This is a genomic window from Enterobacter sp. 168J2 (assembly GCF_034107265.1).
GTDB lineage: Bacteria > Pseudomonadota > Gammaproteobacteria > Enterobacterales > Enterobacteriaceae > Enterobacter > Enterobacter nematophilus.
In genome coordinates, this window is sequence record NZ_JAWNEB010000007.1 from 56,392 (window position 1) to 171,734 (window position 115,343).

Sequence of the window (115,343 nt, forward strand, 5' to 3'; positions counted from 1 at the left end):
GAACTCCGAAAACTTCATCGCCTTCAACCTGACCGAGCGTATTCAGCTGATCGGCGGTACCTGGTACGGCGGCGAAATGAAGAAAGGGATGTTCTCGGTGATGAACTACCTGCTGCCGCTGCGCGGTATTGCCTCCATGCACTGCTCGGCGAACGTCGGCGAGAAAGGCGACGTGGCGGTATTCTTCGGTCTTTCCGGCACCGGGAAAACCACGCTCTCCACCGATCCAAAACGCCGTCTGATTGGCGATGACGAACACGGCTGGGACGATGACGGCGTGTTTAACTTCGAAGGCGGCTGCTACGCGAAGACCATTCGCCTGTCTGAAGAGGCCGAGCCGGATATCTTCCACGCGATCCGCCGCGACGCGCTGCTGGAAAACGTCACCGTACGTGCCGACGGCTCTATCGACTTCGACGATGCGTCAAAAACCGAAAACACACGCGTCTCTTATCCGATCTACCACATCGACAATATCGTGAAGCCGGTGTCAAAAGCGGGCCATGCCACGAAGGTGATTTTCCTGACGGCGGATGCGTTCGGCGTGCTGCCACCGGTTTCCCGCCTGACCGCCAGCCAGACGCAGTACCACTTCCTCTCAGGCTTTACCGCCAAGCTGGCGGGTACCGAGCGTGGCGTCACGGAGCCAACCCCAACCTTCTCCGCCTGCTTCGGTGCGGCATTCCTGTCGCTGCACCCGACGCAGTACGCAGAGGTGCTGGTGAAACGCATGCAGGCATCAGGCGCGCAGGCCTACCTGGTGAATACCGGCTGGAACGGCACCGGCAAGCGTATCTCTATCAAAGATACCCGCGCCATTATCGACGCCATTCTGGATGGTTCACTGGATAACGCCGAAACCTTCACGCTGCCGATGTTTGATCTGGCCATTCCGACGGAACTGCCGGGCGTGGACACGCGTATCCTCGACCCGCGCAATACCTACGGATCGCCGGAGCAGTGGCGCGAGAAGGCGGAATCGCTGGCGAAGCTGTTCATTGAGAACTTCGAGAAGTATACCGATACCCCGGCAGGTGAAGCGCTGGTGAGTGCGGGACCGAAGCTGTAGGTAAAAGCAAAAAGGCAACGAAAGTTGCCTTTTTTAATGTTTTCTCCCTCTCCCCGTGGGAGAGGACCGGGGTGATGGCATCAGGCCGCACCCTTTTTTTAACTCTCTTTCACCTGCCCCCGCGTCACCGGCACCGGTAGCCAGGCGCGAATGCTCAACCCGCCCCGCTCGCTGGTACCGATCTCCAGCAATCCGTTATGGTTATCCACAATACGCTGCACAATCGCCAGGCCTAAGCCCGTACCGCTGGTGCTGCGCGCGCTATCGCCGCGCACAAACGGCTGGAACAGATGCTTACGCTGCTCGGGCTTAATGCCCGGACCGTCGTCTTCCACCTGGAACCAGGCGCGGTTGAGTTCAGACCCGCTGCTGACCTTAATCCAGCCGTTACCGTAGCGCGCCGCGTTGACCACCATATTGGCGACGGCACGTTTGATGGAGAGCGGGTGCATACGAACCTGAATTTCACCGTCCTGAAGGTCAGTATCAATTTCACGCTCATAACCACTTTCTGCGGCCACCACTTCGCCCAGCACCGCGTTCAGATCGGCCATTTCCATCGGCATCTCCTGGCCGGTGCGCAGGTAGTCGATGAACTGCTCGATGATCGCGTTACACTCTTCGATGTCCTTGTTAATGGACTCGGCGAGATAACCGTCCTCTTCACCCATCATCTCCGTCGCCAGACGAATACGCGTTAGCGGGGTGCGAAGGTCATGACTGACGCCTGCCATCAGCAGCGTACGGTCGTCCGCCAGCTGCTTCACGCCTGCCGCCATATGGTTAAACGCTCGCGTTACTGAACGCACTTCCGAGGCACCATATTCGCGCAGTGGAGGAGGAATAATGCCTTTACCGACCTGCAGCGCCGCGTGCTCCAGGTCGACCAGCGGTCGGTTCTGGATACGGATAAACAGCCACGCGCCGCCTATCGCCAGCAGCATAATAGCCAGCGTGTAGCGGAACAGCGGTGAGAAATCGCCCTGATGGATTTCAGTCAGCGGAACGCGCACCCAGATGTTGGGTGACAGCCAGGTTTTCAGCCAGACGACGGGCGAGCTTTTGTTAACCTCAACGCGCACTTCCGTTGGGCCACCCAGCTGCTGCGCCATCTGCTGGCTGAGGAATTCATAGTGCTGCGCCCAGCGCAGGCCTGCGTCTTCCGCTGCCTCATTCGAGTAGAGCGAAATGCCCAGTTCACGGTAGATTTCACGGCGAAATGCCGGGGGAACAACCAGCTGCGTACCGTCCTCCAGCTGCAGCTTATCGGTCATCAGCATACGCACTTCGTAGGCCAGGACCTTATTAAACTGCTGGAGGCTCGGCAGGATCGCAAAGTTCAGCACCACCAGGTAGGTCGTCACCAGGCTGACGAACAGCAGGGTGACGATCAGCAGCAGGGTGCGGGCAAATGAGCTTCGCGGCGAGAAGCGCATTCGCCTCATGCTTTAGAGCCGTCCGGGACAAATACGTAGCCCAGACCCCACACGGTCTGAATATAACGAGGATGCGCCGGATCTTCTTCTACCATGCGGCGCAGGCGGGAGATCTGCACGTCGATGGAGCGTTCCATTGCGGAGTATTCGCGACCGCGCGCCAGGTTCATCAGCTTATCGCGGGAAAGCGGCTCGCGCGGGTGGCTGACCAGCGCTTTCAGTACGGCAAACTCGCCGCTGGTGAGCGGCATTGGCTCATCTTCACGGAACATCTCGCGCGTGCCGAGGTTCAGCTTGAACTTGCCGAAGGCAATCACCGCTTCTTCCTGAGACGGCGCGCCCGGCAGCTCGTTCGCCTGACGGCGCAGCACGGCGCGAATACGCGCCAGCAGCTCGCGCGGGTTAAACGGTTTTGGAATGTAGTCATCCGCGCCGATTTCGAGGCCCACAATACGGTCAACCTCTTCACCCTTCGCCGTCACCATAATGATTGGCATCGGGTTGCTCTGGCTGCGCAGACGGCGGCAGATAGAAAGCCCGTCTTCACCCGGCAGCATCAGGTCGAGAACCATCAGGTGGAAAGATTCGCGGGTCAGCAGACGGTCCATCTGCTCAGCGTTCGCGACGCTACGAACCTGGAAGCCCTGCTCGGTCAGATAACGCTCAAGCAGCGCGCGCAGGCGCATGTCGTCATCCACGACCAGAATTTTGTAGTTCTCTTGCATTGTGTGTACTCCCAAAGGTTCGGATAGTCTTTGTAACAGCGTATTCTAAAAAAGTGCACGTATTCGACCAGTTAATTCTGGTATAAATTCTAGTCGAAATTGTTACAAAGCATATTTAACAGCAGCTTATCTGTTCATTTCATCACATAAATCATTATTAATCTTGTCTGTTACACTGTGCGCTACGTATTGTGCGCAAAGACAGTTAACCGGCATTAAAGGCTGCATCATGAAAACGCCCCTGATCACCCGCGAAGGGTACGAGAAGCTCAAAAAAGAGATGGATTACCTGTGGCGCGAAGAACGTCCTGAGGTGACCAAAAAGGTGACCTGGGCGGCCAGCCTGGGCGATCGCAGCGAGAACGCGGACTACCAGTACAATAAAAAGCGCCTGCGCGAAATTGACCGCCGGGTACGCTACCTGACCAAATGTCTTGAGAATCTGAAAATTGTCGATTACTCCCCGCAGCAGGAGGGCAAAGTGTTCTTCGGCGCGTGGGTGGAGATTGAAAACGACGACGGTGACACCCTGCGTTTTCGCATTGTCGGCTACGATGAAATTTTTGGTCGTAAAGATTACATCTCCATCGACTCCCCGATGGCCCGCGCGCTGCTGAAAAAGGAAGTGGGTGACCTGGCCGTCGTTCAGACCCCAGCGGGTGAAGCCAGCTGGTACGTTAATGAGATCGTCTACGTAAAATAGTCCGAGAGCGCCCTCCCCGGCTGGCATTTTGCCGTGTCAGCCCGTATAACTATCCCCTGATTTTTGACCCACAAGATGATAAAGCCATGATGAAAGATTCGCTCTGCTGCATTATTGCGGGTGAACTTCAGGCCAGAGCCGAACAGGTAGAAGCTGCCGTTCGCCTGCTTGATGAAGGGAACACCGTGCCGTTTATTGCACGTTATCGTAAGGAAGTCACAGGCGGTCTGGATGACACGCAGCTGCGTAACCTGGAGACCCGTCTGGGCTATCTGCGCGAGCTGGAAGAACGTCGTCAGGCGATCCTTAAATCCATCGGCGAACAGGGCAAGCTGACCGGCGAACTGGAAAGCGCCATTAACGGCACCCTGAGCAAAACCGAACTCGAAGATCTCTATCTGCCGTACAAACCGAAGCGCCGCACCCGCGGGCAGATTGCGATTGAAGCGGGCCTTGAGCCGCTGGCAGACCTGCTGTGGAACGAGCCTTCTCACGACCCGGAAACCGAAGCGGCCAAATTTATCGACGCCGACAAAGGCGTCGCGGACACCAAGGCTGCTCTGGACGGCGCGCGCTACATTCTGATGGAACGCTTCGCGGAAGACGCCGCCCTGCTGGCCAAAGTGCGTGATTATCTGTGGAAGAACGCCCACATCGTCTCTACCGTCGTCGCGGGCAAAGAGGAAGAAGGCGCGAAGTTCCGCGACTACTTCGATCACCACGAACCGATTTCAACCACTCCTTCTCACCGCGCGCTGGCGATGTTCCGCGGGCGCAACGAAGGCGTGCTCCAGCTCTCCCTGAACGCCGACCCGCAGTTTGACGAGCCGCCGAAAGAGAGCCACTGCGAGCAGATTATCATCGACCATCTCGGCCTGCGCCTGAACAACGCCCCGGCGGACAGCTGGCGCAAAGGCGTGGTGAGCTGGACCTGGCGCATCAAGGTGCTGATGCACCTGGAAACCGAGCTGATGGGCACCGTGCGCGAGCGCGCCGAAGATGAAGCGATCAACGTCTTCGCCCGTAACCTGCACGACCTGCTGATGGCTGCCCCTGCGGGCCTGCGCGCCACCATGGGTCTCGATCCGGGCCTGCGTACCGGCGTCAAGGTCGCTGTGGTTGACGGCACCGGCAAGCTGGTCGCCACCGACACCATTTACCCGCATACCGGGCAGGCAGCGAAAGCCGCCGTCGTGGTGGCGGCGCTGTGCGAGAAGTACAACGTGGAGCTGGTTGCCATCGGTAACGGCACCGCATCACGCGAAACCGAGCGTTTCTACCTCGACGTGCAGAAGCAGTTCCCGAAAGTGACGGCACAGAAAGTGATCGTCAGCGAAGCGGGCGCATCGGTCTACTCCGCCTCTGAGCTGGCGGCGCAGGAGTTCCCTGACCTGGACGTTTCCCTGCGCGGTGCGGTCTCCATCGCCCGTCGCCTGCAGGATCCGCTGGCCGAACTCGTGAAGATCGACCCGAAATCCATCGGCGTGGGCCAGTACCAGCACGACGTGAGCCAGACGCAGCTGGCGCGCAAGCTGGACGCGGTAGTGGAAGACTGCGTAAACGCCGTCGGCGTGGATCTGAACACCGCTTCCGTTCCCCTGCTGACCCGCGTGGCGGGCTTAACCCGCATGATGGCGCAAAACATCGTGGCCTGGCGCGATGAGAACGGCCAGTTCCAGAACCGTCAGCAGCTGCTGAAGGTAAGTCGCCTGGGGCCAAAAGCCTTTGAGCAGTGCGCGGGCTTCCTGCGCATCAACCACGGCGATAACCCGCTGGATGCCTCTACCGTTCACCCGGAAGCGTACCCGGTTGTTGAGCGCATCCTGGCCGCGACTCAGCAGGCGCTTAAAGACCTGATGGGCGACAGCGGCGCCCTGCGCAACCTGAAAGCGGTGGACTTCACCGACGACAAATTCGGCGTGCCTACCGTCACCGATATCATCAAAGAGCTGGAAAAACCGGGCCGCGATCCGCGTCCTGAGTTCAAAACGGCGACCTTTGCTGACGGCATCGAGACCATGAACGATCTCCTGCCGGGCATGGTGCTGGAAGGCGCGGTGACCAACGTCACCAACTTCGGCGCGTTTGTGGATATCGGCGTGCATCAGGACGGTCTGGTGCATATCTCTTCCCTTGCCGACAAGTTCGTTGAAGACCCGCACACCGTGGTCAAAGCGGGCGACATCGTGAAGGTGAAGGTGCTGGAAGTGGATCTGCAGCGCAAGCGTATTGCCCTGACCATGCGTCTGGACGAGCAGCCGGGCGACACCAACGCGCGCCGTGGCGGCAATGGCGGAGGCCGCGAGCAGCAGCGTCCGGCCGCGAAAGCCGCAAAACCGCGCGGGCGTGACGCCCAGCCTGCGGGCAACAGCGCGATGATGGACGCGCTGGCGGCGGCGATGGGTAAGAAACGCTAAGGCAACAACCCCCTCACCCTAACCCTCTCCCCACAGGGGAGAGGGAACTTGAACACCCTCGCCCCTTTGGGGAGAGGGCCGGGGTGAGCGGAATAAAATCATCCCGAAATATATGAAACCGATTGCACACCCATATTTAAACCGCTATTTATCACTCCATTAACAAATACGTTTTTTATTCCTTCCCGGGTAATTCTGCAAATATTGAGCAAGGTCAATCAGACCGCAAATTAATACGATTAACAACATCCCGTCACATTTTTATTATTGCTGATAAAAACTATTCTCATTATCATCGCAGTGTAGATTATTTAACCTCTCGTGGAATCAGGCATTATGCAATTCACTCCAGACAGTGCATGGAAAATTACCGGTTTTACCCGCGAAATTAGCCCGGCCTATCGGCAGAAGCTGCTGTCACTAGGCATGCTGCCCGGCTCATCATTCCAGGTCGTGCGTGTGGCGCCGTTGGGCGATCCTGTTCATATCGAAACCCGGCGCGTGAATCTGGTTCTGCGCAAAAAAGACCTCGCATTAATTGAAGTTGAATCTTTATCCCGTTAACAAGCCAGCGGTTTCGGTGGGTCTAATACAATGAAAAAATTAACTATTGGCTTAATTGGCAATCCTAATTCCGGCAAGACAACCTTATTTAATCAGTTAACCGGCGCGCGCCAGCGCGTGGGAAATTGGGCAGGCGTAACGGTTGAACGTAAAGAAGGACAGTTCACGACAACGGACAATCAGGTCACCCTGGTTGACCTTCCCGGCACCTATTCCTTAACCACGATTTCATCCCAGACGTCGCTCGACGAGCAAATTGCCTGCCACTATATTCTTGGCGGCGACGCGGATCTGCTGATCAACGTGGTCGACGCCTCTAACCTCGAGCGAAACCTTTACCTGACGCTGCAGCTGCTTGAGCTGGGGATCCCCTGCATCGTGGCGCTTAACATGCTCGACATTGCGGAAAAACAAAAGCTGCGCATCGACGTCGATGCGCTCTCCGCGCGCCTGGGCTGTCCGGTGGTTCCGCTGGTCTCGACCCGCGCTCGCGGTATCGACGCCCTGAAGCTGGCGATTGACCGCCACGCGGGAAACCGCGACGTTGAGCTGGTGCACTACGCCCAGCCGCTGCTGCGCGAAGCCGATCTGCTGGCGCAGGAGATGGACAAAAATATGCCTGCGAAACAGCGTCTCTGGCTCGGCCTGCAGATGCTGGAAGGGGATATCTACAGCCGCGCCTATGCCGGACATGCGGCGGATAAGCTGGACGTGGCCCTCGCCCGTCTCAGCGACGAGCTCGACGACCCGGCGCTGCACATCGCCGATGCGCGTTATCAGGCCATTGCGTCAATTTGCGACGTGGTCAGCAACGCGCTTACCGCAGAGCCCAGCCGCTTTACGGCGGCGGTGGATAAAATTGTGCTCAACCGCTTCCTCGGTTTACCCATCTTCCTGCTGGTGATGTACGTGATGTTCCTTCTCGCGATTAACATCGGCGGCGCGCTGCAGCCGATTTTTGACGCCGGTTCCGTCGCGGTCTTCGTACACGGTATTCAGTGGGTAGGTTACACCCTGCACTTCCCGGAATGGCTGACCATCTTCCTCGCCCAGGGGATCGGCGGCGGTATCAACACCGTGCTGCCGCTGGTGCCGCAGATCGGCATGATGTATCTGTTCCTCTCGTTCCTGGAAGATTCCGGCTACATGGCGCGCGCCGCCTTCGTGATGGACCGCCTGATGCAGGCGCTGGGCCTGCCGGGTAAATCCTTCGTCCCGCTGATCGTCGGCTTCGGCTGTAACGTGCCGTCGGTAATGGGCGCGCGCACCCTGGATGCACCGCGTGAACGTCTGATGACCATCATGATGGCGCCGTTTATGTCCTGCGGCGCGCGTCTGGCAATCTTTGCCGTCTTCGCGGCGGCCTTCTTTGGCCAGCAGGGCGCGCTGGCGGTCTTCTCGCTGTACGTGCTGGGTATCGTGATGGCGATCCTGACCGGATTAATGCTCAAGCACACCATCATGCGCGGTGAAGCGTCACCGTTTGTAATGGAGCTTCCGGTCTATCACGTCCCGCATCTGAAAAGCCTGGCGATCCAGACCTGGCAGCGCCTGAAAGGCTTCGTGCTGCGCGCCGGTAAGGTGATTGTTATTGTCAGTATTTTCCTGAGCGCGCTGAACAGCTTCACCCTCACCGGTCAGGCGGCAGATAACATCAACGACTCTGCCCTCGCCTCCGTCAGCCGCGTCATCACGCCGGTCTTCAAACCGATTGGCGTGCAGGAGGATAACTGGCAGGCAACCGTGGGCCTGTTCACCGGTGCGATGGCGAAAGAGGTGGTCGTCGGGACCCTGAACACGCTCTACACCGCAGAGAACATCCAGGAGCAGGAATTTAACCCGGCGGAGTTTCACCTCGGTGACGAACTGCTGGGTGCCCTTGAGGAAACCTGGCAGAGCCTGAAAGACACCTTCAGCCTGAGCGTGCTGGCGAACCCGATTGAGGCCAGCAAAGGCGACGGCGAAATGGCGACCGGTGCCATGGGCGTGATGGGCGAGAAGTTTGGCAGCGCGTCTGCGGCCTACAGCTACCTCATCTTCGTTCTGCTCTATATTCCGTGCATCTCGGTGATGGGGGCGATTGCCCGCGAGTCCAGCCGCGGCTGGATGGGCTTCTCCATCCTGTGGGGGCTGAATATCGCCTACTCTCTGGCGACGCTGTTTTATCAGACCGTTAACTTCAGCCAGCACCCGCGCTACAGCCTGGTCAGCATCCTGGCGGTCGTGCTGTTTAACGTGATTGTGATTGGCCTGCTGCGCCGGGCGCGGAGCCGCGTTGATATCAACCTGCTGGCAACGCGTAAAACCCCAACCACCTGCTGCAACAGCCCGGCTGGCGACTGTCACTAAGGGGAAAACAGATGGCATCGTTGATTCAGGTTCGTGACCTGCTGGCGCTTCAGGGGCGGATGGAGGCAAAACAGCTCAGCCTCAGCCTGCATACGCCGCAGCCGATGATCGATGCTATGCTGGAGCGCCTGGAAGCGATGGGTAAAGCCGTGCGGATTCAGGAAGAAGCGGAGGGTTGCCTCTCCGGCAGTTGTAAAAGCTGCCCGGAAGGAAAGACCTGCCTCAGGGAGTGGTGGGCACTGCGCTAACAAAGCCGGGCATTGCTGCCCGGCTTTATCGTATTACTTATAGACGTCCGCGGTAGCGCGTACGTTTTTGGTCTGTTTTTCAGCGCTGGTGATGACGTAGTAGGTGCCGCCCAGCTCATCCGCTTTCTTCGACAGCTCTTTTTTTGCGTCCATCGGCGCGGTGGTGTCAGACGTAGAAATCTCACCAACTTTCGTCAGATTCATGCCGGCAACTTTATCTTTTTCCAGCTCTTTTGCCGCAAAAACGCCAAATGACAGTGACCCAATAACCAGAGAAGTGACAATACCTGTAACAAGTTTCATAGCCTGACTCTCCATAGGATTGTTGTTTTTGATTATCGTAGGCAGAACAACCGCAACGACATCTGGAGTATGGTTGCGGTGTGTAACTTTTTCCAGGCAGGATAGAAAATAATCAGTCTAAACGTTGACTTAACGCAACCAGCGCTGAACAAAATTCCGTCGGATGAGAGATAAACGGCGCATGCGCGGCTTTGGCAATCACCTGTGATTCGCTGTCCGGCCAGAGGGAATCCAGAAGCGGAACCACCTTGCGCGGCACCAGCCCGTCGAGATAGCCATAGATGCGCAGGTGCGGCATGCTCAGCCCGGCCAGCGGCTCGCGCAGATCAACCGTTTTCAGGATCTCAAGCCCCCCGTTAAGCACCTCAACGTCCGGCATCGGCAGGGAAAGTACCACCTGCTTCAGCGCTCTTGCATCCTGGCGCGCGGTTTCGGTGCCCATCGTCTGCAAGGCGAGGAATCGCTCGACGGTCCGCTGGAAATCGTCGCTCAGCTGCTGCTGGAAGCCCGCCAGCACGTCAGGTTTGATGCCGGGCCACGCCTCTTGCGCGCTAAAGCATGGCGACGAGGCCACGGTGACCAGCGCCCTAACGCGCTCGGGCCAGGAGAGCGCAATCTGGCTTGCCACCAGCCCGCCCAGGCTCCAGCCCAGCCAGATGGCATTTTGCGGCGCGGCGTCTACAACCTGCTGCGCCATCTCATCAAGCGACATCGCGCCAAAGCCGCGGCTGCGGCCGTAGCCCGGCAGATCGACCAGATGTAACGTAAATTGCGAGGCAAGTTCCTCGCTTATGCAATGCCACACTTCCGCATTCAGGCCCCATCCGTGCAGCAGCACAAGATGGCAATTTCCTGTCCCTACGGTCTGCCACCACAGCGTCTTCATCAGTTACTGTTCTCTTTTTTCACATGGAGGTTGCACATGCTAACAGTGCCTGGCTTGTGCTGGCTATGCAAAATGCCGCTTGCCCTCAGCGCGTGGGGCGTCTGTTCCGTCTGCACGCGCTCGCTGGAAAGACGTATCACAACCTGCCCGCAATGTGGTTTACCGGCGGCGAACCGCGATTTGCCCTGCGGCCGCTGCCTGAAAAAATCCCCGCCGTGGAGCGCGCTGGTGGCCGTGGATGATTATGTTCCGCCGCTGAGCGGGCTTATTCACGCCCTGAAGTTTTCCGGCCAGAGTTCGCTGGCGCAGCCCCTTGCCCGCCTGCTTTTGCTGGCCGTTTTACAGGCGCGACGAACCCGCGCTCTGCCGAAAATCGACATGGTGGTGAATGTCCCCCTATACCGACGCCGGCACTGGCGGCGCGGCTATAATCAAAGCGACCTGCTCTGCCGCCCGCTCGCCCGGTGGCTGGGCTTTCGCTACGATGCCAGCGCGCTTACCCGCGTGCATGCCACCGCCATCCAGCACCAGCTCAACGCCCGGCTTCGCAAAAGAAACCTGAAAAACGCCTTTCGCCTTGAATTGCCGGTCCACGGCCTCCATATCGCCATCGTGGATGACGTCGTCACCACAGGCAGTACCGTTGCTGAACTTTCCCGACTGCTTTTGCAAAGCGGCGCCGCGTCGGTTCAGGTATGGTGTCTGTGCCGTACCTTGTAGCCCTTCTTCAATGGGCGTATGATTATACCCAGGTAATTTAGTCAACTATTAGGCCAAAGCTATGATCCGTATTTCCGATTCTGCACAAGCGCACTTTGCCAAACTGCTGGCAAATCAGGAAGAAGGGACGCAGATCCGCGTGTTTGTGATCAATCCAGGCACTCCGAATGCAGAATGTGGTGTCTCTTATTGTCCTCCGGATGCTGTGGAAGCAACTGACACTGCCCTTAAATTTGAACAGCTCACCGCTTATGTCGATGAACTGAGCGCGCCGTATCTTGAAGATGCGGAGATCGACTTCGTCACCGACCAGCTGGGTTCTCAGCTGACCCTGAAAGCGCCAAACGCCAAAATGCGTAAAGTCTCTGACGATGCCCCGCTGATGGAGCGCGTTGAGTATCTGCTGCAGTCCCAGATCAACCCACAGCTGGCTGGCCACGGCGGTCGCGTTTCCCTGATGGAAATCACGGAAGACGGCCTGGCGATCCTGCAGTTCGGCGGCGGCTGTAACGGTTGCTCCATGGTCGACGTGACCCTGAAAGAAGGGATCGAGAAGCAGCTGCTGAACGAATTCCCGGAACTGAAAGGCGTGCGCGACCTGACAGAGCACCAGCGCGGCGAGCACTCTTACTACTAATTCAGTCCCCGCCCGTATTGCCCGGTAGCGCTACGCGTACCGGGCGTGACTCCCTTGCCTTCCCACCTCGATATGTTGACCTGCGTCTCATAATTCAAATTTTGCCTCGCTGGGTGATTCTCAACCACGATATGTTACCCGTATCATTCTCGTGGGCACTCAACACCCTTATAACAGCCGACTAAACTTAACTGTTTCGCAGGCATCAGTATGAGTGCCGTTAACCACTCTGTTCCCAGTTGGGACAATCGGAATTTGTCGTTGAAACAATGACGTTACCCATAACAATTCAAAGGCCAGGTAAATCATGCCATTAGTCATCGTTGCTATCGGTGTTGTGTTATTACTGCTCTTGATGATCCGTTTCAAAATGAACGGATTTATCGCTCTGGTTCTGGTGGCACTTGCAGTCGGTCTGATGCAGGGGATGCCGCTGGTTAAAGTTATCAGCTCTATCAAAGCCGGTGTCGGCGGCACGCTCGGCAGCCTGGCGCTGATCATGGGCTTCGGCGCCATGCTCGGTAAAATGCTGGCGGACTGCGGGGGCGCGCAGCGTATTGCCACCACGCTTATCGAAAAATTTGGTAAGAAGAACATCCAGTGGGCGGTGGTGTTAACCGGTTTTACCGTCGGTTTCGCGCTGTTCTATGAAGTGGGCTTCGTGCTGATGCTGCCGCTGGTGTTCACCATCGCCGCCGCGGCCAACATCCCGCTGCTGTTCGTGGGTGTGCCAATGGCTGCGGCGCTGTCCGTGACCCACGGCTTCCTGCCGCCGCACCCGGGTCCAACCGCCATCGCCACCATCTTCCACGCCGATATGGGTAAAACCCTGCTGTTCGGTACGATTCTGGCGATCCCGACCGTGATTCTGGCAGGCCCGGTGTATGCCCGCTTCCTGAAAGGCATTGATAAGCCTATCCCGGAAGGTCTGTACAGCGCCAAAACCTTCACCGAAGAAGAGATGCCGGGCTTTGGCGTCAGCGTCTGGACCTCACTGGTACCGGTGATCCTGATGGCGATGCGCGCCGTGGCGGAGATGATCCTGCCGAAAGGCCACGCGTTCCTGGCCGTTGCCGAATTCCTCGGCGACCCGGTGATGGCAACGCTGATTGCGGTGCTGATCGCGATGTTCACCTTTGGTCTTAACCGCGGTCGCTCAATGGATCAGATCAACGACACGCTGACCTCGTCCATCAAAATCATTGCCATGATGCTGCTGATTATCGGCGGTGGCGGTGCGTTCAAGCAGGTGCTGGTCGACAGCGGCGTGGACAAATACATCGCTTCCATGATGCACGAAACCAACATCTCTCCAATCCTGATGGCGTGGTCTATTGCTGCCGTGCTGCGTATCGCGCTGGGGTCTGCAACCGTTGCGGCAATCACCGCGGGCGGTATCGTTGCGCCGCTGATTGCCACCACGGGCGTCAGCCCTGAGCTGATGGTCATTGCGGTAGGTTCCGGCAGCGTGATTTTCTCTCACGTGAACGATCCGGGCTTCTGGCTGTTCAAGGAGTACTTTAACCTGACTATCGGTGAGACCATCAAGTCCTGGTCGATGCTGGAAACCATTATTTCGGTCTGCGGCCTGGTAGGGTGTCTGCTGCTGAATATGGCAATCTGATGCATTAAGTCGGGTGGCGGCTACGCCTTACCCGACCTACTCGATCCATGTAGGCCCGGTAAGCGTAGCGCCGCCGGACAAGAAAAAACCCGCCGCCGGCGGGTTTTTTTATCATTTCTTCGCGACTGCTTTTCGCCGCTTATCCAAATCCTTAATCAGCCTGTTCACCCCGTCATCGGCAAACATCGTCTCAAGCGTTGTGGACAGCTTGCGGCGCCAGTTCTTGTACTGATAGCTGGTGCCCGGAACGTTCACCGGCTCCGCCATATCAATCCAGTCTTCCGGCTGCAGGCCGAGCAGCGCGCTGTTGCTGTCGGCAATATAGCGCTGCAGGCCACGGTTGAGCGTTGGAGTCATCGCCATCAGCGACGCCTTATGTCCGGCACGCTTCGGCAGACAGCCATGCTTGTGCAGCGCATCCAGCAGCCCCTGCTTCGCCAGCTCGCGGTCCTGATACAGTCCGCGCAGAACCTCTTCATCCGGGTACAGCCCCAGCGTTTTGCCGAGGGTCAGGTCGCCGCTTTCCCAGTAGCCTCTGAGCGTAGGAAGATCGTGCGTCGTCGCGACTGCCATTGACTGTTCAGGGTACGCTTTCGGCGCGCGGAAGGTTTTCTCATGGTCGTTTTCAAAATAGAGCACTTTATAGGAGTAGACGCCGCTGTCGCGGAGCTTGCTGACAATTTCCACCGGCACGGTACCGAGATCTTCACCGATCACCATGCACTGATGACGCTTACTCTCCAGCGCCAGGATCGACAGCAGATCGTCCACCGGATACTGCACGTACGCCCCGTGATCGGCCGTTTCACCGTACGGGATCCACCACAGGCGCAGCACGGACATCACGTGGTCAATGCGCAGCGCCCCGCAGTTCTGCATGTTCGCGCGCAAAAGGTCGATAAACGGCTCGTAGGCGCGCGCCGCCATGACGTGCGGATCCATCGGCGGCAGGCCCCAGTTCTGACCGAGCGGGCCGAGGATATCCGGCGGCGCGCCGACGGAGGCTTTCAGGCAGTAGAGCTCACGGTCACACCAGGTTTCCGCCCCCCCTTCCGCCACGCCCACGGCCAGATCGCGATACAGGCCGATCGGCATCTTATAGCCCTGGCTCACCTGCCAGCAGGCGGCAAACTGGCTGTACGCCAGCCACTGCAGCCACAGGTAGAAGTCCACCTCGTCGGCATGATTTTTACAGAAGGCTTTGACTTCCGGGGTATCCACGGTCTGATACGCTTCCGGCCAGACCGGCCAGCCCCAGCGCATTTCGTCCTCTTTCACCTGATACGCGTGCAGCGCATCAAATGCCGCCTGCCAGTAGAGGCTTTCGCCTTCCTGCATCACGAACTGGCGGAAGGCCGCCATCTGCTCGTCGTCGCGCTTCGCAAAGCCTTTCCACGCCAGACGCAGAGCCGCCATTTTCAGCGCGGTCACGCTGGCATAATCTACCCAGTCCGCATCGCGGGCCTGCTTCAGCAGCTGCCGGGTGGTCTCAAGCCTCCACCACGCCTGCGCCTCTTTGCTGTTTTTGAAATCGTCTAACGCGTTAACGTCGATGTAAATCACGTTCAGCCAGCGTCGGGAAGACGGGCTGTACGGGCTGGCGCTTTCCGGGTTGGCCGGATAGAGCGCGTGGATCGGGTTGAGGCCGATAAACGCCCCGCCGCGCTCACCAACAGATGCAAGCATCTTTTTCAGATCGCCAAAGTCGCCGATGCCCCAGTTGCTGTCGGAACGCAGCGTATAAAGCTGCACGCAGGCGCCCCAAAGCTTTTTGCCCTCAAGCAGCGCCTGCGGCTCATAGCAGCGCTTTGGCGCGACGATCACCCGGCAGTGAAAACGCTGCTCGTCCTGGGTGAGCGTCAGGCTGTGATAGCCCTCCGGCAGCTTCGCCGGAAGGTTTAACGTTTTGCCGCCGGTGGCGTGGCCTTTGTGCTGATGCCCCTCTTCGGTGGTGAGCAGCCAGCTAAACTCGCCGCGCCCCTCCACCGCCAGAGGCATCTTTTTGCCTGCGGTAAAGACCTTAACGTTCGGCACCGGCGCAGCCGACGCTTTCGCGTCGGTTTTGTGCATGGCATCCAGCAAACGTCTTTTGGTGTCCGCACCAATAGACTGCGGTTTGCCGTGCGCATTGATGTAACTGAGGCTAATTCCCGCCGCCTGCGCGGCACTGTCCAGACGTTTACTCTCCATCGCGCTTCCTTAGCGTTTTGCCTGCCAGATACGGGCCTGATAATCACGGATTGAGCGGTCAGAGCTGAACATGCCGCAGCGCGCGGTGTTCAGAATGCACGCCCGGGTCCACGCCTCCTGGTCGCGGTACAGCACGTCGACCTGTTTCTGCGCTTCAACGTAGGCCGTGAAGTCCGCCATGACCAGGTACGGGTCGCCGCCGTGTTTGTCCATGCTGTGCAGCATCTGATCAAACGCGTGCTTGTCGCCGTCGCTGTATTTGCCGCTCTCCAGCTCCTTCAGCACCGCATCCAGCACTTTGTCTTTCTTACGCCATTTCACCGGGTCGTAGCCTTTGGCCTTGATGGCTTTCACTTCTTCAACAGTATGGCCGAAGATAAAGATGTTCTCTTCACCGACCTTCTCGGCGATTTCGACGTTCGCACCGTCCAGCGTGCCGACGGTCAGCGCGCCGTTCAGCGCCAGCTTCATGTTGCCGGTACCGGACGCCTCTTTCCCTGCGGTCGAAATTTGCTCAGAGATATCCGCCGCCGGGATCAGCATTTCAGCCGCCGAGACGCAGTAGTCCGGCAAGAACACCACCTTCAGCTTGTCGCCCACTTTCGGATCGCTGTTGATCGCCGCCGCTACCTTATTGATGGCGAGGATAATGTTTTTCGCCAGGTAGTAGCCCGGCGCCGCCTTCGCACCGAACAGGAACACGCGCGGCACGCGGTCTGCCTGCGGGTTCTCGCGGATCTCTTTGTACAGCGCCAGAATGTGCAGCAGGTTCAGGTGCTGACGCTTGTACTCGTGCAGACGTTTGATCTGAATATCGAAAATGGCATTCGGGTTGATCTCAATCCCGGTACGCATTTTCACGAACTCCGCCAGGCGAACCTTGTTCTCCAGCTTGATCGCGCGGTACTGCTCGCGGAACTTCGCGTCGTCGGCGTATTTTTCAAGGTTAATCAGCTGGTCCAGATCGTTGGCCCACTCTTTCTTCAGGGTCTTGTCCAGCAGGCCGGCCAGCAGCGGGTTGCACTGCTTGATCCAGCGGCGCGGCGTGATGCCGTTGGTTACGTTGTGGAATTTGGTCGGCCACAGCTGGTGATATTCCGGGAACAGGTCTTTCACCACCAGATCGGAGTGCAGCGCCGCCACGCCGTTCACCGCAAAGCCGCTCACCACGCACATGTTCGCCATGCGCACCTGTTTGTCGTGCACCACCGCCAGCTTGGCCCAGACGGCTTTGTCGCCCGGCCAGGTTTTCTCCACCAGCACTTTAAACTGGTCGTTAATCTTGTTGATGATCTGCATGTGGCGCGGCAGCAGCGTTTTCACCAGCTTCTCATCCCAGCACTCGAGCGCTTCCGGCATCAGGGTGTGGTTGGTGTAGGCGAAGGTGCGGCTGGTGATGGCCCAGGCGTCGTCCCAGCTCAGCTGATGCTCGTCGATCAGCACGCGCAGCAGTTCCGGGATGGCAATGGTCGGGTGCGTGTCGTTCAGCTGAATCACTTCGAAGTCCGGCAGCTGTGCCAGCTTGCGGCCCGCCAGGTGGTGACGGCGCAGAATATCCGCCACGGAGCAGGCGCACTGGAAGTACTGCTGCATCAGACGCAGCTTTTTACCCGCCAGATGGTTGTCGTTCGGGTAGAGGACTTTGGTCAGCTTCTCGGCGTCGATGCCCTGCTGCTCGGCGCGCAGGAAATCGCCGTCGTTGAATTTGGTCAGGTTGAACGGATGCGCGTGCTTCGCCTGCCACAGACGCAGCGGCTGCGCCACGCCGTTACGGTAGCCGAGCACCGGCAGATCCCAGGCTTCACCGGTAATAGTAAACGCCGGTTCCCAGAGCCCCTGCTTCGTCACTTTCCCGCCGATGCCGACCTGCACGTCCAGCTGCGCGTTGTGGCGGAACCACGGGTAGGTATTGCGGTGCCAGTCGTCCGGCGCTTCCATCTGATGGCCGTCGGCAAACGATTGACGGAACAGGCCGTACTGGTAGTTCAGGCCATAGCCAATCGCCGACTGGCCGACCGTTGCCATAGAGTCAAGGAAACAGGCCGCCAGACGGCCCAGACCGCCGTTGCCCAGCGCCGGGTCAATCTCTTCTTCCAGCAGGTCGGTCAGGTTAATGTCGTGCTCTTTCAGCACGTCACCCACCTCCTGATACCAGCCGAGGTTCAGCAGGTTGTTGCCGGTCAGACGGCCAATCAGGAATTCCATCGAGATATAGTTAACGTGACGCTGGCCTTTGACGGGCTTCGCCACGGGTTGAGCATCCAGCTGCTCTGCGAGCGCCCCGCTCACCGCCTGCCACCACTGGTGAGGCGTCATCTCGTTTGCAGCATGAAGGCCAAAACGCTGCCACTGACGCGTCAGGGCAGCCTGGAATTGAGCTTTGTTGAAGGTAGGCTGTGACATAGGGGATCGGCATCCTTTAGAAAGAAAACACAAGTTGGCGCTAGTGTGCCTGGCTCATTTCCCCTCTTCCTCCTCCCGTGGGGGATTAGACAGGGAGGAGTAGCGGGGATGAGCATAAAAGTGTGATCGAGGCCACTCTGAGAGCATAGCCGGAGTGTGCCCGGAAGATAAAAAAGTAACCGGGGAGAATGTCAAAGAAATGAAATGCGGTTTCGGGTGAAATTAATCCGCGCGGAAATGATTGCTTACGGAGAATAATATTTCAGCAATCGGGTCACACCTAAGGAGATTATTAATCCCGCTCAACTTTACCCGCAGTTTATTAAATTCGACGTCATTATACCTTTCTGAAACCAGTTTCAGCCCAGCCGTGCGACAGCCATACAAGCCAGCATTGACGCGGCATCAAAGCCTTTTCAAAAAAGTTCCAGTACTGGCCGGAATGTTTTGTGACAGAGTGCAAATTCAGAGCCACAAAAGCCAGACATAACTTGCAATAGTTCTCTTTCTGACCGACCTTATAGCTATTAATTACGAAGCGCAAAAAAAATAAATTCTCTCGTTCCCCACAGTGAAGTGAAACCTATGTTGATTCCGTCTAAATTAAGTCGCCCGGTTCGTCTTGACCATACAGTGGTCCGCGAGCGTCTGTTGGCTAAACTTTCCGGCGCGCATAATTTCCGACTGGCGCTGGTTACGAGCCCTGCAGGTTATGGAAAAACAACGCTCATTTCGCAATGGGCCGCAGGTAAGAGCGATCTTGGCTGGTACTCCCTTGACGAGGGCGATAACCAGCAAGAGCGTTTTGCCAGCTATCTGATTGCCGCTATTCAACAGGCAACCAACGGACACTGCGTCGCCAGCGAGGCAATGGTGCAAAAGCGCCAGTACGCCAGCCTGTCCTCACTTTTCTCTCAGCTGTTTATCGAACTGGCCGAATGGCATCGCCCGCTGTACGTGGTGATTGATGACTATCATCTGATCACGAACCCGGTTATCCACGAGTCGATGCGCTTCTTCCTGCGCCATCAGCCGGAAAACCTGACCTTAGTGGTGCTGTCACGCAACCTGCCGCAGTTGGGAATCGCCAACCTGCGCGTGCGCGATCAGCTTCTGGAAGTGGGCAGCCAGCAGCTGGCCTTTACCCACCAGGAAGCAAAACAGTTCTTTGACTGCCGCCTGACCTCGCCGATTGAGGCCGCTGAAAGCAGCCGCCTGTGTGATGACGTCGCGGGCTGGGCCACGGCGCTACAGCTGATTGCCCTCTCTGCCCGGCAAAACAACAGCCCGACGCACCAGTCTGCGCGTCGTCTGGCCGGCATCAACGCAAGCCATCTTTCGGATTACCTGGTGGATGAGGTGCTGAACAGCGTCGATCCCTCCACCCGCAATTTCCTGCTGAAAAGCTCCCTGCTGCGCTCCATGAACGACGCGCTGATTGTGCGCGTAACAGGCTGTGAAAACGGTCAGCTGCAGCTGGAAGAGATTGAACGTCAGGGCCTGTTCCTGACGCGCATGGACGACCCCGGCGAGTGGTTCAGCTACCACCCGCTGTTTGGCAGCTTCCTGCGCCAGCGCTGCCAGTGGGAGCTGGCAACGGAATTGCCGGAAATCCACCGCGCCGCCGCCGAAAGCTGGATGGCGCAAGGCTTCCCGAGCGAGGCCATTCACCACGCGCTTGCCGCCGGTGACGCCAGCATGCTGCGCGATATCCTGCTGAACCACGCGTGGGGGCTGTTTAATCACAGCGAACTGACGCTGCTGGAAGAGTCGTTGAAAGCCCTGCCGTGGGAGAGCCTGCTGGAGAACCCGCGCCTGGTGCTGCTCCAGGCCTGGCTGATGCAGAGCCAGCACCGCTACAGCGAAGTGAATACCCTGCTGGCGCGCGCCGAGCAGGAGATGGAAAGCGAAATGGATATCACCCTGCACGGCGAATTTAACGCCCTGCGGGCGCAGGTCGCGATTAACGACGGCGATGCGGATGAAGCGGAACGGCTGGCGATGGTCGCGCTGGACGAGCTGCCGCTGGCAAATTTCTACAGCCGGATTGTGGCCACCTCGGTACACGGCGAAGTGCTGCACTGCAAGGGCGAGCTGACGCGCTCCCTTTCGCTGATGCAGCAAACCGAGCAGATGGCGCGCCGCCATGATGTCTGGCACTACGCCCTGTGGAGCCTGATCCAGCAAAGCGAGATTTTATTCGCACAGGGGTTCCTGCAGGCCGCCTGGGAAAATCAGGAAAAAGCGTTCCAGCTGATTCGTGAACAGCACCTGGAACAGCTGCCGATGCACGAGTTCCTGTTGCGTATTCGCGCTCAGCTGCTGTGGGCATGGTCGCGTCTGGATGAAGCAGAAAGCTGCGCCCGTCAGGGTGTGAACGTGCTCTCTGGCTTCCAGCCTCAGCAGCAGTTGCAGTGTCTGGCCCTGCTGGTGCAGTGCTCGCTGGCGCGCGGCGATCTGGATAACGCCCGCAATCACCTTAACCGTCTGGAAAACCTGCTCGGCAACGGTCAGTACCACAGCGACTGGGTATCGAACGCCGACAAGGTTCGGGTAATTTACTGGCAGATGACGGGGGACAAAAAATCCGCCGCCAACTGGCTGCGTCAGACGCCTAAACCAGAATTTGCCAATAACCACTTCCTGCAAAGCCAGTGGCGCAACATTGCCCGCGTGCAGATCCTGCTGGGTGACTTTGAGCCTGCCGAAATTGTGCTGGAAGAGTTAAACGAAAACGCCCGCAGCCTGCGTCTGATGAGCGATGTGAACCGCAACCTGCTGCTGTTAAACCAGCTTTACTGGCAGGCCGGGCGTAAAAACGACGCCCAGCGCGTGCTGCTGGAAGCCCTGCAGCTGGCGAACCGCACCGGGTTTATTAGCCACTTCGTGATTGAAGGTGAAGTGATGGCGCAGCAGCTGCGCCAGCTGATTCAGCTCAACACGCTGCCGGAGCTGGATCAGCATCGCGCCCAGCGCATCCTGCGCGAGATTAACCAGCATCATCGCCACAAGTTTGCGCATTTCGACGAGAACTTTGTTGAACGCCTGCTGAACCACCCGGAAGTGCCGGAGCTTATCCGCACCAGCCCGCTCACCCAGCGCGAATGGCAGGTGCTGGGGCTGATCTATTCAGGCTACAGCAACGAGCAGATTGCCGGAGAGCTGGCGGTGGCGGCAACCACCATCAAAACGCACATCCGAAATCTGTATCAGAAGCTGGGCGTGGCGCACCGTCAGGACGCGGTGCAGCATGCGCAGCAGCTGTTGAAGATGATGGGGTATGGGGTGTAGATCCCTGCGGTCTGATGCCCTCACCCGGGCCCTCTCCCACAGGGAGAGGGGGAAAGGCTTTTCAACACAACTCTAACTGCACATTATTATCTTTAATCACCTGCATCACGCCCGCCGGCGGCATCACGTCGGTGTAGACCGCATCCACCATGCTGATGCTGCCCATGTTCACCATCGCGTTACGTCCAAACTTCGAATGGTCCACCACCAGCATCACGTGACGTGAGTTCTCAATAATCGCGCGCTTGGTGCGCACCTCGTGGTAATCAAACTCCAGCAGCGAGCCGTCGCTGTCGATGCCGCTGATCCCCAGGATGCCGAAGTCGAGGCGGAACTGAGAGATAAAATCGAGCGTCGCTTCGCCGATGATCCCACCGTCGCGGCTGCGCAGCTCGCCGCCCGCGAGGATGATGCGGAAATCGTCTTTCTGCATCAGGGTGTTAGCGACGTTCAGGTTGTTGGTCACCACGCGCAGGTTCTCGTGATCCAGCAGGGCATGGGCGACCGCTTCCGGCGTGGTGCCGATGTCAATAAAAAGCGTCGCGCCGTTCGGGATCTGGCTCGCCACTTTACGCGCAATACGCTCTTTCTCTGCCGTCTGCGTGGCTTTACGGTCGTGCCAGGAGGTGTTGACCGAGCTGGACGGCAGCGCCGCTCCGCCGTGGTGGCGCAAAATACGGTTCTGATCGGCCAGATCGTTCAGGTCACGACGGATGGTTTGCGGGCTGACGGCAAACTGCTCGACCAGCTCTTCGGTGCTGACGTATCCCTGCTTTTTGACCAGTTCGATAATGGCGTCATGACGTTGTGTTTGTTTCATCAATTATCCCTGAGAATTATGTTCGTTTTCGCGCATGGAGCGTGTCGGCAAGCGCCATTGCCAGCCCGACCGCGAGGCCGGTGACGTGTGCACCATTGGCGATAGACATACCAAACAGATCAAACCATCCGGCAATTAGCCATATTAACGCAAAGGCTATTAATCCGCGTTGTAAATAGATGCCGCTTTCCGGGTCGCGCTCCCCGCGAAGCCAGACGTAGCCCATCAGAGCGTAGACGACACCCGACAGCCCGCCGAACCACGGGCCGCTGAATTTATGCTGCACATAGCCGCTCAGCAGGGCGCTAATCACGGTGATGACAATCAGCTTGCCGCTGCCGAGCCGCTTCTCAACGATACCGCCGAGATACCACCACCACAGCAGGTTAAAGAGGATGTGCATCACCGAAAAGTGCATCAGCGCGTGGGTAAAGTAGCGCCAGACGTCAAAATCCAGCGACGGATCGTACGGCCACGCCAGCGCGATCATCACGCTCTGGTCGCCCACCACGTTCATAATAATGAAGACGATAATGCAGGCCGCCATCAGCAGCAGCGTAAACGGGCCCGCGCGCTCGCGAATCGTGGCAAGGAAGGGAAAGCGGCTATAGTGCAGTCCGCTGCCGGTCTGGCCGGATTGCCAGCTCGCCGCCAGATAGCGCGGGTCGCCGGGATTCTCAAGAAAACGCGCCAGCTCCTCGTTGACCCGCCCTGCCTGGCTCTCATCGGCCAGCCAGACGTCGGTCTGAGTATGTTGCTGAATGGTCAGAATAACGCCCTGCGTCGCCATATAGTCGACAAACGCCTGGGCGACGCGCGGGTTGGTAAAAGAGGTGATCATCAACATGGGCAGCGGTCGCTTATTTCCACACAAAAGGGAACAGTATAGCGGGATTAGCGCTCAAACGCGTATTCCACTTCTGCCGGGAAATGACGATGCCAGGCATCGAAGCCGCCGTCGACGCTGTATACCGCGTCATAGCCTTGCTGAATCAGGTACTGCGCCGCGCCTTTGCTGCTGTTGCCGTGGTAGCACATGACCATGACCGGCGTTTCGAAGTCGTTATCGCGCATAAACGCGCCCAGCGTGTCGTTGGTGAGATGGAACGCGCCCGGCGTGTGGCCCATCGCAAAACTCTGCGGGTCGCGGATGTCCACCAGCACCGCTTTTCCCTGGTGCATCTTCTGGTGGGCTTCTTCTACGTTAATACATTCAAACTGATCCATGGTGCTCTCTTTACAGTGGTCAACGACAAGATTTTACCCCGTAGTGTACGTCCTGGCGGCGGGTAAACGCCATTATGTTATCCATATCACTCTAAATTGTTTTTTTGATGTTACCAAAAGCGCGTTCCTTTGCTATTATGAGCGATATCGAACATTTTTGAGCTTTAACGAAAGTGCATGAGGGTGCTATGGAAACCAAAGATCTGATTGTGATAGGCGGTGGCATCAACGGTGCCGGTATTGCGGTTGATGCCGCAGGACGCGGTTTATCCGTGCTGATGCTGGAAGCTAACGATCTCGCCTGCGCGACGTCGTCCGCCAGCTCCAAGCTGATCCACGGTGGCCTGCGCTACCTGGAACACTACGAATTCCGCCTGGTCAGCGAAGCGCTGGCCGAACGCGAAGTGCTGCTGAAAATGGCTCCGCATCTGGCGATCCCGATGCGCTTCCGCCTGCCTCACCGACCGCACCTGCGTCCGGCGTGGATGATCCGCATCGGCCTGTTTATGTACGATCACTTGGGTAAACGCACCAGCCTGCCAGGTTCGAACGGTTTGCGTTTTGGCTCAGAATCGGTCCTTAAGCCGGAGATCGTGCGCGGTTTCGAATATTCCGACTGCTGGGTGGACGACGCGCGCCTGGTGCTGGCGAATGCGCAGATGGTCGAGAAGAAAGGCGGCGAGGTGAAAACCCGCACCCGCGCGACCGCCGCCCGTCGTGAAAACGGCCTGTGGATTGTTGAAGCGGAAGACATTGATACCGGCGAAAAATTCAGCTGGAAAGCGCGCGGTCTGGTGAACGCCACCGGCCCGTGGGTGAAGCAGTTCTTCGACGACGGCATGCATCTGCCTTCCCCGTACGGCATCCGCCTGATCAAAGGCAGCCACATTGTGGTGCCGCGCGTGCATACCCAGAAGCAGGCCTACATTCTGCAAAATGAAGATAAACGCATCGTGTTTGTGATCCCGTGGATGGACGAGTTTTCGATCATCGGCACTACCGACGTGGAGTACAAAGGCGATCCGAAAAACGTTGAGATCGACGAGAGCGAAGTGAACTACCTGTTGAAAGTGTATAACGCGCACTTTAAGAAACAGCTGTCACGCGATGACGTGGTCTGGACCTACTCCGGCGTGCGTCCGCTGTGCGATGACGAGTCTGACTCACCGCAGGCCATCACCCGCGACTACACGCTCGATATACACGACGTAGACGGTCAGGCACCGCTGCTGTCGGTGTTTGGCGGCAAGCTGACCACCTACCGCAAGCTGGCCGAGCACGCGCTGGAAAAACTGGCGCCGTACTATAAAGGTATTGGCCCGGCGTGGACCAAAGAGGCGGTACTGCCCGGCGGAGATATCGGCGGAAACCGCGACGATTACGCCGCGAAGCTGCGCCGTCGCTTCCCGTTCATTACCGAAGGGATGGCGCGCCACTACGCCCGCACCTACGGCAGCAATACCGAGCTGTTCCTGGGCGACGCGAAATCGCTTGCCGATCTGGGTGAACATTTCGGCCACGAGCTGTACGAGGCCGAGCTGCGCTACCTGGTCGAGCACGAGTGGGTTCGCCGCCTGGAAGATGCCATCTGGCGTCGTACTAAAGAAGGGATGTGGCTTAACGCCGAGCAGCAGTCTCGCGTGGCGCAGTGGCTGCAGCAGCATGCGGGAAAGCGTGAGCTTTCGCTGGCGTCTTAATACGATCGGTGCGGGCTGATGCCCCCTCACCCTAACCCTCTCCCCAAAGGGAAGAGGGGACTTTAACACCCTCTCCCGTTCGGGGAGAGGGCTGGGGTGAGGGGTTGTTTTTACAACCGCACCGGATCAATATGCCAGATATTCTCGGCATACTCCTTGATGGTCCTGTCAGACGAGAAATACCCCATGTTGGCGATGTTATGCATCGCCGCGCTGGTCCACTTCTCCTGCTGGCGGTACAGCTCGTCCACTTTATCCTGGCAGTCCACGTAGCTGCGATAATCCGCCAGCACCTGGTAGTGGTCGCCAAAGTTAATCAGCGAATCCACCAGATCGCGATAGCGGCCCGGCTCGTCGGGGCTGAACACACCGGTCGCAATCTGCGTCAGGACCTGACGTAACTCCTCATCCCCTTCGTAGAACTCACGCGGGGAGTAGCCTTTCCTGCGCAGCGCCTCCACTTCTTCAGTGGTATTACCGAAGATAAAGATATTCTCTTCCCCTACGTGCTCCAGCATCTCGACGTTCGCCCCGTCCAGGGTGCCGATGGTCAGCGCGCCGTTAAGGGCAAACTTCATGTTGCTGGTGCCGGACGCTTCCGTTCCCGCCGTGGAGATCTGCTCGGAGAGATCTGCCGCCGGGATGATCAGCTGCGCCAGGCTCACGCTGTAGTTCGGGATGAATACCACCTTCAGCTTGTCGCCAATCTCCGGATCCTGGTTCACCACCTTCGCCACGTCGTTAATCAGGTGAATAATGTGCTTCGCCATGTAGTAGGCGGAAGCCGCCTTACCGGCGAAGATCTTCACGCGCGGCACCCACTCTGCGGTCGGATCGGCCTTAATGCGGTTGTAGTGGGTGATCACGTGCAGCACGTTCATCAGCTGACGCTTGTACTCGTGGATGCGCTTGATCTGCACATCAAACAGCGCCTTCGGGTTTGCGACCACGTTGAGGTGCATTGCCAGCCAGACCGCCAGACGTTTCTTGTTCAGCAGCTTGGCTTCCCGCACGGCCTTGTTCACCGTCGGGAAATCAATATGCTGCTTAAGCTCGCTCAGCTGGCTCAAATCGGTGCGCCAGGTGCGGCCGATATTCTCATCCAGCACGTCGGAGAGCGGCTGGTTGGCCAGCGCCAGCCAGCGGCGCGGCGTGACGCCGTTAGTGACGTTGCAGAAGCGCGTCGGGAAGATCTTCGCGAAGTCAGCGAACAGGGACTGCACCATCAGGTTCGAGTGCAGTTCGGACACCCCGTTGACCTTGTGGCTGATCACCACCGCCAGCCAGGCCATGCGCACGCGACGACCGTTGGATTCATCAATGATCGAGGCACGGCTCAGCAGGCCGGTATCGTTCGGGTACTGCTCCTGCAGCGTCTTGAGGAAGTAGTCGTTGATCTCAAAGATAATCTGCAGGTGGCGCGGCAGAATTTTGCCGAGCATGTCCACCGGCCAGGTCTCCAGCGCTTCGCTCATCAGGGTGTGGTTGGTGTAGGAGAACACCTGGCACGTCACCTCAAACGCGTCGTCCCAGCTGAACTTATGCTCGTCGATCAGCAGGCGCATCAGCTCGGGAATGGAGAGCACCGGGTGAGTGTCGTTGAGGTGAATCGCGGTTTTCTCCGCCAGGTTGGCGTAGGTTTTGTGCAGCTGATGGTGGCGGCTGAGGATGTCCTGAATCGTCGCGGAGACGAGGAAATACTCCTGACGCAGGCGCAGCTCGCGCCCGGAGTAGGTTGAGTCATCCGGGTACAGCACGCGGGAGACGTTCTCTGAGTGGTTTTTATCTTCCACCGCCGCAAAGTAGTCGCCCTGGTTAAATTTACCGAGGTTGATCTCGCTGCTCGCCTGGGCGTTCCACAGGCGCAGCGTGTTGGTCGCATCGGTGTCGTAGCCGGGGATGATCTGGTCATAGGCCACGGCGAGGATCTCTTCGGTTTCCACCCAGCGGGATTTTTTCCCTTCCTGCTGGATACGCCCGCCAAAGCGCACCTTGTAGCGCGTGTTGTGGCGCTTGAATTCCCACGGGTTGCCGTACTCCAGCCAGTAGTCCGGAGACTCTTTCTGACGGCCATCAACGATGTTCTGCTTGAACATGCCGTAGTCGTAGCGAATGCCGTACCCGCGGCCCGGCAGCGCCAGCGTCGCCAGCGAGTCGAGGAAGCAGGCGGCAAGACGCCCCAGCCCCCCGTTGCCCAGCCCCGGGTCGTTCTCTTCGTCAATCAGCTCTTCTAAATCCAGCCCCATCTCTTCCAGCGCGGTTTTAACGTCGTCGTAGATACCGAGCGACAGCAGCGCGTTGGAGAGGGTGCGGCCAATCAAAAATTCCATCGACAGGTAGTAAACCTGCCGCGTCTCCTGCGAAAGCTGGGCGCGGTTAGAGCGCAGCCAGCGTTCGACCATGCGGTCACGCACCGCAAACAGGGTAGCGTTCAGCCACTCGTGCTTGTTGGCGATGACCGGATCTTTCCCGATGGTGAACATCAGCTTGTAGGCGATGGAGTGCTTTAACGCCTCAACGCTGAGCGTGGGTGAAGAGTAGCTAAATGGAGCGTTCATATCAGTAACTTCGCCTCGTTACATCAAGCGTTGATAGAGATCGCGGTACGACTGCGCCGCAACGTGCCAGCTAAAGTCCATGGACATCGCCTGACGCTGAACGTAACGCCACAGGGATGGACGGGACCACAAGACGAAAGCACGCCGAATCGCCCGAAGCAGCGACCAGGCATTACTGTCTTCAAAGACAAACCCGCTGGCGATGCCGTCCGCCAGGTTTTCCAGAGAGCTATCCGACACCGTATCCGCCAGCCCGCCCGTGCGGCGCACCAGCGGCAGCGTGCCGTATTTCAGGCCGTAGAGCTGCGTCAGGCCGCAAGGTTCGAAACGGCTCGGCACCAGAATCACGTCCGCGCCGCCCATAATGCGGTGCGAGAACGCTTCGTGATAGCCAATCTGCACGCCCACCTGCCCCGGATGTTCCGCGGCGGCGGCGAGGAACCCTTCCTGCAGCACCGGGTCGCCCGCGCCGAGCAGCGCCAGCTGTCCGCCCTGCTCCAGTAAACCGGGCAGCGCCTCCAGCACCAGATCCAGCCCCTTCTGGCTGGTCAGGCGGCTGACCACCGCAAACAGCGGCACCTTGTCGTTGACCTTCAGCCCCATCGCAATTTGCAGCTGGCGTTTGTTTTCCGCTTTGTCTTCTACGGAGTCGCGGCCATAGCGCGCGGCCAGCAGGAGATCGGTTTCCGGGCTCCAGATCTGCTCATCCACGCCGTTCAGAATGCCCGACAGGCGGCCTTCACGATGGCGCTGCTGCAGCAATCCTTCCAGACCGTAGCCAAACTCCGGCTGGGTGATTTCACGCGCGTAGGTGGGGCTCACCGCCGTGATGTGGTCGGCGTAGTACAGCCCGGCCTTCAGGAACGAAATTTGCCCGTTGAACTCCAGCCCGTGCATGTTATAGAACGACCATGGCAGATCGATGTCATTCATATGATGCGCGTAGTACATGCCCTGATACGCCAGGTTGTGGACCGTAAACACCGATTTTGCCGGATGCCCTTTTGCCGCCAGATACGCAGGCGCCAGCCCGGCGTGCCAGTCGTGCGCGTGCACCACATCCGGACGCCAGAACGGATCCAGCCCGACGGCCATCTCCGCCCCCACCCAGCCGAGCAGCGCAAAGCGCAGCACGTTGTCGGTATAGGCGAACAGGTTCGTATCGTGATACGGGCTGCCCGGACGGTCGTACAGGTGCGGCGCGTCGATCAGGTAGATCCCTACGCCGTTGTAATGCCCAAACAGCAGGGTGATGCGTCCGGCAAACGTTTCACGGCGGGTCACGACCTTTGCATCAGGTATGCCGCGCCGGATATCCGGGAAGGCGGGCAGCAGGACTCGGGTATCCACCCCGCCAGCGATTTGCGCCGCGGGTAATGCACCAAGAACATCCGCCAGGCCGCCCGTTTTTAACAACGGGAACATCTCAGAACATACGTGTAAAACCTGCATCATCGCTCCTGTTTGATCTGCAGCTTCCGCAACATTTCCCGTGTGACTAACACGATCCCCTCCTCAGAACGGTAGAAGCGACGCGCGTCTTCTTCCGCGTTTTCACCAATCACCATTCCCTCAGGAATGACGCAGGCGCGGTCGATCACGCAGCGACGCAGACGACACGAACGCCCTACCCAGACATCCGGCAGCAGAACCGCCGAATCGATATTACAGAATGAGTTTATACGCACGCGCGGGAACAGCACGGACTGCACCACCACAGAACCGGAGATGATGCACCCGCCAGAGACCAGCGAGTTCAGCGTCATGCCGTGGCTGCCGGAGCGGTCCTGAACAAACTTCGCCGGCGGCAGGGATTCCATGTGGGTACGAATCGGCCAGTTCTGGTCGTACATATCCAGCTCAGGCGTCACGGACGCCAGATCGAGGTTGGCTTTCCAGTACGCTTCCAGGGTTCCCACATCGCGCCAGTAAGGCTCCGCATTCGGGTCGGACTGCACGCAGGACAATGGGAAAGGATGTGCATAGGCCATGCCAGCTTTGGTAATTTTCGGGATGATGTCTTTACCGAAGTCGTGGCTGGAGCTTTCGTCTTTGTCGTCTTCTTCCAGCAGCTCATAAAGATAATCTGCATCAAAGACATAGATCCCCATGCTGGCGAGCGATTTGGTGTCATCCCCCGGCATGGTTGGTGGGTTCGCCGGTTTTTCAACGAAGTCGATAATCTTGTCGTCCGCATCCACGTGCATCACGCCAAACGCCGTCGCCTCGGCAACGGGCACCGGCAGACACGCCACGGTGCAGCGCGCCCCTTTTTCGACGTGGTCGATCAGCATGTGCGAGTAATCCTGCTTGTAGATGTGGTCACCCGCGAGGATTACGATGTATTCCGCGCTGTAGCGGCGAATGATGTCGAGGTTCTGGGTCACGGCATCCGCCGTGCCGCGGTACCAGTTCTCACCGTGAACGCGCTGCTGCGCCGGTAGCAGATCGACAAACTCGTTCATCTCTTCGCTGAAGAATGACCAGCCGCGCTGGATATGCTGCACCAGGGTGTGCGACTGGTACTGCGTAATGACGCCAATGCGGCGAATGCCCGAGTTCAGGCAGTTTGAGAGCGCAAAGTCGATAATGCGGAACTTACCACCAAAGTGAACGGCCGGCTTGGCGCGCTTGATGGTCAAATCTTTCAGACGGGTACCACGCCCGCCCGCGAGTATCAGGGCAACGGTTTTTAATGGTAGCTGGCGTGCCAACATTAACGGATCGTTCTTCTCTAATCTAACCATGACTAACTCCTTTTTTATCATCTTTGGAATACGCACACTCCGTGCGCAGGCCCGTGCCAGACAGCCATTACTACCGGATTATCCGCTCCGGCAAAGGGGGGAACAGCTCGCCACTCCCCGTCAGGTAAAACAATCTCTGCGACGTCGTCCGTCGCGTTCAGCGTCACCAGCCACTTATCCGAGAGCAGGATTTGCAGGCAGGTGATGCCGTGTTGCCACTCTTGCGCGCTCAACGGCTGCGCGTCTTTATTCAGCCAGCTAACGTTGCCGTCGCCCTCTTCCCACCAGCTGTCGGCGGTAAGGGCGGGGATCTGCTGGCGAAGGTGGATCAGCGCCGCGGTGAAATGGGTCAATCCGCTGTTCGCCTCTCCCCAGTCGAGCCAGGTTAAGGTGTTGTCCTGGCAATAGGCGTTGTTGTTACCGTGCTGGCTGTGGCCGTGCTCGTCGCCCGCCAGCAGCATCGGCGTGCCCTGCGACAGCAAAAGCGTCGTCAGCAGCGCATGAACGCTGGCGCGTCGCCGCTCGATCACATCCAGACTTCCGCCTAACCCTTCTATACCATGATTGAAGCTATGGTTATTGTTAGTGCCATCGCGATTCTCTTCGCCGTTGGCCTCATTGTGTTTCTGATTGAAACAAACGCAGTCGCGCAGCGTAAAACCGTCGTGCGCAGTCACCAGGTTGATAGTGGCCGACGGACGTTTGCCGTCGCGCTTAAAGAGATCGCTGGAGGCGGCAAAGCGTCCGGCGAACTCCCCCAGCGACAGATCGCGCGCCAGCCAGAAGCGGCGGATAGCGTCGCGGTAGTGGTCGTTCCACTCGGCAAACAGCGGCGGGAAGTTCCCCACCTGATAACCGCCTTCACCGATGTCCCACGGCTCGGCAATAAGCTTCACCTGTGAAAGCACCGGGCAGTTCTTGATTGCCTCAAACAGCGGCGCCTGCTGGCTGAACGCTGGCGTGCGCCCCATCACGGGCGCCAGGTCGAAACGAAAACCGTCCACATGGAACGTCTCTACCCAGTATTTCAGGCACTCGTACGCGTAATGCGTGACCGCCGGATGACTGAGGTTGAGGGTGTTACCGCAGCCGGTCCAGTTCTCGTAATCGCCATCTTCCCTGATCCAATAATAGCTACGGTTATCGATTCCGCGCTGTGAGAGCGTCGGACCGTCAAGATCGCTTTCCGCACTGTGGTTCAGCACCACGTCGAGGATGACCTCAATGCCCGCGGCGTGGAGCGCCTTCACCGCGTCGCGAAACTCATCCCGCGCCTTCTCCGGATGCGCGGCATAGCGCGGCTCCAGGGCAAACATCGCCAGCGGGTTGTAGCCCCAGTAGTTGCTCAGCCCCAGGCGCTGCAGGCGCGGCTCGCTGGCGAAATGCGCCACGGGCAGCAGCTCCAGGGCCGTGATGCCCAAATGCTTCAGGTAAGCGACCATGGTCGGATGCCCAAGCGCCTGATAGGTGCCGCGCATCTCTTTGGGGATCGACGGGTGCAGGTAGGTCAGCCCTTTGACGTGCGCTTCATAGATGACGGTGTTGCCCCACGGCGTGCGCGGCGGGGTATCGTCTTCCCAGTCGTAGAGATCGTGCACCACCGCGCTTTTGGGCGCGACGGGCGCGCTGTCGCGGTGGTCCGGTTCGCCGTAGCCGACGTGGAACAGCGGGTCGTCTTTAAACTCGCCGTCCACGCGGTGCGCGCACGGGTCAATCAGCAGCTTCGCCGGGTTAAACCAGTGCCCCTGCGAAGGCTCCCACGGGCCGTGGACGCGAAAACCGTAGTGCATTCCCGGACGCCCGCCGGACAGGTAACCGTGCCAGATGTCTCCCGTGCGGGACGGTAAATCGTAACGGTGCTCGTTACCCTCCCCGTCAAACACGCAGAGCTCCACCCGCTCCGCGTGAGCAGAAAAGAGCGTGAAGTTCACCCCCTTTCCGTCAAAGCTCGCGCCGAGCGGTTCGGGTTTACCTGCCGAAAGCTGCGTCATTCGCCCTCCCGCATCAGCCAGATGGTGCCAAGCGGCGGCAGCGTCAGGCTCAGGGAGTTTGGCCGCCCGTGGCTTTCAATCGCATCGCTTTGCACCAGCCCGCCGTTACCGGCGTTGCTGCCGTGGTAGTGCATGGAATCGGTATTCAGGATCTCGCGCCATTTGCCCGGCTGGTTGATGCCGAAGCGGTAGTGTTCACGCGGCACCGGCGTGAAGTTGCTGGCGACGATGATCTCGTTGCCCGCTTTATCGCGACGCACAAAGACAAACACCGAGCGCTCGTGGTCGTCCACCACCAGCCACTCAAAGCCGTACGGGTCGAAGTCCAGCTCGTGCAGCGCTTTGTGGTGGCGGTAGGTCAGGTTCAGGTCGCGCACCAGGCGCTGCACGCCGTGGTGCCAGTTATCGCCGCCTTCCAGCAGATGCCAGTCGAGGCTTGAGTCGTGGTTCCACTCGCGCCCCTGGGCGAACTCATTGCCCATAAACAGCAGCTTTTTGCCCGGGAAGGCAAACATCCAGCCGTAGTAGGCGCGCAGGTTGGCAAACTTCTGCCACGCGTCGCCCGGCATGCGGTCGAGAATGGATTTTTTGCCGTGCACCACTTCATCGTGCGACAGCGGCAGCATGAAGTTTTCGGTGTAGTTGTAGAGCAGTCCAAAGGTGAGCTTATCGTGGTGATACTGACGATAAACCGGGTCGAGCTTCATGTAGTCGAGCGTGTCGTGCATCCAGCCCAGGTTCCACTTATACCAGAACCCCAGACCGCCTGATGACGGAGGGCGAGAGACGCCCGCAAAGTCCGTCGACTCTTCCGCCATGGTCACGGCGCCGTCCACCTGCTCGCCAATGATGCGGTTGGTATTGCGCAGGAACTCAATCGCTTCCAGGTTTTCACGGCCGCCATACTCGTTCGGGATCCACTCCCCCTCTTTGCGGCTGTAGTCGCGGTAGATCATCGACGCCACCGCATCCACGCGCAGGGCGTCAATGCCAAACCGTTCTATCCAGTACAGCGCGTTCCCGACCAGGTAGTTGGCGACTTCACGGCGACCGTAGTTGTAGATCAGCGTGTTCCAGTCCTGGTGATAGCCTTCTCGCGGGTCGCTGTGCTCGTACAGCTTCGTGCCGTCGAACTCTGCCAGCGCAAAATCATCCGACGGGAAATGGCCCGGCACCCAGTCGAGGATCACGTTCAGCCCGGCGGCGTGCGCGGCATCAATGAAATAGCGGAAGTCATCCCGCGTGCCGAAGCGGCGCGTCGGGGCGTACAGCCCGGTGGGCTGATAGCCCCAGCTGCCGTCGAACGGATGCTCGTTAACCGGCAGCAGCTCAAGGTGGGTAAAGCCCATCCATTTGGCGTACGGCACCAGCTGGTCGGCGAGCTCCCGGTAGCTGAGCCAGAAGTTGTTATCGGTGTGGCGGCGCCAGGAGCCGAGATGGACTTCGTAAACGGAGATCGGCGCATCAAAGCGGTTGGCCTGCTTGCGCTCCTCGGTCTGGACGACCTTCTCCGGCAGGCCGCAAATCAGCGACGCGGTATCCGGGCGCATCTGCGCTTCGAAGGCATACGGGTCGGCTTTAATGCGCAGCTTGCCGTGCGCGTCGATCATTTCGAATTTGTAGAGCTGGCCGTTATGCGCCCCGGGGATAAACAGCTCCCAGATGCCCGTCTCACGGCGCAGGCGCATCGGGTGGCGGCGACCGTCCCAGTAGTTGAACTGCCCAACGACGGAGACGCGCTGGGCGTTAGGCGCCCACACGGCAAACCGCGTACCGGTAATTCCGTCCATGGTATCCGCATGGGCACCCAGCGTTTCATAAGGGCGAAGATGAGTGCCTTCGGAGAGCAGCCAGGCATCCATCTCTTTCAGCAGAGGGCCAAAGCTGTAGGGATCGTCAATCAGGTTTTGCTGGCCGTGCCAGATAACGGCGAGCTGATAGCGAAAGGGGTTTTTACGGCGGGGCATGACGCCCGAGAAGAAGCCGCGCGAGTCGAGGCACTCCAGATTGCCCACCTTGCGGCCGGTTTTGGGCTCAATGACCCAGACTTCGGTGGCATCCGGTAACAACGCCCGGACTTCCAGCCCGGCCTCTGTATGGTGCATCCCCAGCACGGAAAAGGGGTCGGCAAAGTGACCCGCAATAAGCGCATTAATCACGTCTCTATCCACACGATCGGACATGGTATTCATCCTGTTTTTTATGTCGTCCTTTTTTAGCGCCTGGGACGACTTTAATGTGACCTGAACGGGCATCCACTTAGTCCCGTCCTAACCTCAGGTAAGAAATGACTCTTCCTTAAAGCATAGCCAACGCTCTACATGACTCCTGATAAAAATAAGACATACGCGCGTTACTCCATGTATTACGCAAAAAAAAGGGGGTGAAAATCACCCCCGGTAGTTAACAAATTATTACGCCAGCTGGCGCAGCATGCGGCGCAGCGGTTCGGCGGCACCCCACAGGAGCTGGTCGCCGACGGTGAACGCGGAGAGGTACTCCGGCCCCATGTTCAGCTTGCGCAGACGGCCAACCGGCGTGGTCAGCGTGCCGGTAACGGCTGCCGGAGTCAGTTCACGCATGGTGATATCGCGATCGTTTGGCACCACTTTCGCCCACGGGTTGTGCGCGGCCAGCAGCTCTTCCACGGTCGGAATAGACACATCTTTTTTCAGTTTAATGGTGAAGGCCTGGCTGTGGCAGCGCAGCGCGCCGATACGCACGCACAGACCGTCAACCGGGATCGCCGACGCGGTATTGAGGATTTTGTTGGTCTCAGCCTGGCCTTTCCACTCTTCGCGGGTCTGGCCGTTGTCCAGCTGTTTGTCGATCCACGGGATCAGGCCACCGGCCAGCGGTACGCCGAAGTTGTCCACCGGCAGCTCGCCGCTGCGGGTCAGCTCGGTGACTTTACGCTCGATATCAAGAATAGCGGACGCCGGGTTTGCCAGCTCGGCCGCAACGCTGTGGTGCAGCTGGCCCATCTGGGTCAGTAGCTCGCGCATATGACGCGCGCCGCCGCCGGACGCGGCCTGGTAGGTCGCCACGGAGACCCACTCCACCAGATCCTGCGCGAACAGGCCGCCGAGGGACATCAGCATCAGGCTGACGGTGCAGTTACCGCCAACAAAGGTTTTCACGCCGTTGTTCAGGCCGTCAGTGATGACGCCCTGGTTAACCGGGTCGAGAATAATGATGGCATCGTCTTTCATGCGCAGCGAAGAAGCCGCGTCAATCCAGTAGCCCTGCCAGCCGCTTTCACGCAGCTTTGGATAGATTTCGTTGGTATAATCGCCGCCCTGGCAGGTCACAATAATATCAAGTGCCTTCAACGCCTCCAGATCGTAAGCATCCTGCAACGTGCCTGTGGTACCACCAAAGGACGGAGCAGCCTGGCCGAGCTGGGAAGTGGAGAAGAAGACCGGGCGGATAGCGTCGAAATCGCGCTCTTCAACCATGCGTTGCATGAGTACAGAGCCGACCATACCGCGCCAGCCGATAAAACCAACGTTTTTCATAGCATTTTTTTCCTGCTGAGGGTGTGTGCTGATTGTGCAAGCCAGTATTGAACTGGGATATGCTTCACATTACAAAATGCTGCCAAAGTCGCAAGCGAAATTAATCGATGATTGCCCGGCAATCAGAAATACAGCTAATTATCATAATAACCATAGAGAGTTTCAGGGATAATTTACATGAGTGAAATCATTTCAGCAGCGGTTTTATTGATCCTGATAATGGATCCACTGGGTAACCTGCCAATCTTCATGTCGGTGCTGAAACACACCGAGCCGAAGCGTCGCCGGGCGATCATGATCCGCGAGCTGCTTATTGCCCTGCTGGTGATGTTTATCTTCCTGTTTGCCGGTGAAAAAATTCTCGCCTTCCTGAACCTGCGCGCCGAAACGGTTTCGATTTCCGGCGGGATTATTCTGTTCCTGATCGCCATTAAGATGATCTTCCCGAGCGCCGAAGGCAGCAGCAGCGGCCTGCCCGCGGGTGAAGAGCCATTTATTGTGCCGCTGGCGATCCCACTCGTCGCCGGACCAACGATTCTGGCGACGCTGATGCTGCTGTCGCATCAGTATCCGAACCAGATGAGCCATCTGGTGATTGCCCTGCTGATCGCCTGGGGCGGGACGTTTATCATCCTGCTACAGTCGTCGCTGTTCCTGCGCCTGCTGGGTGAGAAAGGGGTGAACGCGCTGGAGCGTCTGATGGGGCTGATTCTGGTGATGATGGCAACGCAGATGTTCCTGGACGGGATCCGGGCGTGGATGAAAGGCTAGCAAGGCCACTGCATGGCCAATTTTAGTGTTTGCACCCTCTCCCCGTGGGAGAGGGCCGGGGTGAGGGCATCAGGCCGCAGAGGACTGCCCACCTACCCCTTACGAATCAAATACCGATACGGCAGCGCCTCGGTCTGCTGCGCCACCAGCTCATGCTCCATAAAGGTACAAAAACCGGGAATATCGCGCGTGGTGGCCGGATCGTCGGCAATAATCAGCAGCGTTTCACCGGTCTGCATGTTACGCACGGTCTTACGTACCATCATTACCGGCTCCGGGCAGCGAAGGCCCTGGGCATCAAGAGTGTGGTCTGGGCTGGAAAACAGGTCGGTCATGATCTTCTCGGTCAGGTAAAAACGGCTGTAGTTTACGCCCCGGCGCGGGCAATGCAAACCAGGTTAACGATTGCGCAAAAACTAACCATTGCAATGTCCAGCCAAAGCAGTATCATGCTGCGGTTTTTATTGGGTTCCCTCACCCCAACGTATAAAAAGGTCACAATATGACGCAGTTCTCTGAATCACAGCGCGTAAAAGCGTTGTTCTGGCTTTCGCTTTTCCATTTGCTGGTGATCACCTCCAGCAACTATCTGGTACAGCTCCCTATCTCCATTTTTGGTTTTCATACCACCTGGGGCGCGTTCAGCTTTCCGTTTATTTTCCTCGCCACCGATCTGACCGTGCGTATCTTTGGCGCACCGCTGGCGCGCCGCATTATCTTTGCGGTCATGCTTCCGGCGCTGTTCATCTCGTACGTGATCTCCTCCCTGTTTTACATGGGAAGCTGGCAGGGCTTTGAGGCGCTAACCCACTTCAACCTGTTTGTCGCCCGTATCGCCGCGGCAAGCTTTATGGCCTACGCGCTGGGGCAGATCCTCGACGTGCACGTGTTTAACCGCCTGCGTCAGAATCACCGCTGGTGGATGGCGCCGACCGCGTCCACGCTGTTCGGCAACGTGAGCGATACCCTGGCCTTCTTCTTCATCGCCTTCTGGCGCAGCCCGGATGCCTTTATGGCCGAGCACTGGATGGAGATCGCGCTGGTGGACTACTGCTTCAAGGTGCTCATCAGCATTGTCTTCTTCCTGCCGATGTACAGCGTGCTGCTGAATATGCTGCTGAAAAGGCTGGCAGATAAATCTGAAATCACCGCATTGCAGGCTGGTTAAGGGTTCGCTTTATCAGTTGTGATAAGATGGGTGAATGAGCCGCTATGGCCGTTTATCGAAAGGAAGAAGTCAATGCGCAATCTGGTTAAATATGTCGGGATTGGCCTGCTGGTTGTGGGTCTTGCAGCCTGTGATAACAGCGACACGAAAACGCCTGCTCAGGGCGCATCCGCAGAGAGCAACGCGACCGGTCAGCCGGTGAATCTGATGGATGGCAAACTCAGTTTCTCTCTGCCAGCCGATATGACTGACCAGAGCGGCAAGCTGGGCACCCAGGCGAACAATATGCACGTTTACTCCGACGCAACCGGCCAGAAAGCGGTCATTGTGATTGTAGGCGACGACACCAGCGAAGACCTGGCCGTCCTGTCCAAACGTCTGGAAGACCAGCAGCGCGGCCGCGATCCGCAGCTTCAGGTGGTAACCAATAAATCTATCGAGCTGAAAGGCCACAAGCTGCAGCAGCTGGACAGCATCATCTCCGCAAAAGGCCAGACCGCCTGGTCTTCTGTGGTGCTGGGCAAGGTTGATAACAAACTGCTGACCCTGCAGATCACGCTGCCAGCAGAAGATCAGCAGAAAGCGCAGACGGCTGCTGAAAACATCATTAACACCATCGTGATCCAGTAACCCTTCACGACGATGACGTGGCCTCCGGTGCCTGCACCGGGGGCCATTTTTTTAGCCGCCACGTCAGCAGCAGGGCAATTATCACCAGGCCCGCCGCGGCAAGGTAGATCACCGGTACCCCCGCCCAGGCCATCACCAGCCCCGCCAGCGGCCCGGTAATGCCTAAAGACATATCCATAAATACCGTATAGGTCGCCAGCGCCGCCCCCTGGTTCTGCTGCGGCACCGCTTTAACCGCCACCACGCCCAGCGCCGGGAAGACCAGCGAGAAACCGGCCCCTGCGAGGAAGACGCCAATTTTCGCCATCCAGGGCGCGCTGGCGATGCCGGTTAACAGCAGCCCGACAATCTCAACCGCAAAGCAGATCATCGCCACGTTCAGCCCACCCAGACGGTTGATACCGTTCGGGAAAAGCAGGCGTGCGCCTACGAACGCTCCGCTAAAGAGGGTTAACGCAAAGGCCGCGCCCTCCCAGCCTTTGGCGTCATAAAACAGGGTAATGAAGGTCGCAATCACGCCGAAGCCTGTGGTCGCCAGAGCCAGCGCCATGCCGTACGGCCAGACGCGCCCCAGCACGGCCCGAAACGGCAGCGGCTTGCCCTTGCTGGCCTTCACCTTCGGGCGCGGCAGCGCAAACAGTATCGCCACAAGCGCGACCGCCATAATGGTGAGCGACAGGCCATACAGCCCGCCGAAGGCATAGCAGGCCACGCCAAGCGGCGCGCCGAGCGCCATCGCCCCGTAGGTGACAATTCCGTTCCAGGAGATCACCCGGCCAATGTGCGGCGCACCGACAACCCCCACGCCCCACAGCGTCGAGCCGGTTCCTGCCAGGCTTTGCCCAAACCCGAGAATGACGCGGCCCAGGCACAGCAGCGCCAGGCTGACCAGCGGCCAGGCGCCGGTAGCTGCGGCCAGCAGGTAGCTCAGACCGCTCAGGAAACAGCCGCATAATCCCACCACCACGATGCTTTTGGGGCCGAACAGGTCGGCGTAGCGCCCGGCGTGCGGGCGGCTGAGGAGCGTGGCGAAATACTGCAGGCTGATGACCAGCCCAGCCCAGAACGCGCTAAAACCCATCACGTCATGGACGTAGCCCGGCAGCACCGCCAGCGGCAGGCCGATCGTCAGATAGCTGGCAAAGTTGAAAATAACGACGGAAACAATACGCAGATTGAGGCGCAATCCGCTCAGCGCCGGTTCGGCGGCAGTTTCGGGCATGGGGTTCTACCTGAATTTTTGCAACAGTGTTTCACTATTACCACGGCGCAATAAGAAAATCAGCCCCGACTTTCAGATTATCAGTGCCAGACGAAGCGGCCCCCAGGCACTACACTTAACGGGTCATCATATTAAGGAACGCGCATGTTAGCTCCCCAGCCCGATAAAGCAGGGCTCCACATCTTATTAAAACTCGCCTGTCTGGTGGTTATCCTTGCGGGCATTCATGCTGCCGCTGACATTATCGTCCAGCTCCTGCTGGCGCTCTTTTTTGCCATTGTCCTCAATCCGCTGGTGACCTGGTTTTTACGCCGGGGCGTGAGCCGCCCGGTGGCCATCACCATCGTGGTTATCGTGATGCTGATTGGCCTGACGGCGCTCTTCGGCGTACTGGCGGCATCGCTGAGCGAATTCTCCACCATGCTGCCGCAGTACAATAAAGAGCTGACGCGTAAGATCGTCGCGCTGCAGGAGATGATGCCCTTTCTTAACCTGCATATTTCGCCAGAACGGATGCTGCGCAGGATGGATTCCGAGAAGGTCATGACCTACGCCACCACGCTGATGACCGGTCTGTCCGGCGCGATGGCCAGCATTTTGCTGCTGGTCATGACGGTGGTGTTTATGCTGTTCGAAGTGCGCCATGTTCCATATAAGCTGCGCTTTGCTTTAAATAACCCGCAAATACACATTGCCGGCCTGCACCGCGCCTTAAAGGGCGTCTCCAAATATCTGGCGCTGAAAACGCTGCTGAGCGTCTGGACCGGGATTATCGTCTGGCTGGGGCTGATGCTGATGGACGTCCAGTTCGCGCTGATGTGGGGGGTGCTGGCGTTTCTGCTGAACTACGTGCCGAATATCGGCGCGGTGCTTTCCGCCGTGCCGCCGATGATCCAGGCGTTTCTGTTTAACGGTTTCTACGAATGTATGCTGGTCGGGGCGCTGTTCCTCGTCGTGCATATGGTGCTGGGCAACATTCTTGAACCGCGCATGATGGGGCACCGGCTGGGCATGTCGACGCTGGTGGTGTTTTTATCCTTGCTGATTTGGGGATGGCTGCTGGGCCCGGTCGGCATGCTGCTCTCGGTCCCGCTGACCAGCGTATGTAAAATCTGGATGGAAACCACCAAAGGGGGCAGCAAGCTGGCGATCCTGCTTGGGCCGGGGCGGCCGAAAAGCCGGTTGCCGGGGTAACGTATCCGTCTGTGTAAGCTGGTTTATACCGTCAAATACCGCGACGCTCACCGTCGCGGTATTTTTATTTGCGTTAAGGCTTATTCATTCCGATTTATATCAACTCGCCCAGATTTCGCTTATATGCAACAAGCCCCTTAAAGCAAATTAAAAAAAACGGAATGATTAATTATTTTGCGTGATATTATACCCCGCCTTAGCGACGACGTAATGTAAACATTAATATTGATTAAACACACACCTGACTTAATCCATAAGCCTGGTGATGCTTGTTTGTAAAAAGACTACCTTTAATTGTTATTATTGATATGGAGTTGTTGATGAAAAAGATCGTTAAATGGTGCGCTGCTGCCGTATTCGTTGGCGCACTGGCTGGCTGTGCGCGTACCGCCCCTATCGCTCAGGTTCACTCTGTCGTGAGCGCGGGTCATACTGCCGATCAGGTGAAAACCGCCATTTTGAAAGCAGGCCAGAAGCGTGACTGGATCATGACGGAAGCGGGCCCGGGCGTTATTAAGGGCCGTCTGCAGGCACGCGATCACTCGGTCCAGGTGCGTATTCCCTACTCTGCGACAAGCTATTCAATTAATTACGAAAGCAGCCTGAACCTGAAAGCGGCAGACGGTAAAATTCACAAAAATTATAACCGCTGGGTGAACAACCTCGACCACGATATTCAGCTGAACCTCTCTGCGGGCGCCGCGCTGTAATATTTTTCTAAAGTCGGGCCGGACATGGCCCGATAACCTCATTTCTTGCCCTGAAAGGTTACGCAACAATGTACGAAAAGGACACGCTCAGCGCGCTGGATGCCATTACCGAAGCGCAACGCATCGCTTTTGCGCCGATGTTATTTCAGACCGCGCTTTGTCTGCGTAACTCGGGCGTTCTCGCCTGGCTCGATAAACAGGGTAATAAGGGGGCAAGCCTCGACGAAATAACCGAAAACAGTACCCTGAGCAGTTATGCCGTCAGCGTATTGTTAGACATGGGATTAAGCGGGCGGATAATTACTTATAAAGAAGGTCGTTATTTCCTGGCGAAAGTGGGCCATTTCTTACTCCACGATCCCATGACCCGCGTTAATATGGATTTCACGCAGGACGTCTGTTACCAGGGATTATTTCACCTGGCCGACGCCCTGCAGAAAGAAAAACCGGCTGGATTATCCGTGTTTGGCGACTGGCCAACCATCTATCCGGCCTTATCCCAGCTTCCAGCCCCGGCAAAAGAGAGCTGGTTTGCCTTCGATCATTACTATTCTGACGCCGCTTTTGACGCTGCGCTGCCATATATATTCGCAAGCTCGCCGACAAAATTGTACGATGTGGGCGGAAATACGGGTAAATGGTCGTTACGCTGCTGCCGCTATGACGACAATGTTGCCGTGACGATCCTCGATCTCCCGCAGCAGATAGCGCTGGCGCAGGAAAACATCGAAAAAGCAGGTTTTTCTCATCGTATTGGATTCCATGCTGTCGATATGCTTAGTCCGTCGGCATTGCCGGGAGATGCCGACGTCTGGTGGATGAGCCAGTTCCTGGACTGTTTCTCTCCGGATCAGATTGTCGCCATGCTGACGCGCGTCGCAGAGGTCATGAAGCCAGGCGCACGGTTGTGCATTATGGAGCTTTTCTGGGATGCCCAGAAATATGAAGCGGCGGCTTTCAGCCTGAATGCCACCTCGCTCTATTTCACCTGTATGGCGAATGGCAATAGCCGGTTTTACAGCGTAGAGAAGTTTTATCACTACCTGGAAAGGGCGGGCTTCAGCATAGAGCAGCGGCTGGATAACCTTGGGGTAGGTCATACCCTGTTAATTTGCACCAAACGTGAACAATAGCGCAGCCTGGCTGCCCGGGTGGCCCAGCCTGCCCTTTGAATACGGTATTCCGCGGACGCGCGTAGATGAAATTTTCACTGAACATTATTGACTGGCAGGCAAGAGCGCCAGGACTAAGCGATGCCGCAGAGTGGCAGGCGTGGTCGCGCCTGCAGTCGACCATCGACCCAACGGCTCCTCTGCCCCGGCTGACCGCGTTACCCATGATGACCGCGCGCCGCCTTAACTCAGGCAGTAAGCTGGCGGTAGATATTGGTCTTGCCATGCTGCAAAGCCACGCCGTTGATGCCGTCGTCTACTCCAGCCGCCACGGCGAGCTGGAGCGCAATTACCGTATTCTGCACACGCTGGCGACCGGGCAGGCCGTCTCGCCCACCGACTTCGCCATGTCCGTGCACAATTCCGCGGTGGGCAATCTCACGATCGCCGCTCGCCAGCCTGTTGTCTCGTCATCCATTTCAGCCGGGCTGGATACCTTCCAGCAGGCCCTGTGTGAAGTGCTGAGCCTGCTGCACGCGGGCTACTCCCGCGTCCTGCTGGTGGATTTTGACGGCGCGCTGCCGGAATTTTACCATCCGGCGCTACCGCCGCAGATGCCCACCTGGCCGTACGCGGTGGCGCTGCTGATTGAATCCGGCAACGGATTACAGTGCGAAACCCGCAGCGGCAGCACGGGTGAGGAACCCGCCCTGCCGCAAAGCCTGATGTTCCTGCAACGCTATCTCCGCGAGGAGCGTCAGTTTGTGGTGCCCGGCGAACGCCTGCTGTGGCAGTGGGCGCGCCAATGAACCGCCTGGCCGCCCGGATCAATTGGTTATGGCGTCTGGTCATGACCGGATTCTGCTTCGTGCTGTTTGGCGCGGGCGGCCTGCTGCTGTCGCTGGTCTGGTTCAACCTGCTGCTGATTGTTCAGCGCGATCGCGCCAAACGCCGTCGCCTGGCGCGCCGCAGCATTGCGGCCAGCTTCCGCTTCTTCTTAACCGTTGCCCGCGGCACCGGGGTGCTGGACTATCGCATTCACAATCTTGATGCCCTGCGCGGCGATCGGGGCTGTCTGGTGGTGGCTAACCACCCCACGTTAATTGACTACGTGATTCTGGCGTCGGTGATGCCCGAAACCGACTGTCTGGTGAAAAGCGCGCTGCTGCGCAACCCCTTTGTCAGCGGCGTTATCCGCGCGGCGGATTATCTGATTAACAGTGAAGCCGAGCCCCTGCTCGCCGCCAGCCAGCAGCGTCTGGCCCAGGGCGACACGCTGTTGATCTTCCCGGAAGGCACGCGTACCCGGCCAGGCGAGGCTATCGCCCTCCAGCGCGGCGCGGCAAATATCGCCGTGCGCTGCCGCAGCGATCTGCGGATCGTACTCATCCACTGCAGCGAGCACCTGCTGGATAAAAAAAGCCGCTGGTATGATGTACCGCCCGCAAAACCCGTCTTTACCGTCGATGTGCGCGATCGCGTGAACATCGACGAATTTTACGATGCAAGGCAACAAGAACCGGCACTGGCGGCAAGGCAGTTAAACCGGCACCTGCAGCATCGATTAACATCAGGCCTTCAATCTTTGTCAGGAATTAATGATGCAAGCGCTTTATCTTGAAATTAAGAATCTCATTATCACCACGCTGAATCTGGACGAGCTTACCGCAGAGGATATTGATACCGATGCCGCGCTGTTTGGCGACGGGCTGGGTCTCGACTCTATCGACGCGCTGGAGCTGGGTCTGGCGGTGAAAAACCAGTATGGCGTGGTGCTTTCTGCCGAAAGCGAAGAGATGCGCCAGCACTTCTTTTCCGTCGCCACCCTGGCGTCCTTTATCCACGCCCAACGCGCCTGAGATGTGAACTATGACTGAACAAGAAACCATTTATCAGGAAGTCTGCGGCCTTCTGACCAAGCTCTTTGAAATCGACCCGCAGGACATTACCCCCGAAGCCCGTCTGTACGAAGACCTGGAGCTGGACAGCATTGACGCGGTGGACATGATTGTCCATCTCCAGAAGAAAACCGGTAAGAAAATCAAGCCGGAAACCTTCAAATCGGTTCGTACCGTTCAGGATGTGGTAGACGCCGTCGAACAGCTGCTGCGCGAAGAGTAAGACACCGTGCGTGGTGGACGGACGTTCCCGGTCATCCCACTCCTGACGGGGCTGATGCTGCTGGCGTGGCCCTTCCTGATTGGATTTGGGCTGACGCATAACAGCCTGCCGTGGCTGCTGCCCGTGATGGCGCTACTGTTGCTGCTGCGGCTGCGTCAGGCGCGGCGAAATACCGGCCCGATGCGGTATGTGGTGCAGTGCGTGGCGCTGGCGGGAATCGCGCTCTGCGCGGCAAGCTACCTGCTGAAAACCCACCAGTGGCTGCTGTTCTACCCTGTGGTCGTTAATCTTGTGATGCTGGCCGTGTTCGGCGGTTCGCTCTGGACAGCGATGCCGCTGGTCGAACGCCTGGCGCGCCTGCGTGAGCCTAATTTGCCCCCGGAGGGCGTGCGCTATACCCGCAGGGTGACCCTCGTCTGGTGCGGCTTTTTCATCGGCAACGGGGCGATGGCGCTGTTTACCGTCCTGCACGGCGACATGCATCTGTGGACGCTGTGGAACGGCATGGTGGCCTACATCCTGATGGGGACGCTGATGGCGACGGAGTGGCTGGTGCGTCAGCGGGTGATAAAAAAAGAGATGCAGAATGACTAACCCCCTTCCGCTGGGCCAGTGGTTAAACGCGCCCCGCCCAGACGACACGCCCGTCGCCTGGCTTGACGATCGTACCTGGACGCTGGGCCAGCTGCGCCACGACGTGACGCTACTGGTCGACACCCTGCGTCAGCAGGAAGGCGAGCGCTGGGCGCTGTGCTTTGAAAACAGCTACCTGTTTATCGTGGCGCTGCTGGCCTCGCTGCATGCGGGTAAAACGCCGGTCATTCCCGGCCATAGCCGCGTTTCGCTGCTTGAGGAGCAGCAGTATCTGTTTAGCGGCGTCCTGAGCGATCGGCACCTCGATATTGACGGGAAGCTGATTGTGGTGGCCTCCCGCCATCAGACGATCGCCCGCTGGGCTCCCCTGCCGGAGATTGACGAAAGCCGCTTCGTAGAGCTGTTCACCTCCGGCTCCACGGGAACGCCGCGCCGGGTGGTTAAGCACATCGTCAGCCTGGATCGCGAAGCCCGTCTGCTGGCTGACCGCTTCGGCGCGCGCCTGGCCGGCTGTAGCGTTGTGGCCTCCGTCGTCCCGCAGCATCTCTATGGCCTGACATTTCGCATCGTATTGCCGATGGCGATGGGCCTGCCGCTGCACGCCGCGATGCTCTACTACGCAGAGCAGCTGGCCGCCCTTCCTCATGACAGGCATTACCTGTTCATCAGCAGCCCGGCGTTCCTGAAGCGCCTCGATACCGAGCTGGCCGCGCCGCCCGTCAGGGTGCTGATTTCCGCGGGCGGAATGCTGCCCTGGCGTGACGTCTCCACCACGGTTGGCTGGCTTCACATCTGGCCGGACGAAATTTATGGCAGCACCGAAACCGGGATCCTCGCCTGGCGCCATCGCGTGGAAGATAACCTGCCGTGGCTGCCCTTCCCCGGCGTAAGCTTCTGTCAGGAAGGTGAAGCGTGTCGCGTCACGTCGCCGCTGATCCACGAGCCAGAGGGACTTCAGCTCGACGATATCCTCCACTTCGACAGCGCGGGGCTTTTCAGCATTGCCGGTCGCCGCGGGCGGGTGGTTAAAATTGAAGAAAAACGCATCTCGCTTAACGAAATAGAACGTCGCCTGCTGGAGCTCGACGGTGTTTGCGAGGCGGCGGCGCTGCCGGTTACGCGCGGGGGCCGCCAGGGGATTGGCGCACTGCTGGTGCTGGATGAGGCGGTTCGTCAGCGCGGGTATATGCAGGATAAAAAAGCGCAGGAGTTCGCCTGGCGTCGCGCCCTGCTGCCGTGGCTTGAGCCGGTCGCCGTGCCGCGCTACTGGCGCGTTGTTGATGAGATGCCGGTAAACAGTATGAACAAGCGTGTCTATGCGCAGTTAGAGGAGTTATTTCATGAAAATTCATGAAATCGAGCGCCATCAGGCACAGCCGGAGAAGCTGGAGATCGTGTTGCATCTCGACGCCTCTCTGTTCTGGTTTCAGGGCCATTTTGCCGTACAGCCGCTGCTGCCCGGCGTTGCGCAGCTTGACTGGGTGATGCACTACGCCACGACGCTACTGGCGCCGGGCTACCGCTTTCACAGCATTCAAAACGTGAAGTTCCAGGCGCCTCTGCTGCCGGAAACCACGGTGACGCTGGTGCTTGAGTGGCATGCCGGGCGCAAAATGCTGACCTTCAGCTACCTGCGTCATGACGGGGCTGAACGCCATACCGCCAGCAGCGGGAAAATTCGTCTATGTCAGTAACCTTCCGCCCCTGCGTGCTGATCCCGTGCTACAACCACGGCGCCACGATGGCCAGCGTGCTGTCGCGTCTCGCGCCGTTTGGCCTGCCGTGCCTGGTGGTGGATGACGGCAGCGAAACCGCCACCCGCCAGGAGCTTGAGCGGCTGGCGGCGGAGCAGCCGCAGATGACGCTGGTCCGTCTGGCGCAAAACGCCGGAAAAGGTGCGGCTGTCATCAGGGGGCTGGAGGAGTGCGCGCGCGCGGGCTACACCCACGCCCTGCAGGTGGACGCGGACGGCCAGCACGCCATCGAAGATATCCCCAAACTGCTGGCGCTGGCGGAGCGCCACCCGGACGCGCTGATTTCCGGCCAGCCTGTTTACGATGACTCCATCCCGCGCTCGCGGCTCTACGGGCGCTGGGTCACCCACGTCTGGGTATGGATTGAAACCTTATCCCTGCAGCTGAAAGACAGCATGTGCGGCTTTCGGGTCTACCCGGTCTCGCCCACGCTGCGGCTCGCCGCGCGTAAAACGCTCGGTAAACGGATGGATTTTGATACCGAAGTGATGGTTCGTCTCTACTGGCAGGGCAACACCAGCGTCTTTCTGCCCACCCGCGTGACCTATCCGCAGGACGGGCTGTCCCACTTCGACGCGTTAAAAGATAACGTGCGGATCTCCCTGATGCATACCCGGCTGTTCTTCGGCATGCTGCCCCGCATTCCCGGCCTGCTCTTCCGTCGACGCGGCCAGCACTGGGCGCAGCAGGACGAGGTTAAAGGCCTGTGGGGCATGCGCCTGATGCTGCGCGTCTGGCAGCTGCTGGGGCGGCGGGCGTTTACCGTGCTGCTGTGGCCAGTGATCGGCGTCTACTGGCTTATCGCGCGTCCGGCGCGGCAGGCTTCGCGGCAGTGGATTGCACGCGTGAAGCAGGTGCTGATGCAGCGGAACCTGCCCGTTCCAGCACGGTTCAACAGCTTTTTCCATTTCATGCGCTTCGGCAACGCGATGCTGGACAAAGTCGCCAGCTGGCGCGGCGAGCTGAAGTTTACGCGCGACGTGGTCTTTGCCCCCGGCGCGAGCGAAACGCTTAATATCGAGGCGCCGCAGGGCAAGCTGCTGCTGGCCTCCCATCTTGGCGACGTAGAGGCCTGCCGGGCGCTGGCCCAGCTGGACGGCAGCAAAACCATCAACGCCCTGGTCTTCAGCGAGAACGCCCGGCGCTTTAAGCAGATAATGAGCGAAATGGCGCCCCAGGCGGGCGTGAATTTGATGTCGGTCACCGACATCGGCCCGGACACCGCGATTGCCATCAAAGAGAAGCTTGAGCGCGGAGAATGGGTCGCCATTGTGGGCGACCGCATCGCGGTCAATCCGCAGCGTGGCGGCGAGTGGCGGGTGATCTGGAGCCGGTTCATGGGCCAGCCCGCGCCGTTCCCTCAGGGGCCGTTTATCCTGGCCTCCATCCTGCGCTGCCCGGTGGTGTTGATCTTCGCCCTGCGCCAGCAGGGTAAGCTTGTCCTGCACAGCGAGCCGTTTGCCGACCCGCTGATCCTGCCGCGCGGGGAACGCCAGCAGGCGCTGCAGGCTACCGTCGATCGCTACGCGCAGCGGCTGGAGCATTACGCCCTGATGTCGCCGCTCGACTGGTTTAATTTTTTCGATTTCTGGCATCTGCCAGAGTCCAGAGAGAAGGAGTAAAGGGTGCTGACCGATCCCCGCTTTACGACTGAAGTTGAGATCACCGTTCCGTTCCACGACGTCGATATGATGGGCGTGGTCTGGCACGGCAACTATTTCCGCTACTTTGAGATCGCCCGCGAGGCGCTGCTCAATCAGTTTGACTATGGCTATCGCCAGATGAAGGCCTCCGGCTACGTCTGGCCCGTTGTCGACACCCGGGTGAAATACCGCGATGCGGTGACCTTTGAGCAGCGCATTCGCGTCCGCGCGCAGATTGAAGAGTATGAAAACCGCCTGCGCATTGCCTATCAAATTTTCGATGCGCAGACCGGCAAACGCACCACCACCGGATACACCATCCAGGTGGCGGTGGAAGAAGCCACCCGCGAAATGTGCTTTGTCAGCCCGGCAATACTGTTTGAACGAATGGGAGTTACGCCATGAAATGGTTGCCTTTGCTGGCGCTGATCGTCAGCCCGCTGGTCAGCGCCGTGACGCTGGATGAGCTGCAGCAGCGCTTCACCGAGCAGCCCGTGGTGCGCGCGCACTTCGAACAGGTCCGCACGATAAAAGATATGCCGCAGCCGCTGCGCTCGCAGGGCGAGATGCTGATCGCCCGCGACAGCGGCCTGCTGTGGGATCAAAAAGCGCCGTTTCCGATGACGCTGCTGCTGGACGACAAGCGGATGGTTCAGGCGATCAACGGCCAGCCGCCGCAGACCATCACCGCCGACAATAATCCGCAGATGTTCCAGTTCAACCACCTGCTGCGGGCCCTGTTCCAGGCCGATCGCAAGGTGCTGGAAGAGAACTTCCGCATCGATTTTAAAGACCTGGGCGCGGGCCGCTGGTCGCTGGTGCTTACCCCAAAAACGACGCCGCTGGACAAGATTTTCGCCACCCTCGATCTGGGCGGCGCGACCTATCTGGAGACGATTCGCCTGAACGATAAGCAGGGCGACCGTACTGATATCTCCCTTTCAAACCACCAACTGACGCCCGCCACCCTGACCGATGACGAACGCCAACGCTTTGCCGCACCGTAAATCCCTGCGCCCGGCGCTGCTGTGGGCCACGGTATGCCTGATTATGCTGGGCGTGCTGCTGTCGCTGCTGCCCGGCGCGCGGCTGAACAGCAGCGTGCTGGCCATGCTGCCGAAGCAGACGCTGGGGGCGATCCCGCCGGCGCTCAACGACGGGTTTATGCAGCGCCTCGACCGCCAGCTGGTCTGGCTGGTCAGCCCCGGCAAAGAGCCGGATCCGCGCGTGGCGCAGCAGTGGCTTGAACTGCTGCACAGCAGCGACTCGCTCCGCGAGGTTAAGGGCCCGATGGACGCCGCCGGGCAAAAGGCCTGGGGAGAATTCTTCTGGCAGCACCGCAACGGGCTGATTGACCCGGCCACCCGCGCCCGTCTGCAAAACGGCGGAGAAGCGCAGGCGCAGTGGATTTTATCCCAGCTCTACTCCACCTTCTCCGGCGTCAGCGGCAAAGAGCTGCAAAACGATCCGCTGATGCTGATGCGCGGCTCGCAGCTCGCCCTGGCGCAAAACGGCCAGAAGCTGCGGCTGATGGACGGCTGGCTGGTCACGCAAGATGGGGCGGGAAACTACTGGTATCTGCTGCACGGCGAGCTGGCGGGCTCGTCGTTTGATATGCAGCAGACCCACCGGCTCGTGACGACGCTTAACGCGCTGCAACAGACGCTGAAAGCGCGCTACCCGCAGGCGCAGCTGCTTTCCCGCGGAACCGTGTTCTACAGCGATTACGCCAGCCAGCAGGCCAAGCGCGACGTCTCGACGCTGGGCATCGCCACTCTGCTTGGGGTGTTCCTGCTGATCGTGGCGGTGTTCCGCTCTCTGCGCCCGCTGCTGCTGAGCGTGCTCTCGATTGCCATCGGCGCGCTGGCGGGCACGGCGGTGACGCTGCTGCTCTTTGGCGAACTGCACCTGATGACGCTGGTGATGAGCATGAGCATCATCGGTATTTCGGCAGACTACACGCTTTACTACCTGACCGAACGGATGGTCCACGGCGCGGAGTTCTCCCCCTGGCAAAGCCTGGCCAAAGTGCGCAATGCGCTGCTGCTGGCGCTGCTGACGACCGTCGCCGCCTACCTGATTATGATGCTGGCTCCCTTCCCCGGGATCCGCCAGATGGCGGTATTTGCCGCCGTAGGGCTGAGCGCCTCCTGCCTGACGGTGATTTTCTGGCATCCGTGGCTGTGCCGGGGTTTGCCGGTGCGCCCGGTTCCCTTTATGGTCCTGATGCTGCGCTGGCTGGCCGCCTGGCGACGCAGTAAAAAACTGTCCGTTGGCCTGCCCGTCGCGCTGGCGCTGCTCTCCGCCGTGGGAATGAGCACCCTGAGGGTGGACGACGACATCGCCCAGCTGCAGGCGCTGCCGAAAGATATTCTGGTGCAGGAGAAAGCCATTACCGCCCTGACCGGCCAAAGCGTCGATCAGAAATGGTTTGTGGTGCACGGCGCTTCGCCCCAGCAAACGCTGGAGCGGCTGGAGGCCTTTACCCCGGCGCTGGCCGAGGCGCAAAAAGCGGGAGAGATTGCCCGCTGGCGCACCCTGCCGCTGAACTCGCTGGCCCGCCAGAAAAGCGACCTTACGCTGCTGCGGAACGCCGCGCCGGCGGTGACGGACGTGCTGAAAAGCGCAGGGCTCAACGCCGTATCCCCGAATCTGGAGGCCATGCCGGTCAGCGTGGACGCGTGGCTTAACAGCCCGGCCAGCGAAGGCTGGCGTCTGCTCTGGCTAACTTTGCCCGACGGGGAAAGCGGCGTGCTCGTGCCGGTGGACGGCGCAAAAAACAGCGCGGCGCTCGGTGAGCTGGCCGCGCGCCATAACGGCGTCGTCTGGGTGGACCGCAAAGCCAGCTTTGACAGCCTGTTTGCCCTCTACCGCACGCTGCTGACGGGGCTCCTGTTTGCGGCACTGGCGGTGATTGCCTGCGGGGCAATGCTGCGCCTCGGCTGGCGTAAAGGGCTGATAAGCCTGGTGCCGTCCGCGCTGTCGCTGAGCTGCGGGCTGGCGGCCCTGGCCGCAACGGGCCACCCGGTGAATCTGTTCTCACTGCTGGCGCTGGTGCTGGTGCTCGGCATTGGCATTAACTACACGCTGTTCTTCAGCAACCCGCGCGGTACGCCGCTGACCTCGATGCTGGCGATTACCCTGGCGATGATGACCACCCTGCTGACGCTGGGCATGCTCGTCTTCAGCGCCACCCAGGCCATCAGCAGCTTTGGTATTGTGCTGGTGAGCGGTATTTTCACCGCCTTCCTGCTGGCCCCGCTGGCGATGCCGGATAAGAAAGAGAGAAAACGTAAATGAACGCTGTTTATCGCGCCGTCGCGCTGGCCGCGGCGCTGCTGCTGGCAGGCTGCAGCCATTCGACCGATACCCAAGAGACGCGGCCTCAGGCCTGGCTCCAGCCGGGCACCAAAGTCACGCTTCCGCCGCCCGGCATCAGCCCGGCGGTAAGCTCCCAGCAGTTGCTGACCGGCAGCTTTAACGGGCAAACGCAGTCCCTGCTGGTGATGCTCAACGCGGATGCGCATAAGGTCACGCTGGCCGGCCTCTCCTCCGTGGGGATCCGTCTGTTCCTGGCAACGTACGACGAGAGCGGTATTCATACCGAGCAGTCCATCGTCGTGCCGCAGCTGCCGCCCGCCAGCCAGGTGCTGGCCGACGTGATGCTCAGCCACTGGCCGATTAGCGCCTGGCAGCCGCAGTTGCCGAAGGGCTGGACGCTGAAGGACAATGGCGATCGGCGCGAGCTGCGCAACGCCAGCGGCAAGCTGGTGACGGAGATTGTCTACCTCCAGCGCAAGGGCAAGCGCGAGCCGATAAGCATCGAGCAGCACGTCTTTAAATACCACATCACCATTCAATATCTGGGTGACTGAGATGATCTATATTTCCGCTGTTGGCATGGTCAACGCGCTGGGCAACTCGCCTGATGAGATTGCCGCCAACCTGGCTGCGGGCGTGGCGCCGGGCATGCACGCCCGGACCGGCTGGTTGCAGGGAATACCCGAAGCGGTACTGGGCGGCGTGGAAGGCGAGCTGCCGCTCATCCCGGACACCTTCTCTGCACACCGCACCCGCAACAACCAGCTGCTGCTGGCCGCGCTGGCGCAGATTCAGCCCGCCGTCGACGAGGCCATCGCCCGCGTTGGCCGCGACCGCGTGGCCGTGGTGATGGGAACCAGCACCTCCGGGCTGGACGAAGGCGATGAGCACGTTAGGCGCATGACGGACGGCGAGACCAGCACGCGCTGGCAGTATCCGCAGCAGGAGCTGGGCGATCCGTCCCGCTTTCTCGCCAACTGGCTGCAGCTTGAAGGCCCGGCCTATACGATCTCCACCGCCTGCTCCTCCAGCGCGCGGGCGATGATCGGCGGCAAACGTCTGATCGAAGCCGGGCTGGTGGATATCGCCATTGTCGGCGGGGCCGATACCCTGAGCCGGATGCCCGTGAACGGCTTTAACAGCCTTGAATCCTTCTCCCCCACGCTCTGCGAGCCGTTTGGCCGGGACCGCCGGGGGATCACCATCGGTGAAGCGGCGGCGCTGATGGTATTGAGCCGGGAACCCGCGGACGTGGCGCTGCTCGGGACGGGCGAATCCAGCGATGCGTACCATATTTCCGCCCCGCATCCTCAGGGCGAAGGGGCGATAAGGGCTATCACTCAGGCGCTCAGCGAAGCGGGCATGCAGCCGGACGACATCGGCTATATCAACCTGCACGGCACGGCCACGCCGCTCAACGATCAGATTGAATCACAGGTGGTTCACGATCTCTTCGGGGAAAGCGTGCCGTGCAGTTCAACCAAACATCTTACCGGCCACACGCTGGGCGCTGCCGGCATTACCGAAGCGGCTTTGAGCTGGCTTATCCTGACGCGCGATCTGCCCTTGCCGCCGCAGGATTTTTCCCGCTACGCTCCGGACGAGACGCTGGCGCCGTGCGGCCTGCTGCACCAGCGCGCCGCCCTGAAAAAGCCGGTCATTTTATCTAACTCGTTCGCGTTTGGCGGCAACAACGCCAGCATTCTGCTGGGGAGAGCGTCATGAGCTATCTATCACCCGAAGCCTATTTGCCGCACGATGCGCCCATGATGCTGCTGGGGTCCGTTGAGAATGTAACGGATGACATGGCGGTCTGCCGCGTGGCGGTTGACAGGCAAAGCGTGCTGGCGCCGTTTCTCAATGCCGATGGCGACCTGCCGGGCTGGTACGCGCTCGAGCTGATGGCGCAGACCGTTGGCGTCTGGTCGGGCTGGCATCGTCAGCAGCAGGGGCAGGAACATATCGCGCTGGGCATGGTGCTCGGCGCGCGCGAGCTGGTCTGCGCCAGCGGGCGTTTCGCCAACGGCTTAACGCTGGACATTACCGTTAAGCTGCTGATGCAGGACGAACGCTTCGGCAGTTTTGAATGCACGATTTGCGCAGGTGAAGAGACGCTGGCCACGGGCCGGGTCAACACCTTCCAGCCGAGTGCAGAAGAATTAACATCGCTTTTTAATCAGGGATCCCACGCATGAGTCGTTCCGTACTGGTCACAGGGGCCAGCAAAGGCATTGGTCGCGCCATCGCCCGCCAGCTTGCCGCTGACGGGTTCACCGTCGGCGTGCATTACCATCGTGATGCCGCAGGCGCGCAGGAGACGCTGGACGCCATCACCCAGGCGGGCGGCAGCGGCCGTTTACTCTCGTTTGACGTGGGCAACCGCGAGCAGTGCCGCGAGGTGCTGGAGCAGGAGATCGAAACCCATGGCGCATGGTATGGCGTGGTCAGCAACGCCGGAATTACCCGCGACGGCGCCTTTCCGGCGCTGAGTGAAGACGACTGGGACAGCGTGATCCACACCAATCTCGACAGCTTTTACAACGTCATTCACCCCTGCATTATGCCCATGATCGGCACCCGTCAAGGCGGGCGCATTATTACCTTATCCTCCGTCTCCGGCGTGATGGGCAACCGCGGCCAGGTGAACTACAGCGCGGCCAAAGCGGGCATTATCGGCGCCACCAAAGCGCTGGCGATCGAGCTGGCAAAACGCAAAATCACCGTGAACTGCATTGCGCCAGGGCTGATTGATACCGGCATGATTGAGATGGAGGAAGCCGCGCTCAAAGAAGCGATGTCCATCATCCCAATGAAACGTATGGGCCAGGCCGAGGAGGTTGCCGGGCTGGCAAGCTATCTGATGTCGGATATCGCGGGCTACGTGACCCGCTAGGTCATTTCGATTAACGGAGGCATGCTATGACGCGTCGCGTGGTGATTACGGGCATGGGCGGCGTGACCGCCTTTGGCGAGAACTGGCACTCCGTTTCCAGCCGGCTGCTGGCGTATGAAAACGCCGTGCGTAAAATGCCGGAATGGCAGGTGTACGATGGCCTGCACACCCTGCTGGGCGCGCCGATCGACGATTTCGCGCTGCCGGAACACTATACCCGCAAGCGCATCCGCGCCATGGGCCGCGTGTCGCTGATGTCGACCCGTGCCACCGAGTTGGCTTTGGAGCAGGCTGGGCTGATTGGCGAAGCGGTGCTCACCAACGGGCAAACCGGTATCGCCTACGGTTCTTCAACAGGCAGCACCGGCCCGGTCAGCGAATTCGCGACCATGCTTACCGAAAAGCACACTAATAACATCACCGGGACAACCTACGTCCAGATGATGCCGCACACCACGGCGGTGAATACCGGCCTGTTCTTTGGGTTGCGCGGCCGCGTGATCCCGACGTCAAGCGCCTGTACCTCCGGCAGCCAGGCGATTGGCTACGCCTGGGAGGCGATTCGCCACGGGTATCAGACCGTTATGGTCGCGGGGGGCGCGGAAGAGCTTTGTCCATCTGAAGCGGCGGTGTTTGACACGCTGTTTGCCACCAGCCAGCGCAACGACGAACCCAAAACCACCCCGTCGCCGTTTGATACGCAGCGCGATGGTCTGGTGATTGGGGAAGGCGCAGGCACCCTGATTCTGGAGGAGCTGGAGCACGCCAGAGCGCGCGGGGCCACCATCTACGGTGAGATCGTGGGCTTCGCCACCAACTGCGACGCGGCCCATATCACCCAGCCGCAGCGTGACACGATGCAGATTTGCATGGAGCAGTCGCTGGCGATGGCGGGGTTAAGCGCAAGGGATATGGGGTATATCTCCGCGCACGGTACCGCCACCGACCGCGGCGATATCGCCGAAAGCCAGGCGACGGCCGCCATCTACGGTGACAGCGTGCCGGTTTCTTCGCTGAAGAGCTATTTTGGCCACACGCTGGGGGCCTGCGGCGCGCTGGAAGCGTGGATGAGCCTGCAGATGATGCGCGAAGGCTGGTTTGCCCCGACGCTCAATTTAACGCAGCCGGATGAGCAATGCGGGGCTTTAGATTATATTATGGGAGAAGCCCGTCAGATTGACTGCGAGTATCTGCAGAGCAATAACTTCGCGTTTGGCGGCATCAATACCTCGATTATCATTAAACGCTGGGCGTAACTATGTACCGGTTTGTACTGGGAAAAATTTCCACCCTTTGCGCGGACCCGCTGGCGTCAACGCTCGCAGACAGGGCACCTCAGGGTGCCCGACAGGCCTCCTGGCTGGCTGGCCGGACGCTGCTCGCCAGAACGTTATCCCCCACTCCGCTCCCCGACATCATTTACGGCGAGCAGGGGAAACCGGCTTTTGCAAAGGGGGATCCGCTGTGGTTCAACCTGAGCCATAGCGGTGATGATATCGCCCTGCTGATGAGCGATGAAGGCGAAGTGGGCTGCGATATCGAAGTGATTCGCCCCCGTCAGAACTGGCAGGCGCTGGCCAACGCCGTTTTCAGCCTGACAGAGCATGACGAGCTGGAGCGTGAAGCGCCCGAGGAACAGCTTTCTGCCTTCTGGCGTATCTGGACGCGTAAAGAAGCAATTGTGAAGCAGCGCGGCGGCAGCGCCTGGCAGATTGTCAGCATCGACAGCACGGCGCAGTCGCACTCGGTCAGCCAGCTACAGCTCGGTTCACTGAGCCTGGCCGTTTGTACACCCACACCGTATACCCTGACCACCGAGTCGATTATTCACGTCGGGGCAGGAAAATCACCAGCACACCCAGCATAATCAACCCGACGCCCGCCAGCCCGTGCCAGGAGAAGCGCTCCCCCCAGCCGGGCAGCAGGATTGCCGCGCCCCACACCAGGATATAGCTGAGGCTCAGCAAGGCGTACGCTTTGCTGAGCGCCATGCGGTGCAGCGCCAGATACCAGCAGCCCATGGAGGCCACGTATCCCGTCAACCCCAGCAGCAGCGCGCCCGTGCCGGACGAGACGTGCCACAGCGCGGAGATAAACGTCAGAAGATCGCTGACAGGCGGCAGGGCCTGCATGGCATCGCGCAGCAACAGCTGCGCGGCGCTGACTAACAGCACGCTGCATAACGCCCAGAACGCGCCTTTCACAGGCTTCCTCCCAGCACGATAATCCCCATGATGATGAACCCGACCCCCAGCCAGTGGTGCGCAGCAACGTGCTCGCGCCAGAAGAGCTTCGCCGCCAGCGTCACCCAGACAAAATTGAGGCTCAGCATAGGGTAAGCCACGCCGACGGGCAGGCGCTGCAGCACCGCCAGCCAGACCAGCATCCCGCAGCCCAGCGCCAGCATTGCCAGGCCAAGCCACAGCATGACGTGCGCGCCACGCCGCCCGTCCTTCGCCGGACGGGTAGCCTGTTTCTGGCACAGCTGTCCCGCGCAGCTCAGCAGGCTTGCCAGTATCAGCCAGGTCCAGGCCATCACTTCGGCAGATACTCCAGCAGGGCCAGACGCCCCTGGATATAGAGATTGTCCGGCTGCGGTAAATTCGCCTCTGAAATATCGTCACGTTTAGACAGCAGCATCACCAGCGACACGCTTCCCTGCTTACGATGCGTTGCCAGCCACTGCGCGAAGTCGTCTTCACTGACAAAGCGATCTTTCGCATCGGGATAATTCAGCCCGTAGCGCAGCTCGCCGCTCTGAGCAAACAGCGTGATGTCGCTGCGCTTCAGCTCCCACGCCAGGCCCGCGGCCACGCCAACGTTATTGGTCAGCACAAAGCGGCTGCCCTGAAGCGGCTCGCGCACGGTATCCACCAGCGACTGCGGCTGTTTGGAATCCACCACCAGGTTCGGAATGGCAAAACCAATCAGCAACGCCAGGCCCGCAGGACACAGCGCCGCCAGCCACCAGCGCCGCTGGCTCTGCCGCAGCGTAAACCAGCCTAACGCGCCCCAGATGAGGAACGCCACCACCGCACAGAAGACTTTATACAGTTCAACCGACGTCCAGACCGGATGCTTAGCCAGCCCCCACGGCGAGACCGCCAGCGCCGCCACCACGCCGATTGCACCAAACGCCAGGTTAATCCCGCCGTTAATGCGCAACGCTCTGGCCCCTTTTTCTGCCGCGAGGCAGGCATAGCGCGCCATCAGGATAGCCAGCGGGGCAAAACAGGGCAGGATATAGGTCGGCAGCTTGCCTTTGGCGATGCTGAAGAACAGCAGCGGCATTACCACCCATCCCAGCAGGTAGAACCCGCCGCCCGCGTTTTGTCTGTCATTCCAGCCGAGACGCAGCGCGCCTGGCAGCAGCGCCAGCCACGGCAGGCTGCCCGCGAGAAGGAACGGCAGGTAATACCAGAACGGTGCCTTGTGCTGCGCGTCACTCTGGGCAAAACGCTGAATATGCTCAACCCAGAAGAAATAGCGCCAGAAATCAGGCTCGCGGTGCGCAATGGCCAGCCCCCACGGCAGAACAATCAGCACGCAGCTCAGGACCGCGAGCCAGCCAAAAATCAGCACCTCTTTCCAGCGCTTCTGGGCGATGACCCATGGCAGCACGCCAATCACCGGTACCGCCAGCGCCAGAAAGCCTTTGGTCATTACCCCCATGCCGCAGGCCAGCCCAAGCAGCACATAGCCGCCCGCTTTTCCGGCCACGGTGTGCGCCTGTGAGGCGAGCCAGAAGCTGCACATCGCCGCCACCAGCCACAGGGTGACGATGGGATCCAGCACCGCATAGGTGCCGATGCCATACACCAGGAACAGGGTCAGGAAGATAAGGCCGGAGAAAATGGCCGTACGCTTATCCCGCCAGAGACGCCAGGCCATCCAGATAACCAGCAGCGCCGCCAGCCCGGTGGAGAAGATCGACCCGGCGCGTACGGCAAAGTTCGTGTGCCCGAACAGCCATTGTCCGATAGTGTTGATCCAGTAGCCGGCGATCGGCTTTTCAAAGTAGCGCAGCCCCAGGAAATGCGGGACAACCCAGTCCCCCGATGCCAGCATTTCGCGGCTGATTTCCGCATAGCGCGTTTCATCAGGCTGCCACAGCAGGCGGATATCGACCGGAATGAAGTAATAAACGATAAACAGTGCGAAAAGCGCTACGCCATAACGGGCTGTTTTCATGGGACCGAACTCACGGTTTGTTGATAGCCAAGCCAGCCTTCCCGGCCAGCCAGTTCACTACGGACAACTTTGCCCACGGGCAGGGTGCTGAGGTCGTCCGGCAACAGCTCGCTCAACGGGCAGAACGCAATGCCCTCCTGAGCGGCCATCGTCAGCAGCGCATCGAAATCATGCTGGTACGCAATCCCTTCCACTTCTGCATGGATGGTATAGACCGGCGTTCCGGCGTCACGATGGATGCGGTCCAGAATGTAGCGATTAAATGCTTCCGCCTTCACCTCGCGCCCCACCACCTCATCCCACGTGGGAAGCGTGACCGGGATTTGCACCGTACCGTAGCGAAGTTCGCCCAACAGCGGCAAAAACGGCCCGGTTCCGCGACAGTCGCTGTTGTAGCGAAACGCGAAATGCTCTTTGGCTTTGACCACCCGCTGGTCGGCACGCCATCCCGCCACGGCGGAGCAGCGCACGGGCTGGCCGATGATGGCCTCAAGCTCCAGCATTCCACGTTCAACCTCACGGGACAGGCGCGGGATATCCCAGACGCCCGCCCAGGCCTGCCAGGCATGGTGGTCCCAGGCATGCAGGCCAATCTCATGATGCTGCGCCGCCGCGCGGATAATGTCTTCATTACCCGCGCCGATGCGTCTGCCGGGCCAGGCGGTGCCGGCCAGCAAAATATCCCAGCCGTAGAGGGATGCCGCGCGCGAGCGCAGCATTTTGAACAGAAATGCCGGTTTAACCAGACGCCACAAATGGCGTCCCATGTTGTCAGGCCCCACGCTGAAGAAAATGCTGGCGCGCACGCCGTGCCTGCTCAGCAGTTCCAGCAGCCTGGGCATGCCGTCACGCGTTCCCCTGAAGGTGTCGACATCAATGCGTAAACCGACTTTTTTCATGAGGCCTGTTCCGACAGCTCCACGGTGCGCAGGAAGAAGTCGAGCGTCTCGTCAATGGTCTGCTCCATCTTCACCGTCGGCGTCCAGTTCAGGCAGCGCTTCGCGTTGCGGATGCTTGGCTTACGGTGCTCGACGTCCTGGTAGCCCTTACCATAGTAGCTGCTGCTTTCCACTTCGCGGAAACCGGCGAACGGCGGGAAGCGATCGCGCAGCGGATGGCGCTCAAAGCTTGCCAGCAGCATCTCTGCCAGCTCGCGAATGCTCGCCTCGTTTTCCGGGTTACCGATGTTGATGATCTCACCGTTGCAGCGGTTATCTTTGTTCTCGATGATGCGGAACAGGGCCTCGATACCGTCGCTGATATCCGTAAAGCAGCGTTTCTGGCTACCGCCTTCAATCAGCTTGATAGGCGAGCCTTCCACCAGGTTCAGGATCAGCTGGGTGATCGCGCGGGAGCTGCCGATACGCGCCGCGTTCAGGTTATCCAGACGCGGGCCCATCCAGTTGAACGGACGGAACAGGGTAAAGCGCAGACCTTCCTTCTCGCCGTAGGCCCAAATCACGCGGTCCAGCAGCTGCTTGGAGACGGAGTAGATCCAGCGCTGCTTGTTGATCGGCCCGACCACCAGGCTGGAGGCATCTTCATCGAAGTTTTTGTCGGTACACATGCCGTACACTTCAGAGGTGGACGGGAAGATGATGCGCTTGTCGTATTTCACGCAGTCGCGGATGATCTTCAGGTTCTCTTCGAAATCCAGCTCGAACACGCGCAGCGGGTTACGGGTGTACTCGATTGGCGTGGCGATGGCGACCAGCGGCAGCACCACGTCGCATTTTTTAATGTGATATTCGATCCACTCGGAGTGGATGCTGATATCCCCTTCCACAAAGTGGAAGCGCGGGTTGTTGAGGAAACGGCTGATGGCGTCAGAGCCGATATCCAGACCGTAAATCTCGTAGTTATCGTCTTTGAGCAGACGTTCGGTCAGGTGGTTCCCGATAAAGCCGTTCACGCCGAGGATCAGCACGCGGGTGCGGCGCTTGATGGCCACCACCGGCGCGCTGGTGATCAGCGCCCCGGCCACCAGCCCCAGAGACTGCGCCAGCTGCGTGCCCTGAACGTACAGGCCGTTGTCGGTCTGCCCGGTGACGATCTCCAGCGCCTGCTCGCCGCAGCTCACCACCAGCGGGGAGACGGAGACGACGGTGCCCGGCTTAGCGGCCGGGATATCGTCACGCACGCGAGATTTCCAGACGATAAATTTGCTGACGCCCGCAAAGCTGTAAGCGCCCGGCCACGGGTCGGTCACGGCGCGCACCAGGTTGTGCAGCTGGCGGGCGGGTTTATTCCAGTCCAGGCGACCATCTTCCGGCGCGCGGCGGCCAAAGCAGCTGGCCTTGCTTTCGTCCTGCTCGGTCTCGCTGAAGGTGCCGTTGAGGATGGCTGGCAGCGCGTCACGCAGCAGGCTTTGCGCCGCGGTGCAGAGTTTATGATGCAGCTCAAGCGCGGTTTCATCCGCGTCGATTGCCACGCGCTGCTGGGCGACGATGGCTCCGGCATCCGCGCGGCGCACCATGCGGTGCAGCGTCACGCCCGTTTCCGTTTCGCCGTTGACCAGCACCCAGTTCAGCGGCGCGCGGCCACGGTAGGCGGGCAGCAGAGAGCCGTGAAGGTTAAACGCCCCTTTTGCGGCCAGGCCTAAGATCTCGTCGCAGATCAGGTTGCGATAGTAGAACGAGAAGATGACATCAGGCGCCAGCGCGCGGATGCGATCCACCCACAGCGGGTGGTTGACGTCGTCCGGGGCATAAACCGGAATACCGCGCTCGGCGGCGATACGCGCCACGGAGCCGAAAAAGTGATTTTCTCCTGCCGCGTCCGGATGGGTAAAGATTGCAGCAATGTCATAGCCCGCGTCCAGCAGGGCCAGCGTGCCCGCGCACCCCATATCGTGATAGGCAAATACAACGGCTTTCATGGGTGGTTTTCCTCTTGAGATGCTTTGTGTTCCTGACGGACAACACGTTGAATAAAGTAGCGCGGACGTGCGCGAACATCGTTATAGATACGGCCAATGTATTCACCGAGCAGGCCCATTCCGACGAACTGGGCGCCGATGAACATAAACAGCACGGCAAAAAGCATAAAGACCCCTTCCGCCGCCCACTGCGGGCCAAAGACCAGCCGCAGCACCACCAGCAGGACGGACAGCGTAAAACCGGCCAGGGCGATGACGCTGCCGAACACGCTCAGCAGGCGCAGCGGCGTGGTGGTCAGGCAGGTGATGAGGTCGTACATCAGGTTGATGAGACGCATAAAGCTGTACTTCGATTCCCCGTGCTCGCGCTCGGCGTGCAGGACCGGAATTTCCGTTGCCTTGCGGGCAAAGGTGTTGGCGAGGATCGGAATAAAGGTGCTGCGCTCATGGCAGTGCAGCATGGCGTCGACAATATGGCGGCGGTAGGCGCGCAGCATGCAGCCGTAATCGCCCATCGCTTTGCCGGTGGTGCGCTGAATAAGACGGTTGATGGTGCGCGAGGCCAGCTTGCGGAACAGGCTGTCCTGACGGTTCTGGCGCACCGTGCCGACCACGTCATAGCCTTCATCGGCTTTGGCGACCAGGCGCGGGATCTCCTCAGGCGGGTTTTGCAGATCCGCGTCCAGGGTGATAATCAGATCGCCCGTCACGTGGCTGAACCCGGCCATAATGGCGGAGTGCTGGCCGTAGTTACGGTTGAGCAGCACGGCGACAATATGGCTGCCTTCGGCCTGGGCGGCTTCGGTCAACATCAGCGCGGAATCATCGCTGCTGCCGTCGTCCACCAGCAGAATTTCATAGGCTTTGCCCAGCGTGTCGCAGGCAGCCGTGGTGCGGCGGATCAACTCGGGCAGGCTCTCCTGCTCGTTATAAACAGGGATGACCACGGAAACTTTTTGTACAGGCGGTGCGCTGAACATATCAATGTCCTGCAAGCTGATGGAGCGCGGTAATGACGCGGGTTGTGTCGTCATGAGTCATGTCCGGGAAAAGTGGGAGAGAACAAATACGCGCGCTATTCCATTCCGAATTCGGGAGCGATACATCAGGAAAACGCTCGCGGTAGTATTTTTGGGTGTGTGCCGCGCGGAAATGCAGGCCGGTACCGATGCCTTGCTCCTTCAGCGCCGCCATCAGGCCGTCGCGTGAGATCCCGCAGCGAGCTTCATCAACGCGAATAATAAACAGGTGCCAGGCGTGAACGTGCGGCCATGCCGGAATGCTCAGCGGCTGGAACGGCGTATCGGCAAGTTCGCGCAGGTAGCGCTGCGCAATCTCCTGGCGGCGCGTGTTGGCCTCTTTCAGCTTGCCCAGCTGCACCAGCGCCAGCGCGGCGTTGATATCCGCCAGGTTGTATTTATACCCCGGCGAGATCACTTCGGCCTGCGGCGCACGGCCGTGCGTCTGGCGGTCATAGGCATCCACGCCCAGGCCGTGGAACTTCAGGCTGCGGATCCGCGCGGCAAGCCGGGCGTTATCCGTGACGACTAAACCGCCTTCCGCACAGGTCATGTTTTTAATGGCGTGGAAGGAAAAAATCGCCGTGCCTTTCCAGCCCACGTGACGGTTCTTGTAGTACGTTCCGGCGGCATGGGCCGCGTCTTCAATCACCGGAATACCGTGACGCTCGCCGACGGCATGAATGGCGTCGATATCACACGGCGCGCCGGCGTAATGCACGGGAATAATCGCTTTGGTACGCGGGGTAATGGCGGCTTCAATTGCTTCCGGCGTCACCATCAATGTCTCTTTGTCCACATCGATCATGACCGGCGTGGCGCCCAGCAGCACGATCATATTCAGCGTGGAGACCCAGGTCTGGGAGGGGGTAATGACCTCATCGCCCGGGCCAATATCCAGCGCCATCAGCGTGACGTGCATGCCCGCCGTCGCCGAGCAGACGGCAATCGCGTTCTGGTTCCCCGTCAGCTGACAAAATGCCGCTTCAAGTTCCTGATTTTTAGGCCCGGTGGTGATCCAGCCGGAGGTTAAAACCTCCTGCAACGCCGCTAATTCCTCATTACCCATCGACGGGCGGGAAAAAGGCAAAAAATCACTCATCATTAATTTCCTTGCAATAAGAATGGCACGCGCTTGATATTAACCAATTGCCTGTTCGTTTATTTCAACGAACCATAAACTCATATCAAGGTATCGTTCATTTCTTAGGGAAAAATTAAGATGCGTATTCCAGATGTAACGAAATCAATATCAATTCATTTATAAACAAATACTTAACTAATTATGAATTATTTATTTCGTGATCTAATTCAATTTTCTTCGTCATTATTTTAAACCAAACATAAACAAACAAAAAAAATCCCGGTTATTTCTGAAAAAGAAGAAATAACCGGGAACTTTTCTTTTTAGTTAATTGTCGCGCTTATTTTAAGTTATCTGGAAAGTTTTCCGGTAACTCGCTGGCCGCGCAGGCAATCACGCTTTCATCGTTGGCACCACAGTCGCGTACAAAGGTGATTGTTGCGAATTCATCAATCACTTCCGTTGGATAGGTCGGGCCAGCGTCGCGATAGCTGTTCATCAGCGGAATATGATCGTTCTGGAAGCAGACGGTTTTTTCCGGGTTATTCATGACCCAACGTGGGAAGAAGATGGTGCCGTGGAACAGCCGATCGCCCAGGTTCGCAATCAGGCTGACGTCGGTGCCGGTTGGCTCGGTCCAGGAAATTTTATAGATGCTTTCACCGACGCGAACGATATACACCCGCTGATCTTTCACCCAGCGATTGCCCACCAGGCCGCTGTGAATACGGTAGTCGATGGTGTTTTCATTTTTGATGTAAATTTCGTAATTCCAGCCGTTATCGTAGGTATATACCAGATGTTTACCAACGAAGCCGCTTAGGTCGTGTTTGTCGAATGTGTTCATAAGATGTCTCCTTCGTTTTGATGAGACGATCTTAAGCCTTCAAAAAATGAATGAATAACGCTATTTTTTAATCAAATTCATCCAAATTTTAGATAAATTATGCACAAGACGACGCTGGAACAGTGGGCTTTACTGGAAAAAGTGGTTGACGCGGGCAGCTTTGCCAAAGCCGCGGAAGAAACCCACCGCAGCCAGTCCTCGGTGAGCTATAACCTGTCGCTGCTGCAGGAGCGGCTGGGCGTGGCGCTGCTGGCGCCGGAGGGGCGACGGGCGGTATTGACCCCGGCTGGAGAACAGCTTCTCGGCCAGGTGAAACCGCTGCTGAAAGCATTTTCGTACGTCGAGACGCGCGCGGCGACCCTACGTAACGGGATGCGCACGCGGCTGGACCTGGTGGTGGACTCGATTTTCCCGCGCCGCCGCCTGTTCGCCATTCTGCGTCAGTTCCAGCAGCAGTATCCGCAAACTCAGGTCCGCCTCACGGAGGTGCTGGAAAATACCCGCGCCGATGCCATGAACAACGAGGCCGATGTGATGGTTTTAACCCGCCGCCAGGACATTACCGGGCTCGGCGAATGGCTGATGAATATCGACTTTGTCGCCGTGGCGCATCACCAGCATCCCCTCTTTAGCCTCGACGCGCCGCTGAATGATGAGATGCTGCGCCCGTGGCCGCTTATCCAGATTGCGGACAGCCAGAACGCCGCGCGGGCGGTCGGCGAGTCGTGGACGTTCTCGACCATCGACGCTGCCATAGAGGCGGTCGTCTCGCAGGTCGGCTACGGCTGGCTGCCGGAGGAACGCATTCAGCCCCAGCTGGAGCAAGGCGTACTGAAAATCCTCCCGCTGAGCCACGGCGTGCGTCGGGCCACGCCGCTGCATCTGATCGTGAAACGCACCCTCGCCCCGCTGGATGAGCAGGTTGAAACCCTGCTGGCCCTTTTTAGCCAGGAGCCGTCATCATCACCTGCTACGCTTTAAGGTCCGAACGTTAAAACGATAAGGAGCTGATGATGAAAATCGACTTTGCGGGGAAAGTGGCCCTGGTCACCGCCTCAACCGGCGGGATCGGGTTCGCCATTGCCAGAGGCCTGGCAGAAAGCGGCGCGGAAGTGATCGTTAATGGCCGCAGCACCGACTCGGTGAACAAAGGTATTCAGCAGCTGCAGCAGGTTGTGCCTGGCGTGCAGGTGCGTGCCGCCATTGCCGATCTCAGCACCGCGGAAGGGGTTGAATCGCTGCTGAAGGTCGCGAGCGACGTCGATATTCTGGTGAACAACGCCGGGATTTACGGCCCGCAGGATTTCTATGGCACCGACGATGAAACCTGGGAGCGCTACTGGCAGACCAACGTGATGTCCGGCGTGCGCCTCTCCCGCGCCCTGCTGCCGGGCATGGTGAAAAAAGGCTGGGGCCGCGTGGTGTTTATCTCCTCCGAGTCAGCCTGCAATATCCCGGCAGACATGATCCACTACGGGGTGACCAAAACGGCCCAGCTCTCGCTGGCGCGCGGGCTGGCGAAGTTCGTGGCGGGAAGCGGCGTGACGGTGAACAGCGTGCTGCCGGGCCCGACGATGTCGGACGGTTTCGCTGAAATGATGAAAGATGAGATCGAGAGAACCGGTAAATCGCTGGAGCAGCTGGCGAAAGAATTTGTCATGGCCAACCGCCCCAGCTCGGTTATCCAGCGCGCCGCCACGGTTGAAGAGGTGGCTAATATGGTGATTTATGTCTGTTCAGCGCAGGCCTCCGCCACCTCGGGCGCGGCATTGCGCGTCGATGGTGGCGTGGTGGATGACATTATTTAACGTCGTCAGGCGGCGCTGCCCGCGACACGACGGGCGGTAATGTAGCGATCCTGCCAGTAGTCATCAGTCAGGGTTGAGACCGTCACGCCCTGGCTGCTGGAGGCGTGAATAAACTGGCTGTTACCAATATAAACGCCGACGTGCTTGCGGTTCGGGCCCGTCTGGAAGAAGACCAAATCTCCCGCCTTCAGACGGTATTGCGCCACCCGAACGCCGCGATGGATCTGCTCGCTCGTCGTGCGCGGTAAGTGAAGGTGCGCCGCATCGCTGAACAGATGCTGCATGAGCGCGGAGCAATCCACTCCGCGGTGCGTGGTGCCGCCCCACTGATAGTGAGTCCCTTTCCATTTCTGGTATTGATCCAGTATCCGGGAGCGGAGTGGGCCCGTCTCCTGGTGAAGCAGGGCCGACTTTACCGGCGATTCCGCAAAGCCACTCCTCACCGAGATCATGGAGGCGGGCAGCTGAAAACTCAGCGCGGAAAACGAAGCAAAACTTAACGTGAGGATTGAAATAAGCGATCTGAATGTCATATCTAAACAGGAGCTAAGAGTGAATTTTTCCTTACCTGTGGGGGCCAACGTTCCCCCGAAATATCTTTCGATGTGGCGATAATATAGACAGCTCATTTTTTCACCAACCCTTATTGAGGCCAAAATTGGACTCACTTTCAGATCGCAAGATTGAGAAAAAAAAGGGTGGTGATGTAAGGACTGTTCAGATAAAGCAGGTAAACTGATCGACAGAATGTGTAATTCAGCTAAGACGTATTTATGACCAATATGATTGCCGACGAGACGGTGGCTAAATCCAGCGTGCTCTCTGTCTTTGACTTTGACGGAACGCTCACGCACCACGACAGCTTTATCCCTTTCCTGCGTTTTGCATTTGGGAAACGCTACTTTGCCGGTCGTCTGGTGCGCATGGCGCTGCCCACGCTTCACTGCGTGCGCCGCAAGCTGACGCGTGATGAGCTGAAGGAAGTGCTGATTAAAACGTTCCTGACGGGCGTGGACGAACGCTGGCTACGCCAGCAGGCGGAAGCCTTTTGCGAAAAATACTGGAACAAGCTGATGCGCCCCGAAGGGGTTTTGGCGGTGGCGGCTGAGGTGAATTCCGGAGCGGAAGTGACTATCTGCTCTGCGTCGCCGGCGCTGGTGCTCCAGCCGTGGGCGGACAAGCTCGGCATTAAGCTGATTGGCACGCAGCTGGAAGTGAAGGACGGCAAGCTGACGGGACGCATTACGGGCAATAACTGCCGCTGCGCCCAGAAAGTGGCGAGGCTGGAGAAGGTATATGGCGATCTGAACGACTATCATCTGCGCGCCTGGGGAGACACCCGCGGCGACCACGAACTGCTGGCCGCGGCGCAGGATCCGCACTGGCGGCACTTCCATCATCCGCGCAAGCGCCGGAATTCACCGATTAAGGGTTAAGTGCGGCCTGATGCCCTCAGCCCGGCCCTCTCCCTGTGGGGGAGGGCGAAAAACGGTACATCAGGCTTCACGTTTCCCCGGGAACATTACGCTCGCGATAATCCCCAGCGCCAGCACGCCCAAGACCACAAACAGGCTGGCCGTCGCGCCAATGCTATAACCGTGGTGCCAGAAGTGATCGGTCGCATTCAGACCCAGCTTGAACGCCACGAAGAACAGTAGCAGCACCACCGCTTTCTCCAGGTGCACCAGATACTGCTTAAGCGCTTCGAGCACAAAGTAGAGGGTACGCAGGCCGAGAATGGCGAACATCATGGCGCTGTAGATAATCAGCGGTTCGCGGCTCACGGCGATGATGGCCGGTACGGAGTCAAACGCGAACATCACGTCAGAGAGTTCTACCACCGCCACGCAGAGCAGCAGCGGCGTTGCATAGCGTTTCGCCTTCTTCACGCGGCCAACCGTTACGTCCTGGTTTTCCGGCTTCTCCAGCTCCGCATCCACCTCTTTCTGCGTCAGGATAAACGCGTGGCTGCTGATTTTCGGCCAGACGGGGTAAAAGCGTTTCACCAGGCGATAGGCAAGGTGACCCGAGTAATCTTCCACTTCGTCGCTCTCTTCATTGCGTCTGAGCATCATCACCGCCGTCCAGCCGACGACCAGCGCGAAAATCACCTCAACATACGGCCCCAGGCTCAGCAGGCTGGTGCCGATCGCCACGAAAATACCGCGGAAAACAATCGCCCCCAGCACGCCCCAGTAGAGCACGCGGTGACGGTACTTATCCGGCACGCCGAACCAGGCGAAGATCGCCATCATCACGAACAGGTTATCGATGGAGAGCACCTCTTCCAGCGCGTAACCGGTGAGGAACAGGCTCGCCATCTCGGCGCCGTGGTGGATGTACAGAAACCCGGCGAAGGCCATCGCCATCGAGAACCAGAAAACGGACCACATGGACGCACTTTTCAGCGAAACAGGTTTATCGTGACGGTGCATGAAGAGGTCGATAAACATCGCCCCAACGGCCATCACCACAAAGACAACAACGGTTTCAGTCGGGAAACCGAGATGAGCAGAAGCCATGAATCTATCCTTAACATTCATCTGCGCGCTGGCAGAGACAACGTTTGCAACAAAAAGATGAAAACGCCCGTATCACCGGGCAAGAGAATAATAATAACACTTCTTCGCGCCAGCCCGGCAATGTAAATGTGATGTTAAATTTGCCTGAGGGTGAAGGGGTTAAAAACGCGTAGCGCAACGGCATTAAGTCCTGTATTAACATGCATCCCTTTCATACCTCTCATAAAGGCCAATTATTCTTTCATTATTCTGAGAGTTTTATCAGCAGAGCATCACCCGATATTCAGCGAGTAGTAAATAAGCCGTAAAATTCTCAGAAAGAAATGCTGATTAAACTCTGATAAGAAAATCGTAACTCACTGATTTTAAATGAACAAAAGACAAATCACAGCGTTCTCACTTTATTTTTTTTAAGCTCTTGTTAACCTGATTACGACATATATTCAGACTTCTGGCGATGGAAATTGTTCATACGTACTGGTAAGCAATGATGAATACCCGCGTTAACTTTTCGCATTAACGGAATATCCGCATCGCGGACGCAATAACTCTGTTGAGTTACAACTCTGAAATAATAATGTTCTAACATTTACACACTAAGGAATAGTTTAAAGATGAATAAATCCGTCATTGCCATGGGATTATTATTGGCTGCCGCTGCCAGCCCTTCCAGCCATGCGGCAGATGCAGTTCCTGGTAAGGGTGCAGGGCAAATCAATTTCACGGGCACTATTACCGAGAGCACCTGTGATGTCGATATTAACGGTCAGGGTGGTAACCCAACGATCCAAATGGGCACTATTTCTTCTTCTGCATTTAAGCAGATTGGTGATGTTGCAGGTGCTCACCGAATCCAAATAGATCTCTCTAATTGTCAAACCGCCCTTACAGCAGCCAAGACACGATTTAGTGGTGCCTACGATCCCGTGAATCATGATCTGCTTGCGCTTAAAAAGGATGATGCGACAGCAGAAGGTTTGGGAATTGAATTTCTGAATGAAGATGGAACACTGTTGAAACTGGGTGAGAATCCAAATAAATCTGTCCCTATTACCGATGGCACCGCCTCCATGATTTATTCTGCACGTTATAAATCAACCGCTGCTACAGTCACCGCCGGTGAAGCAAATGCTGTTGCGGATTACACCATTATCTATAACTAAATTAATCAACTCAGTTCCGGGCTATGACTAAAAGCCCGGAACGCAAGGATGTTTTATGTTAAGGAAACGCTACCTGACGCTGCTGGCCTTGCTCTTTGGCTCTTGTTTGTCACACGCCAGTGTGACCTTATCCAATACGCGAGTGGTATACAATGCCGACAAGAAAGAGAGCAATGTTAACGTCAGAAACAATACTGCCAACCCTTTCCTGGTACAAAGCTGGGTACAAGGCAATGATACACAGGGTACCAAAGCCCCGTTTATTGTGACGCCACCGCTATTTCGTCTTGATGGAGGTAAAGCCAACGCGCTACGTATTATCTATAACGGCGCCGCGTTGCCGCAGGATCGTGAGTCGCTTTTCTGGCTCAACGTAAAATCGATCCCGTCCTCTTCAAGAGAGGATGTCAACAAACTGCAGATAGCGGTAAACACCCGGATCAAATTATTTTATCGCCCGGCGAATTTAGCAGATGAAACGAGGGGCATTGGCAAGAATGTTCAGTGGTCCGTTAAAAACAATGAACTCATCGTAAGCAATAAATCGTCTTATTACATTTCATTTGCGGAGGTGAAGATCAATAACAAAAAATGGACTGAGATTGACATGCTGGCACCTAAAACCAGCAAAGCACTTAAGCTGAATAACGCGCAATTAAAAAACAACGCGACCGTACAATGGAAATATATCAATGATTATGGCGGCAACAGCCCGTTAATCACACAAAAAATAGAATAACGACTTTAAAATAATAACCTCTCAGGGATATTTTTCATGACTATATTTTGGGGCATTCGTCCAGCACTTTGCTTTGCCTGGATATTACCCAGCGCACTATACGCCAGTGATTATTTCGACCCGGCGTTTCTGGAAACAGGCGGCGCGCCGCGTACCGCAGTCGATCTTTCTCTCTTTGAGAATAAAGATAGCCAGACACCAGGCGTTTATCGTGTTGACCTCTTTCTTAACAAGAAAATGATCGACACGCGCGATATCACGTTTAGGCTCGAAGAGAACGCACAGCATAAAAATATTCTCGCTCCGTGCCTTAGCAAGGAGACGCTTCAGTCGTTTGGCGTAAAAACAGCGGCCTTCCCGCTGCTGCAGGATGATACCCAGGGCTGCGCGAAACTGGCGGCAATCCCACACGCGAGCAGCGAGTTTGACTTCAGCGAGCAGGCGTTAAGACTTAGCATTCCCCAGGCGGCCCTGGACAGCCAGGCTCACGGCTACATCGATCCCGCTCGTCGGGAGCAGGGAATTCCGGGCCTGACGCTCAGCTACAACTACAGCGGCGCCAGCTGGACCTCGAATAACGGGACGGGAACCGATAGCCAGTACCTTAGCCTGCGTCCAGGTCTGAACGTTGGCCCATGGCGTTTACGCAATTTTTCGACCTGGAGCAATAGCCAGGGGCAAGCCGGTCGCTGGGAATCGGTCTATACCTATTTACAGCGCGATATCAGCGCCCTGAATAGCCAGCTGATTGTCGGGGATAATAGTTCTACCTCTGACGTCTTTGACAGCACCCCATTTCGCGGCGTGCAGCTCTACTCCGACGAACAGATGCTTCCGGGAAGCATGCGGGGCTATGCCCCCGTAATCCGCGGTATCGCCCGCACTAATGCCCAGATCACCATTTATCAGAATGGCTACAGCATTTATCAAAGCTATGTCCCGCCCGGCGAATTTGTTATCAACGACCTTTACCTCGGCAGCAGCGGCGAGCTGAAAGTTGTCGTGAAAGAGGCGGATGGCAGCGAGCAAGTCTCTTTAGTGCCCTACGCGTCGTTAGCGGTTATGCAGCGGGAAGGGCAATATAAATATGAAGTCATTAGCGGCACCTATCGTTCCAGCAGCAGCGATGCTGAGAATGCGCCGTTTTCGCAAGGGAGCCTGATTTACGGTCTTCCATGGGAAACCTCGATATACGGTGGCATGCAGGCCGCCAGTCAATACCAGTCCCTGCTCTTTGGCATGGGAAAAAACATGGGGGATTTTGGCGCACTGTCATTTGATATTACCCAGGCCTGGGCAACCACCAAGCATGCAGAGAAAAACCGGGGGCAGTCGCTACGCCTTCGCTATAACAAAAACCTGCTCTCTACCGGCACTAACGTTGCGATTGCGGGCTATCGCTACTCAACGTCCGATTACTACACGCTGGGTGAAACGCTGAGCAGCTACCACTCGGAGCACTCTATCCCGGAGCGACGTCGCAGCCGTACGGAACTGACGCTGAACCAAAATCTGGGAGACAACCTCGGCTACCTCTCCTCCATGCTGGTCAGCGAGGATTACCACACCAGCAAAAAACGCACGACCTCTGCCTCGCTGGGCTATGGCAATAGCTGGAACGGTATTAGCTATAGCCTGAACTACAGCCACTATCTGAACGTAACAAAAGAGGATAACCAGCGTCGCTATAACCAGGACAATCTGTTCAGCCTGAGCGTGAGCGTTCCTCTGGACAAATGGCTCAGCTCTGCACGTGCCGGTTACTCATTTTCCGCAGCAGATAACCGCTCGCCTGGCCACAGCGTTTCCCTGAGCGGCAGCGCCCTTGAGGACAATAACCTGAACTGGAGCATACAGCAGAACATCAATCCAGGCAGCCAGGCAAACAGCAGTGATGTATCGCTTAGCTATAGCGGACGCTATGCGCAGGTTGGCGCCGGGTATGGCTATAGCCGGGACGCACAGCGGCTGAATTATAACCTGCGAGGCGGCGTGCTGGTTCACCCGCATGGCGTCACGCTGGCGCAGTCGCTGGGTGAAACGGTCGCTCTTGTTGAAGCGCCGGATGCAGCGGGTGTCAGCGTCCGTAACCACGCTGGCGTGCGTACCGACTCCCGGGGATATGCCGTGGTGCCGTACCTGGCCCCTTATCAGGAGAGCACAATCCAGCTGAGACCCGACACGCTGCCAGATGATGTTGAGCTGGAAAGCAATAGCCATAAAGTCGTTCCCACCCGGGGAGCTATCGTTCGGGCACGTTTTACCACCGCGGTGGGTAAACGCCTGATGATGACGCTGAAAGATGCGCAGGGTAAACCCGTTCCGTTCGGCGCCGTTGTTTCTCAAAACACCACCAGCAGCATTGTGGGTGATGAAGGCAGCGTATTCCTTACCGGGATGGCAGAAAAAGGAACGTTAGACGTGAGCTGGGGTAAGAAACCCAATCAGCGTTGCCAGGTTAACTATCAGCTTTCTGGCCAGGAACCCACGATTAGCGGAATTGTGCAGTTAACACAGATCTGCAAAAAACCCGTTAATGATTTAAGGAATTAATCATGAAAAAATTAGCGTTACTCGTGTGCCTGGCAGCAGGCGGATTGATGGGATCGCCTGCCTTTGCTGCTATTCCGGGCAGTTGCTGGCCAATTGGCGGAGCAACCGTTTTTCCGATTAGCAAAAATCTCACTGCCGAACATATACCAGGGTCTGTACAGGAGGGATGGGATAATAATCGAAACTTTTCGGGCATATGCTTCTGTATAAATTCGTCCGATAAAGAAAGTGTCTTCTTTAAATTTACCAGTGACGTGCTGAAATCGGGAAGTGGTAAACGTAATGGCGAGTTTATTTACTATCCATTCGATGAAGAGAAAGGTATTAATATCGGCTTTAAGATAGACATTGGTGGTACTATCCAAAATCAAGCGACTGTTGATTTGCAAAATAGTTCAGGGGTAGATAATCAAAACATAACGAATTTAGATTGTGACGATGTTAATGAAGAACATCCGTTTAAAACGGGTTCTAGCGGGACGGTTTCAGTAGAGTTAACCAAGAAGATCACAGGCCAACATGTATACCCTGCACAAGAGCTACTTACAGTTTACGCCCGAAAAAAATCAGGTGATTTCGATCCCACTAAACCGTTTGTGAAACTCAACTTTGAAATGATTATTACTATTCCGCCAAATTGTACGATTAATGGCGGAGAACCCATTAACATCCCGTTTGGTGATATTACAGCAAATGAATTTACGCCTGAAGCCAACAGTAAGCAAAAAAGCATTCCGCTCAACGTAACCTGTGATGACGAAGCGGATGTCAGCAGGGCGGAGATTAAATTCCGCACCTCCGATTTTAATGACGCTGGTTTTATCAGAACCCGTAATAAAGAAGGAGGGGATCGCAACGATTTAGGAATAAAACTTGAACACAACGGTAATAAAATTGATGGCAGCAGTTCGGCCATTCCGACACAGGGGGGTAATGTCACTATTGTAGCTACGCCCGTGCAACAAGGAGAAAAATTTCCAGAACCGGGAAAATTTGAAGCCACCTCAACGCTGGATTTCGAGTTTAAATAAAGAAAAAACTTAATCCACTAAAGATACATCTTATTTCACTGCAACTCATAGCACTATAGAAATGAGTTGCCGGGTAACTTAAATGGATTTGTATAAGGATATATAATATGAAACTGAAAAGTAAAACGCGCGTAGCACTTTGCGTTGCGGCCTTATTAGGCGCAGGCATGACGGCCTCTCAGGCCATCGCCAGCGATATTGAGCCCTACTCAGCGCCTTTCTCCATCAAGGGAGAAAAGAGTAAAGACTATTTCGGTATGACAATGGCCACGATCGGTAAGTTTTCCGATAAGGACAATGGCTCACATATCGCGGGCGAAGATATTGTGATTACGGCCCCCTGGGGGGATAGCGCGAAAGGGCTCGCGTACGTTATTTTCGGTACTTCCGGCGGTAAAACCATGCAGGAAGTGAACAACGTAGGTGAATTCGATCCGCAAAACGCGCTTAAAATCTTCCACAGCAATAAAGCGAATAAGCCTGGCTCAGTGACGACAAAATGGATGGGCGTCGCGGTACGCAAAATTGGTGATATTAACGGCGACGGATATGACGATTTAGTCATCGCCTCCCACTGGCATGATCAGGTCTATATTATCTGGGGCGGGCCGCATCACCGCACAGGCGCGCGGCTTTCTAATCAGATAGACCTCAATGATATCGACAACGGCGATGCTCGCCTGGGTATTCGCATCCGTACGGTTAATTCTTCAGGCAATGCTAATACCGGCGGCTGGTTTGGCGCCGCGGTAGGCCCAATTAAATATAAAAATTCTGCTGTGGCCAACAAGATGGTCGATCTCGCTATCGGCGATATCGAAGGCACTGGCGGACGCGGCGGCGCGGTCATTATCTACGGCGCCCAGAAGCCTGGCGACCAGTGGCAGAACATTGATATTAAGCGCAACAGCCTGGGCGACTGGGAGATCCCTGCCGCGACCGGTGCCTATATTCGCCCGCAGATGACCGCCACCAACGGTCCGGAGAAACCGCTTAACTACAACCTCGGGCAGCAGATCGGTGATGTCGGAGATATTAACGGCGACGGCTTCAGTGATTATCTGATCGTCGACCCGGAATCCGTCAATGAAGGCCGTAAATCAGAGAACAGCGGCACTGATGGACGCGGCACGGCGTATCTTGTCTACGGCAGCAGTTTCAACCAGGGGAATCTCGACATCGCCTCGCTAAACGCGACGCAAGCGACCCGTCTTCACGGTATGGGGGCGGCTTTCCTTGGCGGTCAGTCTGGTGGAGGTGAAGGGAGTAACGATCATAGCGCCTATACGCAGGATAAACCCAATAACGGCACCATCACGCCGTTAGGTAACTTCCTGAGTACGCACTATAACGCTTTTGCCATTAGCGCCCCTGCCGACATGGGCATCGACAAAAAGCGTTCCGGGCTGGTCTGGATTATCAAAGGTAAGACCGACGGCACTAAGCTGCCATCCTCCCTGTTCCTTGATGCGGCGCACACCCGGCTGAACTTCAACAAAAACTTTAGCGTACGAGATGGCTATGCCATTTACGCCGACAGGCCAGGCAGCAAGCTGGCAGGGTTCGGGAATAGCATTCTCGGAAACGTGGATCTGAACGGTGACGGCAAGAAGGATCTGGTGATTGGCGATCCGAATGCGCTGAACTCCAGCGGCACTCAGGTGGGCGCCGTGTATGTGATCAACGGCGGTAAAAGCCTGGATGATTACGCTGACGATGAGGGCATGATCAATATTAATACGCTGGTGAGTGAAGGCGTTGCGAAAGTCTACTGGGGTAAAAATCAGTATGAAAAATTCGGTGCCTCCGTTGCGGCCGGCAGCTTCAATGGCTTCACCCAGGATAGTCTCGCCATTGGTTCTTACCGTGATAACAGCTGGACGGGTAAAGTCACCTTCCGCATTGCGGATTACATCATCCCGGATTAATTATTACGTCACCTGAATGGGGCAACACCGCCGGGGAGGAGACTCCCCGGCAATTTATTGCGCATTTTGCAGCGCCTGCGCGCACGCCCAGGCGCTCGACCATGCCCACTGGAAGTTGTACCCGCCGAGCCAGCCGGTCACGTCCATCACCTCGCCGATAAAGTAGAGCCCCGGTACGTTACGCGCTTCCATCGTGCGTGAAGAAAGCTCATTCGTATCAACGCCGCCCAGCGTCACTTCCGCTGTGCGATACCCCTCAGTGCCGTTTGGCTGAACGCGCCAGTTCGTTAACGTATCCACCAACGTTTCCTGCTCGCGGCTGTTAAGCTGCTTGAGCGACACATCCGGGATCTGCCCCAGCCCCTGCAAACACTCTACCAGACGCTTCGGCAGCTGCATCGCCAGGGTATTTTTCAGGCTCTGATTCGGGTGCGCTCCGCGCTGCTCGTTGAGGAACGCGTCCAGATCGCAGTCCGGCACCAGATTGACCGTGACGAATTCGCCCGGCTGCCAGTAGCTGGAGATTTGCAGTACCGCCGGGCCGGAGAGACCGCGGTGGGTAAAGAGCAGGTTTTCGCGGAACACCGTCCCGTCTTCGGCAGTAATAACGGAGGGAACAGAGACGCCGGAAAGCGTCTGAAGCTGCTCCAGCAGCGGCTTATGCAGCGTAAACGGCACCAGCCCGGCGCGGGTTGGCAGCACCTTCAGGCCAAACTGCTCGGCGATTTTGTAGCCGAACGGTGAGGCGCCCAGTCCCGGCATCGAGAGGCCGCCGCTGGCGATGACCAGATTTTCGGCGCTGACGGTTTCACCATTGAGCTGCAGCGTGTAGCCCTGCTCGTCGCGGGCGACCTCAAGCACTTCCGTGCGCAGGCGCATAACCACGCCGCCCTTCTCACACTCGGCCACCAGCATATCGACAATCTGCTGCGCGGAGTCGTCGCAGAACAGCTGTCCCAGAGTCTTTTCATGCCACGCGATGCCGTGCTTACCCACCAGGTCGATAAAGTCCCACTGGGTGTAACGCGCCAGCGCAGATTTACAAAAATGACGGTTCTGGCTTAAATAGGCCGCGGGTTCGACATAAAGATTGGTGAAGTTGCAGCGCCCGCCGCCCGACATCAGGATCTTGCGGCCTGGCTTTTTTCCGTTGTCCAGCAACAGTACGCGACGACCCGCCTGTCCGGCCATCGCCGCACAAAACATACCCGCCGCACCGGCGCCAATTACCACGGCATCAAACCTTTCCACGTCAAAACCCTCTTCGTTAACTGCCGCGGATTGTAAAGTTTCCTCTGTGGTCACACCAGCGTAAAAAGATATTACAAAGCCATTCCATTGAAATTTAACGATTATCCTTTCAGGCACTTTTCTCAAATCAGGTGGTATGTCAAAAAAAGTCTATATTTCACTTTGCCCGTTGCGCATTTGTCCTGGATAATGCGCCGCGTTCATGTCCTCAAAATGGCGTAACGTCCTATGCTACATTTGTTTGCCGGCCTGGATTTACATACCGGGCTTTTACTATTGCTTGCTCTGGTTTTTGTACTGTTTTACGAAGCGATCAACGGCTTCCACGACACTGCAAACGCAGTAGCAACGGTTATCTACACTCGCGCAATGCGATCGCAGCTTGCGGTTGTTATGGCGGCGGTATTTAACTTTTTTGGTGTCCTCCTGGGCGGACTGAGCGTTGCGTATGCGATCGTGCATATGCTGCCAACGGATCTGCTGCTTAACGTGAGTTCCGGTCATGGCCTTGCCATGGTGTTCTCAATGCTGCTTGCTGCCATTATCTGGAACCTCGGTACCTGGTATTTTGGCCTGCCTGCATCCAGCTCTCACACTCTCATCGGCGCGATTATCGGTATCGGGTTAACTAACGCCCTGATGACCGGGACATCGGTTGTTGATGCGCTGAACCTGCCTAAAGTACTGGGCATTTTCGGCTCTCTGATCATCTCCCCTATCGTGGGTCTGGTGGTAGCGGGTGGATTGATTTTCATCCTGCGTCGCTACTGGAGCAACACGAAGAAACGCGCGCGTATCCACCTCACGCCAGCAGAGCGTGAGAAGAAAGACGGCAAGAAAAAGCCGCCGTTCTGGACGCGTATCGCCCTGATCATTTCCGCTATCGGCGTGGCCTTCTCTCATGGCGCGAACGACGGGCAGAAAGGCATTGGTCTGGTGATGCTGGTTCTGATTGGCGTCGCTCCGGCGGGCTTCGTGGTGAACATGAACGCGTCTGGTTACGAAATTACCCGTACCCGTGATGCGGTCAACAACGTTGAGACCTATTTCCAGCAGCATCCTGAGCTGCTGAAAAAAGCGACCGGCGTTGATCAGCTGATCCCTTCCCCGGAATCAGGTGCAACGACGGCACCGGGCGAATTCCACTGCCATCCGGCTAACGCGATTAACGCGCTGGAACGTGCCAAAGGCATGCTGGGCAATATCGAAAGCTACGATAAACTGGCCGTTGAACAGCGTGGTCAGCTGCGTCGTATCATGCTCTGCATTTCTGACGTGACCGATAAAGTCGCGAAGCTGCCAGAGGTGAATTCAGACGACAAACGTCTGCTGAAGAAACTGAAAAGCGACATGCTCAACACCATCGAGTACGCGCCAATCTGGATCATCATGGCCGTCGCGCTGGCACTGGGTATCGGTACAATGATTGGCTGGCGTCGTGTGGCGACCACCATCGGCGAGAAGATCGGTAAGAAAGGCATGACCTATGCGCAGGGTATGTCCGCGCAGATGACGGCTGCGGTATCTATCGGTCTGGCAAGCTACACCGGTATGCCGGTATCCACCACCCACGTACTCTCCTCGTCCGTGGCAGGTACCATGATTGTTGACGGCGGCGGTTTGCAGCGCAAAACCGTGACCAACATTCTGATGGCCTGGGTGTTCACCCTTCCGGCGTCCATCCTGCTGTCTGGTGGTCTGTACTGGATTTCGCTGAAGCTGATTTAATCGGTTGAAGGCGACAAAAAAGCGGGTCAGGAAACTGGCCCGCTTTTTTTATGGCTGTTATTTGTAGTCAGACGTTTTATAACGTCAGGATTTCCTGAACATTTTTTGTCCAGCCCTATATCAAAGAAAAATCTATCATGGCACCCAGAAGAAAAACCAGACAAAGGAGAATATATGGCTTCTGTCCCTATTGCAGGACCAGGTTCAATCGTTATAGCGAACAACATGCGTGAAGCACGCCTTCACGGTATGTCGCGTAATATGGCCACACCCTCAACGTATTATTGGTTCTACCAAAAAGTCCGCAATGGTGGTCCCTGGGATTATAAAAAATTCGACCCATACTTTGCAGCATTTGGTAACTTCAATTTCGGCGCCGCCGGAACTGCTGCGGGCATCCCCGCAAATATCCTTCTTATGGGCGCAGGCTGGGCTCAAAGCCGTGCTGGCACCTCAAAACCTGAATGGGGAAAATGGCACGAAAAACCACCTTACGGGGACGACCCGACGGACCAACGCAATATCAGAGAAGGAATAGAGTATGCCATTCAAAACGGCTACTAAATGGATTCATCGCCTTGTGACATTATCGCTTTTAGCTCTTGTCATTGGATTTTTTTGGCTCAACCACCAGCCCAACCGGCAAGCGAGTGATGAACTTCAACGCGTTTATCAATTATCTGACCGCGTCTGGCTCTATATGACCGTGAACAACCAAGGCGGCGCAACCGTGCCAACAATCTACCGCTACTATCTCTCGCAAGAGATAGCAGGGGAAGATACTGACATTATCCAACAGCTCGCAATGAAGCATCCGGTCATTGAAGGTACAGGCACAATTACCTCTGCCAGCATTGATGCAAACGGAGAAGTGAAAATTACCTATAGCGGGAAGGTCATCTCGATTGAGGACACTGTTTCAAATCTCCAGTTCTCAGTTAAGCCCTGAGCCAGATGAAACAAGGCGGGGCTTACCCCGCCTGCTGTCATGCTCAGTGCCAAATCATCAATGCAATCATGCTGACCACGACCAGCCCGCACAGGGCGCTGGTCAAAATGAACTGACGACGCAGACGCTCGCAGCGACGGATAAATTCTTCATCGTGATGATCGCGGTAGCGCTGGTAGTAGATATACCCCACCAGACGCATCTGCTTGCTGGGCTGTCCATGCGAGGTGAAGAACCCTCCACCGTCCACATACTGATACAGCAACGGATCGCAACCACGAAGTACCACTAACAGCGCACGTAACGATGAGAAGTAGCGCGCCATATTCACTATGCAAACTACGCATAACGCCCAAAACAATGCGACGGTGCTAATCATACATCCTCCCCGGCGTCCGCCCACGAAGCAAGGCTCCTGAGCTACCGCACCCCAATGCCCTGACAGACAGTTCAGTGAAAGAATGACCAAAAGTCGATCCGGTTCGCGTTTTAATATCCGAACGGCTCATTAAATAGTGTAGGAGATCCATTAATTTTTTTGCCACAAGGTTAATCGTTATCAACACCAAAGCTTGAAAAATATGTTTAACTGGGCCGTAATGAAAGCATCAGACGACGGCTTTCCCATTTAGTCATCGATAACTTAAGGAAGGAGTAACACTATGGCTTACAAACACATTCTCATCGCGGTAGATCTCTCCCCGGAGAGCAAAGTGCTGGTTGATAAAGCGGTATCCATGGCACGTCCCTACAACGCGAAAGTCTCCCTGATTCACGTTGATGTGAATTACTCCGACCTCTACACCGGTCTGATCGACGTTAATCTGGGCGATATGCAGAAACGCATCTCCGAAGAGACGCATCACGCGCTGAGCGAGCTCTCCACCAACGCGGGCTATCCGATCACCGAAACCCTGAGCGGCAGCGGCGACCTGGGCCAGGTGCTGGTTGATGCGATTAAGAAATACGATATGGACCTGGTGGTATGCGGTCACCATCAGGACTTCTGGAGCAAGCTGATGTCTTCAGCGCGCCAGCTGATTAACACCGTTCACGTGGACATGCTGATTGTTCCGCTGCGCGACGAAGAAGACGAGTAAGTAAAGCACGTACCTTAGCTTACCCCTCACCCCAACCCCTCTCCCCAGAGGGGCGAGGGGCTCGATCGTTCCCTCTCCCCTATGGGGAGAGGGCTAGGGTGAGGGGACATAAATATCAAACCGATGCCCTTTCGTGGTCACCGCGTTGGTCGTGGCAACGTCCGCCAGCGGCGGCGCGTAGTCCGGGCGCTTTACCACCACCCGCTTCGTCGCGAGCTGACGAGCCGGCTCCAGCAGGCCATCTGCGTCTAAATCCGGCCCCACCAGCGACTGAAACACCCGCATCTCTTTCTTCACCAGCGCGCTTTTCTGCTTATGCGGGAACATCGGGTCGAGATAGACCACCTGCGGACGCGGGGAGATATCGGTCAGCGCCGTCAGGCTGGAGGCGTGGATAAGCTGCAAACGCTCCTGCAGCCACGGGCCGATTTCCGGGTCCGCGTAGCCTCGCGTTAGCCCGTCGTCGAGCAGCGCGGCCACCACCGGATTGCGCTCCAGCATCCGCACGTGACAGCCCACCGACGCCAGCACAAACGCATCGCGCCCCAGACCCGCCGTGGCGTCCACCACGTCCGGGAGATAGCTCCCCTTAATGCCGACCGCTTTGGCCACCGCTTCGCCGCGACCGCCGCCGAATTTGCGCCGGTGCGCCATCGCGCCGCCAACGAAGTCGACAAAAATCCCGCCGAGCTTCGGTTCGTCGCGCTTGCGTAATTCGAGATGCGCTGTCGTCATCACCAGCGCCATCAGGTTCTCTTCATCGTGTTCCAGCCCCCAGCGGGCCGCCAGAACAGATAAGGCGCCGTCTCCGGCGCCCGTTTCATCAACTAAGCAGATCTTCACGTAACAATCAGCCTTTAATTCCGTAATGCTCAAGCATCGCATCCAGCTGCGGCTCGCGGCCGCGGAAGCGTTTGAACAGCACCATTGGCTCTTCAGAACCGCCGCGGGTCAGGATGTTGTCGAGGAACGACTGGCCGGTTTCACGGTTGAAGATCCCCTCCTCCTCGAAGCGAGAGAAGGCGTCTGCCGCCAGCACGTCGGCCCACAGGTAGCTGTAGTAGCCCGCCGCGTAGCCGCCCGCGAAGATGTGGCTGAACGCGTGCGGGAAGCGGCCCCAGTTCGGCCCTGGAATAACGGCAACCTGCTTTTTAATCTCGGCCAGGGTTTCGAGGATTTTCGCCCCCTGCGCCGGGCTGAACTCGGCGTGCAGGCGGAAGTCGAACAGGCCGAACTCCAGCTGACGCAGAATGAACATCGCCGCCTGGTAGTTCTTCGCCGCAAGCATTTTATCCAGCAGTTCTTTCGGCAGCGGTTCGCCGGTCTCGTAGTGGCCGGAGATAAACGCCAGCGCGTCCGGCTCCCAGCACCAGTTTTCCATAAACTGGCTCGGCAGCTCGACCGCATCCCACGGCACGCCGCTGATGCCGGCAACGCCGGCGGTTTCGATGCGGGTCAGCATGTGGTGCAGGCCGTGACCGAACTCGTGGAACAGGGTGATCACTTCGTCGTGGGTGAACAGCGCAGGCTTGCCGTTCACCGGACGGTTGAAGTTACAGGTCAGGTAGGCGACCGGCTTCTGCAGGGAGCCGTCGGCTTTACGCATCTGGCCCACGCAGTCGTCCATCCACGCCCCGCCGCGCTTGTTCTCACGCGCGTAGAGATCGAGGTAGAAGCTGCCGCGCAGCTCGTTTTTCTCGTCATACAGTTCGAAGAAGCGCACGTCCGGGTGCCAGACGTCGATGTCGGTACGCTCTTTGGCAGTGATGCCATAGATGCGTTTAACCACCTCGAACAGGCCGTTAACGGCTTTGTTTTCCGGGAAGTACGGGCGCAGCTGCTCGTCGCAGATGCTGTAGAGGTGCTGCTTCTGTTTTTCGCTGTAGTAAGCGATATCCCACGGCTGCAGCTCGTCCACGCCGAACTCCGCTTTCGCGAAGGCGCGCAGCTGGGCCAGCTCTTTCTCCCCCTGAGGACGGGCGCGCTTCGCGAGGTCGGTCAGGAAGTCGAGCACCTGCTGCGGGTTTTCCGCCATTTTGGTGGCGAGAGATTTATCCGCGTAGCTGTCGAAGCCCAGCAGCTGGGCCAGCTCGTGGCGCAGAGCGAGGATCTCCGCCATCACCGGGCTGTTGTCCCACTTACCGGCATTCGGCCCCTGGTCGGAGGCTCGGGTGCTGTACGCGCGATACATCTCTTCGCGCAGGGCCTGGTTGTCGCAGTAGGTCATCACCGGCAGATAGCTCGGGATATCCAGCGTTAACAGGAAGCCCTCCTGCTCTTTCGCTTCGGCCTGGGCTTTCGCCGCCGCCAGCGCGCTTTCCGGCATACCGGCCAGTTCGGATTCATCGGTAATCAGCTTCGTCCAGCCCATGGTGGCGTCGAGGACGTTGTTGCTGTACTGGTTGCCCAGCTCGGACAGGCGCGCGGCGATTTCACCGTAGCGAACCTGCTTCTCTTTTGGCAGACCAATCCCGGACAGCTCAAAGTCACGCAGCGCGTTATCGACCGATTTTTTCTGCGCCGTGTTCAGTTCGGCATAGTGGTCGCCGTCGCGCAGGTCGCGGTAGGCTTTGTACAGCCCTTCGTGCTGACCAACCCAGGTGCTGTACTCGGAGAGCAGCGGCAGGGTTTGTTCGTAAGCTTCGCGCAGCTCCGGGCTGTTTTTTACCGAATTCAGGTGGCTCACCGGGGAGAAAATACGCCCAAGCACGTCGTCCACTTCGGCCAGCGGCTGACACAGATTTTCCCAGGTGTACGGCCCGCCCTGCGCGACCACGCTTTCTACCGCCGCGCGGCAGTTGTCCAGCGACTGGGTAACGGCTGGAACCACATGCTCAGGGAGGATTTTAGAAAACGGCGGCAACGAAAAAGGCGTCAGTAATGGATTGGTCATAAACGCTGTCCTGTTGAAATAGGTGAATGAAGCGCGCATCCGGCGCTGTGCATATTGTTCAGTAATGGGGTTAAGTGTAGAGGATTTCAATAGCCGCGCTTGCCGGGCCTGCGGGTAATCTGTGCCGTTCTGCTGTAAACTGTGGCAAATCGTCAATTCAGCGGAATATCATTACCCATGCTCAGTTATCGCCACAGCTTCCACGCTGGCAACCATGCCGACGTCCTCAAACACACCGTTCAGAGCCTGATCATTGAATCGCTCAAGGAGAAAGAGAAGCCGTTTCTCTATCTGGACACCCATGCGGGCGCGGGCCGTTATCAGCTGAGCGGCGAGCATGCCGAGCGTACCGGCGAATACCTTGAGGGCATCGCCCGCATCTGGCAGCAGGACGACCTGCCCGCCGAGCTGGAGCCTTACATTGGCGTGGTGAATCACTTCAACCGCAACGGCCAGCTGCGCTACTACCCTGGCTCACCGCTGATTGCCCGCCAGCTGCTGCGCGAGCAGGACAGCATCCAGCTGACCGAGCTGCACCCGAGCGACTTCCCGCTGCTGCGCTCTGAGTTTCAGAAAGACAGCCGCGCCCGCGTCGACAAAGCCGACGGCTACCAGCAGCTGAAAGCCAAGCTGCCGCCGGTTTCCCGTCGCGGCCTGGTACTGATCGACCCGCCGTACGAGATCAAAACCGACTATCAGGCGGTGGTGACCGGCATTCACGAAGGCTATAAACGTTTTGCCACCGGCACCTATGCCCTGTGGTACCCGGTAGTGCTGCGTGCGCAGATCAAGCGCATGATCAAAGACCTTGAGGCGACAGGCATCCGCAAAATCCTGCAAATTGAGCTGGCGGTACGCCCGGACAGCGACCAGCGCGGCATGACCGCCTCCGGCATGATTGTGATCAACCCGCCGTGGAAGCTCGAAGCGCAGATGAACAACGTGCTGCCGTGGCTGCACAAAACGCTGGTGCCAGCCGGAACGGGCCACGCCACCGTCAGCTGGATCGTGCCGGAGTAATCGCAGCCATCGGTGGAAACTATTGATTTCAGGTATACAATCGCGGCAATTCACGATTAAGGACAAGAGCTATGACTAAGCATTATGACTACATCGCAATCGGCGGCGGCAGCGGCGGCATCGCCTCCATCAACCGCGCGGCCATGTACGGCCAGAAGTGTGCGCTGATTGAAGCCAAAGCGCTGGGCGGCACCTGCGTGAACGTGGGTTGTGTACCGAAAAAGGTGATGTGGCACGCGGCGCAGATCCGCGAAGCGATCCATATGTACGGCCCGGACTACGGCTTTGACACCACGATCAACCATTTCGACTGGGACAAGCTGATCGCCAGCCGTACCGCCTACATCGATCGCATTCATACCTCGTACGATAACGTGCTGGGCAAAAATAACGTAGACGTGATCCACGGCTTCGCCCGCTTTGTGGACGCGAAAACGATCGAAGTGAACGGCGAGACGATCACCGCCGATCATATCCTGATCGCCACCGGCGGCCGTCCAAGCCACCCGAACATCCCGGGCGCGGAATACGGCATCGACTCCGACGGCTTCTTCGAGCTGCCTGCCCTGCCTGAGCGCGTTGCCGTGGTGGGCGCGGGCTATATCGCAGTAGAGCTGGCTGGCGTGATTAACGGCCTGGGGGCGGAAGCGCACCTGTTCGTGCGTAAACACGCGCCGCTGCGCAGCTTTGACCCGCTGATCGTCGATACGCTGGTTGAAGTGATGAACGCCGAAGGCCCGACCCTGCACACCAGCGCCGTGCCTAAAGCGGTTATTAAAAACGCGGACGGCAGCCTGACGCTTGAGCTGGAAGATGGCCGCAGCCAGACCGTCGACTGCCTGATCTGGGCGATTGGCCGTGAACCGGCGAACGACAGCTTCAACCTGGCCGTAACCGGCGTTAAAACCGACGAAAAAGGCTACATCGTCGTCGATAAGTTCCAGAACACCAGCGTGCCGGGCATTTACGCCGTCGGTGATAACACCGGTGCGGTTGAACTGACTCCGGTCGCCGTTGCGGCGGGCCGTCGTCTCTCCGAGCGCCTGTTCAACAACAAGCCGGACGAGCATCTGGACTACAGCAATATCCCGACCGTGGTCTTTAGCCACCCGCCAATCGGCACCGTCGGCTTAACCGAGCCGCAGGCGCGCGAGCAGTACGGCGACGACCAGGTGAAAGTGTATAAATCCGCGTTCACCGCGATGTATACCGCCGTCACCTCCCATCGTCAGCCGTGCCGCATGAAGCTGGTCTGCGTGGGCCCGGAAGAGAAGATTGTCGGTATCCACGGCATCGGCTTCGGTATGGATGAGATCCTGCAGGGCTTCGCGGTAGCGCTGAAGATGGGCGCGACCAAGAAAGACTTCGACAACACCGTGGCGATCCACCCAACGGCGGCGGAAGAGTTTGTTACGATGCGATAATGCAGAAGCCCCTCTCCGGAGGGGCTTTTTTTATTCACATACATAAATCGTTGCAAAACGAATGCTCCGAAAAGAGTGATCTACCGCACATTTCCCTCCACATCTACCGAAGCGAATGTCTACGCTTATAGGACGCCCGGAGAAACCTGTCTTTAGAACACACAACCGGAGGTCCCTATCACCATGTTCAACCAGAAACTACAGGCTACCGAGAACATCGAATTCGAGATTGCAGAAGAGCTGCGCTACGAGACCGATCCCTGCGAGTTAAAACTGGATGAGATGATTGAGGCGGAGCCGGAACCCGAAATGATCGAGGGGCTACCCGCCTCCGATGCCCTGACGCCCGCCGATCGCTACCTTGAACTGTTCGAGCACGTACAGTCGACGCGGCTGTTTGCGGACAGCAAAACCTTCCCCGACTGCGCGCCGAAGATGGATCCGCTGGATATTCTGATCCGCTACCGCAAGGTCAGACGCCATCGGGATTTCGACCTGCGCCAGTTTGTGGAGAACCACTTCTGGCTGCCTGAAACCTACAGCACGGAATACGTCTCCGACCCCGGCCTGTCGCTGAAAGAGCACATTGATAGCCTGTGGCCCGTGCTGACGCGCGAACCGCAGGACCATATTCCCTGGTCGTCCCTGCTGGCGCTGCCGCAGGCCTATATCGTCCCCGGCGGGCGATTCAGCGAGACCTACTACTGGGATTCGTACTTCTCCATGCTGGGGCTGGCGGAGAGCGGCCGTAACGATCTGCTGAAGTGTATGGCGGATAACTTCGCGTGGCTGATCGAGCGTTACGGCCATATCCCGAACGGCAACCGCACCTATTATCTCAGCCGCTCGCAGCCGCCGGTCTTTGCCCTGATGGTGGAGCTGTTTGAAGAGGACGGCGTGCGCGGCGCGAAGCGCTACCTCGACCACCTCAAAATGGAGCACGCCTTCTGGATGGACGGCGCGGAGTCGCTGCTGCTTAATCAGGCCTACCGCAGCGCGGTGCGCATGCCGGACGGTTCATTGCTGAACCGCTACTGGGACGACCGTGACACCCCGCGCGACGAATCGTGGATTGAGGACGTGGAAACCGCCCGCCACTCGGGCCGCCCGCCGAATGAGGTCTATCGCGATCTGCGTGCGGGTGCAGCGTCTGGATGGGACTACTCCTCCCGCTGGCTGCGCGATCCGTCACGGCTCGCCAGCATCCGCACGACGCAGTTTATCCCCATCGATTTAAACGCCTTCCTGTTTAAGCTGGAGAGCGCCATCGCCAATATTTCGGCGTCGAAAGGGGATAAAGAGACGGCCGAGCTGTTCCGCCAGAAGGCCACCGATCGCCGCGCGGCGGTGAACCGCTATCTTTGGGACGAGGAGAGCGGCTGTTACCGCGATTACGACTGGCGGCGCGAGGAGTTGGCGCTGTTTTCTGCCGCCAGCATTGTGCCGCTGTATGTTGGAATGGCGACGCATGAGCAGGCAGAACGTTTATCGGACGCGGTAAAGGCGCGTCTGCTGACGCCGGGCGGGATTCTGGCAACCGAGTACGAAACCGGCGAGCAGTGGGATAAACCCAACGGCTGGGCGCCGCTGCAGTGGATGGCGATTCAGGGATTCAAGCAGTACGGCAACGACTCGCTGGGGGATGAAATCGCCTGGAGCTGGCTGCATACGGTTAACCACTTCTACAAGACGCACCACAAGCTGATTGAGAAGTACCACATCGCCAGCAGCACGCCGCGCGAAGGGGGCGGCGGGGAGTATCCGCTGCAGGATGGCTTCGGCTGGACGAACGGCGTGGTGCGGCGGTTGATTGGGTTGTATGGGGAGCCTTGAGGGGGTGCGATTTGGCCCCTCACCCTAACCCTCTCCCCAAAGGGGAGAGGGTTAGGGTGAGGGGTGAAAAATTTTATCGAATCACCTCATAAATGGCGGTCTGAATAGACTGCCATTTTTTTGTGGTGGCATCCGGCTGTGACTGCGCGCGTCGCGTTGCCATCTCAAGATCGTGCTTCTGGCGCTTCACCACGGCCGGCACGGTGCAGAACGCTTTCAGATACTCTTTACGTATTGACGTCAGAGACTCGCCGTTCGACATGGCGTGGCTGAGCGTATTGATGAAACGACGACACGGCTTCTCTTCCGCCATGTTCTGCCGGTAGCGCAGCATAAGCTCCAGAACGTCGTCATAGCCTGCCGACATCGCCTCTTCGGTCCATGACAGCTTCCAGTCCATTCCACCCTGCAAAAAAAGCAGCGCCACGCGGGTATCGTTGCGGTTAATCGCCGAACGGAAATTATTATCGTCCCAGGTCACCCCCATGCGCGTCAGCGTCTCGCGCGAGGAAGGGGTTTCGCGCATCTCCTGCGGCGGAGCCGCCGCTTGCGCCGTATTTTCGGCCGCAGGCTGCGGTTTGCTGCTGGTCACCAGCCAGAAGCCGCCTACCACGATGGCAATTACCATCACGCCTACCGCTCCCCACAACGCACCGGAGATAAGCTGCTCACGCTGTTCGGGCGTGCGCGGCGCGCGCTGGGTCGGCTTTTCAATCGTGTCGCGGACTTCAAACAGATCCCCACCGGTGACCCGATCCATTTTTTGCGCTTTTTCCCAGAACGCGTGCAGCTCGCTGGCATCCACCGCCATGAATCCGGCCGGGTTGACGCGCGTTCTCCCCTCTTCGAACGCGCGTTGAACCGGACGGGAGATCTGCATGTAGTAGTTATCCAGCAGCTGAATTTGCGCCGAACTTAACGTTTTCTGCACCGTGATGCTGTTGCGGATTTGTCGAATGTCGTCGAGGAAGGTTTGCAGCGTTTTGCGCGGCTCCACCAGCAGCGTCAGCATGGACGGGTCGTTAAACAGCGAGGCGTAATAGCGGCTGAACTCTTTTTTATCCACCAGCATCTGCGCCAGTTCACTGAACATCATGCCGCTCAGGACATCGTTGATTTCGCCATGCTTCAGCCAGCGCCGTACGCGGTCAGCGTTAAATAAGGTTTTAAGGTGGTTATTGAGCCGCACCTGATCGGGCCAGGCCTGCTGAATGAGGCCTTTAATCATTAACTCAATTGCGCGTACCTGCTTGTGCGCCTGCTGTTGCTGAAGCTCGCTACCCGGCTCCAGCTCGGTGCTGTAGGTCAGAAGCGGCTGCTGCAGACGAAGATGTTCCAGCGTAGTCACAAACCGCATTGCCGCAATAAGCTGGTTTTCACTGACATCCTGCCCGCTTTCATACTGCGGGACGCGCTGCTGCAGCAGGCGCAGCTGCAGCGTAAATTCCGACATCTCGGCATCATTCAGGTTGAGCTTCTTCGCAACCGTAGCCCATCCCCCGAGGCCTAAACGCGCGCTGTCCAGCTGTTCCAGAAACCAGCGTGGATCTTTTCCCTCAGAAACATGTACATTCAGAAGAAGCAAGATTTCCACCGACGCCTGGCGAATGACCGCCAGACAGTGTTCAAACTGTTCGCGGATATGATGTGATGTGCTGAGAGTCATTGTTTTCCTTAAGCGACAACGAAGACATCCGGAATGGGCACTAATGGCCGTTTTTCTTTTTATTTATACGCGCTTAACCATACCTGACTTTCTGTTGAAATAAAGTGACAACCCTAAAATCATTTAAAATGTTTCAGGAGAATCTTAATGCCAGTATTAATGACCTCACGCCTGAACTGCTCCCCCTTGCAGGAGCAAGACTGGCCCTTTTTTCTGGCGTTGCAGCAGCACCCCGAGGTCATGCGCTTTGTGGCGGAGAACCGCCCCGTCGCGGCGATCCGCGAGGCGTTTGATTCGCGCCTGACGCCCTGGACGCCAGGCAGCGCGCACTGGCTGTGCCTCGTCGTCCGTGACGCCCTCTCACAGGCCCCGCTGGGCGTTACCGGATATATTCATCGGGAAGAGGATTGCGCCGAAGTGGGCTTTCTTTTTGCCCCCGAGGCGCAGGGCAAAGGTTACGGCTTTGAATCCCTGCTGGCGCTTTGCGATTACGCCTTTCATCAGGGCGGTATTCGTCGGCTCACCGCCACCGTCACCGCGGGAAATGTCGCCTCCAGGCGCCTGCTGGAAAAAGCCCGCTTCCAGCTGGAAGGCGAGCTTCGCGAAAGCTATTACCTTTCCGGTCGCTGGCAAAATGACTGGTTATTTGGGTTATTACGACAGGAATACCTGAACAATAATTCCTGATCAATAGCCATTTGGCGGATATTGCTCGTACCTTGATTCCTCTACAGTATCGCCATTAAGAGGAAACGAATATGAACGGTCATGCGCTGAATATATCTTCTGCCGCCATAGAATTAATAAAGAAACATCAAGGGCTTTCACTGGAGAAATATCGTGATGAAAAGGGTTTATGGGTTATCGGCTATGGGCATGTGATCCGCGAACGGGAAACTTTTCACGGCCTTATCACGCCTCTTCAGGCGGAATATTTACTCCATGAAGATATTCAGCTGTGTGAAACGCTGCTGCGGGAAAAATGTTTACATCCATTAACCCAGCAGCAGCATGACGCGCTGGTACTGATGATAGTGAGTTTCGGCGTGACGTCTCCACTCCCGAAAGCGCTGCTTCAGGCCGTCGCCCGGGTGTAGTACATGGCGGCCTGGGTTCGGTTTTTCACCTCCAGCCGGCGAAAAAGCGCTTCCAGATGCGCTTTTACCGTGGCCGCACTGATGTTGAGATTGCGGCCAATCTCTTTGTTTGATTCCCCCGCCGCCAGCAGCTTCAGAACCTCACGCTGACGCTCGCTTAAGGAAAGTAACGCCTGCGCTGACGATTGCTGGCTGACCCACTCACCGGGAAAGCAGACCATCCCTCTGGACACGGAATCCAGCACGGCGGCAAACCGCTCAGGGTTGGCGTTACGGGGGATAATCGCCATCACGTTTAGCTGCATGAGTTGTTCAACCCATCGGCTCTCTTTTTTTGCCAGAACCATCATCACCCGTACCGACGGGAAGCGATGCATGATTTCGTCCAGGAAAGAACTGCCCTCATCCTGAATTAAATTGCCATCAATCATGACGATAGCAGACGGTGACGCGGATATTTGCGCCCATAAATCGTCTGCCTGACAAGCCCCCGTTATATTTATTCCAGGAATTAATTTCCGCAAACCGTGTATCGCTCCATGAATAAATATCGACTGCCTGTCAACCATGATTACTCGCATCGTATTTCTCCCTCTGAGAATAGCGAAGGGGGATTCTACAGAGGCGCTATTTAAGAAAAAACTCAATGAATGGAGAGGTTACAAATCCACCAGTGGTTTTTATATTTACCCGCATTTTGACACATCCATATTAAGGATTTCCTTAAGGGGTTCCCTCCCCTTAACAGCAGACATCACAGGAACATACCGCCTGACACTTCAATACGTTGCGCATTCATCCAGCCCAGCCTATCGCTGAGCAGCGCCGCAATGGCATCGCCGATATCGTCCGGCAGCCCTACCCGCCCCAGCGCCGTCTGCGACGCCAGCATCTGGTTAAGCTCTGCGTTGTCGCGCACGCGTCCACCGCCAAAGTCGGTTTCGATCGCGCCTGGTGCGATAATATTGACGGAGATACCGCGCGCGCCAAGCTCCTTCGCCTGATAGCGGGTGAGCACCTCCATCGCCCCTTTCATGGCCGCGTAGGTTCCTGAGCCTGGCTGGGCGAAGCGGGCCAGTCCGCTGGAGACGTTGAGGATCCGGCCCCCATCGTTAAGCAGGGGCAGCAGGCGCTGCGTCAGGAAGAAGGGCCCTTTGAAGTGGATGTTCAGCGCCTCATCAAACTGGGCTTCCGTCGTTTCGGTATAGGGTGCGTATAAACCCGTCCCGGCGTTGTTTAATAAATAATCAAAGGTTTCGCGCTGCCAGACGTTCTTCAGGATCTCCTGAAGCTGTTGAGCAAAACTCTCGAAACTTGCGATATCCCCGACGTTGAGCTGTAATGCCGCCGCCTTGACGCCTTTTTCCTGAATTTCGTGCACAACTTCCAGCGCTTCCTGCTGGCCACGATTGTAGGTCAGGATAATTCCCGTGCCGTCTGCCGCCAGCTTCAACGCAGCGTTTTTACCCAGGCCGCGGCTACCACCCGTCACTAATGCGATACGTTCAGTCATCATAAACCTCGTTTTGGCTGTTATGGAGATTGAGAAAGAGCTTATTAGGTGATAGAAGATCAATAAAGATGGGTAATAACGCTTCACTGTTTCAGTGCAAACAACAATGAGCTTCATCTATGGATAAAATTCACGCAATGCAGCTCTTTGTTCGCGTCGCGGAGCTGGAAAGTTTTTCCCGCGCGGCAGAGACATTAACGCTGCCGAAAGGCAGCGTTTCCCGGCAAATTCAGGCTTTGGAAAACCGGCTTGGCACCCAGCTACTGCACCGCACCACGCGCCGCGTCAGCCTGACGCAGGACGGTATGGTCTATTACGAACGGGCAAAAGACCTGCTGGCGAACCTGGATGAACTGGACGGCATGTTTCAGCACGATCCCTCGAGCATCAGCGGAAGGCTGCGCGTGGATATGCCCGTTGGCGTTGCTCGAAATGTCGTCATCCCCAAACTGCCTGCGTTTTTACAGCAGTATCCGGGTATCGAACTGGAGCTCAGCAGCAGCGATCGTCTGGTGGATGTGATCCGCGAAGGGTTTGATTGCGTCGTCCGCGTGGGTTCCCTGAAGGACTCAGGGCTGATAGCCCGTCCGCTGGGCAAGCTGTCGGTGATCAACTGCGCCAGCCCGGATTATCTGGCGCGTTTTGGCTACCCTGACACGCTGGACGATTTAGGCTCGCACGCCGTGATTCACTACGCCGCGATGCTGGGAAGCCGCCCTCAGGGCTTTGAATTTTATAACGGCAGCACGACCCAGTGGATAAAAACGGGCGGGGTGCTAACCGTCAACAGCACGGAAACTTACCAGGCCGCCTGCCTTGCCGGGCTGGGGATCATTCAGGCCCCGCGCGTTGGGGTGCGAGACCTGCTGCGCGCAAAGAAACTGATTGAGATCCTCCCGCAGTATCGCGCGGAACCGATGCCTGTCTCCCTGATTTACCCACACCGGCGCAACCTCTCTCGCCGGGTTCATCTGTTTATGGAGTGGCTGACCGAACTCACAAAAGCTTACGTGGATTAGTCGCAAGCTATAATTCAGTAACATCCAGCCAAACGAAAAAGGAAAAGACGCGTGACGCCGGAAAATAACCCGCAACGACCCACCCAACATTTAGAGTATGAACCCATCAAGAAGATGGAAACCGAGCCAGAAGAGGCTAAAGCTCCCGGTACCGCCAGCAAGGCGCTGGGCACGGTTACCAGTCTGGCGGAGAGAATTCAGCAGTTTCCCATGGTTGCGCATCTGATACGTGCGACCGAGCGCTTTAACGACCGCATGGGGAACCAGTTCGGTGCCGCGATCACCTATTTTTCGTTCCTGTCGATGATCCCCATCCTGATGGTGTCATTTGCAGCGGCCGGTTTTGTGCTCGCGTCGCACCCGACGCTGCTGCAGGATATCTTCAATAAGATCCTGAATAACGTCAGTGACCCGACCCTCGCCACCACGCTGAAAAGCACCATCAATACCGCCGTGCAGCAGCGTACCACGGTAGGGATTGTCGGTTTGCTCATCGCCCTTTACTCCGGCGTTAACTGGATGGGCAACCTCCGCGAAGCTATTCGCGCCCAGTCGCGCGAGGTGTGGGAGCGTAAACCGCAGGATCAGGAGAAAATTTGGGTTAAATATTTCCGCGACTTTGTTTCGCTGATTGGCCTGCTTATCGCGCTCGTCGTCACGCTCTCCATTACCTCCGTGGCCGGCTCCGCGCAGCAGATGATTATTTCTGCGCTCTATCTGGATTACATCGAATGGCTGAAGCCCGCCTGGCGCGGCATCGGGCTGGCGATTTCCATCTTCGCCAACTACCTGCTGTTCTTCTGGATTTTCTGGCGCTTGCCGCGTCATCGCCCGCGTAAGAAGGCGCTGCTCCGGGGCACGTTGATTGCGGCAATCGGCTTTGAAGTGATCAAGATCGTGATGACCTACACCCTGCCGTCGCTGGTGAAATCCCCGTCCGGCGCGGCGTTTGGCTCGGTGCTCGGACTCATGGCCTTCTTCTACTTCTTCGCCCGCCTGACCCTGTTCTGCGCGGCGTGGATTGCCACCGCCGAGTACAAAGGCGACACGCGAATGCCCGGAAAAACACATCGCTAACCCCGCTCTCGGGCTGATATTTCAGCCCGACTCATCATTTCAGCATATAAATCCAGTCCGTAACTTTTATTTAACCGAAAACCAGTTTTATCCACCAATATTTAAAAACTGTGAAGCATTTCATGGAAGCATTTTGGCTGGCCTGAACATTATCCGCTTTTTGTTGCTTTTATAACCGACAGGCGGCTTTGTTACAGATTGAAATGTCGCTTTTGCTGTGCGTAATATGGCCTTTCGTTCGACAAAAAATAAGAAAATATTATGCAATCAACAGCCACAACACTCGACTCTGGTGCGGAAAACGTCCCGGTAAACTCGCGCAATAAAGTTGTCGTCGCATCGCTGATTGGCACCGCCATTGAGTTCTTCGACTTTTACATTTACGCCACCGCGGCGGTCATCGTTTTCCCGCATATTTTCTTCCCGCAGGGAGACCCGACGGCGGCAACGCTACAGTCTCTGGCAACCTTTGCTATCGCGTTTGTGGCGCGTCCGATTGGCTCCGCGCTGTTTGGACACTTTGGCGATCGTATTGGGCGTAAGGTCACCCTGGTGGCCTCGCTGCTGACGATGGGCATCTCCACCGTGGCAATCGGCCTGCTGCCGACCTACGAAACCATCGGCATTCTGGCGCCGGTCCTGCTGGCGCTGGCGCGTTTTGGTCAGGGTCTGGGGCTGGGCGGTGAATGGGGCGGCGCGGCGCTGCTGGCGACCGAGAACGCCCCGCCGCGTAAACGCGCGCTGTACGGTTCATTCCCGCAGCTTGGCGCGCCGATTGGCTTCTTCTTTGCTAACGGGACCTTCCTGCTGCTCTCCTGGCTGCTGACGGACGAACAGTTCATGAGCTGGGGCTGGCGTATTCCGTTTGTCTTCTCGGCCGTGCTGGTGCTGATTGGCCTGTATGTGCGTGTTTCCCTGCATGAGACGCCGGTGTTCGCAAAAGTAGCCGCGGCGAAAAAACAGGTAAAAGTGCCTCTGGGCACCCTGCTGACCAAACACGTGCGCGTGACCGTGCTGGGCACGTTTATCATGCTGGCGACCTATACGCTGTTCTACATCATGACGGTCTACTCCATGACCTACAGTACCGCCGCCGCGCCGGTTGGGCTGGGCCTGCCGCGTAACGAAGTGCTGTGGATGCTGATGATGGCGGTGATTGGGTTTGGCGTGATGGTACCAATTGCCGGCCTGCTGGCGGATAAATTCGGTCGTCGTGCGAGCATGATTACGATCACTACGCTGATCATTCTGTTTGCTCTGTTCGTCTTCCCGCCGCTGCTGAGTTCAGGTAGCCCGGCGCTGGTGATGGCGTACCTGCTGATTGGCCTGAGCCTGATGGGGCTGACCTTCGGCCCGATGGGCGCGCTGCTGCCGGAGCTGTTCCCGACGGAAGTGCGCTATACCGGCGCGTCGTTCTCCTATAACGTCTCGTCCATTCTGGGCGCGTCCGTGGCACCGTATATCGCCACCTGGCTGCAGGCAAATTACGGCCTGTTCTACGTGGGGGTGTATCTGGCGGCCATGGCGGCGCTGACGCTGATTGCGCTGCTGCTGACGCATGAGACTAAGCATCAGGCGCTGTAATTTATTGCGGCCTGATGCCCTCACCCCCCCCCCTCTCCCACAGGGAGAGGGAGAAAGGGAACTACTTCTTCATCTGCGACAAAATCGTCCGGCACTGATTCGCCTCGCCTTCTGACGGCGAAATCAACGCCAGCAGCGCTGCGGCCGGGGTAACCAGCGTCGCGAGGGCTGCGGCCACCGCGCCACGCGCAATCAGCGGCCCGGGCTTGACGCCCGCCTGCGGATTTTTAAAGGTCCCGCGCACGTAAAGCGGCGAGCGCAGGGTAATAATACGAATCCCCTTACTTTCCGGATCGATGGTCAAATCCAGCTGCTCGGAGGCCATGCTGGCGGTGCCGGTCACGTTAATCACCGCGTTTTCCGTGTCGAAGGCAAAAATCTGCGGGCGCGCCACGCCGTTAACCAGATCCACATTCGCCGCCGCGCAGTTCACCCGCACCTCGTCATCGCCAAAGATTTGCCCGATGATAAAGTTACCGACGTTCAGCCCCAGGATCTCCATCAGGTTGCGGCTGACCAGACCGTCGTTCATCAGCAGCTTCAGGTTACCGTTGCCGCTGCCCAGCAGCGCCGCCACGGAATTCCCCACCCCGCGAATGTCCGCATCGCCGTTCATTTCACCGAGGGTTTTCTGCATCAGCTCTACGTTCGGCATCAGATCTTTCAGCTTCAATCGACGGGCCTGGATCTCCGCCCGCCCCTGCATCGGCTTCTTATCGCCTTCCAGGTGAATGTTGGAGGAAATCGTCCCGCCCGCCATGCCAAACTTCAGCGGCTGCAGGCGCAGGTCGGCATTTTTCAGGATGATATGCGTCGAGAGATCGCTCAGCGGCAGCGTGCTGCCATGCTCAATCTTGCGTCCTTTGAAGCGCACATCCGCATCCATCACGTCCCATTTGTCGGTTTCAAAGCGATCGTAAGGCAGCACTTTGCCCGCAGGCTGAACGTCCTTTTTGACCTCTTTTGACTTTGTCCCCTTGCCCGAATCCACGCCTATCAGCGGGCCAAGATCGGCCAGACGCAGCTGGCGGGATTCGACATCCCCTTCCAGTTTGGGCCGAGGTTTCCCGGTGGTGTAGGTCAGCGTGCCGTGAATATCGCTGTCGCCGATGCGGCCGTTGAAATCCCGGTAGTCAAAAACGGACGATTTTTCGCTATCGATTTTGGCAACCAGATGCCCGTCCGTTTCGAACGGCGGGGTATCGGGCAACAGTACGCCGGTCAGTTCATACAGCTCGCCCAGCGAATCGCCGGCGAACTTGAGCTGCAGATCGACGCCTCCCATGTTCATCGGGTCGTTCACCGTCCCCACAAACGCCACGCGCGTATTCCCCGAGCGGAAATCCGCCTGCACCGGGAACGGCGTGCCTTCGCTTCGGAGCGCCAGCATGCCGCCTATTTTCCCTTTTCCGGTCAGCGGCTGGCCGTTATAGCGCCCTTTTGCCGTCAGGCCGAAGACGTAATCACCCGCTTTGGCGCTATCGCCTTTCGCTTTGTTGCCCGTAACTTCGCTAAACGGCAGCGGTTTGCCCAGCGGATCAACCAGGATCTCCACGTCCGCCTTGCTGACCTTATCGTCGATGGCGATCCGCCCGCGATCGAAAAGAATATTGTCCAGACGGAATGACCACGACGAGGGCTGGGCATTCGGATCTTTTTCGCCGTCGCTGGCAAGGTTAAACGTCCAGTTATTGTTTTTTTCAGAGAGGCGGATCAGGCGCGCATCGGGCTGCTGGAGCTTGATCCACGGCAGATAGACGGTTTTGGTCAGAAGCGCTAACGGCGCCAGCGTGGCTTCCACGCGCGGCAGATGCACCATGGTCACTTCGGGGATATCCGGCGGGTTGCCGAGAATAATGTCGTCGGCGTGGACGTGCGGCCAGGGGATCCAGCTTCGCCAGCCGGTCTCCTCTTTCTGACGCTCCCATACCACACCCAGATCGCCGCGAATGGCGAAGGGACGGTTCAGCTCAGTTGAGACTTTCTGGTTGATGGTCGGCTTAAGGCGGTTCCAGTCAAACGTCGCGATGATGACGACAACGATCGCGATCAACAACAAGAAAATCCCTGTAATCCAGGAAATGACCCTGGTTGTTTTTGTCATTTTTATCCCCTTTCCTGATGACCTGTCCTGTAAAACTATAGTCCAGACAAAGGGAAGCGGGGTTATCAGAGGGTCGTTCTGACGCTTTCGAGGAGATCCATCGGCACGGGGCGAGAGAGGAAATAGCCTTGCGCCGCCGCTGCGGGAGAGTTTTGCACATCACGCCACTCTTCCAGCGTTTCTACGCCTTCAACGATCACGCCCTGGCAATAGCGGTTCATCAGCTGCAATAACAGCGTAAACAGATTCCGCCCTTCCGGGGTCTGGCGCAGCATGATGAACAGATCGCGGGCCACCTTGATGTAGTCATAGCGCACTTCGCTGAGGGCCGAGAAGTTCGCCATACCGGTGCCAAAGTCATCCAGCCACAGCGGGCCAAATTCGCACATCGACGCAAAAGAAGAATCCTGAGGCAGGCGCACGTGCTCCACCAGCTCAAAGCGCAGCCACGGCAGGGTGGCGATCAGCTCCTGCAGCTTCGCGTTCTGGCGCAGCGCCAGCAGAGTTGGGCCATCCACGTTAACCGAGGCAAGGATAGTATGCTGCTCGAAAAAGGCCTGTTTCGTCGCCAGCATACGGAGCTGCTCTTCCAGCACGTCCAGACGCTGGCGAACGGCAACTTCGGCAAAATAGCGATCCGGCGCGATACGCTGGGAAGGGTTTGACGGGTGCGTGACGACGGTCAAAATCTCAATAGCCATCAGCTGACCGTCCGTTCGGTAGATCGGCTGATAGGTGTACGCACGCTCGCATTGCAGCCAGTAGCGATGCTCCTGCAAGTTCTCAATACTTGCTTCAGGCGTAGTGCTCAGCCGCTGGATAACCTGCTCTGACTTCATTTCAGATGTCCTGTTGTTGGGATGGCCTTTCTGGACTCGTCAATGGGTTATCGGCGCGATAATTGAGAACTTTATGTTCAATTCACCGCGAAAATGAAATTAAGATGACAGAAATTTGCCGGAACACGCGCTGGCTCAAACAAAATAATGGAACGTCGTTTTAATATAGTTGACCATCTAATTCACTCAGCGCACACTGCTGAAAATTCTTCTGTTCAGGTTCACGACTATGTCCAAAAAAATTGCCGTGATTGGCGAATGTATGATTGAGCTGTCACAAAAAGGCGCGGAAGTCAGCCGCGGATTTGGTGGCGATACGTTAAACACCTCGGTTTACATTGCCCGTCAGGTTGCGCCTGAGGCACTCACCGTGAACTACGTCACCGCCCTTGGTACGGACAGCTTCAGCCAGCAGATGCTGGAAGCCTGGCAGAGTGAACGTGTAGAAACCTCGCTGATCCAGCGTATGGAAAACCGCCTGCCAGGGCTGTACTACATCGAAACCGACAGCACCGGCGAACGCACGTTTTATTACTGGCGTAACGAAGCGGCGGCCAAATTCTGGCTGGAGAGCGATGCTGCCGCAGCCATCTGCGAAGAGCTGGCGACGTTTGACTATCTCTATCTGAGCGGCATTAGCCTGGCGATTTTAAGTCCGACCAGCCGCGAAAAGCTGCTCTCGCTGCTGCGCGAATGTCGCGCCAACGGCGGGAAGGTGATTTTCGATAATAACTACCGCCCGCGCCTGTGGGCCAGCCGCGAAGAGACGCAGCAGGTTTATCAGCAGATGCTGCAGTGCACGGACATCGCCTTCCTGACGCTCGACGATGAAGACGCCCTGTGGGGTGAGAAGCCGGTCGATGAGGTGATTGCCCGCACGCACGCAGCAGGCGTGAGCGAAGTGGTGATTAAGCGCGGCGCGGAGTCGTGCCTGGTCGCGATTGCGGGTGAAGCGGTGGTTGAGGTCCCTGCGGTGAAGCTGGCCAAAGAGAAAGTGATTGATACCACCGCGGCGGGGGATTCCTTCAGCGCGGGCTACCTGGCGGTACGCCTGACCGGGGGAACGCCGGAAGCGGCGGCACAGCGTGGGCATCTGACGGCCAGCACCGTGATTCAGTATCGCGGGGCGATTATTCCGCGCGAGGCGATGCCTGTTTAAGTAAGGTGCGGGCTGATGCCCTCACCCTAACCCTCTCCCACGGGGAGAGGGAATGTTTAAGCATTACTGCCCCTGCGGAATATCCGACGCGTCCTGGTGTAGATCATCCGCCGAGGCCGCCTGCGCCGGCTGCGACGCGGTGGCCATAATGGAATCCCAGGTCTTCTGAAGTTCCTTCATGTCATATTCCGGCTCGCCTTTCGGCTGCAGAAGGATCAACGCCATATCCTGCGACAGCTGCTGACGTAAATCCTGATTCAACATATTCACGGTCAGACCGTTCAGGAAGTCCTGACGCAGCTTCTGGTACTGTTCAGGCGCAATGTCGACAACCTGATTCTGCAGGGAGCGAATACGCTGGCTGATCAGAATGTCAGTATCGGCGCGAGCGTAGGTGGCAAACAGCTTCTGCAGCTCCAGTTTTTTCAGGGCTACCAGCGCGTTGAACTCCTCTTCAGAGAGCCCCTCTTTACGCACTTTTGCCAGCTCTTTCGCCACCACGCCCAGATTGGCATTCAGCTTATCGCCCGGCGATTCAACGTTAATGGCGCATTGCGCACGCTGGAACAGCACGCGGCAGTCAAAGCCAAGGCCAATGTTCTTCACGTTGTTTTTGCTGAGCGTCTGCTGTACGTGCCAGAACAGTGCTTCGCGCGCCAGATCGGCACGCCAGTAGCGCAGCAGCGCCGCGGACTCGCGAATAGGCTGCCAGGCGTTATCCCACATCACGGAGAGCCGGTCCTGGCGCACGGTGTCCGTCATAATGCTGACGGGCTCGGCTCGCAGCGGAGAGAGCGTCGGAACGGGGGCTGGCGTTTCGCGTTTGCCCTTCAGATCGCCAAACGCTTTGTTGATCTGCTCAACCACCGCGCGGCTATCCACGTTGCCGACGACGATCAGCGTCATCGCGTCCGGGGTGTACCATTTCTGGTAGAACGATTTTACCTGTTCGACGTCCACCGGCTGCTTCAGCGGCTCCGCCGGATCGTGCCCCAGCAACGTTGAGCCTTTCAGACGGTAGCGCCACCAGCCCTCTTTGGTATCCGCAGGCCAGGTCGCCACCATGTCGCCGTTGCTCAACGCGTAGTTCACGGTGTCCGGCGTAATCGCCAGGTTGCCAGAGGCATCGGAGAGATAGGTAAGGGCTTCTTTAAGCAGGTCGTTACGGTTATTTGGCAGGCTCAGGTTAAACATGGTGTAGTCATAGGAGACCACAGCCGGAGGAAGGGGGCGTTTCGGATCGATGGCCTGTTGCCACAGCGAACGCACCTGTACTGCCTGCAAGCTGCCGCTCTGCGTGAGCGCCAGACGGGGAATAAAATGGCTAAAACCGGTTTGCTGAGTGCTTTCCGTAAGGGAGCCGGTATTAACGGACAGACGGATTTCAATACGATCGCTGGGACGCTGTGGAGTAGATAACACCTGCCACTGAAAACCGTTCGCTAACGTGCCTTGTTGCCAGGCCGGGTCTGGCTGGAGCGCATCTGCCTGCACATAACTGGCTGCTGCCATCATCAGCAAACCGCCGGTTAAGAGTCGAATTTTTGTGCCCTGCATGTGAACCCCTGATCAACATTCCTGGTTAAAAAGAGTGTCTCGCGACGCGCTTCACTCTAAAAGATGACGATGAAAACACGTCGATTAGACCGCGCGTTCGGCAAAACGTCACGGTCCGAAGTGAAATATACCCAAAAAAAATCTTGTCGAATTATGACAGGTATGAACAGTTATTATGCGCAGGAGCCCGCATCCCGACAAGGGAATGCGGGCAATTGTGACAAGATTAGGAGGTTAAACCAGGATTTTTGCTATCAGACGCGCGATTATTCAGCGTATCGTTAAGCTTCTTGTGATCCAGCTCTTTCACCCATTTCGCGACCACCACCGTTGCCACGCCGTTACCCACCAGGTTGGTGAGGGCACGCGCCTCAGACATAAAGCGGTCAATACCAAGAATCAGCGCCAGACCCGCCACCGGCAGATGCCCCACCGCAGAAATGGTGGCCGCCAGCACGATAAAGCCGCTGCCCGTCACGCCCGCCGCCCCTTTAGAGGAGAGCAGGAGCACCACCAGCAGGGTGATTTGATGGAAAATATCCATATGGCTGTTGGTCGCCTGGGCGATAAACACGGCCGCCATCGTCAGGTATATCGAGGTACCGTCAAGGTTGAAGGAGTACCCCGTCGGGATCACCAGGCCGACAACCGATTTACGGCACCCGAGCTTTTCCATCTTATCGAGCATACGCGGCAGCGCCGATTCTGAAGAGGAGGTCCCCAGAACAATCAGCAGCTCTTCGCGAATGTAGCGAATGAATTTGAAAATGCTGAAGCCTGTCGCACGGGCGATGGAGCCCAGCACCACCACCACGAAAAGAATACAGGTGATGTAGAAGCAGATGATCAGCTGGCCCAGCTGCACCAGCGTGCCAACGCCATACTTGCCGATGGTGAAGGCCATCGCACCGAAGGCGCCGATCGGGGCCAGGCGCATGATCATATTGATGATGCCAAAGATGACCTGCGAGAAGCTTTCAATCACGTTGAAGATAAGCTGGCCTTTGCTGCCCAGACGGTGCAGGGCGAAGCCAAACATCACGGCAAACAGCAGCACCTGCAGAATGTTTCCGCTGGCGAAGGCGCCGATGACGCTGCCGGGGATGACGTCCAGCAGGAAGGCCACCACGCCCTGATCCTTGGCCTGTTCGGCATAGACCGCGACCGCTTTGGCATCCAGCGTAGAGGGGTCAACGTTCATACCCGCGCCAGGCTGCACCACATTGACGATGACCAGACCAATTATCAGCGCAAGGGTACTGACCACTTCAAAGTAGAGAAGCGCCACTGCACCGGTACGGCCCACCGCCTTCATGCTTTCCATGCCAGCGATGCCCGTTACCACCGTACAGAAGATCACCGGGGCGATGACCATTTTAATGAGCTTAACGAACGCGTCGCCAAGCGGTTTCATTTGCGCGCCCAGCTCCGGGTAATAGTGACCCAGCAGAATACCGATGGCGATGGCTGTCAGGACCTGGAAATAAAGACTTTTGAAGAGTGAGGTTTTCATAGGGTGTCCTTGGGAAGAAAAACCACAGGCTTTGTAAGGTTATGGTTAACCTGCGGCTCTAAAATAACACCCGTATAACAGGACAGAAATAAACTCAGTTCAAATTTGAAACACAAATGTTAAGAACTTTGAACTGGCTCGCACAAGCCAGCAACAAAATTACACTTTTGCGTTATGGTCAGCGCCAGAAAGGTATCGCTGCTCGAAGACATCCGGCGGCACCGCGGGGGCAAAAAGATAGCCCTGGCCGCTCTCGACGCCCGCCTCTGCCAGCCAGGCGCGTTGCGCTTCGGTTTCAATCCCCTCGGCAATAAGATGCAGGTTGAGGCTGCGCGCCATCTGAACGATGGCCTGCACCATGCTGCTGTCCTCCGGCAGCCCGTCGACAAACGATTTATCGATCTTGAGCACGTCCACCGGCAGGGTTTTCATGTGCTGAAGCTGACGCAGCCCGGCGTATCCCATGCCAAAATCGTCCAGCGCGATGCGAATGCCGGCATTGCGCAGCGGCTTCAGGATGGCCACCGCGTCGTTAGGATCGTCAATGCGTCGGCTCTCCGTCACTTCCAGCGTCAGCGTATCAGGCTTGATCCGGTAGCGGTGGATCAGCTCCAGCATCTCGGAGACCATCGTCGGATGCATAAGCTGCAGCGCTGACAGATTGACCGACAGCGGCAGCGTTACGCCGCGCTCCTGCCAGGCGGCAAGCTGGCGGCAGGACTCCTCCAGCACCCAATAGCCTACGGTAACCATCAGACCGCAGGATTCGATGCGCTCAATCAGCCCCTCCGGCAGCTCCCATGAGCCATCCGGCTGCTGCACGCGGAGCAGCGCCTCGGCGCTTTTTACTTCCCCCGTCTGTAAATTCACCTGCGGCTGTAGCCAGAGGGCGAACTGACGGTTGTCCAGCGCGGTCAGGATATCGCTCTCTTCCGTCAGGCGCTGCTGCGCCTTTTCCATCTGCTCCGGGTCGAAGAACTGGATCTGATTTTTCCCTTTGCGCCTGGCGGTAAACGCCGCGGAGAACGCGCGGCGGTACAGCTGCTCCGCCGTTAAATCACCGTAGAACATGGCGATACCGATACTGGCGCTTGGACGAAGCTGGATACCCTGAACGGGCAGCCGCTCATTTATGACAGTGAGTACTTGCTGACCTAATGTGATAGCGTGCCACGGCTCTTTCACGCCGTTGGCAATCACCACCAGGTCGTAACCGCTTACCTGCGTCAGCACCATGCGCGGGGCAAGGACGGACTTCACCTTTTCCACCAGCGTCAGCAAGAGCATTTCACGCTGGCTCTCCTTGAGCACGCCCGCCGTGTCCTGCAGGGTTTCACAGGCAATCACCATCAGCGCCGTGGTTTGCTGCCGCGCAACGGTCTGCTCCAGCATTGCCATCAGAAACGCTTTATTAGGTAATTCCGACACCGGGAAGCGCGTGGCGCTGTTGTTTAACTCATCCTGATGACGCTGGATGCGCTGCTGGTTGAGGTTGTAGCTGCGCACCAGCATACCGATCTCATCGTCTTGATGCAGGCGCGGCAGCTCAAGCTGGTGCCCCAGCTGATCCTGCGGCGTAAGCCCGTTCAACTCGCGGGCGATACGGCGCAGCGGGTGGACAATGAGGCGGTTTATACACCACGTCAGCGCTACGCTGATGATAAGGGTCATAAGTAAGCAAGTGGTCACTAACGTAACCACCCAACTCATGACGAATTTATACATCCGGTACGAGTCCGCCTGCAGGACCAGGTAGGCCAGCGGCTGCGGATTAGCAGGGCGTTCAAGCGAATAGACAGGCAGAGAAATTTGCACCGGCAGCTCAAACAGGCGCATCACCATCATCGGGACGGGACGCTCCGGGATAAAGCTCATCCGCAGCGCCTGGAACTGGTTGGGCAAGACGACATCGGCGCGGCTAACGACGCCGGCAGGCTGAATGCGTTTTAAGATGGTTTCCGCTTCGGGAATATCCCCTTTCAGGATCGAGGCGGAGAGCGGGCCGCGCACCGAGCGGGCGATACTTTCTAACTGCGAAGCCGTGTTATAGCGATTCTGCTGTACGGAATGAAACAGCAAAATTACGCAGAAGAGCAGTACAAACAGCATAGTGACGGCTGAGACCATCGCCATTTGTTTGATCGTTAAGGAACGGCTGACACGCAAAATGACTCTCCACAAAACTCGAAGCGCAGGGCGCGCCAGGGTGTAAACCTGGCGCGCCTGAGTATACCCGATTGCCGCGCTATTAAGAGAGACTTACAAATGGATTAAGGAAAATCCGATTACCAGTCCGCGTAAGGAATAAGCGGCTGCGGCGGTAAGTCCATATCGCCCTGCCAGCCTGCAGCAGAGTAACGCACATAAATCAGCGCATGGCTTGGGGTATAGTCTTTCGCTTCCTGAATGTCCACGCCCATGCCCACAAACCAGTTGGAGGTGACCCGGCGTTCGATAATCGCCCGCGCGGTATAACCCGTCCCGGAGGAGGAGCTGCCGGTTTCCATCGCGCCACGGTCAGTATAGCGGCCTGGCTCATCGGTCGGGATCAGGCTCTGGATCGGGTAGCGCAGCTCGTCTTTGGTTTTGGAGTGGGACCAGGACACCGAGCCACCCAGCTCCCAGGACCAGTTTTCCGTGCGCTTACGCCAGGTCACCGGCAGCGCGAAGGAGACATACTCCTGCGGGCTGTAATAGCCGCCCTGGCCGAGGGAATAGCCGCTCAGATCTTTATCGTAGTGCCAGAGCATATTGGAGACGCCGACCGACAGACGCTCGTTGTTTTTATTAATGAGCTTGTAGTAGTAACCCGTCATCCAGCGGACGCGCCAGTTATCTTCCACATTTTTACCGGTCAGCGTTTCCGCGTTCAGGCTTGACCAGACGCCGTTCGCCTCGCCTTTATCATAGCTGATGCTTACCCCGCCGCCCGTCGCGCGCACGCCGCCCCAGGTTGTGCCGGTATTGGTATCTTTTTGCCCGGCGAACGCCAGCAGAGAGCTGGAGATCGGCCGACGATGGGCGTTGACGGTGTAGCCAATGGGGCCTAAATCGCTGCTGTAGCTGATACCGCCCACCACGTCGACGACGTCGAAGCCCATTGGCGTGGTACCAATATCCATCGCCCAGGTTTTATTCTGCCAGCCGACGGCGACGCTGGCGCCGCTGTCGCTCTGGCTGGTGTTGCCGCTACACGGCGTATCGTAGCAGGTCCCCCATTTAGGGTCGTAAGTGCCGTTATTGTTATCAAAGGTGCCGGCATCCATGTTGACCAGATCGCTTCTGAAGAACATGCGCCCGTCAGAGAGCGGAGCATCCACCTGGAGCATGGTGGTATGCGCTTTCAGGTCGGAATAGCCGCCCGTGCCGCTGGAGCCCCAGTAGTCGTGCTCGAGCGTGACGTTAACATCCTGCTGACGGTACAAATCACCGGCGTCACTGCGCACGCCGCGCTTCAGCCAGTCATCTTTTTCATCGTTACGTGTCAGACGGGTGAAACTGTCATTGTCCACCGGACGCGTCGTGGTGATGCCTGACGACACCATCGCATCTTTATACGTCTCCAGCGCCTGCTGCGGCTGGCCGTTTTGCGTCTGGAAGCGGGCAGCATCACGCAGCACCAGCGCGCTTTCCATGGAGGCGGGCTGCGATTTGGCCTGCGGAATAATTTTGCTGAAAGTCTGTTCTGCGGCAGCGGAATCGCCCAGGCCTGCCTGCGCCATCGCGATCCGGCGCTGCATATTGAGCGACAGCGGCTGGCCGCTTTGCCCGGCGGGAAGTTTCGCGAGCTCTGCACGGGCGGCCTCTATGTTACCTTCCGCGCTGTAAATCTCGGTCAGACCGAGGATCGCATCCTCGTTCTGCGGCTCACGCTGCAGGACGGCGCTGTACGTCGTTTTCGCCGCGTTCAGATCGCCACGCTGCTGCGCCCAGTCCGCCAGGGTGAGGTCGATGCGGGTGGAGGCTGGCTGCTGGCGCAGAAGATTTTCCGCCTCCTGCTCTTTGCCGCTGTCGCGCAGGCGGTTGGCGGTCTCCAGCACCTGGTTACTTTGCAGACGGTCGGCAAGTTCCTGAATATTACCGTTCCACTGGCTGCGCGGCAGGGTATCCAGATGCGCCAGCGCGGCCCGATCCTGGTCGTTTCCGGAAAGATAGAGCCCGTTGGCATAGACCTGATCCGGGTCAGACGGTTTTTGGCTGGCAAGCTGGCGCATCAGGGTATCCGCCTGGCTGCGCTGGCCTGCGCTGTAGAGATCGCGCGAGAGACGATAGGTTATCCAGACGTCGCCGGGCGAGAGCGCCAGACGGCGACGCTGAATTTCTGCCGCCTGGGCGTATTTCCCCTGACTCTCCAGCTGTTCTGCCTGGGCGGAAAGCTGCTCGTTAGTCAGGCTACGCTCAATATCATCAATACTCCGGCGCTGGCTGGCGGAGAGCGACTGGATAAACTGCGAGGCTTTCTCCGGGGACTGCGCGCGGTAAACATTGGCAAGGCCACGAACCGCATTGCTGTTGCCGCTGTCCATCCGCAGCGCCTGACGATAATAACGCTCCGCCGCGTCGTTATCTTTACGCGCCGCGGCGGCATCTCCCAGCCCCAGCACCGCGTAGCTGTCGGTATTGTCGACGTTGCGCGCCTGCTGATAGTAACGCTCCGCCTGCGCCGGATTATTCGCCTTCAGCGCCCCATCACCCTGCTGGATCAGCAGCCAGTAGCGGTTAACCTTCAGCAAGCTGTCCCATTTCCCGCGGTTATCGCTCTGCGGATCGAGGGCAATCGCCTTTTCTAACTGTGCCACCGCGCGGGCGCGGTCACCTTTCTGGGAATAGGCCTGTCCCAGGGCTCCCACTGCTTCACTGTCGGCATGGTTGGCACTGACGGCTTTTTGCAGCTCCGCCACCGCCTTACTCCCCTGCCCGGCATCCACCGCCGCCAGCCCTTCCGCTTTCGCGCGAAACGCCGGGTCAGCGAGCTGTTTTTGCTGCGCCTCAAGCTGGGCGCGCGCCGCCGCGACGCTATCGCCGTCGCTGAAGACGGTCAGGTATTTTTGCAGCGCGGTTACGCTGGCGCTGCTGGCAGGCTGGTCTTTGATCTGCTCATACCACATGTCAGACGCCTGGCTGCGGCCGCCGGTAGATTTAGCCATCTCCTGAAGCACCGCAAAGCCTTCATCACGGCGTCCGTTCTGGAACAGAAGCTGGGCCAGCGTGGTCTGCAGCTGCGTATTCCCGGGGCTGCTGCTGTTTATTTTTTTCAGCTGGTTAATGGCCGCATTACGACGGGCAGGATCTTTCGCCACCACATTCCAGTATTCCGTCGCCACGTCGCCACCCGGCGGGTTGCCGTCAAAGAGCTTGTCATAGGCGGCAATCGCCTCCTGCGTGTGCCCTGTTGTGGCGAGTAAGCGCGCCTGCTGAAGCTGCTGGCGGCCATCCGGGGTGGAAAGTAGCATCGTGTTGCGTGAGGACTGGTACGCGCTGGAGTCCGGGGCCATCCCCTTCAGGCGATCCAGCTCTTTTTGCGCGCCGGCGTTATCGCCCTGGCGCAGCAGGTAGCGAAAGCGGGCGGCAATAACGTCAGGGTTGTTCGGGTCGATCAGCTCAAGACGGTAGAGCGACTGACGAACCAAATCCTCACGATGGGTCGATTCGCCCAGCCGAACCTGCTCCAGCAGCTGTTTCTGCTGCGGAGAGTTAACGGCCTGCGCCAGCGGCATCAGTGCCAGCCCAAGCGATAGAGTGAGTAGATTTACTGTGAACTTGCGCATTCCTGGCCCCAATCCGGTATTAATTCACCCTTAGCGGTGAAGCGAAAACGATGCTGATCCCATCCCTGACCAAAAAGAGTCAATACATAGCTGTAGTAGGCATTGTTATCGGGAAAATGGTCTGCCACGCGCTGGCGCTGAACCGCCTGGGCATCGCGCTGCTGTAAAAACGGCAGCATCGCGGCAGAGAACCCGACCGGGCCATTGCCGGTGTGTTTACCCGTCGCCACATCCACTTTCTCCGGCGGCACGCCCTGTTTGATTGTCTTTGCCGCCATCGGCTGGAAGCGCGTCAGCAGCCGGGCCTTTTGAGGATCTTTATCGCTCATCATGCCCACCCAAAGATAGACACGGATGGCGTCATAGCCCCCCTCCAGCGTTTTATCCTGCTGTAGCTGCCAGCCTTTGTTTTCCTGATACTGCACCCAGTTTGGCGAGAATCCCTTCGGCGCGCTTTCCAGCAGCAGCCGCAGATTGGTTTCGCGCAGCGTGGTCCACGGGGCACCGTAGCGGGTGAAGTAGCTCGCTAGCTGTGGAGGAAGGTAGCTGGGGTTAAAGCGCCAGGCGTTTTCATCGGCAAAGCCGACTTTACCGGGAAGCAGCATTGAGCCGAGCCCCGGCACTTTTACCACTTCCTCGCTGGCAATGCGTTTTAGCAGTGCCTTGCCCGTTTGGGTATAGCCCGGGTCTTTCCATAGCCGGCCCGCTTCGAGCAGCGACCAGGCAATCCAGACATCGGCATCTGAGGCGGAATTGGTATCAATCACCCCCCAGTTTTCTTTGTCTTTCTGCCCCCAGAGCCAGGCGGGCAGACGATCGTTGAGATTGCCGCTGGCAAGGTTATCGCGCGTCCACGTCAGCAGCAGGTCAAACGCCTTGCGATCGTTAGCGGCCAGGGCAAAGAACAGCGCATAGCTTTGCCCTTCCGACGTCGTAATTTTGCGCGTGTCGCTCGGATCGATGACGCGCCCGCCCTCGCTGATGTAATCCTTTTTAAACTGCTCCCAGGCAGGCCAGGTGCAGGCGGCGCGAAGCGGGATCGCTGCCAGCATCAACGCTGCGACTAAACACCAGCGAAAGGCTTTCATCACGTCTTACTCATCCGGGTTAAGGCGACGACGGCTGATGATGCGCAGCAGACGCCACAGCACCCATGCCAGCAAGACCACGCTGACCGCAGCCAGGATGGCGAGCAGAACCGGATGGTTAGACAGCGCATACCACAGGCGTTCGAACCACGGCAGATGGCCGACGTAGTACACATCACCCACGCGCAGGCTGTTGACGCCGGACTCGCGGATCACCGACACAGAACCAAACATCGCGGCACGTTTACCGCTGTCGTTCATCGCGGTATTCAGCAGCTCATAGCCACGCGGGCTGTCCGCCAGCAGGGCTATCACGCTACGCTGGTCGTTGTAAGGAGACTGGAAGCCCACCACCGCAGCCATCGCCCCCTGAGAGGTTACGGCCGTCTGCGCGCTGGCCTTGCGGTCGTTCACGTCCGGCATAATGCTCGGGAACTCGGTCTGACGCAGCGGCGTGTTAACCCAGGACTCGGTGGCTTTTACCAGCAGATCGATACGCTTTTCATCCTTCAGCTTATCCGGGATGGTACCGATCACCATGATATCAGCATCTTTGTTCTGGATCTGGCTGCCATCGTCCGTCAACGTGACGTTAATTGCCGGCAATCCGGTTTGCGCGCCGACGGTTGCCATGGTGTCGAGCAGGGTCGTCACCTGGCCTTCGTTTGGCGCTTTCGGCATCACCACAATGGATTCAGAGAGATCGGCCATGCGGCTGAACGGGAAGCCCGCGTTAGCAAAGGCGCGCAGATCCGGCATCGCCAGGAAGTGATAGTACTTCGAGAAGTCGATGGTCGATTCATCGCCGATCACAACGTGGTTCTGTACCGGCTGGAAGGTGATGCAGTTCTCCACCGAACCGCCGGGCATCGGGTTCATGTACTGGAAATCAAAACGCAGCTGGTTGATTGCGCCAAGCTTCAGCGCCGGAATAGAGACGTCCGTTTTGCCGTCCAGCAGCCCCTGCAGCACCGGCAGGCGGAGCATCAGACGGTTAGTGTCCTGGGTACTTTGCAGGCTGAACGATTGCAGGAACTGGTTGTTCAGGCTGATATCCATGCGCGAGCTGTCTTTCGTCGCCGGCGCGGTATAGCGGTAGTTAAGATTGATATCAATGCCGTTGGTGCGCAGCAGGTACAGATCCGGCGGCAGGTTCAGCGACAGGCTAATCGGCGATGGCTCAAGGCCGGAGGCCTGCAGCTGCTCTTCATAGGTTTTCAGTTCACCAAACGTCACGGCGCGGTCGGTACGCACCCAGTTTGGCGCGTCATAAGGTTTACGCGCCAGCAGCGGCTTAACGTCGTCCACCACCACGCTATTGCCGCGGAAAAGGACGTTGCCCTGAGCAATCGCCTTCGCGGCCTGGACCAGATCTTTATCATCACGACCAAAGACCACCAGCAGCTTCACGTACGGGTTATCCGGGTGGCTTACCATCTCAATGGTTGGCGCTTTGACTTCCGGGTGGTCGCGCAGGAAGCCCGGACGCTTCGCGTTGGTTGCAAAGACAATCGCGTTTCTGTCCGGCATTTTGTCATACATCACCGGGAAGTTCTGACCGCGCCAGCCGGAGCGGGAACCAAACCAGGAGGCCACAATGGTCGCCGCCAGCTGCTCGGTCACGTCAGGGGACGATGCAAACACCATCGGCAGCGTGAGCGGACGGTTATCGCGCGGGTCGAAGAACGGAACCGGGAACGCCGACAGATCGTTTTTCAGCGCCAGCGGCTGGTAGGTCATCTGCAGCGAGGAGTTACGCCCGACGTCCAGCCACAGCGTGTTGCTGGCCGGGTTTTCACAGACATCGCGGTAGTGGCCAACAAACTCCAGACGGATACGGTTAAAATCGGTAATGAACAGCGGGTTAATCGGCACCTGCGCCTGCGTTTTCTTACCCAGCTGCTCTTTGGTCACCGGCAGAACGTCCATCAGCTCATCGTTGAGATAGACCTTCAGCTGAGACTGCGTCGGCAGCAGGGAGGGTGACGGGGTGTATTCAAGGTTCAGTACCGCATTCGAAACAACCTCATCGCTGCGCATACCAAACTCAATGCTGCCGTTAGGGTTGACGCCGCGCAGCACCATGCTGCCCGGCGGCGGCGCGATTTGCGCGAAGGTCAGCTTCACGTCCCGCGGCGGCACATTATCCGCGACAACGGGCGCGTTAGCCCCGGGCACGCCCGGCATGACCTGCCCGATGACCGGGTTCCCGGCCGGCAGGGTGTTCCCCTCCGTTGGCTGGTTCGGAATGACGTTTTCTGTTTGACCGGGTGCCGCCGTGACAACCGGATCGGTTGCCTGCGCGACCACGGGTACCGTCGGCGCAGGCGTAGCCGCTGCGTTACCGGGTGCTGCGTTAGCCATTGTTGCGGGGAGTGCACTCACGCCCATTGCCACTGCACATAACCAGGAAAGTTTTGTTTTCATCGCGTTATCATCATTGTTGAGCCATAACCGGGTCCGCCTGCTTCGCCTCATCCCGTTCAGGACGACGAGGAATAAACGACACGACCCAGGAAACCAGCGAAGTAAGTGACCGGAAAATTAATTTCACCGACGACGGGGCAAATTCTGCAAGGTGACGATAGCCACGGAACCCCAGCTTCAGAATATCCAGCAGGCTTTCCAGAGGTTTATCTTCCGGGAAGCTGTCCTGCCAGAGAGCCCATGTATCCGCACGGGCAAACGTACACTGCACAAAATCAATATGTTGCTTTTTGGTCAGCGGCATCAGCTGCAGACCCACCTCACTGCCTGCCACACGCACAACCTGCGTCGGGAAGACGTACTCCTGCTGGCCGCGCTTAAGCAGCAGGTTAACCTTCTGCCCTTCCAGCACTTTCGCCTGGCCGTTGATTTTGATCCCCAGACCACCGTCAGAGAAGTCATGCACCGTACAGGAGAAGAGGTGACCATCTTCACGGGCGATCGCCGCAGGCATGCAGATTTCAACGCGATGCGCGCGACGAACCTGTTTACTCTCTACCGACACCGCCACCGCGCCGCCGAGGATAATCAGGTTGTAGAACACCCAGGCCATACTCACGAAGACGGTCAGAATTTCGTTTTCCGGGCCGTAGAAGTAGCGCCAGATACCGGCAATCACGCCGACAATATTCAGCAGCACGAGGAAGATATACGGGCGGGAGATCACCCAGTCGACGTACTCCTCTTCCACCAGACCGCCCTTCGCGGTGACGTTGAACTTCCCTTTATGCGGGTTAATCAGCGCGACCATCGTCGGCGGCGCGATGTACCACGCCAGCACCGTTTCGTAGATTTCACTCCAGAACGAATGGCGGTATTTGCCCTGAATCTTCGAGTTCGTCAGGCTCGCGTGGATCATGTGCGGCAGAACGAACAGCGCAATCATCAGCGCGGGGGCGTAGATGATATAGGCGTGAAGGAGCAGGAACGCCAGCGGCGCGGTCAGGAAGATCAGCCGCGGGATGCCGGACAAGAAGTGGAACATGGCGTTGACGTAGCAGAGACGCTGCGCCAGCTTGAGCCCTTTGCCTATCAGCGGGTTATCGAGGCGGAAAATCTGCACCATGCCGCGCGCCCAGCGAATACGCTGGCCAATGTGCGCCGAGAGTGATTCCGTCGCCAGACCGGCGGCCTGAGGAATACGCATGTAGGCAGAGGTATAGCCCCGACGGTGCAGGCGCAGAGAGGTGTGCGCATCTTCGGTCACCGTCTCAACGGCAATACCGCCAATTTCATCCAGCGGCTTACGGCGGATAACCGCACAGGAGCCGCAGAAGAAGGTGGCATCCCACATGTCGTTCCCGTCCTGCACCAGTCCATAGAACAGCGTGCCTTCGTTCGGGGTTTTACGGAAGCGGCCAAGGTTACGTTCAAACGGGTCCGGCGAGAAGAAGTGGTGCGGCGTCTGCATCATCGCCAGCTCTTTCTCTTTCAGGAACCAGCCCATGGTCATCTGCAGGAACGAGCGCGTCGGGACGTGGTCACAGTCGAAGATCGAGACGAACTCCCCGGTGGCATACTTCAGGGCGTTGTTGATATTCCCGGCCTTCGCGTGCTCGTGAGTCGGACGGGCGATGTACTCAACGCCGACCTCTTCCGCAAACTGGCGAAACGCCGGACGGTTGCCGTCATCCAGGATCCAGACTTTGAGCTTA

The 115,343-nt window shown here is 57.8% G+C and carries 97 protein-coding genes and 1 pseudogene (2 of these 98 only partly in view); 55 read left to right on the top strand and 43 right to left on the bottom strand.

Going from position 1 to position 115,343, the window contains the following annotated elements; genetic code table 11:
* Window positions 1-1,069 carry the 3' portion of a phosphoenolpyruvate carboxykinase (ATP) gene (pckA, locus tag USG84_RS17775; RefSeq protein WP_045259359.1) on the top strand. 551 nt of this gene lie to the left of the window's left edge, so 1,069 of the gene's 1,620 nt are visible here — the last part of the coding sequence; its start codon lies beyond the left edge, outside the window; its stop codon occupies window positions 1,067-1,069.
* 98 nt (window positions 1,070-1,167) lie between these two features.
* On the opposite strand, the gene envZ is transcribed toward pckA, so the two are convergent.
* Window positions 1,168-2,514, bottom strand: a complete 1,347-nt coding sequence (gene envZ, locus USG84_RS17780; RefSeq protein WP_045259360.1) for a two-component system sensor histidine kinase EnvZ — start codon at window positions 2,512-2,514, stop codon at window positions 1,168-1,170.
* Window positions 2,511-3,230 carry a two-component system response regulator OmpR gene (gene ompR, locus USG84_RS17785; RefSeq protein ID WP_001157751.1) on the bottom strand — a complete coding sequence of 240 codons (720 nt, stop codon included), beginning with the start codon at window positions 3,228-3,230 and terminating at the stop codon, window positions 2,511-2,513. Before ompR ends, envZ begins: the two co-directional genes overlap by 4 nt.
* Window positions 3,231-3,459: 229 nt before the next feature.
* Here ompR and greB point away from each other — a divergent pair, with 229 nt between their 5' ends.
* The 5 genes from greB to feoC all read left to right on the top strand — a co-directional run bounded on the left by greB (window position 3,460) and on the right by feoC (window position 9,511).
* Entirely contained in the window at window positions 3,460-3,933 is a 474-nt protein-coding gene (gene greB / locus USG84_RS17790) for a transcription elongation factor GreB (protein ID WP_014885539.1), read from the top strand.
* Between the two features lie 86 nt (window positions 3,934-4,019).
* Window positions 4,020-6,350: a Tex family protein gene (locus tag USG84_RS17795; RefSeq protein ID WP_253543388.1), complete on the top strand. Its 2,331-nt coding sequence runs from the start codon at window positions 4,020-4,022 to the stop codon at window positions 6,348-6,350.
* 336 nt (window positions 6,351-6,686) lie between these two features.
* Entirely contained in the window at window positions 6,687-6,914 is a 228-nt protein-coding gene (gene feoA / locus USG84_RS17800) for a ferrous iron transporter A (protein WP_006177893.1), read from the top strand.
* A 30-nt stretch (window positions 6,915-6,944) separates the two neighbouring features.
* A complete protein-coding gene (feoB, locus tag USG84_RS17805; protein WP_253543389.1) occupies window positions 6,945-9,263 on the top strand; it encodes a Fe(2+) transporter permease subunit FeoB in 2,319 nt (772 codons plus the stop codon).
* Between the two features lie 11 nt (window positions 9,264-9,274).
* Window positions 9,275-9,511 carry a [Fe-S]-dependent transcriptional repressor FeoC gene (gene feoC, locus USG84_RS17810; RefSeq protein WP_151412433.1) on the top strand — a complete coding sequence of 79 codons (237 nt, stop codon included), beginning with the start codon at window positions 9,275-9,277 and terminating at the stop codon, window positions 9,509-9,511.
* A 33-nt stretch (window positions 9,512-9,544) separates the two neighbouring features.
* Here feoC and USG84_RS17815 read toward each other — a convergent pair whose 3' ends face one another.
* Window positions 9,545-9,814, bottom strand: a complete 270-nt coding sequence (locus USG84_RS17815; RefSeq protein WP_061096861.1) for a YdgH/BhsA/McbA-like domain containing protein — start codon at window positions 9,812-9,814, stop codon at window positions 9,545-9,547.
* Between the two features lie 112 nt (window positions 9,815-9,926).
* Window positions 9,927-10,700 (bottom strand): pimeloyl-ACP methyl ester esterase BioH, encoded by a 774-nt coding sequence (gene bioH / locus USG84_RS17820; RefSeq protein WP_061096860.1) that lies wholly within the window; start codon window positions 10,698-10,700, stop codon window positions 9,927-9,929.
* Between the two features lie 36 nt (window positions 10,701-10,736).
* Between bioH and gntX the strand changes: the two genes are divergently transcribed.
* The 3 genes from gntX to gntT all read left to right on the top strand — a co-directional run bounded on the left by gntX (window position 10,737) and on the right by gntT (window position 13,681).
* A complete protein-coding gene (gene gntX / locus USG84_RS17825) occupies window positions 10,737-11,420 on the top strand; it encodes a DNA utilization protein GntX (protein WP_253543390.1) in 684 nt (227 codons plus the stop codon).
* A 61-nt stretch (window positions 11,421-11,481) separates the two neighbouring features.
* Complete coding sequence (gene nfuA / locus USG84_RS17830) at window positions 11,482-12,057, top strand: Fe-S biogenesis protein NfuA (protein ID WP_003861601.1); 576 nt, start codon at window positions 11,482-11,484, stop codon at window positions 12,055-12,057.
* Window positions 12,058-12,364: 307 nt separating this feature from the next.
* Window positions 12,365-13,681: a gluconate transporter gene (gene gntT / locus USG84_RS17835; RefSeq protein ID WP_151412432.1), complete on the top strand. Its 1,317-nt coding sequence runs from the start codon at window positions 12,365-12,367 to the stop codon at window positions 13,679-13,681.
* A 111-nt stretch (window positions 13,682-13,792) separates the two neighbouring features.
* On the opposite strand, the gene malQ is transcribed toward gntT, so the two are convergent.
* Together malQ and malP are read right to left on the bottom strand one after the other, a co-directional pair.
* The gene (gene malQ / locus USG84_RS17840) at window positions 13,793-15,871 is read right to left on the bottom strand and encodes a 4-alpha-glucanotransferase (protein ID WP_253543391.1); all 2,079 of its coding nucleotides are present in this window, start codon (window positions 15,869-15,871) and stop codon (window positions 13,793-13,795) included.
* A gap of 9 nt (window positions 15,872-15,880) precedes the next feature.
* Window positions 15,881-18,274, bottom strand: coding sequence for a maltodextrin phosphorylase (gene malP / locus USG84_RS17845; RefSeq protein WP_253543392.1), 2,394 nt, complete (start codon window positions 18,272-18,274; stop codon window positions 15,881-15,883).
* A 585-nt stretch (window positions 18,275-18,859) separates the two neighbouring features.
* Between malP and malT the strand changes: the two genes are divergently transcribed.
* Complete coding sequence (gene malT, locus USG84_RS17850; RefSeq protein ID WP_320738403.1) at window positions 18,860-21,565, top strand: HTH-type transcriptional regulator MalT; 2,706 nt, start codon at window positions 18,860-18,862, stop codon at window positions 21,563-21,565.
* Between the two features lie 61 nt (window positions 21,566-21,626).
* Here malT and USG84_RS17855 read toward each other — a convergent pair whose 3' ends face one another.
* From USG84_RS17855 to glpE, 3 genes are read right to left on the bottom strand one after another with little or no spacing between them, the layout of a single operon-like run.
* A complete protein-coding gene (locus tag USG84_RS17855) occupies window positions 21,627-22,385 on the bottom strand; it encodes a DeoR/GlpR family transcriptional regulator (RefSeq protein WP_126816070.1) in 759 nt (252 codons plus the stop codon).
* A gap of 16 nt (window positions 22,386-22,401) precedes the next feature.
* Window positions 22,402-23,232 carry a rhomboid family intramembrane serine protease GlpG gene (glpG, locus tag USG84_RS17860; RefSeq protein ID WP_045259371.1) on the bottom strand — a complete coding sequence of 277 codons (831 nt, stop codon included), beginning with the start codon at window positions 23,230-23,232 and terminating at the stop codon, window positions 22,402-22,404.
* Between the two features lie 47 nt (window positions 23,233-23,279).
* Complete coding sequence (glpE, locus tag USG84_RS17865; RefSeq protein WP_028014686.1) at window positions 23,280-23,612, bottom strand: thiosulfate sulfurtransferase GlpE; 333 nt, start codon at window positions 23,610-23,612, stop codon at window positions 23,280-23,282.
* 188 nt (window positions 23,613-23,800) lie between these two features.
* Between glpE and glpD the strand changes: the two genes are divergently transcribed.
* Window positions 23,801-25,309: a glycerol-3-phosphate dehydrogenase gene (glpD, locus tag USG84_RS17870; protein WP_048957380.1), complete on the top strand. Its 1,509-nt coding sequence runs from the start codon at window positions 23,801-23,803 to the stop codon at window positions 25,307-25,309.
* Window positions 25,310-25,419: 110 nt separating this feature from the next.
* Here the strand turns inward: glpD and glgP are convergent, their stop codons facing one another.
* The 6 genes from glgP to asd form a co-directional block, all read right to left on the bottom strand.
* Window positions 25,420-27,867: a glycogen phosphorylase gene (gene glgP / locus USG84_RS17875; protein ID WP_041911899.1), complete on the bottom strand. Its 2,448-nt coding sequence runs from the start codon at window positions 27,865-27,867 to the stop codon at window positions 25,420-25,422.
* An 18-nt stretch (window positions 27,868-27,885) separates the two neighbouring features.
* Complete coding sequence (gene glgA / locus USG84_RS17880) at window positions 27,886-29,319, bottom strand: glycogen synthase GlgA (RefSeq protein ID WP_061096850.1); 1,434 nt, start codon at window positions 29,317-29,319, stop codon at window positions 27,886-27,888.
* Window positions 29,319-30,614 carry a glucose-1-phosphate adenylyltransferase gene (glgC, locus tag USG84_RS17885; RefSeq protein WP_028014690.1) on the bottom strand — a complete coding sequence of 432 codons (1,296 nt, stop codon included), beginning with the start codon at window positions 30,612-30,614 and terminating at the stop codon, window positions 29,319-29,321. Before glgC ends, glgA begins: the two co-directional genes overlap by 1 nt.
* A 17-nt stretch (window positions 30,615-30,631) precedes the next feature.
* Window positions 30,632-32,605 carry a glycogen debranching protein GlgX gene (glgX, locus tag USG84_RS17890; protein WP_151412430.1) on the bottom strand — a complete coding sequence of 658 codons (1,974 nt, stop codon included), beginning with the start codon at window positions 32,603-32,605 and terminating at the stop codon, window positions 30,632-30,634.
* Entirely contained in the window at window positions 32,602-34,788 is a 2,187-nt protein-coding gene (glgB, locus tag USG84_RS17895; protein WP_061096848.1) for a 1,4-alpha-glucan branching enzyme, read from the bottom strand. The genes glgX and glgB overlap by 4 nt, the downstream gene beginning before the upstream one ends.
* A gap of 231 nt (window positions 34,789-35,019) precedes the next feature.
* Window positions 35,020-36,123, bottom strand: a complete 1,104-nt coding sequence (gene asd, locus USG84_RS17900; protein WP_061096847.1) for an aspartate-semialdehyde dehydrogenase — start codon at window positions 36,121-36,123, stop codon at window positions 35,020-35,022.
* 177 nt (window positions 36,124-36,300) lie between these two features.
* On the opposite strand from asd, the gene yhgN reads away from it, so the two are divergent.
* Window positions 36,301-36,894, top strand: coding sequence for an NAAT family transporter YhgN (gene yhgN / locus USG84_RS17905; RefSeq protein WP_003861574.1), 594 nt, complete (start codon window positions 36,301-36,303; stop codon window positions 36,892-36,894).
* A 92-nt stretch (window positions 36,895-36,986) separates the two neighbouring features.
* On the opposite strand, the gene tusA is transcribed toward yhgN, so the two are convergent.
* Window positions 36,987-37,229: a sulfurtransferase TusA gene (tusA, locus tag USG84_RS17910; protein ID WP_008503071.1), complete on the bottom strand. Its 243-nt coding sequence runs from the start codon at window positions 37,227-37,229 to the stop codon at window positions 36,987-36,989.
* 167 nt (window positions 37,230-37,396) lie between these two features.
* On the opposite strand from tusA, the gene USG84_RS17915 reads away from it, so the two are divergent.
* Window positions 37,397-38,062 carry a 7-cyano-7-deazaguanine/7-aminomethyl-7-deazaguanine transporter gene (locus tag USG84_RS17915; protein ID WP_151412429.1) on the top strand — a complete coding sequence of 222 codons (666 nt, stop codon included), beginning with the start codon at window positions 37,397-37,399 and terminating at the stop codon, window positions 38,060-38,062.
* Window positions 38,063-38,134: 72 nt separating this feature from the next.
* Entirely contained in the window at window positions 38,135-38,692 is a 558-nt protein-coding gene (locus USG84_RS17920) for a DcrB family lipoprotein (RefSeq protein ID WP_028014694.1), read from the top strand.
* Between the two features lie 4 nt (window positions 38,693-38,696).
* On the opposite strand, the pseudogene USG84_RS17925 reads toward USG84_RS17920, so the two are convergent.
* Window positions 38,697-39,949: pseudogene (locus USG84_RS17925) on the bottom strand (MFS transporter).
* Between the two features lie 109 nt (window positions 39,950-40,058).
* Here USG84_RS17925 and USG84_RS17930 point away from each other — a divergent pair.
* The 20 genes from USG84_RS17930 to acpT all read left to right on the top strand — a co-directional run bounded on the left by USG84_RS17930 (window position 40,059) and on the right by acpT (window position 57,123).
* The gene (locus tag USG84_RS17930) at window positions 40,059-41,108 is read left to right on the top strand and encodes an AI-2E family transporter (protein ID WP_041911893.1); all 1,050 of its coding nucleotides are present in this window, start codon (window positions 40,059-40,061) and stop codon (window positions 41,106-41,108) included.
* A 320-nt stretch (window positions 41,109-41,428) separates the two neighbouring features.
* Complete coding sequence (locus USG84_RS17935) at window positions 41,429-41,818, top strand: hypothetical protein (protein WP_061096845.1); 390 nt, start codon at window positions 41,429-41,431, stop codon at window positions 41,816-41,818.
* A 68-nt stretch (window positions 41,819-41,886) separates the two neighbouring features.
* Entirely contained in the window at window positions 41,887-42,951 is a 1,065-nt protein-coding gene (locus USG84_RS17940; RefSeq protein ID WP_126327239.1) for a class I SAM-dependent methyltransferase, read from the top strand.
* 65 nt (window positions 42,952-43,016) lie between these two features.
* The gene (locus USG84_RS17945) at window positions 43,017-43,739 is read left to right on the top strand and encodes a beta-ketoacyl synthase chain length factor (protein WP_151412428.1); all 723 of its coding nucleotides are present in this window, start codon (window positions 43,017-43,019) and stop codon (window positions 43,737-43,739) included.
* Window positions 43,736-44,551 (top strand): lysophospholipid acyltransferase family protein, encoded by an 816-nt coding sequence (locus USG84_RS17950; protein ID WP_061099613.1) that lies wholly within the window; start codon window positions 43,736-43,738, stop codon window positions 44,549-44,551. Before USG84_RS17945 ends, USG84_RS17950 begins: the two co-directional genes overlap by 4 nt.
* The gene (locus USG84_RS17955; protein WP_028014701.1) at window positions 44,532-44,789 is read left to right on the top strand and encodes a phosphopantetheine-binding protein; all 258 of its coding nucleotides are present in this window, start codon (window positions 44,532-44,534) and stop codon (window positions 44,787-44,789) included. Before USG84_RS17950 ends, USG84_RS17955 begins: the two co-directional genes overlap by 20 nt.
* 10 nt (window positions 44,790-44,799) lie before the next feature.
* The gene (locus USG84_RS17960; RefSeq protein WP_024908875.1) at window positions 44,800-45,051 is read left to right on the top strand and encodes an acyl carrier protein; all 252 of its coding nucleotides are present in this window, start codon (window positions 44,800-44,802) and stop codon (window positions 45,049-45,051) included.
* Between the two features lie 6 nt (window positions 45,052-45,057).
* Window positions 45,058-45,645, top strand: a complete 588-nt coding sequence (locus USG84_RS17965) for a hypothetical protein (protein ID WP_320738404.1) — start codon at window positions 45,058-45,060, stop codon at window positions 45,643-45,645.
* On the top strand, window positions 45,638-46,999 hold the full coding sequence (locus USG84_RS17970) for an AMP-dependent synthetase (RefSeq protein WP_320738405.1): 1,362 nt from the start codon (window positions 45,638-45,640) through the stop codon (window positions 46,997-46,999). The genes USG84_RS17965 and USG84_RS17970 overlap by 8 nt, the downstream gene beginning before the upstream one ends.
* Window positions 46,986-47,339 (top strand): hydroxymyristoyl-ACP dehydratase, encoded by a 354-nt coding sequence (locus USG84_RS17975; RefSeq protein ID WP_253543400.1) that lies wholly within the window; start codon window positions 46,986-46,988, stop codon window positions 47,337-47,339. The genes USG84_RS17970 and USG84_RS17975 overlap by 14 nt, the downstream gene beginning before the upstream one ends.
* Window positions 47,330-49,021 (top strand): glycosyltransferase family 2 protein, encoded by a 1,692-nt coding sequence (locus tag USG84_RS17980; protein WP_320738406.1) that lies wholly within the window; start codon window positions 47,330-47,332, stop codon window positions 49,019-49,021. The genes USG84_RS17975 and USG84_RS17980 overlap by 10 nt, the downstream gene beginning before the upstream one ends.
* Before the next feature lie 3 nt (window positions 49,022-49,024).
* Window positions 49,025-49,447: an acyl-CoA thioesterase gene (locus USG84_RS17985; protein ID WP_061096838.1), complete on the top strand. Its 423-nt coding sequence runs from the start codon at window positions 49,025-49,027 to the stop codon at window positions 49,445-49,447.
* Window positions 49,444-50,049: an outer membrane lipoprotein carrier protein LolA gene (locus tag USG84_RS17990; protein ID WP_320738407.1), complete on the top strand. Its 606-nt coding sequence runs from the start codon at window positions 49,444-49,446 to the stop codon at window positions 50,047-50,049. The genes USG84_RS17985 and USG84_RS17990 overlap by 4 nt, the downstream gene beginning before the upstream one ends.
* Window positions 50,018-52,342, top strand: a complete 2,325-nt coding sequence (locus USG84_RS17995) for an MMPL family transporter (RefSeq protein WP_320738408.1) — start codon at window positions 50,018-50,020, stop codon at window positions 52,340-52,342. Before USG84_RS17990 ends, USG84_RS17995 begins: the two co-directional genes overlap by 32 nt.
* The gene (locus USG84_RS18000) at window positions 52,339-52,917 is read left to right on the top strand and encodes a DUF3261 domain-containing protein (protein ID WP_061096835.1); all 579 of its coding nucleotides are present in this window, start codon (window positions 52,339-52,341) and stop codon (window positions 52,915-52,917) included. The genes USG84_RS17995 and USG84_RS18000 overlap by 4 nt, the downstream gene beginning before the upstream one ends.
* Before the next feature lies 1 nt (window position 52,918).
* A complete protein-coding gene (locus USG84_RS18005) occupies window positions 52,919-54,088 on the top strand; it encodes a beta-ketoacyl-[acyl-carrier-protein] synthase family protein (RefSeq protein ID WP_253543404.1) in 1,170 nt (389 codons plus the stop codon).
* On the top strand, window positions 54,085-54,558 hold the full coding sequence (locus USG84_RS18010) for a 3-hydroxy-fatty acyl-ACP dehydratase (protein WP_253543405.1): 474 nt from the start codon (window positions 54,085-54,087) through the stop codon (window positions 54,556-54,558). Before USG84_RS18005 ends, USG84_RS18010 begins: the two co-directional genes overlap by 4 nt.
* Complete coding sequence (locus USG84_RS18015; RefSeq protein WP_320738409.1) at window positions 54,555-55,256, top strand: 3-ketoacyl-ACP reductase FabG2; 702 nt, start codon at window positions 54,555-54,557, stop codon at window positions 55,254-55,256. The genes USG84_RS18010 and USG84_RS18015 overlap by 4 nt, the downstream gene beginning before the upstream one ends.
* 26 nt (window positions 55,257-55,282) lie before the next feature.
* Window positions 55,283-56,512: a beta-ketoacyl-ACP synthase gene (locus tag USG84_RS18020; protein WP_061096832.1), complete on the top strand. Its 1,230-nt coding sequence runs from the start codon at window positions 55,283-55,285 to the stop codon at window positions 56,510-56,512.
* A gap of 2 nt (window positions 56,513-56,514) precedes the next feature.
* Window positions 56,515-57,123, top strand: coding sequence for a 4'-phosphopantetheinyl transferase AcpT (gene acpT / locus USG84_RS18025; protein ID WP_151412426.1), 609 nt, complete (start codon window positions 56,515-56,517; stop codon window positions 57,121-57,123).
* Here acpT and arnF read toward each other — a convergent pair.
* The 8 genes from arnF to USG84_RS18065 form a co-directional block, all read right to left on the bottom strand.
* Window positions 57,080-57,460, bottom strand: coding sequence for a 4-amino-4-deoxy-L-arabinose-phosphoundecaprenol flippase subunit ArnF (gene arnF / locus USG84_RS18030; RefSeq protein WP_061096830.1), 381 nt, complete (start codon window positions 57,458-57,460; stop codon window positions 57,080-57,082). The genes acpT and arnF overlap by 44 nt on opposite strands.
* Entirely contained in the window at window positions 57,457-57,792 is a 336-nt protein-coding gene (gene arnE, locus USG84_RS18035) for a 4-amino-4-deoxy-L-arabinose-phosphoundecaprenol flippase subunit ArnE (RefSeq protein ID WP_266179797.1), read from the bottom strand. The genes arnF and arnE overlap by 4 nt, the downstream gene beginning before the upstream one ends.
* A complete protein-coding gene (arnT, locus tag USG84_RS18040) occupies window positions 57,792-59,447 on the bottom strand; it encodes a lipid IV(A) 4-amino-4-deoxy-L-arabinosyltransferase (protein WP_253543407.1) in 1,656 nt (551 codons plus the stop codon). Before arnT ends, arnE begins: the two co-directional genes overlap by 1 nt.
* Entirely contained in the window at window positions 59,444-60,346 is a 903-nt protein-coding gene (gene arnD / locus USG84_RS18045) for a 4-deoxy-4-formamido-L-arabinose-phosphoundecaprenol deformylase (protein ID WP_151412425.1), read from the bottom strand. Before arnD ends, arnT begins: the two co-directional genes overlap by 4 nt.
* Window positions 60,343-62,325: a bifunctional UDP-4-amino-4-deoxy-L-arabinose formyltransferase/UDP-glucuronic acid oxidase ArnA gene (gene arnA, locus USG84_RS18050; protein ID WP_061096826.1), complete on the bottom strand. Its 1,983-nt coding sequence runs from the start codon at window positions 62,323-62,325 to the stop codon at window positions 60,343-60,345. Before arnA ends, arnD begins: the two co-directional genes overlap by 4 nt.
* Window positions 62,322-63,305, bottom strand: a complete 984-nt coding sequence (arnC, locus tag USG84_RS18055; protein WP_151412450.1) for an undecaprenyl-phosphate 4-deoxy-4-formamido-L-arabinose transferase — start codon at window positions 63,303-63,305, stop codon at window positions 62,322-62,324. The genes arnA and arnC overlap by 4 nt, the downstream gene beginning before the upstream one ends.
* A gap of 1 nt (window position 63,306) precedes the next feature.
* Window positions 63,307-64,446 carry a UDP-4-amino-4-deoxy-L-arabinose aminotransferase gene (arnB, locus tag USG84_RS18060; protein WP_253543518.1) on the bottom strand — a complete coding sequence of 380 codons (1,140 nt, stop codon included), beginning with the start codon at window positions 64,444-64,446 and terminating at the stop codon, window positions 63,307-63,309.
* A gap of 322 nt (window positions 64,447-64,768) precedes the next feature.
* The gene (locus USG84_RS18065) at window positions 64,769-65,275 is read right to left on the bottom strand and encodes a phenolic acid decarboxylase (RefSeq protein ID WP_061096823.1); all 507 of its coding nucleotides are present in this window, start codon (window positions 65,273-65,275) and stop codon (window positions 64,769-64,771) included.
* Window positions 65,276-65,374: 99 nt separating this feature from the next.
* Between USG84_RS18065 and USG84_RS18070 the strand changes: the two genes are divergently transcribed.
* Complete coding sequence (locus USG84_RS18070; RefSeq protein ID WP_151412424.1) at window positions 65,375-66,256, top strand: LysR family transcriptional regulator; 882 nt, start codon at window positions 65,375-65,377, stop codon at window positions 66,254-66,256.
* Window positions 66,257-66,288: 32 nt separating this feature from the next.
* Window positions 66,289-67,083 (top strand): SDR family NAD(P)-dependent oxidoreductase, encoded by a 795-nt coding sequence (locus tag USG84_RS18075; protein WP_253543519.1) that lies wholly within the window; start codon window positions 66,289-66,291, stop codon window positions 67,081-67,083.
* Window positions 67,084-67,088: 5 nt separating this feature from the next.
* On the opposite strand, the gene USG84_RS18080 is transcribed toward USG84_RS18075, so the two are convergent.
* Complete coding sequence (locus USG84_RS18080; RefSeq protein ID WP_061096820.1) at window positions 67,089-67,616, bottom strand: NlpC/P60 family protein; 528 nt, start codon at window positions 67,614-67,616, stop codon at window positions 67,089-67,091.
* 240 nt (window positions 67,617-67,856) lie between these two features.
* Between USG84_RS18080 and USG84_RS18085 the strand changes: the two genes are divergently transcribed.
* Window positions 67,857-68,519: an HAD family hydrolase gene (locus USG84_RS18085; protein ID WP_080441982.1), complete on the top strand. Its 663-nt coding sequence runs from the start codon at window positions 67,857-67,859 to the stop codon at window positions 68,517-68,519.
* A 60-nt stretch (window positions 68,520-68,579) separates the two neighbouring features.
* Here the strand turns inward: USG84_RS18085 and USG84_RS18090 are convergent, their stop codons facing one another.
* Window positions 68,580-69,605 (bottom strand): TerC/Alx family metal homeostasis membrane protein, encoded by a 1,026-nt coding sequence (locus tag USG84_RS18090; protein ID WP_151412423.1) that lies wholly within the window; start codon window positions 69,603-69,605, stop codon window positions 68,580-68,582.
* A gap of 614 nt (window positions 69,606-70,219) precedes the next feature.
* Here USG84_RS18090 and USG84_RS18095 point away from each other — a divergent pair.
* From USG84_RS18095 to USG84_RS18115, 5 genes are all read left to right on the top strand, one after another.
* The gene (locus USG84_RS18095; protein ID WP_061096818.1) at window positions 70,220-70,768 is read left to right on the top strand and encodes a fimbrial protein; all 549 of its coding nucleotides are present in this window, start codon (window positions 70,220-70,222) and stop codon (window positions 70,766-70,768) included.
* Window positions 70,769-70,823: 55 nt separating this feature from the next.
* Entirely contained in the window at window positions 70,824-71,507 is a 684-nt protein-coding gene (locus USG84_RS18100) for a molecular chaperone (protein WP_151412422.1), read from the top strand.
* 36 nt (window positions 71,508-71,543) lie between these two features.
* Window positions 71,544-74,060 carry a fimbria/pilus outer membrane usher protein gene (locus USG84_RS18105; RefSeq protein ID WP_253543409.1) on the top strand — a complete coding sequence of 839 codons (2,517 nt, stop codon included), beginning with the start codon at window positions 71,544-71,546 and terminating at the stop codon, window positions 74,058-74,060.
* A gap of 2 nt (window positions 74,061-74,062) precedes the next feature.
* Window positions 74,063-75,091, top strand: coding sequence for a fimbrial protein (locus USG84_RS18110; RefSeq protein ID WP_151412419.1), 1,029 nt, complete (start codon window positions 74,063-74,065; stop codon window positions 75,089-75,091).
* Between the two features lie 107 nt (window positions 75,092-75,198).
* Window positions 75,199-77,019, top strand: coding sequence for an integrin alpha (locus USG84_RS18115; protein ID WP_151412418.1), 1,821 nt, complete (start codon window positions 75,199-75,201; stop codon window positions 77,017-77,019).
* 54 nt (window positions 77,020-77,073) lie between these two features.
* Here USG84_RS18115 and USG84_RS18120 read toward each other — a convergent pair whose 3' ends face one another.
* Window positions 77,074-78,270, bottom strand: coding sequence for an NAD(P)/FAD-dependent oxidoreductase (locus USG84_RS18120; RefSeq protein WP_151412417.1), 1,197 nt, complete (start codon window positions 78,268-78,270; stop codon window positions 77,074-77,076).
* Window positions 78,271-78,498: 228 nt separating this feature from the next.
* Here USG84_RS18120 and pitA point away from each other — a divergent pair, with 228 nt between their 5' ends.
* The 3 genes from pitA (at window position 78,499) to USG84_RS18135 (ending at window position 80,947) form a co-directional block, all read left to right on the top strand.
* Window positions 78,499-79,998: an inorganic phosphate transporter PitA gene (pitA, locus tag USG84_RS18125; protein ID WP_061096814.1), complete on the top strand. Its 1,500-nt coding sequence runs from the start codon at window positions 78,499-78,501 to the stop codon at window positions 79,996-79,998.
* A gap of 174 nt (window positions 79,999-80,172) precedes the next feature.
* Complete coding sequence (locus USG84_RS18130) at window positions 80,173-80,562, top strand: polymorphic toxin type 44 domain-containing protein (RefSeq protein ID WP_061096813.1); 390 nt, start codon at window positions 80,173-80,175, stop codon at window positions 80,560-80,562.
* Window positions 80,540-80,947: a hypothetical protein gene (locus tag USG84_RS18135; protein ID WP_151412416.1), complete on the top strand. Its 408-nt coding sequence runs from the start codon at window positions 80,540-80,542 to the stop codon at window positions 80,945-80,947. The genes USG84_RS18130 and USG84_RS18135 overlap by 23 nt, the downstream gene beginning before the upstream one ends.
* A gap of 43 nt (window positions 80,948-80,990) precedes the next feature.
* Here the strand turns inward: USG84_RS18135 and uspB are convergent, their stop codons facing one another.
* On the bottom strand, window positions 80,991-81,326 hold the full coding sequence (gene uspB, locus USG84_RS18140) for a universal stress protein UspB (RefSeq protein WP_003861224.1): 336 nt from the start codon (window positions 81,324-81,326) through the stop codon (window positions 80,991-80,993).
* Between the two features lie 283 nt (window positions 81,327-81,609).
* Here uspB and uspA point away from each other — a divergent pair, with 283 nt between their 5' ends.
* On the top strand, window positions 81,610-82,047 hold the full coding sequence (gene uspA / locus USG84_RS18145; protein ID WP_003861223.1) for a universal stress protein UspA: 438 nt from the start codon (window positions 81,610-81,612) through the stop codon (window positions 82,045-82,047).
* Window positions 82,048-82,140: 93 nt separating this feature from the next.
* Here the strand turns inward: uspA and rsmJ are convergent, their stop codons facing one another.
* Window positions 82,141-82,890: a 16S rRNA (guanine(1516)-N(2))-methyltransferase RsmJ gene (rsmJ, locus tag USG84_RS18150; RefSeq protein ID WP_151412415.1), complete on the bottom strand. Its 750-nt coding sequence runs from the start codon at window positions 82,888-82,890 to the stop codon at window positions 82,141-82,143.
* A gap of 7 nt (window positions 82,891-82,897) precedes the next feature.
* On the bottom strand, window positions 82,898-84,940 hold the full coding sequence (gene prlC / locus USG84_RS18155; protein ID WP_253543410.1) for an oligopeptidase A: 2,043 nt from the start codon (window positions 84,938-84,940) through the stop codon (window positions 82,898-82,900).
* A 177-nt stretch (window positions 84,941-85,117) separates the two neighbouring features.
* Here prlC and USG84_RS18160 point away from each other — a divergent pair, with 177 nt between their 5' ends.
* The 3 genes from USG84_RS18160 (at window position 85,118) to USG84_RS18170 (ending at window position 89,217) form a co-directional block, all read left to right on the top strand.
* The gene (locus USG84_RS18160; protein ID WP_061096809.1) at window positions 85,118-85,960 is read left to right on the top strand and encodes a 23S rRNA (adenine(2030)-N(6))-methyltransferase RlmJ; all 843 of its coding nucleotides are present in this window, start codon (window positions 85,118-85,120) and stop codon (window positions 85,958-85,960) included.
* 71 nt (window positions 85,961-86,031) lie between these two features.
* Window positions 86,032-87,384 carry a glutathione-disulfide reductase gene (gorA, locus tag USG84_RS18165; RefSeq protein ID WP_151412414.1) on the top strand — a complete coding sequence of 451 codons (1,353 nt, stop codon included), beginning with the start codon at window positions 86,032-86,034 and terminating at the stop codon, window positions 87,382-87,384.
* A gap of 183 nt (window positions 87,385-87,567) precedes the next feature.
* On the top strand, window positions 87,568-89,217 hold the full coding sequence (locus tag USG84_RS18170; RefSeq protein ID WP_061096807.1) for an alpha,alpha-trehalase: 1,650 nt from the start codon (window positions 87,568-87,570) through the stop codon (window positions 89,215-89,217).
* 73 nt (window positions 89,218-89,290) lie between these two features.
* Here USG84_RS18170 and USG84_RS18175 read toward each other — a convergent pair whose 3' ends face one another.
* Complete coding sequence (locus tag USG84_RS18175) at window positions 89,291-90,883, bottom strand: STY4199 family HEPN domain-containing protein (protein ID WP_253543412.1); 1,593 nt, start codon at window positions 90,881-90,883, stop codon at window positions 89,291-89,293.
* Between the two features lie 147 nt (window positions 90,884-91,030).
* Here USG84_RS18175 and USG84_RS18180 point away from each other — a divergent pair, with 147 nt between their 5' ends.
* Both USG84_RS18180 and USG84_RS18185 read left to right on the top strand, forming a co-directional pair.
* Window positions 91,031-91,570 (top strand): GNAT family N-acetyltransferase, encoded by a 540-nt coding sequence (locus tag USG84_RS18180; protein ID WP_151413442.1) that lies wholly within the window; start codon window positions 91,031-91,033, stop codon window positions 91,568-91,570.
* 71 nt (window positions 91,571-91,641) lie between these two features.
* Window positions 91,642-91,980: a lysozyme gene (locus USG84_RS18185; protein ID WP_151413441.1), complete on the top strand. Its 339-nt coding sequence runs from the start codon at window positions 91,642-91,644 to the stop codon at window positions 91,978-91,980.
* On the opposite strand, the gene USG84_RS18190 is transcribed toward USG84_RS18185, so the two are convergent.
* Together USG84_RS18190 and USG84_RS18195 are read right to left on the bottom strand one after the other, a co-directional pair.
* Complete coding sequence (locus USG84_RS18190) at window positions 91,959-92,561, bottom strand: response regulator transcription factor (RefSeq protein ID WP_151413440.1); 603 nt, start codon at window positions 92,559-92,561, stop codon at window positions 91,959-91,961. The two genes, USG84_RS18185 and USG84_RS18190, sit on opposite strands and share 22 nt — an antisense overlap.
* 173 nt (window positions 92,562-92,734) lie before the next feature.
* Window positions 92,735-93,493, bottom strand: a complete 759-nt coding sequence (locus USG84_RS18195) for an SDR family NAD(P)-dependent oxidoreductase (RefSeq protein ID WP_253543520.1) — start codon at window positions 93,491-93,493, stop codon at window positions 92,735-92,737.
* 119 nt (window positions 93,494-93,612) lie between these two features.
* Here USG84_RS18195 and USG84_RS18200 point away from each other — a divergent pair, with 119 nt between their 5' ends.
* The 3 genes from USG84_RS18200 to USG84_RS18210 all read left to right on the top strand — a co-directional run bounded on the left by USG84_RS18200 (window position 93,613) and on the right by USG84_RS18210 (window position 97,173).
* Window positions 93,613-94,512: a LysR family transcriptional regulator gene (locus tag USG84_RS18200; RefSeq protein WP_151413439.1), complete on the top strand. Its 900-nt coding sequence runs from the start codon at window positions 93,613-93,615 to the stop codon at window positions 94,510-94,512.
* A gap of 51 nt (window positions 94,513-94,563) precedes the next feature.
* Window positions 94,564-95,589, top strand: coding sequence for an inner membrane protein YhjD (gene yhjD / locus USG84_RS18205; protein WP_151413438.1), 1,026 nt, complete (start codon window positions 94,564-94,566; stop codon window positions 95,587-95,589).
* A 261-nt stretch (window positions 95,590-95,850) separates the two neighbouring features.
* On the top strand, window positions 95,851-97,173 hold the full coding sequence (locus USG84_RS18210; RefSeq protein WP_028014749.1) for an MFS transporter: 1,323 nt from the start codon (window positions 95,851-95,853) through the stop codon (window positions 97,171-97,173).
* A gap of 61 nt (window positions 97,174-97,234) precedes the next feature.
* On the opposite strand, the gene USG84_RS18215 is transcribed toward USG84_RS18210, so the two are convergent.
* Both USG84_RS18215 and pdeH read right to left on the bottom strand, forming a co-directional pair.
* Window positions 97,235-99,277, bottom strand: coding sequence for an AsmA family protein (locus USG84_RS18215; protein ID WP_151413437.1), 2,043 nt, complete (start codon window positions 99,275-99,277; stop codon window positions 97,235-97,237).
* 65 nt (window positions 99,278-99,342) lie between these two features.
* Complete coding sequence (gene pdeH / locus USG84_RS18220) at window positions 99,343-100,116, bottom strand: cyclic-guanylate-specific phosphodiesterase (RefSeq protein WP_151413436.1); 774 nt, start codon at window positions 100,114-100,116, stop codon at window positions 99,343-99,345.
* Between the two features lie 229 nt (window positions 100,117-100,345).
* Between pdeH and USG84_RS18225 the strand changes: the two genes are divergently transcribed.
* Entirely contained in the window at window positions 100,346-101,275 is a 930-nt protein-coding gene (locus USG84_RS18225) for a sugar kinase (RefSeq protein ID WP_061096797.1), read from the top strand.
* 63 nt (window positions 101,276-101,338) lie between these two features.
* On the opposite strand, the gene USG84_RS18230 is transcribed toward USG84_RS18225, so the two are convergent.
* From USG84_RS18230 to bcsA, 7 genes are all read right to left on the bottom strand, one after another.
* Entirely contained in the window at window positions 101,339-102,832 is a 1,494-nt protein-coding gene (locus tag USG84_RS18230) for a M16 family metallopeptidase (RefSeq protein ID WP_151413435.1), read from the bottom strand.
* Window positions 102,833-103,058: 226 nt separating this feature from the next.
* Complete coding sequence (locus tag USG84_RS18235) at window positions 103,059-104,345, bottom strand: dicarboxylate/amino acid:cation symporter (RefSeq protein WP_028014754.1); 1,287 nt, start codon at window positions 104,343-104,345, stop codon at window positions 103,059-103,061.
* Between the two features lie 159 nt (window positions 104,346-104,504).
* Window positions 104,505-106,511, bottom strand: coding sequence for a biofilm formation regulator HmsP (gene hmsP / locus USG84_RS18240; protein WP_061096795.1), 2,007 nt, complete (start codon window positions 106,509-106,511; stop codon window positions 104,505-104,507).
* Between the two features lie 119 nt (window positions 106,512-106,630).
* Window positions 106,631-110,113 carry a cellulose synthase complex outer membrane protein BcsC gene (gene bcsC / locus USG84_RS18245; protein WP_320738410.1) on the bottom strand — a complete coding sequence of 1,161 codons (3,483 nt, stop codon included), beginning with the start codon at window positions 110,111-110,113 and terminating at the stop codon, window positions 106,631-106,633.
* On the bottom strand, window positions 110,095-111,201 hold the full coding sequence (gene bcsZ, locus USG84_RS18250) for a cellulose synthase complex periplasmic endoglucanase BcsZ (RefSeq protein ID WP_061096793.1): 1,107 nt from the start codon (window positions 111,199-111,201) through the stop codon (window positions 110,095-110,097). The genes bcsC and bcsZ overlap by 19 nt, the downstream gene beginning before the upstream one ends.
* Window positions 111,202-111,207: 6 nt before the next feature.
* Entirely contained in the window at window positions 111,208-113,628 is a 2,421-nt protein-coding gene (gene bcsB / locus USG84_RS18255; RefSeq protein ID WP_253543416.1) for a cellulose biosynthesis cyclic di-GMP-binding regulatory protein BcsB, read from the bottom strand.
* A gap of 10 nt (window positions 113,629-113,638) precedes the next feature.
* On the bottom strand, window positions 113,639-115,343 hold the 3' portion of the coding sequence (bcsA, locus tag USG84_RS18260) for a UDP-forming cellulose synthase catalytic subunit (RefSeq protein WP_253543417.1). It continues 911 nt past the right edge of the window; the window shows 1,705 of its 2,616 coding nt (coding positions 912-2,616); the start codon falls outside the window, past its right edge; its stop codon occupies window positions 113,639-113,641.

Excerpts from the sequence above, each read along its gene's own strand:
- envZ (WP_045259360.1), bottom strand. The coding sequence starts at position 2,514 with ATGAGGCGAATGCGCTTCTCGCCGCGAAGCTCATTTGCCCGCACCCTG.
- ompR (WP_001157751.1), bottom strand. The coding sequence starts at position 3,230 with ATGCAAGAGAACTACAAAATTCTGGTCGTGGATGACGACATGCGCCTG.
- greB (WP_014885539.1), top strand. The coding sequence starts at position 3,460 with ATGAAAACGCCCCTGATCACCCGCGAAGGGTACGAGAAGCTCAAAAAA.
- USG84_RS17795 (WP_253543388.1), top strand. The coding sequence starts at position 4,020 with ATGATGAAAGATTCGCTCTGCTGCATTATTGCGGGTGAACTTCAGGCC.
- feoA (WP_006177893.1), top strand. The coding sequence starts at position 6,687 with ATGCAATTCACTCCAGACAGTGCATGGAAAATTACCGGTTTTACCCGC.
- feoB (WP_253543389.1), top strand. The coding sequence starts at position 6,945 with ATGAAAAAATTAACTATTGGCTTAATTGGCAATCCTAATTCCGGCAAG.
- feoC (WP_151412433.1), top strand. The coding sequence starts at position 9,275 with ATGGCATCGTTGATTCAGGTTCGTGACCTGCTGGCGCTTCAGGGGCGG.
- USG84_RS17815 (WP_061096861.1), bottom strand. The coding sequence starts at position 9,814 with ATGAAACTTGTTACAGGTATTGTCACTTCTCTGGTTATTGGGTCACTG.
- bioH (WP_061096860.1), bottom strand. The coding sequence starts at position 10,700 with ATGAAGACGCTGTGGTGGCAGACCGTAGGGACAGGAAATTGCCATCTT.
- gntX (WP_253543390.1), top strand. The coding sequence starts at position 10,737 with ATGCTAACAGTGCCTGGCTTGTGCTGGCTATGCAAAATGCCGCTTGCC.
- nfuA (WP_003861601.1), top strand. The coding sequence starts at position 11,482 with ATGATCCGTATTTCCGATTCTGCACAAGCGCACTTTGCCAAACTGCTG.
- gntT (WP_151412432.1), top strand. The coding sequence starts at position 12,365 with ATGCCATTAGTCATCGTTGCTATCGGTGTTGTGTTATTACTGCTCTTG.
- malQ (WP_253543391.1), bottom strand. The coding sequence starts at position 15,871 with ATGGAGAGTAAACGTCTGGACAGTGCCGCGCAGGCGGCGGGAATTAGC.
- malP (WP_253543392.1), bottom strand. The coding sequence starts at position 18,274 with ATGTCACAGCCTACCTTCAACAAAGCTCAATTCCAGGCTGCCCTGACG.
- malT (WP_320738403.1), top strand. The coding sequence starts at position 18,860 with ATGTTGATTCCGTCTAAATTAAGTCGCCCGGTTCGTCTTGACCATACA.
- USG84_RS17855 (WP_126816070.1), bottom strand. The coding sequence starts at position 22,385 with ATGAAACAAACACAACGTCATGACGCCATTATCGAACTGGTCAAAAAG.
- glpG (WP_045259371.1), bottom strand. The coding sequence starts at position 23,232 with ATGTTGATGATCACCTCTTTTACCAACCCGCGCGTCGCCCAGGCGTTT.
- glpE (WP_028014686.1), bottom strand. The coding sequence starts at position 23,612 with ATGGATCAGTTTGAATGTATTAACGTAGAAGAAGCCCACCAGAAGATG.
- glpD (WP_048957380.1), top strand. The coding sequence starts at position 23,801 with ATGGAAACCAAAGATCTGATTGTGATAGGCGGTGGCATCAACGGTGCC.
- glgP (WP_041911899.1), bottom strand. The coding sequence starts at position 27,867 with ATGAACGCTCCATTTAGCTACTCTTCACCCACGCTCAGCGTTGAGGCG.
- glgA (WP_061096850.1), bottom strand. The coding sequence starts at position 29,319 with ATGCAGGTTTTACACGTATGTTCTGAGATGTTCCCGTTGTTAAAAACG.
- glgC (WP_028014690.1), bottom strand. The coding sequence starts at position 30,614 with ATGGTTAGATTAGAGAAGAACGATCCGTTAATGTTGGCACGCCAGCTA.
- glgX (WP_151412430.1), bottom strand. The coding sequence starts at position 32,605 with ATGACGCAGCTTTCGGCAGGTAAACCCGAACCGCTCGGCGCGAGCTTT.
- glgB (WP_061096848.1), bottom strand. The coding sequence starts at position 34,788 with ATGTCCGATCGTGTGGATAGAGACGTGATTAATGCGCTTATTGCGGGT.
- asd (WP_061096847.1), bottom strand. The coding sequence starts at position 36,123 with ATGAAAAACGTTGGTTTTATCGGCTGGCGCGGTATGGTCGGCTCTGTA.
- yhgN (WP_003861574.1), top strand. The coding sequence starts at position 36,301 with ATGAGTGAAATCATTTCAGCAGCGGTTTTATTGATCCTGATAATGGAT.
- tusA (WP_008503071.1), bottom strand. The coding sequence starts at position 37,229 with ATGACCGACCTGTTTTCCAGCCCAGACCACACTCTTGATGCCCAGGGC.
- USG84_RS17915 (WP_151412429.1), top strand. The coding sequence starts at position 37,397 with ATGACGCAGTTCTCTGAATCACAGCGCGTAAAAGCGTTGTTCTGGCTT.
- USG84_RS17920 (WP_028014694.1), top strand. The coding sequence starts at position 38,135 with ATGCGCAATCTGGTTAAATATGTCGGGATTGGCCTGCTGGTTGTGGGT.
- USG84_RS17930 (WP_041911893.1), top strand. The coding sequence starts at position 40,059 with ATGTTAGCTCCCCAGCCCGATAAAGCAGGGCTCCACATCTTATTAAAA.
- USG84_RS17935 (WP_061096845.1), top strand. The coding sequence starts at position 41,429 with ATGAAAAAGATCGTTAAATGGTGCGCTGCTGCCGTATTCGTTGGCGCA.
- USG84_RS17940 (WP_126327239.1), top strand. The coding sequence starts at position 41,887 with ATGTACGAAAAGGACACGCTCAGCGCGCTGGATGCCATTACCGAAGCG.
- USG84_RS17945 (WP_151412428.1), top strand. The coding sequence starts at position 43,017 with ATGAAATTTTCACTGAACATTATTGACTGGCAGGCAAGAGCGCCAGGA.
- USG84_RS17950 (WP_061099613.1), top strand. The coding sequence starts at position 43,736 with ATGAACCGCCTGGCCGCCCGGATCAATTGGTTATGGCGTCTGGTCATG.
- USG84_RS17955 (WP_028014701.1), top strand. The coding sequence starts at position 44,532 with ATGCAAGCGCTTTATCTTGAAATTAAGAATCTCATTATCACCACGCTG.
- USG84_RS17960 (WP_024908875.1), top strand. The coding sequence starts at position 44,800 with ATGACTGAACAAGAAACCATTTATCAGGAAGTCTGCGGCCTTCTGACC.
- USG84_RS17970 (WP_320738405.1), top strand. The coding sequence starts at position 45,638 with ATGACTAACCCCCTTCCGCTGGGCCAGTGGTTAAACGCGCCCCGCCCA.
- USG84_RS17975 (WP_253543400.1), top strand. The coding sequence starts at position 46,986 with ATGAAAATTCATGAAATCGAGCGCCATCAGGCACAGCCGGAGAAGCTG.
- USG84_RS17980 (WP_320738406.1), top strand. The coding sequence starts at position 47,330 with ATGTCAGTAACCTTCCGCCCCTGCGTGCTGATCCCGTGCTACAACCAC.
- USG84_RS17990 (WP_320738407.1), top strand. The coding sequence starts at position 49,444 with ATGAAATGGTTGCCTTTGCTGGCGCTGATCGTCAGCCCGCTGGTCAGC.
- USG84_RS17995 (WP_320738408.1), top strand. The coding sequence starts at position 50,018 with ATGACGAACGCCAACGCTTTGCCGCACCGTAAATCCCTGCGCCCGGCG.
- USG84_RS18000 (WP_061096835.1), top strand. The coding sequence starts at position 52,339 with ATGAACGCTGTTTATCGCGCCGTCGCGCTGGCCGCGGCGCTGCTGCTG.
- USG84_RS18005 (WP_253543404.1), top strand. The coding sequence starts at position 52,919 with ATGATCTATATTTCCGCTGTTGGCATGGTCAACGCGCTGGGCAACTCG.
- USG84_RS18010 (WP_253543405.1), top strand. The coding sequence starts at position 54,085 with ATGAGCTATCTATCACCCGAAGCCTATTTGCCGCACGATGCGCCCATG.
- USG84_RS18015 (WP_320738409.1), top strand. The coding sequence starts at position 54,555 with ATGAGTCGTTCCGTACTGGTCACAGGGGCCAGCAAAGGCATTGGTCGC.
- USG84_RS18020 (WP_061096832.1), top strand. The coding sequence starts at position 55,283 with ATGACGCGTCGCGTGGTGATTACGGGCATGGGCGGCGTGACCGCCTTT.
- acpT (WP_151412426.1), top strand. The coding sequence starts at position 56,515 with ATGTACCGGTTTGTACTGGGAAAAATTTCCACCCTTTGCGCGGACCCG.
- arnE (WP_266179797.1), bottom strand. The coding sequence starts at position 57,792 with ATGGCCTGGACCTGGCTGATACTGGCAAGCCTGCTGAGCTGCGCGGGA.
- arnT (WP_253543407.1), bottom strand. The coding sequence starts at position 59,447 with ATGAAAACAGCCCGTTATGGCGTAGCGCTTTTCGCACTGTTTATCGTT.
- arnD (WP_151412425.1), bottom strand. The coding sequence starts at position 60,346 with ATGAAAAAAGTCGGTTTACGCATTGATGTCGACACCTTCAGGGGAACG.
- arnA (WP_061096826.1), bottom strand. The coding sequence starts at position 62,325 with ATGAAAGCCGTTGTATTTGCCTATCACGATATGGGGTGCGCGGGCACG.
- arnC (WP_151412450.1), bottom strand. The coding sequence starts at position 63,305 with ATGTTCAGCGCACCGCCTGTACAAAAAGTTTCCGTGGTCATCCCTGTT.
- arnB (WP_253543518.1), bottom strand. The coding sequence starts at position 64,446 with ATGAGTGATTTTTTGCCTTTTTCCCGCCCGTCGATGGGTAATGAGGAA.
- USG84_RS18065 (WP_061096823.1), bottom strand. The coding sequence starts at position 65,275 with ATGAACACATTCGACAAACACGACCTAAGCGGCTTCGTTGGTAAACAT.
- USG84_RS18070 (WP_151412424.1), top strand. The coding sequence starts at position 65,375 with ATGCACAAGACGACGCTGGAACAGTGGGCTTTACTGGAAAAAGTGGTT.
- USG84_RS18075 (WP_253543519.1), top strand. The coding sequence starts at position 66,289 with ATGAAAATCGACTTTGCGGGGAAAGTGGCCCTGGTCACCGCCTCAACC.
- USG84_RS18080 (WP_061096820.1), bottom strand. The coding sequence starts at position 67,616 with ATGACATTCAGATCGCTTATTTCAATCCTCACGTTAAGTTTTGCTTCG.
- USG84_RS18085 (WP_080441982.1), top strand. The coding sequence starts at position 67,857 with ATGACCAATATGATTGCCGACGAGACGGTGGCTAAATCCAGCGTGCTC.
- USG84_RS18090 (WP_151412423.1), bottom strand. The coding sequence starts at position 69,605 with ATGGCTTCTGCTCATCTCGGTTTCCCGACTGAAACCGTTGTTGTCTTT.
- USG84_RS18095 (WP_061096818.1), top strand. The coding sequence starts at position 70,220 with ATGAATAAATCCGTCATTGCCATGGGATTATTATTGGCTGCCGCTGCC.
- USG84_RS18100 (WP_151412422.1), top strand. The coding sequence starts at position 70,824 with ATGTTAAGGAAACGCTACCTGACGCTGCTGGCCTTGCTCTTTGGCTCT.
- USG84_RS18105 (WP_253543409.1), top strand. The coding sequence starts at position 71,544 with ATGACTATATTTTGGGGCATTCGTCCAGCACTTTGCTTTGCCTGGATA.
- USG84_RS18110 (WP_151412419.1), top strand. The coding sequence starts at position 74,063 with ATGAAAAAATTAGCGTTACTCGTGTGCCTGGCAGCAGGCGGATTGATG.
- USG84_RS18115 (WP_151412418.1), top strand. The coding sequence starts at position 75,199 with ATGAAACTGAAAAGTAAAACGCGCGTAGCACTTTGCGTTGCGGCCTTA.
- pitA (WP_061096814.1), top strand. The coding sequence starts at position 78,499 with ATGCTACATTTGTTTGCCGGCCTGGATTTACATACCGGGCTTTTACTA.
- USG84_RS18130 (WP_061096813.1), top strand. The coding sequence starts at position 80,173 with ATGGCTTCTGTCCCTATTGCAGGACCAGGTTCAATCGTTATAGCGAAC.
- USG84_RS18135 (WP_151412416.1), top strand. The coding sequence starts at position 80,540 with ATGCCATTCAAAACGGCTACTAAATGGATTCATCGCCTTGTGACATTA.
- uspB (WP_003861224.1), bottom strand. The coding sequence starts at position 81,326 with ATGATTAGCACCGTCGCATTGTTTTGGGCGTTATGCGTAGTTTGCATA.
- uspA (WP_003861223.1), top strand. The coding sequence starts at position 81,610 with ATGGCTTACAAACACATTCTCATCGCGGTAGATCTCTCCCCGGAGAGC.
- prlC (WP_253543410.1), bottom strand. The coding sequence starts at position 84,940 with ATGACCAATCCATTACTGACGCCTTTTTCGTTGCCGCCGTTTTCTAAA.
- USG84_RS18160 (WP_061096809.1), top strand. The coding sequence starts at position 85,118 with ATGCTCAGTTATCGCCACAGCTTCCACGCTGGCAACCATGCCGACGTC.
- gorA (WP_151412414.1), top strand. The coding sequence starts at position 86,032 with ATGACTAAGCATTATGACTACATCGCAATCGGCGGCGGCAGCGGCGGC.
- USG84_RS18170 (WP_061096807.1), top strand. The coding sequence starts at position 87,568 with ATGTTCAACCAGAAACTACAGGCTACCGAGAACATCGAATTCGAGATT.
- USG84_RS18175 (WP_253543412.1), bottom strand. The coding sequence starts at position 90,883 with ATGACTCTCAGCACATCACATCATATCCGCGAACAGTTTGAACACTGT.
- USG84_RS18180 (WP_151413442.1), top strand. The coding sequence starts at position 91,031 with ATGCCAGTATTAATGACCTCACGCCTGAACTGCTCCCCCTTGCAGGAG.
- USG84_RS18185 (WP_151413441.1), top strand. The coding sequence starts at position 91,642 with ATGAACGGTCATGCGCTGAATATATCTTCTGCCGCCATAGAATTAATA.
- USG84_RS18190 (WP_151413440.1), bottom strand. The coding sequence starts at position 92,561 with ATGCGAGTAATCATGGTTGACAGGCAGTCGATATTTATTCATGGAGCG.
- USG84_RS18195 (WP_253543520.1), bottom strand. The coding sequence starts at position 93,493 with ATGACTGAACGTATCGCATTAGTGACGGGTGGTAGCCGCGGCCTGGGT.
- USG84_RS18200 (WP_151413439.1), top strand. The coding sequence starts at position 93,613 with ATGGATAAAATTCACGCAATGCAGCTCTTTGTTCGCGTCGCGGAGCTG.
- USG84_RS18210 (WP_028014749.1), top strand. The coding sequence starts at position 95,851 with ATGCAATCAACAGCCACAACACTCGACTCTGGTGCGGAAAACGTCCCG.
- USG84_RS18215 (WP_151413437.1), bottom strand. The coding sequence starts at position 99,277 with ATGACAAAAACAACCAGGGTCATTTCCTGGATTACAGGGATTTTCTTG.
- pdeH (WP_151413436.1), bottom strand. The coding sequence starts at position 100,116 with ATGAAGTCAGAGCAGGTTATCCAGCGGCTGAGCACTACGCCTGAAGCA.
- USG84_RS18225 (WP_061096797.1), top strand. The coding sequence starts at position 100,346 with ATGTCCAAAAAAATTGCCGTGATTGGCGAATGTATGATTGAGCTGTCA.
- USG84_RS18230 (WP_151413435.1), bottom strand. The coding sequence starts at position 102,832 with ATGCAGGGCACAAAAATTCGACTCTTAACCGGCGGTTTGCTGATGATG.
- USG84_RS18235 (WP_028014754.1), bottom strand. The coding sequence starts at position 104,345 with ATGAAAACCTCACTCTTCAAAAGTCTTTATTTCCAGGTCCTGACAGCC.
- bcsC (WP_320738410.1), bottom strand. The coding sequence starts at position 110,113 with ATGCGCAAGTTCACAGTAAATCTACTCACTCTATCGCTTGGGCTGGCA.
- bcsZ (WP_061096793.1), bottom strand. The coding sequence starts at position 111,201 with ATGAAAGCCTTTCGCTGGTGTTTAGTCGCAGCGTTGATGCTGGCAGCG.
- bcsB (WP_253543416.1), bottom strand. The coding sequence starts at position 113,628 with ATGAAAACAAAACTTTCCTGGTTATGTGCAGTGGCAATGGGCGTGAGT.